Raw genomic sequence first — 115,343 nt, 5'->3', positions numbered from 1 at the left:
TCTTAACTTGACATGTATAGCGGTCACGTTTTTTTTGTAATTTTTTTATAGACGTCGTACTCGTTGACATTCGTAAAACTTTGTGGATTGACAATCGGTATGCGTTGAATGGGGAGTTGGTTTAGGATTCTGTTTAAACCATATTTTCCTGAAAGAAATTGAGCGCGCAAAGCTTCTAAAGCGGAAATTTCCCAAATGGAACATAGTGGTTCTAATCTTTGATCGCTGTGTGTATATACAGTCGCTGCTTTGGTGGAATTGCGATTTTTATAGAGATGCTGTAGTGTGTTCTCGTTGAAAAATGGCAAATCACATGCTAAGACGAGAAGCGGACTTTTTGTATATTCGTATACAGATAGAAGACCTGAAATAGGACCACAGTTTTCATACAAATCTATTACTGTGGAGTAATCGCTATAGAGTTTTTTTTGGTCTTCGCGGCATGATATAACAACATCCGAACATACAGTTTGTAAAAGATGATAACAATGTATTGTCTGTGGATGGGAGTGGTAGATGAGTTGTCCTTTGTCACGGCCCATGCGCGTGCTTTTCCCGCCGTTTAAAACTACTCCATGCATGTTGCGATTCTCGATAATATAATTACAGGACGCTTAGAATAGCGTCCTGTAGTTATGCTAAATTAGGGAATTTCCCTAATATCAAAATTGATTATTAAAATATTTGATGCATGATTATGTAAGAGTATTTACTTGGCTCCAAATACTTTTGCGTAGCGGTAGTAAATTTCTAATGATAAAACATTGATCGCTGTGGAGTATACACGTCCCCCTGCTTTTCCCCATGGATCAACGGAATCCCAAGAACCATTTACACATTGTGAGGTTTTTTGGTTTTCCACCAACGCTTTTTTCATTTTATCATTCCATGTTTGCCAAAAGTCACCACCCATCTGGTACATCGCTAAAGTACCATAGTACCAATAGTAAAAGTCGACCAAACTTTGGCCTTGGGCATCTTGTTCCCAAGCTGGTAGGGAGTTAGATAGTAGAGCACCACCTCCGTGTAAGCGCGCATCGGTTCTTTCTGTTCCCGAAAAAACACGTGATGTCATCGCCGCTGCCGTCATTGCTTCACTTCTTGAAAATCCCTCTACACCTTGTAGACGCGATCCGGTATCTCCTTTTTGGATATAACCAGTTCTGTAGTAGTGTTCGTCTGTTACTTCGTCTACCCATACTAGAGCAGATGTAAAGCTACTATCCGGCACCTCTAATTCAGCAACTTTAGCTGATTTTAGAGCCATGACCGCCCATCCAGTTACAGAGGTATCGTTATCTCCGCATTGGTAAGAGTAGCGCCATGCTTTACCTGGATTTTGTGATTTAACTAAGTAGTCTATACCCTTTTGTGCAGAAGAGCGCAGTAGTGGATTGTAGTTTGACAACGCATAAGCCTCTGCCATTGCAAGAGCAGCAATGGAGTGATTATACATATAGTGACCTTGTTTTTTACCAAAACAACCTTCTTCGTCTTGGATACTTTTCAGATATTTTTGCGCTTTGCGTACCACATCTTTAAATTCACCGGTGGTTGCGGTATTTCCTGCACCGAGAAAACAAAGTAGTGCCAAACCTGTTACACCAGGATCAACCCATTGATAACCTGCACCGTCACACTCTCCAGGGTTTTTGGGATCGGAGCCGCACTTGGAGATAAAACCATCTGCATCCCAACCACCATCATCTGCTTGGTGGCGTTTGAGCCATTCAAGTCCTGCTTTTACAGCACTTTCGGTAGCCGCACTTCCCCCACCTTCTTTGACGAGGTCTGCCTTACCGCCAAAACGAGTTCCGAATTTTCCACCAGCACCTCCACCAGCACCAATAAAGCTACTGTCAAAGTTAGCCTTTAGCGGACTGTTTGCTGCTGCCTCTTCATTACCCTTCATTGTGAAGTTTTCCTCGTTGTCGTTGCTTTCGTTGTGATCGGAAACTTTCGCTTCTTTTACGACAGGGTCTTCAACTGTGGGTTCATTTTCTTTTACCGGCTTTGTTTTCTTAAAAACATCGCGTTTTGGTTCAGGTTTAACTTCTTCTTTTTTGACTTCTTGTATTTCAGCAATGTATTCATATTCTGGTTTTTCAGGGGCTTTTTCGAATACAATAAGGGTTGCAATAAAAGCTGCGATTGTGTGGACAACTAAAGAGATCATCCACCAAGGTGTTTTTTGTAGTTGCTCTTGCCAAAAATCATTAAAATCTTCATCGACATAATCATCGGCATAGCCATCATCAACATAATCATCTTCAAGATATTCGGACATATTATGGCCTTTCAACAAATCAATTTTTATTTTGTGAGTTGCAAGATTTTGAGAATATTTAGCTTACCATTATTTGTAAAAAATCTCAAATGCATAAATTTTGTATTGCAAAAATAATACGAACTTATCGCTCACAAGTTCATAAAAAAATTTATGATAACATAAATTTTTGTTATAATTTGTGATATAACGCGATATTTTATTGAGGAATTTTTACTATGTCAGAACCAGAGTTGTTCCTACAAACAGCTATTTTACTGAATTTCATCTCCCCACAGCAAGCGCGAAGATACTTCATTGAGTTCCAACAACAACCGCAAAAAAATTTTTTTTTGTGGTTGGAAATAAACGGCTACCTCATGAATGAGCAAATTATTAAGATACAACAATATTTGCAAAAACAACAAACTCAAATGACTTCCGAAACCAATCAAATCTCTGAATCTTTTTTTGTTGCCAACAAAAATGAAAATTGTTTTGCAGAAACTCTAGATGTTGATACCCCGTCGTCAAGTCTTGGGGCGGGAACGCAGTTTAACCACTACATCATACAAAAAGAATTGGGCAAAGGTGGCATGGGGGAAGTTTACCAAGCTCTAGATCGTCGTTTACAGCGAGTGGTGGCGATTAAAATTATACGTGCCGACGTTCGGTTAACCACACCACAAATAGAGCAATTTTTAGCAGAAGCACGTGCCATTGCACAAATTGATCACCCTGCTATCGTTAAGATTTTTGAAATTGGTAACACACCGCAACACTATATCGCAATGGAGTACATTCCTGGAAGACAGTTAAAAGAGGCCATCAAAAGTGAAGAATGGAGTCCGAAGAAGATAGCGGCTTTTATTCAACAATGTGCATTGGCGTTAGATTTTGTCCACAATAAAAATATCATTCATCGCGATTTAAAGCCAAGTAATATTATGCTGACTCAGGCGGAAAACCCTAAGATAACAGACTTTGGGTTAGCAAAAGAGTTGAGTCGCAAAAAAGAGGGGAGTTCTGGTTTTGTAGGAACTCCAGCATACGCTTCTCCTGAACAAGTACGTGGTGCTCAAAATATATCATACGCAACCGATATTTATTCGTTAGGGGCAGTTTTATATGAGTTATTGACGCATCGGCCGCCCTACCAAGGTGAAACCTTTAATATCTTTTTTCAAATTCTTAACTACGATATTATTGCACCGCGGAGTTTGAACCCCGATATTCCAAAAGAATTGGAAGCTATATGCCTTAAGGCAATGCACAAGGCACGAAGGAATCGCTATGATAACATGCGTGCATTTGCTCGCGATTTACGAAATTACATCGAAAATAAACCGGTGGCCGCGAAACCACCTAGCTATTTGGGGAAATGTGCCAAGCTTTTACGGCGCAATAAACTGATTTCGTCTCTTGTTATTTCCACTTTTTTGGCGTCTATCGGCACAATTATTTATTTGCTACAGGCCATGGAATTGCAACAAAGTGTTTCTGTATTGCGTGCAAAGGAACGACAATTGGCCGAAGACATTGCAAAACATGAAAAATCTATTGGGCAACAACAGCAACGGCTAAAGCAGCAACAACGACAACTACAAGAACAAGAACAGCGGTCGCAACAGCAAGAAAAAAGACTACAGCAGCAAGCAAAAAAGTTTTACCGCCAAGAGATCACACAAATTAATCGTCAGATGGAAATCTCAGGGAATAGTGACGATATAGAGGAACGTCTAGAGTTTATTCGCAAGCCGCGTCATCTCGAATGGCGATGGCTGAAAAAAAAGAGCGATACATCGCTACATTCCTTCTTTTTTCGAGAACAAGCGCATCATAGTTTTTTGGGGCCGCATGGCACGATAAACACCTTTTACTCCTACCATGCTCATACTTGGAAACCAACCACGACTCTCCAAACAAAGAGTGATTTTAAAAAGATTGTGTATAAAGAACGAGTTTTGACGAATGTGTTGCGAAGTCCAAACCGGCAGGTTTGCATATATCTCTATACAAGGGGAATCATTGCCCTGGAAAATTTGCAAACAAAAAAACGCACTTACATTCAAGTTGTTGATAGCGGTTTTTCTTCGGTGGTCGGCGTTTCTTTTCATGCGAACAGTAAGACCGCTGTTGTTTGGGGAAGAGGTTATATCTACCTTGTTGATTGTGTAAATCACCGCTTAAAAACAACCATTGATTTGACCACGTTGGGGAATAATACGAACTACTCTTGTGAGCTTGTTGGAGATGAATTGCTGTTTTGTTGGTATGCAGAAGTATATAAGGTGTACTTACCTAAGGTAAAAAAGACCGAGTTTTTGCTCACGGAAGGTGTTCGCAGAGGTTTTGTTTCACGTATTGACTTCACAACCTTGCAACCCATCATTCGTTTAAAATGTACACGTGATTTTTGGATTCTCGCCAATGCAAATACTATTTACTTTTACAATGTCAAGAGCCGAAAAACCACTCCTTTTCGTACCGGAAAAAAAGGACGCGAATACGAGAAGATGACGATGTCACATAACAAAAAATATTTGGTATCGTGGGGGGAAAAAAACATTGATTTGTGGTCTATCAAAAAAAAGCAAATGGTTCATTCGTTTGTGGGGCATGCTTACAAAGTGAACGCCTGTAATTTTTCTTTTGATGATAAAATATTGTTCTCTCACGGGGCAAAAGGTGTTGTCAAAATGTGGGACGTTGCGCGGCGCGATTCGATCAACTACCGCAATACAAATCTTTTTCAAACGATGGTGATAAACAATTTAGTGATTAACGTTGGGTCTCGCAAAGTTACTATTTGGGATTTGCCTCAGCAGAAGTTATTGGCACACCACTTTTCGATTCACGAATTTTACTCTGTTGATGCTATAGAAACAGCACCAGGGCGTTATACTATTGTCGTTGGACATAGTAGGAATAGCGGTTTATCTATCTTTACTTGGAATGGTAAAGAGTTGAAGTTGCAAAAATTTTATCCCGACTTACACAACAAACTAGGACGGAAACAACCTGATGATCTCAATCATCATCGCGTACGGCACTGCTACTTCGTTGATTACGAAGGCCAAAAATTGCTCGCCACTACCTATTTAGATAGCATTTTTATTTGGGGAAAAAATCTGTGGCGCGACGATAAACCACAAGCGCGGCAAATATTTAAGTGCAGTCGACACTTTATTCGTGCGGTGCTTTATGATAAAACAAAAGAATCCTTTGTCATTGTCGATGCGTCAAACGTACATTTGTGGAAACCTTTTACCCAAATAAAACAGACCATTTCAAAATTACCAAAAACCGCAAATATTATTTCCGCTTTGACGGCAGCGACGTGGTTGGACCGAGAACGAATCATTGCCGGTAATTCAAATGGCAAACTATTTATGATTAACTTGGAAAAACGCAAGTTAGAAAAGATATTTCGCGGACACTACGACATTGTAAAATGCTGTGCGGTTAACAAACAAAAAACGCGATTGATATCGAGCGATATGAAAGGAAATGCTTACATTTGGGATTTGAGCGCAAATGAACGAGAAATCACACCGTTGTTAAAATTACGTTTTTACTCTCCTTTAAATAGTAGTGCGCATCAGTCTATAGGTCACATTTCGTTTGTCGAAAATCAAAAAAATAATATTGCCGCTTACATTCTGTTGACAAGTCGCGAAGCGACATATATTTTGCACGCGCCATATCCGGTCGCTAAAAAGCAAAAAAAATAAAAAATTTTAATTGTACATTTTCTTTATTAGTCGTTAGAATTTAGCGATTGTTATAAACATTTTCATTTGTAGAGTTGAGAATAAACCATGGCAATACACAATTTTCAATGCAATAAATGCGGTGCCGTCATGAGAATGGCTGTTAGACCAAACAACGCCCTCATTCACGTTACTTGTATGCGTTGTCAAGTAGTTATTTTCAATAACCAACCCAGTACCAAAACGCCAGCCAACCCAGCACCTCCAGGCATGATGCCCGGGGCTCTTTCAGGCGCGCAACTTGGCCAATCTTTTGGGGATATAAAAGTACCACCGCCAATTCCTCCAGGACAGCCCCATGCCCAGCCACAAGTTCCCGCGCAACCAGTGCAGCCGCAAGCGAAGCGTATCCGTATTAAAGACCAATATACGATAAAGAAGCAGTTGGGTGAAGGTACCATGGGACGTGTATTTCTCGCTCACGACGACAAAAATAATGAAGATGTGGCAGTAAAAATATTAGTAAATACCAATGAAAAACTACGTAAATATTTTCAGCGAGAAGCACTCGTTTTAAATGATTTGCAGCATCCTAACATCATTGGTTTTAAAGACTGCGGTAATCACAATGGACGTTTGTTTATTGTTATGGAATACATTGAAGGACAAACTCTACTAGACCGGTTAAAAATGGGCCCTATTTTACCGCGACATGCCGCCCATTTGATGACATATGTTCTCAGTGCTTTACACTATGCCTACCAGCATAACATCGTACACCGCGATATAAAACCAGCCAACATATTTATTACAAAAAATAGAGAAATCAAAGTGATTGACCTTGGTTTGGGAAAAGTCATCACGGAATCAGTCGACTTGACAAAAACAGGGCAGATTATGGGGACATGTTTCTATATGCCTTTAGAACAGATACAAAGATCGAAAGCCGCCGATCATCCCGCAGATATTTATGCAGTAGGGGCGACATTGTATCACATATTGGTAGGAATTGCTCCATTTGAAGAGTGCGGAAGAACTTTAGACAAACTTTTTTATGCAAAGTTAAAAAACAACTATATTCGTTTAAAAGAGCGCAATAAAGATCTGCCTGATGAAATCATAAAGATTGTAGAAAAAGCAATGGAGCATAAACCTGAAGATCGTTATAAAACAGCAGAAGAAATGCGCACCGAGTTACAAAACTTCCTACAAAACCACCCAAAATAAAGCGAGAATCCAGTATTGCACTGAATTCTCGTTTAAACTAATCTTTAAAAGCCACAAATCGCGCCCAGCATGAGGCAAGTTCCATACCTTTTTGAATAAAACATGCAATGAAATAACGACCACTTTGCATCTCGGCAATTTGGTTACCGATATTTTCCGCATGTATGATCCCTTTGGGGAATAAGTTCAAATGCATATCCTGGTAGTATTGATCTAAAGGATAGACCTCATCCCATTCTTTGCCATATGTTTCTTTTATCTTACTATTTGCCTCTTCAAATGTTTTTGGGTGCCATAGACGCTGAATCGTGTTCATGGGGTGTTCCATTGCCACACAGTCTACAGCCAACCAATTAATTTCTTTGTCTATGCACCACTGGGCAAAATCAGGAGATGGTCCTGGGTGGCGTATCATATAACGAAATTCACTGGAGTCAGGGCTGTTCCATCCATATTTGTGATAACCTGTTTTGATAACGAGTATATCTCCTTTTTGTACATCAACTACTTTTTCGATCATTTCAGGAGTGTATACACTTGTATCACTTACAAATTCAGATATGTCGGCGACGGCTCCTGGGCCAAACCATTTTTCAAATGGAGTTTCACCTATGGTCTTTCCGGCGGCATGAAAGTGTTTTTCACCGTCCATATGTGTTGCTAAATGGAAACTAGCTTTGCAGTGCGCGTTGTTGCGACCAAGACCGAAGTATTGTCCACCGACGCGTTTGTGATAACGTACGCTCAGTGGCTCATAGTTTGCCCACTGTGGGGTTTGTACACTGAAAGGCAATGTCAAATCGAGCATCGTCATATCATGCATCGCGGTAAAAAAGTCTTGTTCGCTCATGTCTTGTGGTGCTTGTAGTGCGACAGCTCTACACCACGCCGATTCAACCTCCATAAACGGAATAGGTTGTATCATCACCCATGCACGTTTATTGTTGAGTTCGTTGAGTTGTCCACCGAGTGATTCGGCAAATAACAAACCTGCTTTGGGAATCGTGGTGTGTGTGTGTTCATAATATTCGTCGGGAGGGAAGCACTCATCCCATGTTTTGTTGTGCGTTTCTTTTAACTTTGCTTCTGCTTTTTCAAATTCACGTGCATGCATGTAACGCAAATTCGTATTCATGGGGTGTTCAACACTACCACAGTCCACCGCAATCATTTTTAACTTCATGTCAAGAGCCCACTGGAAGAATTCCGGGGAAGGACCAGGGTGTCTTAGGTAATAACCAAACTCCTTGTTTTCAATTCCCCCCTGAGCTTGTTCGTTTTTGACATCTGGTTGATCATATCCATATTTATGGTAACCAGTGTTTATAATAAGAATATCTCCCGGTTTTACTTCCGCTCGTTCGGTGATCATTTCTGGTGTATACAGACTGTAATCAGATACAGCATCAGATATATCAACGACAACACCTTCTCCACATACATCACTGAGAGGAATATCTGCAATTGCTCTGCAACCTGAGTGAAATGCGCGCGGGCCAACAAGATGTGTTCCGGTGTTATTTGACCATTCGATTAATTGACCATTCGCACCTTGTCCACCACCAAAAGAACCAGTTAATCTTTTGAAAAAGTGCACTTGAAGAGGCATTTCTCCCGGCCATGGAGGAGTAAAAATACTAAGCGACTGCGTTAAATCAAACCACTTTGCATCGCTAAGTATACGCAGGGATTTTTGTTCATTCATCCATGTTTTCCTTACTGAAATTTGTATATTAAAGCTACAAGATAAATATTTTCGGATCTTTTGTCAAATATCGAATAGTAAAAATGAAATTTGACGCGCTTAAAACAGTTACTTTCTATTGAAAGTAGTTAAAATAACCCCAAATTTGTTAGAGCAATAAATTTGTTAAAAATAAAAAAATATGATCTTGATATTTTTAGTCATAAAATCTACAATGAGAATGGTATAAGGTATTTTAAAATATATTGAAAGGGGTATTGGTATGAAATATTTGGTTATTTTTCTTCTCATCCCTACATTAGCTTTAAGTAGCTTGTGGGCAGATGATGGCGACTCCGTCGTTCAAGACCGTCCTGAAAATTTCATGGACAGTCCTGTAAAAAACAGTGAACTTCCTCCCGTCTTCGGTATTGAGTTCCACCATGATTTGTTAGAAGTTTTTCGTACAGATTATCGTTGGGGAATCAACAACTATTTAGAAAACTCTAACGACGATTTAGGCGTTGGCCATGTTCTTGAATATTTGGCAGACCTACAAGAACACCAACACCATGGAGATGGTGCAGATATCAAGCGTTCTGGTTATAGAGATCTTGGAATCGTAGAAGGGGATGTTGAAGTTTTCACTTCCGCGATCAGCAATTTTATTTCTGATTTTAATTCTAGTACCGAAGTATTCAATTCGGTAATCATGCAAGGTGAAAGTACCTTCTTTAACGCTTTGGGTCAAGAGACCACAAATACTGATCCTGCATCTGTGTACGAAGATTATGAAGGTGACAGTTCTGACACAGTATCTGTCTACGCTGGGCGTAATACAGGAGCTGCTCCTACAGGATATGGTCCTAACGGAAGATATCGCGAAGGTGACAATGGTGATTACACAAACGAAGTGCTTCTTATGACCATTACCACACCTGAAGGTGTATTCGAAGTAAACGCTTTTGGTGTATACACTCCTATCGTTCTTGATATGGATGGAGACAAGCGTCTTCAAGCTTCTGGTGGTAAGTGGCTGCCTCATAGTTCTATCGAAAAAGACACACGTCGCGCATTCGACATCAATGGCGATGGTTTTGCTGAAGTCATCGAATGGGTAGGCCCAAATGATGGTCTTCTAGTACAATATGATGGTGGAGAAATCAATGGTAATCATCTTTTTGGTGATGCAGGTGGTTTCAAGCACGGTTTTGAAAAACTTTCTCTACTTGATAAAAACAACGATGGCGTTCTTACTGGTGCAGAGCTAGAAACACTAAGCGTATGGCAAGATAAGAACGGCAACGCAAAAGCAGACAGCGGTGAAGTTCAAACTGTCGAAGAACTAAATATCACTTCTATCGGCGTAAAACATCGTATGTTTACAGCTTCTTTTACCCAAAATGGCGAAAGCAAAATGCTATGGGATTGGCATCCATCTACACACATAGTAAAGAAGATTAAGTAATCACACGTAAATCTACAAAAAAGGCCACGGCAATTGCTGTGGCCTTTTTTTTGTCTTTGCAATTCTTTGTAAACACTCTCAATCACGTCACCTATGAAAATATCTAAAATATGCTCTTGCTATTCTCTGTAATAAAAATTAAACTATTATAGTCAAATTTTTATATATAAAAATAAAAGTGAAAGGGGTATAGCATGAAATATTTTATTATCTTTCTACTCATCCCTACATTAGCTTTAAGTAGCTTGTGGGCCGATGATGGCGACTCTGTCGTCCAAGATCGTCCTGAAAACTTTATGGACAGTCCTGTAAAAAGCAGTGAGCTTCCTCCCGTTTTCGGTATTGAATTCCACGACGACTTAATGCGTATGTTCCGTACATCGGAAGAATGGTGGGTAAATAACAACTACCTAGAGAATTCTCATGACGAGTTAGGTATTGGTCATGTTCTTGAATACTTGGCTGATTTAGATGAACACCAGCACCATGGAAATGGTACAGCTATCAGAGGATCTGGATTTCGCGATTTCGGTATCGTTGAAGGTGACGCTGCGGCTTTTACTAACGCGATTAGTAATTTTATTTCCCAATTCAATAGTAGTTCAGAAGTATTTAACTCTGTAATCATGCAGGGCGAGAGTACTTTCTTCAATGCCTTGGGACAGGAAACAACAAATACTGATCCTGGAGCTGTGTACGATGATTATGAAGGCGAAAATACAGATACAATCGCTGTTTTTGCAGGTCGAAACACTGCTGCCGCTCAAGGTTACAGCACAAATGAAGAACTACTAATGACCATTACCACACCTGAAGGTGTATTTGAAGTAAATGCTTTTGGTGTATCCACACCTATCGTTCTCGATATGGATGGCGATAAGCGTCTTCAAGCATCGGCTGGCCAATGGTTGCCTCATAAATCTATTGAAAAAGATACTCGTAGAGCGTTTGATATCAATGGTGACGGTTTTCCTGAAGTGATTGAATGGGTAGGTCCAAATGATGGTCTTCTCGTACAATACGATGGTGGAGAAATCAATGGTAATCATCTTTTTGGTGATGCCGGTGGTTTTAAGCATGGATTCGAAAAACTTTCTCTACTTGATAAAAACAACGATGGCGTTCTTACTGGCGCAGAGCTAGAAACACTAAGCGTATGGCAAGATAAGAACAGCAACGCGAAAGTAGATAGTGGCGAAGTTCAAACTCTAGAAGAGTTAAACATCACATCTATTGGTGTAAAACATCGTATGTTTACAGCTTCTTTTACCCAAAATGGCGAAAGCAAAATGTTGTGGGATTGGCATCCAGCAACTCATACGGTAAAGAAGATTAAGTAATCATAAATAAATGAGTAAAGAGCCGCAGCGAATCGCTGCGGTTTTTTTTTTGGTCTTGCTATTATTCTCTGTAGAAACTAAAATAAATATAGTTAAAATTTTTATATATGAAAATATTGGGAAAGGGGCAAGGCATGAAATATTTTATTATTTTTCTACTCATCCCTACATTAGCTTTAAGCAGTTTGTGGGCCGATGATGGCGACTCTGTCGCCGCAAATAGTCCTGAAAACTTTATGGATAGCCCTGTCGAAAACAGTGAGCTTCCTCCGGTTTTTGGTATTGAGTTTCACGATGATTTAGTACGCATTTTTCGCGATCCACGCAATGGTTTTCGCTACTTAGAAGATGGTGTTGACGATCTTGGTATCGGTCATGTACTTAACTATCTCGCTGGTTTAGAAGAGCACTTTCATCATGGAAATGCCGATGAAATTAAAGGTCGAGAACTTGGTGGCGGACGTTTTAATTTTAATAACACCCACCACAGTGAAGTAGGGATTGTGGAAGGTGACGCGCTAGCATTTACAAACGCTCTTGGTAACTTTATTTCTGACTTTAATGCGAGTACAGAAGTATTCAACTCTATCATCATGCAAGGTGAAAGTGCATTCTTCAATGCACTGGGGCAAGAAACTACAAATACTGATCCTGAAGACGTTTATGATGGTGAAGAATCTGCACAAACAGTAACTGTATACGCTGGTAGAAATACTGCAGCAGTTCCTAGTAGTTCTCAGTATTACCAGAATGGTCAATATTCTAGTGACAATGGCGATTACACAAATGAAATGCTTCTAGCTACCATCACTACTCCTAATGGTGTATTTGAGCTAAATGCATTTGGTGTGGCAACTCCTATCGTTCTTGATATGGATGGCGACAAACGTTTAGAAGCTTCTGGTGGTAAGTGGTTACCTCATAGTTCTATTGAAAAAGACACACGTCGTGCATTCGACATCAACGGCGATGGTTTTCCTGAAGTAATTGAATGGGTAGGCCCAAATGATGGCCTTCTTGTACAATACGATGGCGGACAAATCAATGGTAATCACCTTTTTGGGGATGCCGGTGGTTTCAAGCACGGATTTGAAAAACTTTCTCTACTTGATGAGAACAACGACAACGTTTTGAACGGTGCTGAGTTAGAAACATTAAGCGTATGGCAAGATAAAAACAGCAACGCGAAAGTTGACAATGGCGAAGTAAAATCTCTACAAGAGTTAAACATTACATCTATCAATGTAAAACACCGCCTGTTCACCTCTTCTTTTACCCAAAATGGCGAAAGCAAAATGTTGTGGGATTGGCATCCAGCAACTCATATGGTAAAAAAGATTAAATAATTTTTTCATCATCAAAAAAAACCGTAGATATTGCTACGGTTTTTTTTTTGCCTTTAGGATGTAATAATATGTTATCTAAAAAAATTTGCTTCATATTTGTAGTTCTCTTTTGTGTACAAACTCTTTTTGCCGATAAGTGGTTTATTTCTCGGAAAGATTTAGAAAGCCAAGGTATTAATTACCAAACGTTGTTCAATGCGATCTTATCGGAAAAACATCAATTTGTACTTGCGTATAGCACCCTAAGTAAAGAAGACAAAGCGCAGGGGAATGTCTATGCTCTTCATAAATTGTCGTTAGAAAAGGACGGAAAGATTACGGTTCAATCCGTGAAATTACCTGTTTTCTTTTTTGGTGGAATTGCCTTAACCGATAAGGGAAGAACCGCTGTTATTGTTGGTAACTATGGCACGAAAATTTTACGCGTGAGCACAAAATCATTGAAATTTCAGACGGTTTACGAATATAAAAAGGGAACGCCTGGTTTTAAAACCAACGTTTTTACTGTGGGACATAGAAGTCGTATATTTCTCGACGGTTATTTTTATGACGAAGAGCAGTATTCGCAGGGAGATTTTATCGTCGAACTACTGATCAATCGCAAAGAAAAAACTGTAGATTTTGAGAAGAAAATTGATTTGAAAAAGCTATATCGCAAATTGAATGGACACCCAAAAGTTTTAAACCTTTACTCTGGAGATGTTGCTTATCTTTCGATTCCCAATGCAGCAGAAAAACAAACATATCTTCATTATTACAATAAAGGAAAGACCGAACTAATCGACAAAGGACTTCTTATTGGTTCATTTGCTGGTGCACATCATCGTTTGTTTTATACCATTCTTCGCGATAAAAAAACACGTAGAAGTTATGTCAAAGATTTGAAAACGAAAAAAGTATGGGAAATTGGCAAGCCGCAAGTTCCTTATACCTACCCTTTTATTTCAAAAGATGGTAAGGTAATTATGATATGCACGGTTGACATTAGAGAGCAGAGAATGAGTGTTTATGTTGCTAGAGAAAGCGAAGACTACAAGCTACATAACCTTCTTGATGACGTAAGCGTTGGTCCTTTTAAACTTTCTGACAGCGGTGCACATTACTTATATTGTCATAACAAGGGAATATCTATACAAAAGACGTTTAAGAAGAAGTAGGTCTTTTGGCGTAATTATTATCATAAAACCATTCCACCGCCTCTTCAAGTGCCTTTTCGATGGGAGTGATGGTATAGCCTAGTTTTTGTTGCGCTTTATTACTATCAAAAAACATGTACTTTCTTGCCATCTTTACTCCATCGAGAGGTATTGGTGGTGTTTTTCCGATGAAAGAAAAAGCGGTTTGACTTAGTAAGGCGGCGGTGTAAGCGACAACGTAAGGCATTTTTACCTTTGGAGCTTTGAGTGAGGTAATTGTTTCTAGGATTTGTAACATCTCAATCAGTGTTAGGTTTTTTCCTCCCAGAATGTAAACCTCTCCGATTTCACCTTTATGAAGTGCCAAAATATGACCACGGGCCACATCCGCCACATCGACGAAATTTAGACCTGTATCTAAGTAGGCTGGCATTTTTCGTTGTAAAAAATCAACGATAATTTTCCCAGTAGGAGTGGGTTTTACATCGTATGCTCCTATGGGGGTACTAGGGCTGACAATTGTTACGGGAATTCCCTTGTCCGCAAGTTTTTTCACCTCTATTTCGGCAAGAAATTTTGACTTTTTATATTCACCTACCATATCAGTGATATCTGCAATACTCTCTTCATTTACAGCACTGCGGTCTTTTGCTAATTTCAATGTGGCAACAGAGCTAGTGTAAACGATTTTTTCTACCCCTGCTTGGTGAGCTAACTCTATCAGTTTCTTACTTCCCTCTACATTCACTTTGTAAAAGATACTTGGATCTTTTTCCCATAGTGTGTAATGCGCAGCAACGTGGAAAACATAACGACAGTCGCGGAGAGCGGTTTTAAGAGACTCTTCATCACATAAATCTCCACGGCAAATTTCTACTCCAAGGTTCTGTACGTGCTGTTGTGGTTCAGATCGCAGCAACAACTTAACCGGTATTCCTTCTGCAATAAGAGCTTTTGCAACACTGTACCCAACGAAACCCGATGCTCCAGTCACCAATGCTTTCATAATAAAAAATCCACTCCTAACTAAAATATTTTTCAGATATTAAAAAGGGTAATCTAAACCGGCAAATACAGCACTTCCTTCATCACCATATCCAATATCGACCGCCGCAACAATTTGTGAGCGTACAACAAAGCGTACCCCTACTCCAAAGACCACTTTAATGTCTCGTGGAGAAAGAATTTCGCTAATCGAGTTCGCGACCTGACCAATGTCGGTAAATATAGCTGTTTCAACGTCGAGACTAATACCACTTATTAGCCAGCGGTACATGCGAATACGTTCTTCTATATTGAGTAAGATACGATGATTATCGTAGAAACGACCGTTTCCATATCCACGTAATGTTTCCGCTCCCCCCAGAGAACTTTGTTCATAAAATGGTATGTCTTCACCATGGACAAGCTCTACCAAGCCACGTATTGCCGTTAAATATTTGCGATCTTCGTCAAAAGCAAGATACGCGCGACCTTCCATGCCGTAACGGCGAAAAGAAAAAGAACTTAGTATCGGTTCGTTGCCCATTTCAAAAAATACACGTCCATAGTAGCCCATTGTCGGGGTAATTTGATTGTCGCGACTGTCAAATGCCAATGCTAGTCGCAGTGTTGTGGTGTAACTACCATCTACTCCTTCTTCATCGGCGAATAAATCTTCTAAGCTTGGAATATCGTCAACGACACCATCTCCAGGTTTTAGCGCACGAAATGCAAGACCAACAGTGCCAAAAACATTTTTCCATAGCTCTTTACGCAAATCAGCAAATGCTTCGAATTTGATTAAAGTAAAGCTGGTTTCATCATCTTCTTCGGAGTCGGCGCCAATTCCATGGAAACGTTCTGTCGGACTGCGTTCAAAAATAGCTTGGCCATTGAGTTGTAAATCCGGGCAATAGAATTGTCTATGTTCGTATTCAAATAGGTATGTCCAAAAATTTTCGGAAGAATGAGAGAATAACAATACATAGTTTATATTTTCTGTGGGGAAAGCAAAATAATTCACATCGAGAAAAACACCGGTGAATTCGTTGTATACGAGTAGAGGTGCTATGATGCTATCGATGCGGCCTTGTTTTTCGGTGATAACTGCAAGTAAAAAACCATATGTGTTACCCAGGTTGGGGTTCGAGGAGAATATAGGAAGTGGTACAGCAAATGGTTCGTCATCTAAACTTTCGGATGCGTCGAGAAGCGTGTCGGATTCTTCAATAAAATTTTCCGCATCTTGGTCTATGTTGAAATCAATTGACTCATCTTGTGGATCTTTTTCTGGAAGGAGAATTTCGATATCAGCTTCGTTAAGGTTGGGGTTAAGGTTGTTTTGCGTGTGCTCGTTCTGTGCATGCAAAAGGGAGAGGATGAGCACAACTATCAATATATATTTCATTAGGAGGAAATCCAGGAATAAAGTTTATTTCAATAGGAACAAGGGAGAGCTATTCGCTCTCCCTCTGTTTATTTACTTTTTCATGTTTGCCTTGCGTTGCTCTTTTGTTTGATATGGTTCGATTGTGTCTTTTGCTTTTTCTAGGTCGACTTTGTAGGCAACTGGTCTACGATTTTCATCGTAACATCTTTCCCACATACGAATGAATTTTTCCGCCGAATTCTCTAAATCGTTGGTTTTGACACCAAGATTGTTCAAATCGCGAATAACATCGCCAATAAGACCGATGTGTGCAAAACCTTTTGTGTCAAAATCACTACCAACACCATTGGCAAAACGATCTCCTTGCAGCTGTTGCTGATGTTTCTTTTCGAAATTAAAACCACTAGCAGAACAGGCATCTTTGCCATCAAAACGCGGCAAGATTTGGGTAATAAATCCGTTTAAATCACTCGCGAAAGCAACCTGCAAGTTCAATTCGCGCGAAGCAAATTGATACATTTGTGCAAAAGATACCGAAGATCCATGACAACAGTTTTTTACTGGAGATTTTCTATACCCTAGTGTTTCGTCTTTTCCTGTACGTAGTCCAAACATTCCGCCAGTAGAAGCGATCACATGTGCATATTCGATGGATGTAGATTTTTCTTCTTCACCTTTTGCTCCGGCCATAATTTCACGGATGTGACCATGAGAAACAAAAAGAGGGTAAAATTTATTTTGTTGCGATATATTGTAAGTTGTTGTAACACCGCGTTGCGACATATGTGCTATGTCTATTAGCATATTGCGCTTGATCATTTCTTTGATTAAAGTTGCGCCTTCGTCAGACAAACCGACGACATTCATGCCATTTTCATCTTGTTTAAAACCAAAATCGTTTTCGCCACGCATATGTTTTTGTGCTATTTGACGAACATTTGGAGGTAATTCATTCCAGTTGCGTGCGCCGTAAATAGCAGGAAGATTTTCCTTAACCACTTTGGTGAATTCATTTTTGTCGTCACCATTGTTCATGTTGCGAATGGCTTGAAAAACATAGAAAATAGGGTGGTGAGGAGCCGCGCCTGAAAAACGGTTGTTGAGTTGGTGAACAGGTTGGATGGAACGAACACCCATTTCGTAATACTCATCAAGTTGTTTGATAAGATCGTTATCTCCGAAAGGGTCTGAAGTTTCAATCGCCAAAACAACGGCCAGTTTTCCTTCGTGGATAATACGGCGTGCTTCAGCAGGAGATAGAGCAATTTCGTACCAATCATGTTCTTTGTCAAAGCGCCAAGCAGCTTCGATTTGGCGTTTGATGGCAGGTATGTCTGCGCATCCCCATTCTTTCACACGATGTTTTTCCGGGATCACGTGTGCAAGTGGTTCAAAGTTAACCGCGGACATCACAATGATGTTTAGCCCGTCTTCATGTGCTTGTTTTAACCAGTCCGCGTGTACTTGTTGATGACTAATGGAATCCCAACGTGGCCAACCACTGAATTTTGGATAGCCGCCTGTACGTTCCAGGTGGATACCTAAAAAACCTTCACCAATAAGATAACCATGGTCATTCATACCACTACAAGCGCAAAGAGCTTCTTCTTGAGGCCCAGTATGAGAACCATATAACCATCCACCACCAAAAGCATATTCTGTCATTTGATGAATGTGAATGTCGGCAAAACCAGGAACTGGTTTACCTGTTGTGCCGTCTGCAAACAAACTCAGACTAAAGATAAGAGCAACAACAATAAATTTTTTTGTAGATAACATAACTCCCCCAATAATTAACATTTTGGTGTTCTTAGATGTATCCTGTGTCGGTTGTATTTCCGGGAGTTTTATACGGAAATTTGCACTGTACATCTCAATCTAAATCGTTGATGTATTTTAGGTTAGTCGACGTATTTTGTCAATCTTATTCTAAGTTAAGAGCATGTCTAAATTGTGAGACATGTCGGAGTGGGGGCCTATAATGCTCGAAAATCGTTAAGTTATTTTTGGTACAGTATTTGCTTTACTAGAAATTTGGTGTTGACAGTATAAACTTAGGAGGAAAAATGTTGAGATTTGGATTTGTACTATTTTTAACCGTATTGTTCTGTGCTTCTTGTACTCCAAAGTCGAAGTGGCAATATGATATTCAAATTGTAAATCCAGGGACGCGGAGTGAAGGACGCAGAGGGCATCTACGTTACGGGTATAAAGAAATTTATTATGTAAAATCGCGATTGATGGTTCCCATTGGAATTTTTGAGTATCGCAAAGGAAAAATGCCTTGGGAAGATCGTGGTTGGTTTAAGATCAATAATCAAGGAACAAACAAAAATCAAATATATCTAATGGATTTAAATATATGGGTAAAACCCAAAGAAATTGATAAATATTATCGTTCTTGGGACGCTGGTTTTGGTATGCACAGAAAATAGTATTTATCATTAGACATGCGATCAAAAGTCTCCCTGGTAAAGCCGGGGAGACTTCCTTCCTTTTAACTGCGAGCAACAAGGCGTTTTCATTTAAACCTGTTCTTTTCTTTTCACAAGAATTTTTTCCGAAGCCGTTTTTCCCCAAATTTTATATATCTCTGGACCAGGATGAAAGCCGTCTGTTGCCATCATTTTTGGGTCCTCGATCAAGTTCTGTTTGATATAATCAATATCGTTGGTTTTTATTAAAGTTTGTAAATTTTGATCAAATTCTGATGATAGGTATCCTAGGTACCAACGCAAAGGGTGTGGGAGTGCTGGAAATTTACCCACGGGAGGGAAGCCTGATACCACAATTTGTGAGACACCAAATTTATCTCTTAGAACATTGAATATTTTTTGCTGTGTGTTTAAAAATACCTTTAGTCTCATTCCTGAGGTTACGTCATTCACCCCCAAAGAAACAACAGCCACATCAAAGTGTTGAGGATCTATTTTTTCGATATGTTTAAGAGTAGATTTGCTTGTTGCTCCTGATTTTGCAATGACTTGCCAATGAACATCAAAATGCTGCGATAAAGTAGACACTAAATTACCCGATAAAGATTGTTGTAATGTTGAAACTCCGACACCTGCAGCAGCAGAGTCTCCCAGAACTAGCAAGCGCAATGTTGGGCCTTGTCCTTGGTTGCCATGACGTTGACACATAGGTTCAGGTAGCTTTTCGATATTTTTCTGAACAATGATACCTTGGGGAATGATAATGGGAGAGAGTATCATTCTAACAAAGAAGTTTGCAATCATTTGGTGGTTCCTTAGGTGAACAATTATTGTTTTGCTTTTACCAATATGCTGACCTATCTATCATTCCAAATTATTTTTTTATTTTCAACAATTTAATACGCAACAGTCTATTATTTAATTTGAACTGCGTTGTTTTCTCAAAGAGATGAAGCATATTCAATGTGTCGTCTTGAGCATTTCGTCATGAAAAAATGATTCAATTATTACCTAAGTATTACACAACAATTACTTGGTTGTTACGCGTTTTTTGTAAGATATAAGTGAGGCTGTAACTATAACGTTTTAGGAAAGATAGGGGCATTGCGAAATAAAAATTTTTGAATATTTTCATCGTAGAATTGTCTAGTGCGGTAAGAACGTCATGTTAGTTACACAGCCCAAGCCTGGTTTTATAACAACAGAACCTGTTACGAATATAGATGAGTCAGTCGTTACTTACTTAACGGCTTTGAGTGTAGTTTTGCAAGCCATTCTCTATATGACAAGGAGCTTAACTGATGAATAAAAAACTTTCATGGTTGTGTATAGGCATGTTGATTGTCACACTGATCGGTTGTGATTGTATACGAATCAAACGCCTAGCAAGTGAGAAACACTTACGCGAAGACAGAGTGAACTATATCTATAGTCGAGATCAAGAAGAACCCCTTGAAGAATTTGACGAAGAAGAGATTTATATCCATAATGAAGGCGATGGCAAAACGGTCGACATTACCAATGAGGTTGGCAGCAATGGAGGTAATATCGATCGCAATATCATTGATCGAGAACCTGGAGAAGACGGTATAGGGGGAAGTGTTTTACCAGGTGGTGGTAAAGTAAGGTTAGGACGGGTACGAGGTGCAACTAAGACATCTTCCGAAAAATTGGACCCTAGTTATACGGACGTGCCAAAAAAGGGTGATAAAAAAACACGTACAACAACACAGCGTAAACCAAAATCAAAAACCGATACGCGTATTGAATGGATTATTTTTACGGAATATCCTATTCAAGAAGAAATCACAGCACCAGAAACTGTTTTACTTGACGGCGTAGAAGTTCAAGAAGGAAGTAAAATTTCTAGTGGGAGCCATCAAATTATGGTGAAGCATCCCGGACATGAAACACTGCGCGAAACTATTTTTGTACCTGTAGGTAAGAAAATTTACACCTTCAAAGGCACCATGTTGACATTACCGCGTCGTATTGAGCCGAATATTACTTATGATATTTCACCTCCATCGGGAGAAACATCATTGATTCTTGTGAATGAACGCAGCGGAAAAAAGATTTTCGTAGGTGATGGCACATCTGTAAAACCAGGGGAGTATCAGCTAAAAATTAACCGACGCGGTTACTCATCGATAAGTAAGTCCGTTAGAATTTATCCGCTTCGATCTACATACAATATCACAGAGATGTTACAAGCTAAACCGGTGAAAATTCGCACAATTGTCGATTATGATGTTGAACCAACTGCCGGTTTAAAAAATCCTAGTGTCGTTTTTCTTGGACGCAATATCCAACAGCGAATTATTGATGGGGGAAGTATTAAACCAGGACGCTACAGTTATAAAATAACGCAACCAGGATACCGCATGCAAGGAAATGAAAAACAAATAGAGATCTCACCTGGCGAAGAGGTGCATACTATTCGCGGAATGATGAATGTTCAACCACGCCAAATTTCTTTTGAGATTGTGAAGGATGATATTCTTGTACCACTTCAAGGAATTTTTATCGATGGCGAAAGGGTGCGTTTTGATAAAGCGTTTGTCCCTGGCAGGGAGTATCGTCTTGTTGTCAAGTTTCGCGATTACCAAACCGTGGAGAAAAACATCACAATTACTCCTGGAGAGGGGCCGTACAGGCTTGATGTTCCACTGATACCAAAGTAATGCGGTATAACGTAAAAAAAGATTAACTTTTTTACAGTGCGTCGTAAGGGCGGGCCTAGTGTCCGCCCGTTCCCCCAAATACCAATGAACGCTCTTTACCATGTTTCAAAAATACCAACGGATTTTCACCTCCACTCAAAAAAACCACTTCTCCAATATATACTCTACGGGAAGTCCGATGACGTTATTGAAATTTCCTTCCATATGGCGAATAGACCCTATGTTTTCGATATCAATTCCTCCAGCGCGCTCGGTTACGTTGTTGTTCTCAATATACGTGTCGATTTGTTGTGAGGTCATCGGTTCTAATTCGATGATTGTGGTACAGTGGTCACTGACATAATCGTTTTCTAAAGAGTACAAACATACGCCAGTAATCACACGGTGTTTTTGGTGTGACAAACCACGAATCATTTGTTGCGCCTCTTCATTATCTCTGGGCTTTCCAAGAATTTTGTCTTGTAACACAACTACCGTGTCGGCAGATAATACGGCGTAAAATTTTCTTTGTTGTAACAGATTTAAGTTGCGTTCTACGACATCACGTGCTTTTTGTTGTGCTAGTTTTACAACGGCTTCTTCTGGGCTCCATTGTGGATGAATATTTTCGACAATATTTGCAGGAATCACCGTAAAAGAAATCGCGAAATCCTCCAATAATCTCTTGCGCTGAGGGGAATTAGACGCTAGTATGATGGGGTGATTTTTATTGATTTTTTGCATTGTTTATAAACCTTGGGGATAAAATGCGTGGTTATGGGAAAATTATTTTATTTGGCGAACATTCGGTAGTTTATGGATATCCAGCTTTGGCAACTAGCTTAGATGTCGGTGTGTTGTGCAAAATTGAACCTCACAACAAATATCAATTGAATGTTCCTTGCTTATCCTTAGTCATGAATGACAACGATAGCGAACATGTGCTTGGCAAAGTATTTAACAAAATCCTGTCATATTTTCCACAAAAAAAACAGGCATGTCGCATAGATCTTTTTCCGGAAATACCTTTAGGCGCTGGTTTGGGAAGCTCTGCGGCAACATCTGTATCTATCATTCGCGGTCTACTTAAACATCATAATCTTGTGTGGGATAACAACCAGGTAAACGATGTGGCGTTTGCTGCTGAAACTATTTTTCACGGTACCCCTTCTGGCATTGACAATACTATTGCAACTTTTGGCGGTATGTGTTACCTACGTAACGCACAGGAATTCCCCGCACCACGGCAAAGCATAGGTGAGATTCCCCTAAAGAAATTGACCATTTCCCAACTACCTGTTTTATCAAAGCCTTTACAATTGATGATTGTCAACACAAAGCGTGAACGTAGAACAAAAGATCTTGTAGACAAAGTACGAGAGTTTCGCAACAAAAACCAAGTAGAGTGTGATAAGACTATGCAAAAAATGGGAAGTTTTGCCGCAATTGCTCTGGACGCTTTTGAGCGTGAAGATTTTTCTACGATCGGTCATTTATTTGACGAAAACCAGTGTTGTTTACAAAAAATTGGTGTGTCGTGCAGTGAAATCGATTTTGTTTGCGATGAAGCGCGTCGTCATGGCGCACTGGGGGCAAAGCTGACAGGTGCTGGTGGCGGAGGATGTGTGATTGTTCTTGTGGAAAAACAACAGCCACAATTGCAAGAAATACTAGAGCAACGAGGGTTTGAGGTTTTTTATGCCCTTTGTGGGAAAGATTGTACGCGAGGGAAATGAGATGAACGAAGTACAGTTTGTTTATGCGAATACCGGTAACTCTATCATTGCCGATACACCAGATTATGGTGTGGAACAATTTTTAGACTACAGTGGCGATGATATGCCAACAAATATTAAAGAGTTACTCTGTCAACTACAAAAACATTGTCAACAATATGAACATATCTTTTCCGTTCTTGCGCGAAAAACCCCATACGTAGTGTTTATGGCCAAACAAGATAATCGCGTGCGGTTAGTGATTCCCGCCCAGGTCCATTTAAACGATGAAAACTTTCGCATTGAAGGCAAGGTTGTCCATGAATTGGATACATTGCTAAAAGACCCTGATAATATGAGCTGGGAAATCTTTGTGGGGGATGATGTGGGGGAAAATACGTTGCATCGTTTGGATCAACAAGAGATTCGTTCGGTTTGCGAGTGTCTTTACAGCGATGAAGAAAAACAAAATACTTTTTTGCTATTTCGCCAGCGATACGGCACTTCGGTAGTAGAAAAAAATCGAAGTTATTTGTTGTTGGTATGCATGTTTACGGTGGTTTTTTTAACGGTGGCGGTATATTTACAGCGCGATAAAATATTTATTTTATCTCAAAGTAGTTTTCAGCAGCGTCTTTACAAAGGAAATTTAACTTTGCAAACACCACCGCGCACAAAGTTGCAGATACAAAAATTACAAGTCGTCATGGAGCGCATAGAGAAACACCTTACCAACCTAACCAAAGAGCAGCAAGTGCAAACGCAAATACTGGAAGAACAGATACAGAAATTAGAAGATATTAGCACTGCAATCAAGAAAGAATATGCCGCAAAAGCTTTATATGAGTACAAGCTAAAAGAGTTAGAAAAAGAACGTCAAAAACAGAATTTTTTAAAAAAATTGATGACGGTGTTCTCTAAAAAAATAAAACAACAAAAGAAAAAAATTGCCGATAGCGAGAACAATATACGTTCTCAAGAAGCACAAAAAAAAGTAATGACAGACCATATTGCCAAGCAAAAAAAACAAACAGCAGAGCTTTCTGTGCGCAAAAAAACGTACATATCTTTGTTACAAATGTGTGAAAAAATACATGTGTATTTTGAGGATAAAATGCAAGGAGCTTTTGCTATTGATTTACCTAGTTTAGGTATAGAACTACAAACTTTTGCGCCACACATAGATGGTCAGCTATTGCACAAGGAAGACGAAGAAAACTTACAAAATATTTTACGGTATGTTAAAAGGATCAACGTAAAAAAACTCGCTTGGAGCTTTCAAAAACGAGCGATGGAAAATGATGTATTTTCGCGATTTATTTTAAGCGTTATCGATGAGAAACCTTATGTGGATAAAGAAGAGTTTCCTCAACTGGAGAAAATGTTTTCTCAAAAACAAGCTCTTGATAAGTTGATGACCTTTTACGGTAACATAGAGAACAAAAACAATTTTCAAAGGGACCAAGAAAAAAATGACTAGACTGATTATTTTTTTGGTACTGTTATGTACAACAAGCGCACAAGAGTCCATTACTGTCGGGATAAAATCCGCACCACCTTTTGTTATCTTGTCACAGGAAAAACCAAGTGGCTTTTCTATAGATCTCATTGAAAAGATAATAACCGATATAAATAAAGATGCTAAAATTGTCTATCATATTGACGAGGGCATTTCACCGCACTTGCAATCCATTGAAGAGAAAAGAGTTGATTTAGGAATCGCGGCAACCACTGTGACATTCGAGCGCGAAGCACGCATGGAATTTTCTCAACCTTTTTACTATAGTGGTTTGGGAATTTTAGTTCGCGAAGAGGAATCGGCGAAATGGAAATTGATTTTTTCTCAGGAAACGCTGCTGCTCTTTGTCGCTCTTGCGATTTATGTGATTGTCATTGCCAATCTCATTTGGTTTTTTGAGCGCAAACAAAAAACTTTTTCTAGAATATGGCATTCTGGCGTAGCACAGGGGGCATGGTGGACAATTGTAACAATGTCGACAGTTGGTTATGGAGATTTTTCACCACAAACTCGTATGGGAAGACTTTTAGCGATATTTGTTATTTTTAGTGGGATATGTTTGTTTGGACTGTTGATCGCTTCGTTTTCGTCGGCCTTAACTCTCGATCGCATGGGAAATAATATCAAAAATATGCACGACACGATGGGTTTTCCTGTTGCTGTTGTTTCGGGAACTACCGGAGAAAAATACATGCAAAAGATACATCCGAATCTTGTGTCTGTAGGATCACTTTCTGCGGCACTCAAGGCATTAGAAGAGCAAAGAGCAAAAGCTGTTGTACACGACATCCCGATACTTCGCTACTATATGAAAAACAATACCCAACCAAAGTTAAAGTTGGTGGAGGGAATCTTTTTTCCCTCGGCATACGCCATTGCTTTTCCCATCAAAAGTCCATTGCGCAAAAGAGTCAATATTCGCCTGTTGAAAATTATGGAAAGTGAGTTATACAACAAACTCATTACAAAATGGTTTGGAAGACGTGAATAGTTATCGCGATGTGGGTTGTAGAAAAATATGCGTAATATAGTAATGACCTTTGCCATTTACCACCACGCCGATACCCGTTTGGGTAAATTTTTTATCGAGTAAATTTAAGCGATGGTCTTTGCTTTCCAACCACGCCTGGACAACTTCTGTTGCGACAAAGTTACCCTTGCTAATGAGAGCGAGGTTTTCTGCAGCGAGAAGAAATTTTACTCCGGATAAAGATAAACGACGACTCAGTTTGCGATTTTGTGGATCTGTATGCGAAAAAAAGTTTTTTTTCGCCATGTCTTTGCTGTAATTTACGGCGATTTTTTGTAACTTTTTGTCCATTGCCAACAATGGAAGGTTGTTTTGTTTTCTGATTTTATTACTCTCGGCAAGAATGGACTCTGCCAACGAATACATATTATTATTGCTCGGGTAGAAATTGGGAGTAAAAAAACTAGTGCATGAACAAAATAGGACGGTGGTTAGAACGAGAATATGACGCATTTTTACTCCTATGGATGGGCAAAAATATCTGAGTGAGATATACATAATTGCACTGATTTTTGCTGAAACATCTTTTGTTTATCTTCCACCCAATTTTGCAGTGTGGTTGTATCAGAGGTCATTTCGCTAAGTGCGTTAAACATAAATTGTAGGATGTGCTTTACCATTTTTGGGCTTGAACTATCAATAATCCAGTCACTTTTGCCCATGTGTACATTATAACACAGTTTATCAAGTAATACATCGGTTATTTTTTGTGTGCATCGTTCTCCCATCGCACACCCAAAATTTTGTTTGCGTGTCATGTGTTGGTTGTACATTTCTATGTACACTTTGTCTTGTGGCGCCTGTGGTGTGAAGTACATCGATTTATAGTTTAATGTCGCAAGTAGTGATACGCCATACGCATGAATTTTTTGTGCAAAACTGACGAATTGCTCGGGGGAAAATAAATCGAAAATAGCGTTGGCGGTAATGAGATCCACTCCTTGGAAGTTGTCTAAATCCAGGATCGAACCATGTTGCATTTCACGTATATTTTGTCGCAAATTTTTGCGACACACGTCCAATAAGTCCGCATCGCTATCGACTAGCGTCCACGAACTATCTTCAAATTTTTCTTGGTAATACACTACATTATTTCCGGTTCCCGTTCCGATATCCATAATGTGAATAGGGTGCGTAAAGTATTGTGCTACACATTTTTCTATGCATTTATTTCGTGCGCGATTGTCAAAATCTCGACGAAGCGATAGCCATTCTTTAGAAAACGACATTGTATTCCTTTTGTATAATTTGTTTAAATTCCGTGCTCGAATCCATCCATGAAGGTAACTCTTGGCGTTTTTGTAGCGCTTTATCACGTAAATCAGAGCGCGCTTGCGGTGATGAGATAACTTTTGAAAGAGCTGCGGCCAATTCTTGTGGGTTACCTGGAGTTACCAGAAGTGCACTTTCGCCTAGGACATGAGGAATTGCTCCACCTGTCGTTGAGACGACAGGTAATCCATAATTGATGGCCTCGGTTAACGCCATGCCATAACCTTCGTAGTAAGACGCTAGCACAAAAACATGTGCTTTGGCGTATTTTTTTTGCAACTCTTGTTCACTTAATTCCCCCGTCAAGGTAACACGAGATTCTAATTGAAATTTCGCAATTAAATCTTGGACATGGCGAACGGTTGATGGATCTCTTTGCAGATTTCCGACACAAGTCAGGTGCCACGAAAAATCACCTAAATTTTGCAGAGCTTTTAACAAAATATCATGTCCTTTTCTTTGACAGACATTTGCTACGCATAGCAATTCTATTTTTTGAGGAGTATCGATGTATGGTAAAATGCTTTTTGGAGTATTCCCGGGGCATACCACAGAAATGTCGTGGTGCGCTGTTGCGTACAGCTTCTTTAATTCTTCCCGGGTAAAATGGCTTGTTACAATGATGTGGTGCGCGTTTTGTAACATTTTTTGTTCAATGTCAAACAGCAATTTTTGTTGTGATTCATCCAATCCATTTTCTTTGCATAGTGGATGATGAATGAGGGCTAAATATTTTTGGCGGGGATGTGAGATGAACGCGGGCAGAGCTAGGCCATCAATAATCGTTGGGCAGTCTAGGGAGCAACGCAGCGCAGCGTTTTTCGCTTCTTCATCTACGAACGGAAATAGGCCAGGTAATTCGACTATCTTGACGTTGAAACCCAATGTTTGCAGTCCGTCAATGATGTTACTATCATAGATATAGCCACCTGTTAGTTGTGCAATAGATCCTGGAACAATGAAGTCTATATTCATTACAACTTGCCGCTAAAAGATGCCCAAGCAGTGTGAGATTCATTTAAGGTTATTTTTAAGGCGGTTACTTGTGTATTGTGCAATTGTTTTTTTACTTGTTCAAATACATATTGCGCTAAAAATTCCGTTGTGGTGTTTTTTCCCTTAAATTCTTCTACTTCATCGAGGTTTTTGTAGTTGATGGCTTGAAGAACGTCTTTGACGATTTTTCCAGCAATTCCCATATCAATGACGATGGAGTTTTCATCTAACTCTTCTGCGATAAATTCGACGTCCACGACATAGGTACATCCGTGCATGTTCTGCGCAGGCCCGAAAATTTCACCTCGTAGTGAATGGGCAATTAAAATGTGTTCTCTGACACCTACAGTAAACATTGTTTATTCCTTTAATAATTTACAACACAGGCTAGACCTTTATAGTTTTCTAGCATGCTAAATTTGTCAACTAAGTTTGTAAAGGGGACTCTTGTGGTTATGTGAGAATCAAAGATGGGATTTTGTAGTAAGGTAAATACACTATCTTTGCGACGCTTGTAATCCCAACGATTTTGTTTATTTCCTGGGATATTAGACACTTGAGAGCAAATTATTTTTTTGCGCATGGCATGAAAGGAACCGCCAAGATTTATTGAAATTTCGCGTGCGCCATACCAACTTAATTCGATAACACTCCCTTCAAAATCTACACAATCAATGGCCATCTGCAATCCAGATGCCGATGCGCTACAGTGAAAAGCCGCATCGTATTTTCCACATGTTGTTGCCACGGAAAAACCCATTTTATTTGCTAAAGACTTTTTCTGTGGACATATATCGTGTACTTCGACGCATACGCCCGGAATGAGGGAGGCAATTCTGGCAACGAGGGAACCTATAATGCCAAAGCCCACCACGAGAATGCGATCTCCGATTTGTACATTGCCATCCCAAATTGCAGTGACCGCTGTTTCCATATTGCTTGCTAAAGAAGCTCGCTCTGCCGGTATTTGTGGGGAAATAATGTGGAGGTCGTGTGCGGCAATGTCACATATGTCTTGGTGTGGGTGGAGAGCATGTACCACTGTTCCCAAAAGTTCTTGTGGTCCCTCTAGTACGCGGCCGACAAGGGAATATCCGTATTTTATCGGGAAATCAAAACTGCCGTCCATATAGGGGCAACGCATTTTTTCATACAGACTTGGTGGGATTTTCCCGGAAAAAACTAGTTTTTCTGTTCCAGGACTAATGCTAGAGCAGATTGTCTTGACACGACAAAAATGTGGGGGCAAATCTTGTAGAGTAGTTTGTTGTAAACAGGCTCTACTCTTTTTTTCAAACCATAAAGATGTTGCCTTTGTCATTGTGGAATCCCAACAAACATTATTTCGTCATCTATAGGAAAAAATTTTCCACGGATAAATTTTTGCGCTTCTTTGATTTCTTCTATCGCAGGCAAACTACATATGCGCATACCGTCGCCAATCAACATGGGAGAAATATGCATTTGCATAACATTGAGAAGCTTTTGTTGTAAAAAAGACGAAATGATTTTGGCACCACCTTCGATATAAACAGAGTAAATGTTAAATTTTTTACACAGTACACACAGCAAATTTTCTAATGAGTTTTCGTTCTCTTGGTTGTCGAGTTTTATGGTGTTGAGTGAGGCGTGCGGATAGGGTGACTTTGTCGCATGGATAATTATTCCTGGATCAGCATCCACTAAACTTGAAAAATCCAGCTCCTCCCCGCCTCCAATAATAACTCTCTTTGGACAAGAACCTTCTACGTGACGTACGTTTAATTTGGGTTGATCGTTAATAAGTGTATTTTTGCCGATGAGCACGGCATCGCATAATGCACGCATGCGATGAGCATGAATGAGATTTTGTTGATTACCTATCCATTTAGAGTGACCTGATTTAGTGGCAGTGCACCCATCTAGTGATTGCGCGGTGTGGCTTGTTGTGTAAGGCTTTCGGTATTGTTTTGCATACATATATGCAAAACAATAAGGAAGGTATAATTCAAAGTAATTGTGCAAGGAAGTAGGCAGTTGGTCATTTAACCAGGATAAATTTAGGTCATTGTCTACGACAACATCACACGATGAATTTGTGGTCGTCTTTCCCAGTTTCACAGATACATGGTAAGGCGAATTTCCACAGGCTTTTTCATTGATAAATACATTTTCACATCCTGGTATACCAAAGTGCAAATGGCAACAATGAACCTCGTGGTTGGTAGTCATTACTTTGCGGCGTAGTAAATATAGGCATCTCCAACAACTGTTTTCAACATCTTTATCCATATCCTATAAATCCAACAAATGCCCCATGCGGTCTCTTTTCGTTTTCAAATAGTCTATATTATCATTGTATGATTTCAAATTTAAGGCTATTCTCTCCACGACCTTAATGGGGGACTGTGAAAACTGTTTTAATTTTTCGGGATTATTGGTAATTAATTTTAGTTCTTTTATTTGCAAATCCAATAGAATTTGTAGGGCGATGTTGTAGTCGCGTTGGTCGGACTCAAAACCTAATTTGAGGTTGGCTTCAATTGTATCCAAACCCTCATCTTGTAGGTTATAAGCGTGTAATTTATTGATAAGACCAATTCCGCGCCCTTCTTGGCGTAGGTAAATGAGAACCCCACATCCACTTTCGCTGATCATTTTTAAAGAAGCGTGAAGTTGTTGACCACAATCGCATCTTCGCGAAGTAAAAAGATCACCAGTTAAACATTCTGAATGTATACGAACGATTGGAATCTTTGCGGAGTCTTGTTCTCCCATAGATAGAGCGAGATGTTCTTTTGCAGATTTGTCTTGATATAAATGTAGATCAAATTGTCCATAGTCGGTCGGAAGTCTTGTTGTTACAATTTTTGAAATCATGGTCTTATTCCACTCTGTGAATTTGGTAGCGAAAACGTATCCATATAAAATATTCTTTTTGCAGAGAAAAGCAAGAAAAAATATAGAAGGTATGGGGAAAAATGTTGTAATTAAATAGAGTTTAGGGTAGAAAATGATAAAATTTATTACCAAATTTGTAAAAAGAACGTATATATTGTAAACTCACAGCACCTTATATAAAATTATAACACATTGTTATTTACGAAAGGCTTCAATATGACTGACAGGAGACCAACTCCTCAATATCAACCTAATTTAAAAGATATATCGCCATTACTTACAGGTACTGGAATAGTATTGGTATTACTTATCGGTTTTGCATTGGCAGTGGCTTTTACAGGTATTACGATTGTAAAACCAGGAGAAGTGGCTGTTATTATGAACAATCTCACCGGAGATACTCAAGTACAAACAACAAACGGTACTATTGTTCACTTACCTTTTGGTATGACAAAAGTTTATAAAATTGATAAAACACAACAACCCATTCGTATGAAGGGGTATGATGGTGTTCAAATCAAAACAAATGATGGATCTAACGTGGACATGAATGTGGAAGTTCAATATCAAATTATTCCAAGTGAAGTGAAGACAATTATTAAAGATATTGGACGCGGAGATCGTTATAAGCAAGGACTAGTAAGAGCCTACGCTCGTAGTATCATTCGCGACACTCTCGGAACTCTTTCTGTTACCGAAATTGCTGATCCAAGCAATCGCGACGGAAAATTGGACGAGTCAAAAAAGAAAATGGAAGAAAGTCTTCTTAAATATGGTATCGCCGTTACGCTTATTACCGCTACAAATCCGCGATTTAATTCCGATTATGAAATGATGATTAAAAAGCGTAAAGAGGCCGATCAGGAAGTACGCAACCAAAAATCTGCGCAAATCACTGCACAACAAGAACAGTACAAGAAAGTAGCTGAGGCGACAAGAATTAAAAAAGTAGAAATTCGCAAAGCCGAAGGGGAACTTGCCGCAAAGATCATTGCTGTTAATGAACGCGCAAAACAAATGTTAGAGAAAGCCGAAGCAGAAGGTTACACCTTGGAAAAAGAAGGTGAACAAGCGCTAGTGGAAGGTAAGAACGAAGCGGAAGCTATCCTTGTCGAAGGTTTGGCAAAAGCAGAAGCGATTAAAAAACTATCCGAGGCATATGAAAAAGGTGGACAGGCACTCGTACGCGAAGCACTCGCGGAAAAATTTCGCGGCGTTATACTCGAAGGGCGTCCATATAGTTTATCGACAAATATTGATCGTTTTCGCTTGGAAAAAGCAGCAGGAGCTAAGAGCCGATAATGAAACTCTCTGCAAAAAAATTATGTCTTTATTGGTGAAAGAATTGGCGAGTACAACAGATGATACACTCATAGCTACAGATTTACTTATTCACAAAGCACAAGGCCAAAAAAGCTATGAGAACAAAGGAGAATAAATAATGAAACACTTACCAGTGATTGTAATATCAGGTTTCGTCATCATATTACTGTTTTTTATGATTTGCGTAGACATTGTGCCTCTTGATAAAGTAGGCGTACGCAGTAATATGTTAGGTGACGGGGTGGAAAAACAAGACTTAAAACCAGGAATGCAAATCATCATACCGGGAATCCACAAACTAGACATTCTTGATCCTACATTACAAGAGTTGACATTTGCCACAGAGCGTGGCGAGGGGCCTCTCAAATTAAGAACAAGCGATCAGTATACCACTCAAGTAGACTTAACAATTTTTTATTCGATTCGAGAAGGTAAAGCTTGGGAAGTTCTTACCAAAATGGGACCGGGATATGCTTTTACTCACCGTTTTGGACAAATTGCACGCGATGCGATCTGGCGTGTTATGGGGAAAATGAAGACCGAAGATTTTTACGATTCGGCGAAGCGCATTGAGTTTTCAAGAAAGACCATTATATATCTAAACAAAGAACTCGCAAAAATGACAGACGATAAAAAAGGAATGGTGGAAGCGAACGATCTTTTGATTCGCAAGGTCGTTTTTGATCCGCGTTTTGAAACACAACTTATCAATAAGCAGCTTCTCGACCAACGTACGTTACTCGCTAAAAGTGAAAAGCTACGTGAGGAAGAAAAAGAGAAAACCGAATTGATTGAAAAGAAAACCGCTGCCGATGTTTTGGCAATCAATGAAAGTAAGCGCCAACAAATCCAAACAAAAATAGCGGAAAATGAAAGAGAAGTGGCTAAAATACTTGCGGATGCACGTTTGAAGGTAAAAACGCGCTTATCTGTTGCAAATCGCTCAAAAAGAGAGGCGATTGCGAATGCCGAAAAGATGAAGGAAATCGCCCGCGCTCAAGGTCAGAAAGCCATCAATGAAGCGTACCAAAGTTTTGGTGGAAAGATGCTACTTAGTCGCAAATTTGTCGAAAACATTCAGGTAGGCAAAATCGAAATCAACACCAATCAAGTCAATCCGTTTGATACAGAACAATTTTTGAAAATGGTCGGTGCAGAAGTTGAAGTGAATAAGTAGTTTCTTGGTCAAATTTTAGTATACTTAGTAACTCACTAAGTATACTAAAGTTGTGAAAAAGGAGTGCGAGAAAACACTCGTTAAAAAAGATGAATAGAAAAACAGCCGTTATTGCCTCTGCTATGTTATTGGTGATCAACCTGTTCATGTGGTTTGTGCCCAGTAATGTAGTGCGTATGATTGCTATCAATAAAAAAGTGCTACTTGGTTACTATTCTGTAGGAAGACTGACGGGAAATGTGATTGTTTTACTTGTTTCATTCATCGTTTTGTATATTGTGTGGTCGCGTACGCGCGAAATTTTAAAAAAACGCTGTTTTCGCGTGTGTGCGGTTATTCTAGGACTCATTCCTTGTGTGATCGCTACGGATGTTGTTTTAAGAGTCATGTCTTCCCAACGATACGTTGGAAAAAATGAAATATATCATCGCCCCCCTAACTATCACTATGAAGAGTTTCACGAAGATATTCCTGAGCAAAAAAGAGGCTATGCTCGTGTGGAGAAAGGCTATCCTGGATATCAATTAACGGTGAGTATTGATGAAAAAGGATTTCGGAATCCTAAAGCTTTAGAACAAAGCCACTTTGTTCTTGTAGGTGACTCTTTTACGGAAGGCTCGGGAGTATCTGATGACCAAGTTTGGGGACGGCTTTTGGAGAAAAAAACCAATAAGTCGTTGTGTAATTTTGGCATGAGTGGTTCAGATCCTCTAAACTATTTGATCACACTACAAAAGTTTGCAATTCACTTACGGCCTAAAACAGTCATCTGTACGATATATGAGGGCAATGATTTTCGCCGTACGCAAATTTTTACCGAAGTGAAAGATTCTATGTCTTTGGGGCAAAGAATAAAGTGGATATTTAAGGGGCCCTTACGCAGCCATATAAAGAGCTTTCTCATTAAACACAGCGAAGGCATTAATACAAACACCAGCTTTGGTGACCATAGTGCTATTTCCTGGCTTCCTCTGGAATACCCTATTAGAAGTAACGTTTTTTACTCTTTTCCTGTAAAAAGAGTCATGGAGCATTATGTTTCTCTTGACGGACTTAAAAAATCAGGCGCAGCACAAAATGTACAATCTGCCATTTTGAAAATGCAGGAGTTTTGTACCCAGAACAAAGCACGTTTTATTCTTGTATTCGCCCCCGCAAAGCCACATGTTCTTTTACCTGTGGCAAAAGATGAAATTCCAGTAAAGGATTTCCATGATTTTTGCATGCTCCACAAACGCAAAATGCGTAAAAAACTACCAAGTGAAGTATTCTTTGCAAAAATTTTACAATGCCTAGAGTACAAAGAACAGTTGATCGGTGAATTCTGCAAAAAGAACAAAATCGAGTTTGTTTCTTTGACAAAAGCTTTGCAAGAAGCAACCAAGGAAGGCAAACAAACATACTTCACTTATGACCAGCATTGGACACCTCTTGGCAACGTAATTGCCGCTGAACGAATACATCAATATCTACAAGAATCTGAGTAGTTGAATTCATGTCATTCCCGCGTAAGCGCATGGCTGTCAAGCTAAGACATAAACCTCCTTATGGTGTCATCCCTGCAAAAGCAGGGATCCAGCGTAGGCAAGTCAACTTTATATTGCTGGTTTCCCGCTTACGCGGGAATGACACGGATTTGTAAGTCTTTATTAAAAAAGCTTTTACTCTTTGCTTGACACGTATGCGCGTAAGCGGGAAACCATTCATTCTACAATTTCTGCAAACGCCCCGATTTTTCCATAATGCTATTTAATCGATCATAAACTGTGGGATTTATTTCGTCTGGAATGCTAAGTTTTTCTACTGTGTGGTCGTTAAAAAAACGACTTAGATTATGGGCAATTGTGTAACCAGTTATTGTTTTGGAAGATGTGGAAAAGTTTACATTGCCGTGTTGTTTAAACAGTGAGATAATTGCTTTGCGCAAATTGATGGGCTCTTGCTTTTGTAGCATGTTGTGTATCTTTTCTAGAATGCGAATGCAATTTGGTAGGTCTTTTTGTTGCGCAAGTTGTTGTGCAGATTTGGCTTTTTTGATGAGAATAACTAGGTCCTTGGGTATTTTCAGCTCGGAAAAGGCATGTTGAATTGCACGGTCAATTGTTTTTTCTTGGTAGGTAATCCCTTTTATTCTTTGCGCTATGTTTTGTGGAGCGACACCATAGATTACTAAATTCGCACCTTCGTATTGCGGGAGTAATAGGTGTGCGAGTAAGTCGTTGTAGCGCCTAATATAGCGACCTTCTTGAACTAAGATATTATTCACGTGAACGGTAAGTTGTTCTTGTAACTTGCGGCGAACAAGGGCTGTAATTCTACTTTGTAGTTTGCCTGGTACAAAATTAAGGCTGCTCTTAAATTCGCTAAAGCTAAACTTTTTGTTGCTGAGAAAACTGTTGATAATTTGTTCTAGTGGTTGCGCTATATTTTTGCACTGCGTTTGTTTTTGCAGTTCTTTGAGGGTTTTTAATAGGTCTTCGAGATAACGATCTCCATATAGAGCGTTAATAACCCGCAGGTTTATATCATTTGTATGTAGTATTTTAGGTAGCACTTTGCGAATATTCGTTTCTCCCGTAGTACCCAAGTACAAGTTTAATATTGCTACCAATTTATGGGGGGTTTTTTCGTACTCACGGGTAATGCATTTTACTTTGTAAATAATTCGTAGTTCTTTGTACTTATCAATGATAGAAAGTCGCTTTAGAGGGTACTTTTTCAATAAATTTTTTAAACCCTGTAGATGAGCTGTTTTTTGTAATTCACGACGAAAATCCGTATGGTGCTCAATGAGAAGCGGCTCTACTTGTAGCAAAAGGTACTGATAAATTTGACGATTAATTTTCCGTTTATTGGTGATTTGACTTAAAGACAACAGAATTTTGGCAAATGTCTTTTCGCCATAGTTAATAATATCGAATATTGTTTCTGGTTGGGTGAGCATTTTTTGGCGAATGAGTAGAGAATCTTTCATCTGTGTAAGTATTTCGCGCTGTGGTGTTTCTAACTTGGACGATTGTAGCATGCCTTTTATAGTACGCAAAAAGTCACCTGAATTACAATCAATTAGGCCTTTGCGTCTGTTTTTAGAAATAGCCAGTTTGATTTTTAAGCGTTTATGAGTAAGAATGGCGGCATAACCAGTGAAAGGCTTTTTTTTGGGAATACGTACATATATTTCTTGTTGATAAAATAACCAGTTTTGTCCTTTTTTGCACTTGTTCCACGTCCACAAAGAGATTTTCGAAATCTCGGGTTGAAAAAATTTACGCTTTTTTAACCATCGCCAACTTTTTTGCGTACCATTTTGTAACCACTTTCGTGTACTATGAGCCGCTTTTTTATAGCGTTCGGTGTTCGATAGGGCATTGCGTAGTGTTTGTGCTAGGTTTGATGATTTTTCGATTTCGAATTCGCATGTTTCGAGAGTATCTATTTCTTCATCTGGTTGGCGTAAGTCAAAAGAAATAAAATCGTCTTCCTGGGATTGGATTTCAACATTAACTGGTTGTGCTTTTTCACTATCTTCTTTGACTTGAAGTTGGATAGCCACATTTTTTATTTTCTGTGGAGACAAGTCTTGCATGAAGTTTACCAGTTCTTTCATGGAACTTGTCGTGTTGATATTGTGGTTTTTTAGGATTTGAGGTAGGTTTTGTTGGAAAATTACCATGTCTTGATGATAAACGTAATGAGCAACAAACCGCAAAACTTCACTGTCGATATTACGGTTTGTATCAATCTCATAGAACAAGCGCGTTAAATCCTCGGCATTTGCAATCCATTTAATTTTTTTTTCCGGCAAATCCGCAAGTCGAAACCAAAATTTTACAAATGGTTGTTCACATTTCTGATTGGCTATTGTCTTCCAGTTCATTTTGTCCTCAATTTATTCACCACTTTTTTTGCCACTTCATCAACAATTTCGGCATCTTCTGCAGAAATAGCAAAATTGGTTTGAATGGAAGATACTTTTTTGAAAAAATTCAATGTAGTTAAGTCGGGACGCAAAAGTGTATCAATGGCCTTTTCTCCGGTAATGACACCTTTTTTTTCTTGGGAAGGTAAAACGTCATATAAGCTCAGAACTTGGTAACTTAGGTTTCTATATGGTTTCTCTCCTTGGTCGTTGACAAATTTATGGGCTTGTTGAAATACGTATTCCATATAGCTTTTGGTACGTAACCATGATATTTCTAAGGGACGCAATGAAAAATATGCCACATCAAGGGATTCTCCTGAGTCCACTTTATCAACGTCAAAATATCCTGAGCCATCCACAATAATAATTTTGGCTTTCATACCAGGGTTTTTATCGAGAATCGTGGTGAAAATCTCCATCAAACTTTCTACGCCGTAGTTGTCATAAATACCGCCATCCGAAACATTTATATACTGTGACTTCTTGCTGTAATCGCGTAAAGTTACAGGGCCTAATAAATTAGGTACAGATGCAGAAGCCACGACAGCTTTGGATACAGGATATTGGGCAATGTCTGATTGTAGTGTTTCGAAACCAATTGTTTTGAAAGGAGTGTGGCTTTTTGTCGTCGCATGTTTCAAAAAGCCCGCTTTGCTCAAACGTTCAAAGTATTTAGAATTGTTGAATTTTTGATCGCGTATGGTGGAAAAAACGAATTTATGTCCGCCGCTGAGATCTGTACCATTGATGATAAGTTTTGGTGCTCCGTTTTTTTCTGTTGCTAGCAAATCTTTGAATGTGGCATTTCCCCAAAAATTATCTTCCCAGATACCGGCAAACAAATCTCCTCTGTTGTAGTAAGTGACAAAGTCGACGATCCAGTAGCCATACAATAGCAATCGAACAACGGCTTGTATCTGAAAATTAGAACTCATGGCCTTTTTGAAATTATCAAAAAACTGTTTGTCATGGATACTTTTTTTATCTTTATAACGCGTAAGGCAGTAGTATGCCGATGCCAGACTCCCACCAGATACACTAGATATGTAATCGATTTCATCTACTAGTGATTTTCCTGTAGAGGTTTTTACCTTACTGAGTTCTTTCATGACACTTGCAAAAAAGTACGCTGAACGACTCCCACCGCCTGAAACGGCTATGCCTAGAAGCATTTCTCCGTGGTCTTCGGGGGTTTCGATTGGTTTATAGGGCGTGTCCCACTTATTATCGTACTTGTACGCTCCCCAAAAAACATATTCTTTTAGAGGATAGGTGGCAATATTTCGTGCGGCGTCAACCGTTGTTCCTACAAGAACGCCACATCCCAACTGCATAAGAAAAAGTGTAAAAAATATAGTTCTACAGATAAGTTGTTTGTAATGGAAAGACATCGGTTTTGACCTTTAAGGGATGGGGTTTAGGGCGAAAAACGCCCTAAATTACCACTTAGTGCATTTTTTCGCGGCTTAGTTTTTCGACGATATCGATTTTTGGTGAAGATTTCTTGAGGAAGAAAAACGAAGTTAGTAATAATAAAAAGCCGACACCAATATGAACCCAAATTTTTTGATTCGCTGCAATGTAGTCGTTGAGAAAGTTTAGGTGCTGTGATGAATGCGATAGCAATGCGACAAAACTGAGTACAAAAGTGACGAGAACGGCAAAGTAATTTTTGACTTTAAAAGGCGTTTTTACAAAAGAAGAGGTTTGTCCTTGGTATTGGGTTTCTACCCAGCCAGGGATATCTCCCTTGGTAAAAGGTGTTATCCAAAACTCCGCACTTAAATTGTCTTTTGAGATGTCGAGGCACACTCTTTCAGGTACCACTTGGCAACCTGGAAAGCGTGGAACAAACATAACGTTGGTATTTTGTAATTTCTCAAGAAATTCTTTTCCACCATCGACAACATCAACCTTTGATACTTGAAGAGTCAAAGGAAAAGTGCGATTTCTCTTCATTTGATTGTAGTATTCTACGGCAGTGTACCATTGTAATGTTTTCTCAATAGGTTTTTGCACAACTCTTCTCTGACGCGACGAAATACTCGATCTTGCCACGGGCTGTTGCACTGGTTGTGGTGCGACAGGTATTGTTTGCTGTGGCGCTGTTTGCTGTGGTTGTGGCTGAGGAGCGACTGCCGGAGGTTCTGGCTGCGAAGCCGCAGGTTGTTGTGGAACGGTTTGTTCGACGGGGGCGGACTCTTCTACTGTTGGTTCCGGTACTTGTTGTTCTTCTTGTTGTTCCTCTTGCTGTGGTTCTTCCTGTTGCTGTTCAACTTCTTCTACAGGGCTATGCGCTAACGATGAATGTGAGTGCTTCGCTGCTTCATCGGAGAAAGCTTTTTGAATTAACGAAACGGAGACTTCTTCATCTTCTTCATCCTCAGCAGCTTCTTCTTGTGGAGCTGTGTCAAGTTGTGGTTCTTCAGATGGGGCTGGGGCTTGCTCTTCTTGTTCTTGTGTATCTTCGTTAGAAGCAATACCATCATCTGTAATCATGTCAGCAAGTGCGGATAAACTTCCTGTTAGTTCAAAGTTTGGATCGTCTTCGATTTCTACAGGTCTTTCTGGTTCGTAAAGATCGTCTTGTTGCTCTTGTTGTTTTTGCTCTTCCTCTTGAGGGGCACCTGTAAATTTAAGGCTTGTATCTTGTTTGTCGGCAAGATTCTTTTTTAAATTGGGCAATGTTTTTTTGTTGAGAAGGGATACGGCTTCTCTTTCATCATCTTCATCATCTTCTTCGCCTACATCTTCTAAGAGGGGATCTGCCGTTTGGCTAGATATTTGTTGTTCTTCTTCGCCAGAAGTATCTTCGACTTCACTTTCTGGAGCCGGTTGATCTATAGAATCCGAGTCGCTTGATTTCAAACGTAGTTCGCCAGAGCCAAAAGATCGCAATGCTACATCGCGATTTTCGTAGATAGGCAATGAAGAGTCCAAGCCAAGCATATCAAATAGTACTCTAAATTTTTCGGCGACGTTTACCAGCCGAATTCCACCACCCACAACATTTACTTTGTGAGCAATGTTAATAAGGAGCCCTAATCCTGAACTATTTAGGTATTTGGTATTTGATAAGTCTAATACAAAACGACAAATGTCGTTTTTGAACAACTCTTGGATTTCCGCTTCAAAAATAGGAACGCTTTTTTGGTCTATTGGTCCACAAAGTTGTAGCAAGGCAATTTCGCCTACACCATCTTGTTGATAATATTCGGTATCAATGGTGAATTCCATAGTATATTCCTCTATAGTAAATGCAAGTTATAAGCGCCAATATTAGTGGTTATCGGATCTGTAGTATTCTTACCACATTTTTTTACACAAACGACGGATTTAAGAATCAAGTATATCAAAGCAAAAGCTCTACAAGCAAATGTATTTTTTGAGTATATCAATAACTTCGCTGTGTTCACCTTTTAGTAAAGACCTCGGGGCAACATATAATGTGTTGTTTTTTAAAACGGTGAATAGTGCCGGATCATTGAGCCTCAGTTTTTGAGCCAAAGAAGTTAATGAAAGTTGTGGGGAACGAATTGCTACCGCAAAAGATTCGATTTCCATCGCCGGTAGTGCCCCACTTCCTGCATAACCAGGAAATTGTTCTACATTAATTTCCCATTGCGATTGCCCGTGCAAGGCATTGGCTATTTGTTCCGAAATTTGTTGTGTTTCTTGTGCGGTTCTCGTTAGCATTTCGAATACAGGGTTTGTTTTGTGTACATTTGTTTGATAGTTATACAGCGCTTGTTGCAAGATAAATGTTGTAAATTTGTCTACGCGCAACGCACGAAGTAAAGGGTTTTTGCGTATACCTTGGATAAATTTCTGTTTTCCAACGATAATACCCGCCTGACATCCGCCTAAAAGTTTATCTCCTGAAAAGGTAATCAGGTCTACACCGCAACGGATACTATTTTTTACTGTTAATTCACTTTTCAATATAGGCACAGAAAAGTCGTTTAAGAGTCCCGATCCAGCATCCTCGATTAGAGCGATGTTGTGTTTTTTTGCTAGCTTAGAAAGCTCGTCAAGTCCTGGTTCGTGACAAAATCCAACAATTTTGTAATTACTGGTATGTACATGCAAAATCGCTGCGGTATTTTCATTAATGGCATTTTCGTAATCACGAATATATGTTTTGTTTGTACACCCTACAATTCGGAGTTTTGCGCCGCTTTGTTCTATTACCTCCGGAATACGAAAACTACCGCCTATTTCAACAAGTTGTCCACTACTCACAATAACTTCTTTATTTTTTGCAACGGTGGATATTGCAATAAGCACTGCCGCAGCGTTATTATTTACAATGGAAGCATCCTCAGCACCTGTGAGGCTTTTTAATATTGTGCGCAAGTGATCGTCGCGATGTGATCTCGTACCACTGGTACAGTCAATTTCTAAATTGATATATCCACGCAAATCACTATGTAGTTTGTCTAAAATATCTTGCGAAATAGGTGCACGTCCTAAGCCTGTGTGTAGTATAATTCCGGTGGCATTGATACAACGACGTAAGCTCTTTACTTGAGATGCAATAATGTGGCAAATTTCTTGAGCGATGTCTTCATACACAACGTTATGTGTTTCAATATTGCGGCGTAATTTTTGTAGGTAGTCGCGAATTACTTGCACTTTTATTTCACGGGATACTTGTATTGTACGAATGTTGGTATCTTCAAGTAAGCGACTTACTGATGGAATCTGTTTGTATTTATCCATTGTTTGCATTTTCGATAGCAGACACTGCTAGTCGATCTGCTTTTTCGTTGCCAGCAATACCAGAGTGCCCTGCGACTTTTACTAATTTAAGGTGTTTAAAATTCGACATTAATTGTTGAATTGATTCGATCAACTCTTTATTTTTTTTTGCCTTGTAGGCACCATTTAAAACAGAAAGAGAGTATTGCGAGTCGCTAAATATTGTAACGGGATATTCGTTACTCTTTAGAGACTCTAACGCTTTTTTAATTGCCGTTAGCTCTGCGATGTTATTTGTTGCATGTCCAATGTATTCACTAATTTCTTTTTGGTGTTTACCAAAACGAAAATATATACCAATGCCTGCTGGACCAGGATTTCCTGTACAGGCGCCATCTGTATATATTTCTATTTGCGAAGAGGTAGGATTTTGCTGCACAGATGTATTTGTTGGTGTATCTTGTTTTACATTGGAATGTTGTTTTTCACTATTCTTTTGTGTATTAGAATTTTCTTGTGTACTAGAATTTTCTTGTGTACTAGAATTTTCTTGTGTACTAGCATTTTCTTGTGTACTAGAATTTTCTAATTCTTCAATATCTGCTAAACGAGCATTGTAAATTTTGTCGTCGTCAACGCCTCGATATTTTATTTGCGCAAGGTTATTTTCTATCACGATTTGGCCTTGCGCGTCAACGAGAACATATACTTTACACTTTTTAAATTTTTTGCGCACCCACGGCATTTTTTATTCCAAAATCTAGTTTGCACACAAATTTTGTAAAATTTCTTGTGCTTCCTGTGTTTCTTTTTCCATCCCTAGGGATTGGTATATTTCAATGGCTTCGTTGATGCTTTTTTGTGATGCGTCTTTTTGGTCGCTCTGGGCTTGAACTATTGATATGGCGATTAATGTGGACGCCAGCTCTACTTTTTCGTCTAATTGTGAAAGCATTTCGACGTTGGCGAGGTAACATTCAATGGCGTTTTCGAACTCACCTTGCATTGTGTAAACGCGCGCAAGGTTACCATGTGTACGTATTAGATTCATTACATCACCAAGAGCCACAAATATCTCTACGGAACGCGAAAAATATTCTTCGGCCAAGCCACATTCTTTACGACAAGTATTTATATAGCCCAAGTTGTTATATATCGCTGCCAAATGTTGCCAGTCGCCCATTTTTTCGTAACTTTCAAGAGCGCCTTCGTAATATTTTACGGACTCATCATAATTTTCTAATTTTGCACAAATATGTCCCAAATTGCAGTTGACAAACACCGATGATAAAATATCTTTTTGCGCTTGGTAAATCTCGTAAGAGGTCTGGTAATGGTCATATGCACGTTTGTAATCGAGCGCACTCATTGCAATTAGACCTAGGTGTTGGTGAACCTCTTCTAGAGAAGAATGGCAGTAGAACTCATTGCCAATGCGTAGTGCTTCGTTTAAGTTTGTCGTCGCTTGTTCCCAATCCTGATTTTTGATCAAAGATGCGCTCAAATTGAGAAGTGTTTGTACCATTTCGCTGTATTGATACTTTTTCTTTTTGGCTTCTAAGCTTTCGTTGTAGTAGCGTTGTGCCAATTCGTAATCTTCATCAATATCGCAAATTCTCGCTAGCTTATCTGTTACCGACGATATTCCACTTATGTTTTCTAACATATTGTAAATAGAAAGAGCTTCGCCATAATGTTGTAAGGCGCGATCTGTTGCTCCTGCATTCCAGTAAGTGTCGGCAAGCATCATATTTTCTTTTGCAAGTTGATACTCTTGGTTTGCGCGGTTCCATAGCGCAATAGCTTCATTGTGGTTATGGATTGATTTTTCCAAATGCCCTTGTTCGAAATAAATGGAGCCTTTAAGGCGATGTACTCTTGCGAGTCCTGCAGAGTTCCCTTCGCTTTGGTAACTACTCATCGCATATTCCAAAACTTGCAATGCATGTGAACGACTAATCACTTCGTTGAGTAGTGCTCCTGCAAATTCAAGGAGATCAGGGTCGGCGTTTTTCGCCTCTAACCATTTGTCCAGTGCTGCGGTATCTATATTATCGACAGTTTCTTGGACATGTTGTAGGTCGAATACCTCTGCCAAAACATCTGGAGAGTATGGAATCAGTTGGACATTACCTAACTGCTTCAAGTGCTCCAGGGCCATGGATTTTTCTGTATACATCCAATAAATGGTTTTCTGAGGATATTTTTTCGCAAGTTGTACCATCAAACCATATGTTTTTTTCCAGCAAAAGTCATCAGGGTGCAGTCCTAAAAGGAGTACTGCTTTGGCATTTTCGTTTTTGGTAATAAAGTGATAGACTTTTTCTAAGTTAGGAGAAGCTCCTTGGAGTTTGTGGCTTTCTTGTTCTAAAGTCGCCACCAATGAATCTTCATTTTCTATACATCCGTTTAAATACGATACATACGGAATATTTGTATCTGCGTGTTGTTCGAAAGGGATGTCGTGGTATTCTTGTTGTAATGCAAGAGCTAATCTATTGTCTATATCTGCAGTACCAAGCGCTAGAAGTTTTTGGTTGGCTACGATTTGTGCGATGGTTTGGTAGTATGGATCCGCTTTTTCGTATTTAAAACTTTGTAGAGGTGTAAATACTTCATCGGCAAAATACTCGTAAAATACTCGGTAAAAGGCCTCTGTTGTTAAACCTCGTTCCCTTACCTCTGGAAGATAAAGTTCTAAAACATCCCAGCTATTTTGCAAAGTAGATAAAAATTTTTCTACAAAACTTGTATGAGGAGAGGGGTTTTTTACACTGGAGCCTACTAGTAGGACCAACTCTTTATTTTGAGAGAATTCTTTTAATTGTTTTATATGTCTAGCCATAGTAATAAGATCATTCCAAAAATTTTGAGATACACCGTAATTATTATGCCTTGTATTTAAATGGCAGTATTATATATGGTAAATTATAGCAACTGCATAGAATCTTTCAAAGGAAAAAGCAATGGGAGGATTTTTTTTTTGACAACAAACATTCCCTTTGTTAGAGTTGCTAAAAACCATTTTTACAAACTACAATTTTTTGCAAATTTCGCCTGCTATAAACTAAACCATTATGTAGTACATATTCGATAAACGACAATCTGTCGAGAGTTTGAACTTTTTCTGGTTTGCCTTATAGAGCTAAAATAACAATTCCAATAACTATTGTTTAGAGAGTTTTATAGGAATGAGTAACCAAAGTGTACTTAACTGCGAAGGATTTTTCCCCTCCGAAAATAGATGGCTATTCTATCGCTATTGGCAACAGTCTAATGCCAAAGCCGATATCATCGGTATTCATGGTGCGTTAGATCATGGAGGCCGTTATAAAAAAATCGGCGATTTTTTCGCACAAAACGGCTACAACTTTTACATCTTTGACCTAACGGGTTATGGACGTTCCGAAGGAAAAAGAGGTTTTATCAACCAAGTAGAAGACTATATTGTCGATGTGGGAAATTTTTATGCCTTTCTTCGTGAATTTAAGGGAATGAAAAACCCTTTTGTTTTAGGACACAACATGGGAGCCCTTCTTGCAGTTCTTTTTACTCATCTTAACAAATGTTATGTCAAAGGAAATATTCTTTGTAGTCCCCTCCTTCACATGAAGAACCAACCTTCTGTTTGGAAAAAGACCATGGCCAAGTTTTCGAACGTAGCATTACCTAAATTTGCCGTGGACTATAAAATGGAAATAGAGAATATGAGCAATGATCCGAATATTGGTCATGAATACTCTCTTGATCCTTTTATCCATGAAAAGGTAACCGCAAGATGGCTTTGTGAATTATACAAAACGATGAAAATGGTACAATCTAAAAAGCACATGGTTCAGATTCCCACCCTCATTATGCAGGGAGACAATGATAAAGTCGCAGATGTCGCGGCAACCAAAAGTTTTTTTGCCGGTTTGCGTTGTAAAAAAGAATTTTTTCTTGTGCGTCATGCGAAACACGAAATTTTACACGAAATGGCTGGGGAAAAAATTATGGGAAAAATGTTTTCTTGGATTGATGATCATTCATAAAGTGCGCAAGTAGTTAAGTCGGGTACATGTAATTGTCTATCTATCTCTCGTAAGCCTGGGAATACTTGAACCAATGTATTCACCAGTCGATACACTTTAACGCGCTCAACAAGAGGTGCCGTACAAATATCGTGTAATTCGAAAAGTGTCTCAATAAAAAAGTCGCGAATTTCAACGTCCGAACGATTGCGGCTCATCAATTCAATTTTCCGCATGAGTAATTTTGCTGCCATAAACCTTCCCGAAGAAAACATTTCTTTTTTGTGCTTTCTTTTTGTTGTTAGGGGAGGATCATCTTGCTCTGTACTATTTGAACCCAGTAGATAACGGATTTGCTCAATATCCAAATTTTGTTTTTGTAGAGGATCGTTGTTTTTGTACAGGCGATTGATATAACGTTGACACCAACTTTTGTACTTTCCTAAAATATTATTTTCATTAAATAAATACTTAATTTTGAAAAATATATCAGGGGTAGAAAATGTCGTGATAGAAGACATGGAAAATAAATTGCGACCCGTCAAACAACGCATCAAAATAAGCCCCAGTCCCCAAACATCTGTTTTTTGACACACCTTACTTAAGTTGTAATACACATAAGGCCGACCATATTCATCTTCATGTATTGATATAAGTTCTGGAGGTAGCCAGATCGGAGTGCCGTGAAGACGTCCAGATATTCTTTCTATTTCGACTTCGTCAATTTCGCTATTACTACGTGCCGTACCATAATCCGTAATAATAGGTGTTTCCCCATAAAACATGATATTTTCGGGTTTGATATCGTTGTGCACAATGTGATGAGAAGTGATGTGTTTTAACCCCAGTGTAATCAAATAAAACAACTTCAGGGCATTGATCGGATCCATGGGCTCGTTTTGTGAAAAAGAGGGAAATACATCGCATATGGGTTTGTATATGTGGGTCAAGTAACAAGGAATACGTTCTTCTCCCCAAAAGAAAAAAAACGGTAGTATTTTGGGAATGTATTTCGAACCACTTCTTTGCAATGTGTTAAGCTTTTGAATTTCATTATTTATGTAATTGCGCGTAATTTCTAATGGGTCGCGTGGAATTTTCAGTGCGAAATGTTGGGTGGGTTGATTAATGTAGCATACTCTATAGACCTCTCCATATCCACCTTTCCCCAGAAGTTCTTCGATGCGAATAGTGTGGTCGGAGCCATCACTTGAGTTCGCCAAGATACGATTCTGGTTAATGTACTTTCCTTGGAGAATATGTTCGAAATTTTGTCGATCATGTATGTCAAAGTGATTTTTCTTGGCAGTTAGATTTATCGATCTGTGTTGTAATCTCGTCATGATTTCTAATCTTAGAAGTTAATTTTACATAGAGTATAATATAAAATTCGTGTATTTATGAAATTCATTGTGCAAAATACGACGAAGAAACGACAAAGAAGCTATATATTTATTATACATCCCTTTGTTTTTTTTTCAAATAAAAACAACTGCCAGAGAAACAATTGGATTAGATTCAGGAACGATTTACTATCGTTCCTGAAGTAAAATTAAATATCAGAAGGTACGCCTAAGCCTTTAAAGTAGTTATTGTTGTCGCGAACTTCTTTCCAGTTGTTTTTGATTACAAGCCAGAATATATATAAGCCGGTCATGACAATAATGCTGTTGACGATGATAGAGTTATTACCAATGGCAATACAGAAATAGTTAAAAGCTCCGTGGATGATGGCGGCTAGAAAATAACCTTTTATAAAATCACCAATGTCGGGCATACCTTTTACTTGTTTTGCTTGTGCCAAGACCAATGCGATTGTGGTGGTAAATACAGCATGACCTAACGCGCATAGCGAAGCACGTATGGCAATCATTGTGGCAACACTACCTAATAGTTCGTTTGCTTTTGCTCCCGCTTGCATGAACTGGTAGTAGTAAAATAAGTTTTCTACGGCAGCAAAACCAAGACCTACTGCAAATCCATAAACAATTGCATCTAGTGTATCGTTGTACTCTGGATGTTTTGACAGGCGGTATACTCCAATTCCTTTTGCGAGTTCCTCTGTGACACCCGCAAGACAGATGGAAATAACCATGCTACCAAAAATACCAGCAGTAAACGCATTGAGATATAGTGCAATGACCGTTGAAACGGCACCCCAAACAAATGCTCCGGCAACATACAACTTTGGTTCAGGTTCATATTTATCGAGTAAGTAAACGATCATTAAATAAACAATGGGGCAGCCGAAAGCTACGAATAGGTACGATGGCTTTGCCGAGGTTAAAGCGATGGCATGTGGCAAAAAGTACGCTACGGCGAGAAAAGTAACTAGCAAAAAGAAAATCTTTGCAGCAAAGCCACCGAGTATTTCGTAAGATGGCGCTTCTCCTTGTTCTACGTCTAAAGAAGAAATTTTTTTGCGATATTTTTTTGTTGTTTGGGTATATTGTTCGTCGTCGATTAGATTTTTTTGCTTAGCTAATTTAAGTAATTGCAAAGTTCTAATAAACTTAGAACGCAATAATCGCATTTTCTCTTTTGTCATTGTAAGGTAGCGAGATCAAGAAAACTCGCATCTCCTTTCTCAAATAAAAGGTGTGGCTTATGTTCGGAGTGGACAAAAATATCTACACCGAAAATGCAGGTGTACATATTTGTATCCACTCATTAAGACATGTTTAAAATTACAGTCTAAATACTCTTGACAGTATACAGAAAACTACCACAAACCTACAATGAAATTTTTGTGCGTTAAAGCACCATTAGTATTTTACAATATCACTGAGTAAGCTAATAGAAATCATTTCCGCTTTTACAATATTTACTGACTTTCGATTTATTTTTATGCCGTATTTGGCGGCTTCCATTACATATATTTCTTTGGTTTTGCTGAAATCGTTTTGATCATGAACATCCACGTCGGTCATTGTTAGGAAAAAGTCTCCAATTTTTTGTAGGTTTCCAATAAACAGATAGGAAGATTTCGTGTCAATGATGACTTGTTCATTGAGAAAAACCTCTAATTCTTGCATTTATCAGCCTCCAAAAACACGTTGTATATCATTTGCGGTGACGTAAATAATGAGAAACAACAAAAATAAAAATCCCATGTGATTTATCCACACCAGTGTTCTTGGCGCTAGTGGTTTTCCGTTTATTTTCTCTGCTGCCGTTAGTAGTAAATGTCCACCATCGAGAACGGGAATTGGTAGTAAGTTAATAATCGCCAAATTAATACTTACCAAAGCTAGAAAGTAGATAAATCTTCCCATTCCCAATTCTAAGTATGTGTGTGAGGCTGCGAATATGGTGACCGGGCCACCTAATGTTTTGGAAGAAACTTTACGACTAAATAAACCTTTGAGCATTAAAAATATGTGTTTGGCCATATTTTTGGTGTGAATCCAACCGAGGCGGCATGAATCTAAAAAACTCGATGATTGAATCGTTGTGAGCTCATGTGTTAATTGTAGTACGGGAATATCGACTTTTTTTGCCTCCAGGGTCGCCGTGTATTCTTTGCCGTTACGCTCATAGGTAACGCTAAGTGGTTGACCTTTAGATTGTTGCACAGCATTGTATATATCGGTCCAGCTTTCGAGTTTGACATCATTCATTTTTATGATCTTATCACCCATTTGTAAGACTTTACGCGCAGGGTATGATTCCATAACTTGACCAATATATAAATCAGAAACAAAATATATCTTATCTATAAATTCGCGTGCGTTTTGCACGGTAAAGGCAATGGTAACTTCCTTGCCATCGCGTACAATTGTGAATTGTCGTTGTTCCTTAGATGTTTCCAGTTCTTTTTCTAAGATTTCGTTATTTAGTATGTGTTTGCCGTCGACTTTTAGAAATTCATCACCGATTTGAAATGGTAGTTTGTGATCAAGCTTTAAATTTCCTATTTTGAGAAGTCGCGAACGAATACCAATGCGGTGAACGGTGTATTGCTGAGGAGTTATGGTGATGACCTTCTCTTCGTTACCACGTTTGACTGTAATCGCCAGATCGCTGTTTTCCATTTGCGAAATGACACGTTCTACTTCATAACCATCATTGACCTCTATTTGTTCGCGTTCACTTTCTGATAAACTCCCATTCGCGACTCGTATGATCGTGTCTCCGGTACGAAAACCGGCTTGATATGCCAGTGTCTCTTCTTTGACTTTCATTGTCGTCTGCATTGGTGGGTAGATTCCGATTGTGGAAACGCCTCGCACCTCATCGTATTTAGGTAAAACTTTTATTTCTTGTACTTCACCGTCACGTTGTATTTTTAGAATGGCTCCTTTGGGACTGCTAAAGGCAACTTCTACAAATAGATCGCTAAAACTATATATTTTGTTTCCGTTGACCTCTAGTACGATATCGTCTTTTTGTAAGCCGGCTTGCCATGCGGGACTACCATTTTGTACAAGTCCTACCTTTGGTACTAGGAATTTGGAACCTATCTGGAAAGCAAGAGCCATACCCACAAAACCAAAAAGCGCGTTCATCACTACTCCCGCAATAAGGATACGTGCACGCTGCCCTGTGGTTTTTGAAAAAAATTCATCGGATCTTCCGCGGACATTTTCAGGTAAATCTCCGGCCATTTTTACATAACCGCCCAAAGGAATTAAATTGATTCTATAGTCGGTTTCTCCCCATTTTTTCGAGAAAATGGCATTACCGAAACCTAGGGCAAAAGCTTCGACTCTTACACCTTCGTATTTTGCGACGACGAAGTGCCCTAATTCGTGAATGAAAATAAGAAAACCAATTCCACCAATAACCAGAACCCAGTTGAGAACCCCCTGTACAATACTCAAAAGTCCCGCGGCCAAAAATATCATAAAAATGTTGAAAAACATGATCTACCTCATTTCGTAATTTATCGGTACGTCTCTGTGCGTTAGTATTTTTTCTTGATTCTTCGCGTCGATGTAATTTGCGATATTATCTCTTCATTGTTCGAACGCTCTTTTTTGAGCTTGTCAAGATGTTCGTCATAACGATTTTCGTCCATAATGTCGTTTATTTGTAAACGATCATACCTCATGTTATCCAGAGGAGATTCTTTGCGATTTTTTTCTATTTTGGCGGTTAAGCTCTCGGGCTTATTTTCCGACCGGTCCGTTTCCCATTTTAACTGAGTAATTTCAACGTTAAACCCGTAGTTTTGGAAAAAGTGCAACGAGTGATTGAGCTTTTTCTGTAGTTTTCGTTGCACAATTAGATTTTCTAGTACTTCTTCGCTATCATGCGAGCCTATAATACCATCGAAGCCTATGCTGGTTAGATACATGTCAAAAATTTCATTGATTTCGCAAACATGAATGATTTCCTGACGACGCAACCAATTCTCGACGAGAAACATCATTTTTTCCCGGTTTATGGAGACTTTTATTTTGAAAGTTACGGATAGATTATGATTATCGTTGCTTACTAAATCTTCTGCCATGTACTCCCAGTGAATTGTCTTTGTGGAGATAAATGCGATACTATGTTTCGATGCTAGCGGTGCTTGGGCATTTAGCCATGCCGCAAATCTCATGCGGCTACTACGAAAACTATCCACGATTTTGGTTCTTTCAAACGTGATAGCATCTGTTTCCTCAGGTAAAGAAATTTCTTCCGTGTGGTCTTCTAGTTTTGTGAGTAGTAAAGTGCGTATATCTTCGAGTAATTTTAGCTGTTCTTCATTCTTTTTGTCGTCGAGTTTTTTTGGCTCTGGTAAAACAGCCACGAGAACGTCTTTGACATCTAGCGGATAGACATCCGTTTGATAAAATCGATCGAGTTGTTGCCGCGCAATTGTTTGCCAATTTAGTGTGACCATGAACTATTCCTTTTTTGTCCAACATTCTTCAATTAAATCTTCGATGTCGGGGCGACATCCACCGCAGCCTTCGCAGGCCGAGCAATGCATTTGAACGGCTTCTACCGTGCGACATTTGTGTTTTTTGATAATATCTACTATTTCTTTCGTGGGAATGCGAAAACAATAACACGTTAGGCTTTCTATAATTTGTACAGTCCCTTTTTTCTTTTTGCTAAAAAATTTCATCAATTTGTGGCGAGGATACCCCGACTTCTATAAGTTGGGGAGGAATCGCCACTCGGACGCGAATGCGCGAAGCATGAGCACGATGGCTTTTTCAATCTCGCATCTCCTTTCTGGAAATAAAAATATCCATCAACTTGTTGTATCAAGTGACAATAACGATAAGAAATACCTTGTACTGTAGAATTATTCGTTTTGATATTGAAATATCCGTTAGATCTTACGGCAACACGACCAACATAAACACCCTTTTTCTTACCTTTTGTCACAACGGCTTTTACGATGTCACCCGTTTGAAAGCCTTTTGCCCTTTTTTGACTTTTCGCTGTTGTACGAGGGAATCCAAATTGATCCACGCGACACATTTGCCTACTGCCCCTACCTTGAGACCTAATACCCAAAGGTATTAGGTCTTGAGAAATAGTTACATTCTCTCCACTCTCTCCTGCACAGGCAGCATCAATCCAGTGTTGTTTGTTGAATCCGTTGTGTCGACGATTTGCTTTTGTTTTTCCTCCACTTGCAAACCCTACATCTATACCGAGTTTCTTTAACTGGTTGCCGATGACGTAGCGTGTTGTGTTGATACTTGCAGCATCTCGCAGTGTTTTTTTACTATAAGACACAATTTTCTGTAATCTTTTGTTGTCTTTGTTTAAAAAATCGTGGATATCACTATTACCTTTGTTTTCGTTGCACTTACGACAACTAATGGTTAGATTAGATACACGGTTACTTCCGCCTTTACTTCGTGGATGAATGTGATCTATCTCCAATGCAACATTTTTTGCATCGCAATAGACGCATTGATGATTCCATTTGTAAAGTAGGTATTCGCGAATTTCGTAGCCAAACAGTGTTCCTTGTTGATACTCGACACCTGAAATCTCAGGATTTTGTAGCTTCTGGGTATCAAAACGATTTGTTTCTACACACAAGTTGTCAATTGGTGTATAAGCGAGTAGTTTTTTCGTCCAATTAAAGATGTTATCTACTTTTGATTTTAAAGAAGGTGCAATCCATCCTTTTTTTCTTGTACGATTACAGAATCTTGGTGGGCGATATCGTGTTTTACGATTGCGACGACTACGGCGAATTGCACGCCTTTTGCTTAGCAAATCGACTATTTTTTCGCCGCGATGCTCTAGTTCTGCTGCCCAAGTAACGACTGTACCTTTTTGAAAAAATACGACAAGAGCTATTCCAGTAATTTTACTTCCCGGATCAAACTTGAGTTGCACCTTCTGCAAGTCTCCCTCTGTTCTTTTTTGGAGAATGATGGTAAAGGGTTCTTGTCTGTAGACACTTGCTTTTCTTTCTTTTAACAATTGTCGCGCCCTTGCCGGAGAGCATGGCATTAGAGGTTTTCTATTTTTACTGAGTACAAACACTCTTCTTTGCATCAAAGCTATCTTTCTTTGTAAAGTACCAAATTATTTTGGTTTCTCGGTTTAGAACCGGTAAAGGTCTCCTCGCTAATGTTATGAAACGGTTTTGTATGTTAGCAGCACTGGCTTAACCCACTACACCTGTTTAACTACTAACCGTAGAGTCTGGAGCTGGAGAAGCACCCCAGAGTACCTATATTTTCGTTTCTAACGCTTATCAAGCTTGTTACACTTGATATAAGCTGGTCAACAACTGAGCTTACAAGCTCCCACTTCAAGTACCGCTAGGTACTAAGTGGGGGTAGTTGATCGCGTTACCTATTTTTTTCAATATCGCGTAGTTGCTGTAAACAACTGCGAAACCATAATTCGTGTTCGGCGTTTTGGTGTTTTGTGGCTATTTCTAGATTTAAAGTGTATATGCGTTGTAAGATTGATTTTACTTGTTTGGAGTTGCCAATAAGTATTTGGGCGTTTTTCGCTTTGTTAAAGGCATGTATGATATTATTGTAATTTGTTTTTACCTCTACGTTTTCGAGGTTTTTTGTATAGAGGTTTAGATACTGTTGTGCTTTGGCAACCAGAAGACAAGCTGTTTCGTTGAGCGCTTCATTACTCTGTTTTTGCATATCGTTTTGTTGAATTTTTTGCGCAACGTCTTTTGCCAGAATAAAATTATGTTTTTCTAGTAACATATGTGTTTCTTGCAGTAAATTTCTGTCTTTGTCGTGTTGCATAGACTCTCTTATGTTCCACATGACGATGCCAAAAACGATCAGTATAAGCAAAAAAGACGGAATGAGCTTGTTTAGTGCAATGCTAGAGTTTTTCCAAACTTTAAATAAATCTGAGTTTAATTTTGCTTTGATATTTTCGCCAAACAAGTAACGATTGATGTCTTCCGCCATTTCTTTTGCACTACTATAGCGATGTTCGAGTTCTTTTGACATAGCTTTCAGGCTGATGACCTCTATGTCGGGGGGGAGATAAGGATTAATGCGTGAAGGCTTTTTTGGCTCTTTGGAAATTACATCGGCAATAACAAGACCAAAAGATTCGCCGGCAAAAGGGGGTTGCCCGGTTACCATTTCATATAGTATGGCTCCAAGAGAGTAAATATCACTACGAGCATCAATGGTGTTTTTTCCACAGGCTTGTTCGGGAGACATATAGGCCGGAGTACCTATTGTTTTTCCACTCTGTGTAATAAAAACGCTGTCGGCATTGAGTGCTTTGGCAAGACCAAAATCGGTTAATCGTGGTTTACCGTTTTTGTCAATCATGATGTTTCCCGGTTTTACATCGCGATGTATCACATTTTTGGAGTGCGCATAATCTAAAGCCAAGGCCACATCGTAAATGATTTTTAGAATCTCGCGATACGCGAGTTGATTTTCTTTTAGATAAAGTGATAAAGGTTGACCTTCTACATAATCCATCGTGAAGTAATTTACCCCATCGATGACGTCGGCATCGTATATATTGACGATATTGGGGTGTTGCAAACTGGCAGCAAGACGCGCTTCGCGTTGAAAACGCTGCGTCTCTTCTACGGAAGGACATTCCCATTGGCGTAAAACTTTTAGAGCAACTGTACGCTTTAATTGATCATCCCAAGCTTTATAGACGACCCCCATTCCTCCGCGGGCAATCTCACTAATGATATTGTAGGAGCCAAAGTTTTTGGGAATAGAGGTTTCGATGAGTTGTAGTTTACCCTCGCTGGAGGCAATACGCGTCATTTTGTCTTCGAAAATAATCGTATCGAGATCTTTTTTCTCTAGCTTTAACTCGATTTCTTTTTGCACTTTGATAAAACGATTCCCCGAAATAAATCGGTTGCTGACCATGATTTGTCCCAGTTTCTTTTTCTTCATGGCCTTAGATGATTTCATCTCAAGGCACTTATTGATCGTTTCCAGTGAACAATAACCTTGGGATAAGACAATACGCGCAAAAAGTATGTCGCGCTTGGCTTCGTCGGGGAGCAAGTACGGATTAACTTGGCGCTGGGTTTTTGCGGACTGTGAAGGAAAGGCTTTGTGAATCGACAATAGAAAATTTTGTAAATTTTCGTGAACGTCGCAGGGGATTAAATTTTTCTCACTAAGTGATTGCAATATGTTATCTGCAGGATTTTGCTCCATCTCTTTTCGGATTGTATCTATGATTTTGGGGGGAACGCATTGCGTGGATTCAAGTATGGAAACCAATGCGTATCCTGAAATAGCCGGCACAATAACAAACCTTTCACAAAGTAGTCGATAGTTTGATTTATTGTATATGCGAAATCGCGAAAAGTCAAGTACAGAGCTTGAAATCGTAATCGTCACCGTAGCCGTAGCCGTAGCCGTAATCGTCACCGTGACCGTGACCCTGACTGTGGCTAGAGGTTTTGTAGGCTATTTTGATTTAGAGCTACGGCAAACGGCTAAGATTTTATCAAGACGTGTTGTTTCTATGCTTTGTAAAATGCTATAATTTTTCGACTACGACTACGACTACGACTACGATTACGACTACGGCTACGATTACGGCTACGATTACGGCTACGATTACGGTTAGGGTCAGGGTCACGGTCACGGTGACAGTCACGATTACGGTGAGGGTCTCTTTCTTTTTCGAGGTGAATATGAAGAAGTGTATTATCTGTATCTTGTTGGGAGTATTGATATTTACCAACGTCTCTGTTGCAGAAAGGTCATTGAAGCGCGCTTTAGAAAAGAAGGATATTTCTAAGGTGCAAAGAGAGTGGCGTAAGGTAAATCGCAAAATAAAATTATACAGCGGCGAGGCAAAATACAAAGAGGGGATTGCCTACATAACTACCGTTCTCGAACTTCTGAAAAATTACTCGATAAACGAAACAAAGCAAATGCAGGAGTTCGTGAAACCTGGTGAAACGCGCACATTTGAATATCAACTCGATATTATCCCACCGCTACGAAATTCTTGTCGGCAACAGATTGCTGAATTTTACATGTTGCTCAGTGACTACGAACAATCTGTGTCGTGGGCAAAAAAACAAGAATCGTATTATGGCGACAGTGAGACTTTTGTCAAAGATAGAGAAGAACGAAGAAGAGATACCTTAAGATATCTAGAAAAAGAGGCCAAAAAGCATGGGCACCACGAAGGGGCTGTTCTCTATGCGCAGGCTGCGGCAAAGTATTCGCAAATATGGGAGGAACGACGCCTCAATAAAAAGCGGTTATACAAAGAACAAACGAACTGGAAAAAGTACACTATTTTTGCGGCGATGATCCTTGTTGCTTTGCTCATGTTTTATTGGCTTTTTCGGGACTCATTTGGCGGTACGCATAAACCAATACCTCGGTATGCCTGGAGAGTCATCGAGGTAAAACTAGTGGAATATGTGGTTGATAAGCACATAAAAATAAAGTCTAACGATGGTTTTCATGTTTTATCTTACATATTTTTTATGACGTTGATGATCGGATTGCTCATTTTTGTGATGGTAATTATGTTGCAACATATTTTACAAAATCTACATGGGAATCAGTGGTTGTGGTATTTATTTCTAATTCCATTCATGGTCTCCGTTGCTATTTTCTGCCTAACCACGATTATATGGGCATTTTTGGGATGGCAAAAACGAATGGTGGTGGTGGATATCCCGACGAAAAAGATCTCTTTTTATACAAAGGACGCTCCTTATCACCTTTCGGTAAATGACATCAGAAGTTGTAAAGTAGAAGAAGAATTTTTATTTGAAGACCAGGGCATTGGTATTCGTTGGGTGGTAAAAGCCTATGCGGTGAATGGAGATACTCTATATCTCGATGTCATTGTCGACTATCGGAAAATTAAGACGCACATTGACATGTGGAAAAGTGTCTTTGATGGCAAACTCAGATACGACAAAAATATTTATGACATGGATTATAAGACATTTGTGAAGAATAATTTCAAAAAGCAGTTACCTGCCATTTTGTCTTTATTCAAGAGGAAATTCTAAAGTAAAAAACGAGCCAATTATTTGGCCCGTTTTGTGAACTAAAAAGTAACTTGCAAACGCATGGCTAAAATGTGCGCATCGACAAAGTCGGCAGCATCTAGGTTTCTCAGTATCGAATAGATATAGTTGACTTGTACGCGTATGAATGGATTGATATACCAGTTGACACCTAAGGTAATGTCATCCATGCGCCTTCCGCGAACTGTGTCGTCGTTGAGGTCTATTCTTGAGTAGCGTACGGCAAGTTCTATGGCTCCCGTTGCATTTTCTTCGTCCAGAAAGCTGTTAAACGGCGAAACACCGCCAAATGTTGCGGCTTTTTTGAGATAGGGACGATATTCTCCGGTTAAAAGGTAACTTGCGAAAACATAAAATGCCCATACGTTTTCCTTGTCATTGCCGTCAATATCAAATACAGCAACCATCGCTTCACTTTGCAGCGAAAAGGAACTCATCACGGCGGCCCACTCAAAACTAAACAATTGTACATCGTTGACGTTTTCAATGACCCCCGTATCCACAAACTGTGGTCCGTTGTCTATTTCTGGTCGGGCATTGAATTGCACTCGATTGTCTAGTGGACTGCGATAGCTATAGCCAGCACCAAGGTGCATCAAGTATTTTCCTTGCTCTTCGTATATGGGAAGGCCGGTGACGCGGAAAGTCCCGGCGTACGAACCACCGTCTTCGACGCGCGGTGGATCATCATCCTCTACTTCGCGAAAAATTCCCGCGGCAAAGGTGAGTCTCTCATCGAATACGCGCCCCATGTATTGCGCACCCAATTGAAAACCAGGAGTTAAGTCTACTAAACTGGCGCGGTCCATAAACGTGAGAAATGGTAGTCCCTGCACAGCTTCTAAACTGATGAATTCGCGAAAAAAACCTACCTGTAATGTACCGTTAAATGGTAGTCCTTTCATTCCAAAAAACACATTGCGAAAGGCAATTTCGTTGTCGATAGCTAGGTCAGGTTGAAAAACAAAAAAGTAGCGCCCAATTTCACCAGTGATTGTCGGACGAAATGAACGAAAGTCGGCAAAGTCTTCCGCTCGATCTATTTGTTCGGTAATCGCAGCGTCTTCGTGTATAAAACCTATATCTAGTTGCGCGAAACCACCAAAAGTGATTTTTATTTCCTTATTGATACTTCGCAGAACAAGTTTGTTATCCCAAAAAACCTCGAAGTCATCGTCTGATTTTTCTTGTTCTTCTAATGCACGGATGACTTCATCGTATTGCCCTACTTTTTTTTCCAATGAGTCGATTTTTTCGGCTTGTTGGTCGTACTCTTTGCCCGTCGGTGAGTTTTTCTGCTCTAATTGTTCTTCCAAAGTTTCGACGCGGTTTTTTAGCGCCTTGATTTCTTCACGCAATTGCTGTATTTCGCTTTGTTCTTGGCTCCATAAAATGTTTATGCACGCTATTATAATCAAAATTCGATATAGCATTTGTCTTCCTAATAAGAAGTTTCGTTGTATCTATTTTGTGAATTTATCATGTAGTCGTTTCGGGGGTGATTATCAAAATTGGTTTGGTTTTGTAAATCAACAGTCATTCATCTTAAGGTATATAGATGTTGTTAACGGATAAATCACCTATATTCTATAGTATATTTTTACGATTTGTGGTCAAGATTTTATTTTGTGAATTGTAGGCAAATATAATCGCCACTATGCAGAAAATAACGACCAAAAACCATAAACTCGCCGCGCTCAAATCGGCACGGGCTCCGTTGTGTATTAAGGTTAAAATGCGAATAGCCAGGGTGGTAGTACCGGGGGCTATGACCAATGTGGAAATAATGGTTTCGCCCATACAAAAAATGAAAATTATTGCGCCGCAAAATGCCATTTGACGTTTACAGATGGGGAGTACCACGCGGAAAAAGGTTTGCCATGTACTGTGGCCGTCTATCGCTGACAATATTTCCCAGCGAGGGGTAATTTGCGATATGGTAAAATACATAAACATTATTCCCACGGGGAGGAATTTTGCGGTAAGTGCCCAAACAAGAACAACAGAGGTGTCTTGACAAAAGTAAAAAAAATCGCCTACGATGGGCAAAGAACTCAGGAAACTCACTATACGCACCGTCGCAATTCCTGCGATAGGACCAGGAATAAAAGCCAACCATAACAGTGCACCTACTGTGTAAGTGACGAAAAAAGATTTTGGTACTCTTTTTATGTACCATGCCAAAGGGGTTGCTAGAACGACAATCATCGTTGTCGAAAGTGTACAAATGTATAGCGAGTGAACAATTTCGCTGTCTATGGCTTGAAATACTGTGTAAAATTTTTCGAAAGATTGGGTGATGTAAATAAGAATGGGAAGCGCTAACCAATAGCAGCATAGTATTACAAAAGTAATGCTCACAAATAATAGTTTCCATTTACCTAAATGATATAAAAACTTGTGTTGTGTTGTGTGAAACATTGCTGGGCGTAACGATTTTATGGCGGCAATGAAAAATGCGAGTAGTACAAAACCGGGGATGCATAGTGAAAGAGCTAATTGTGGTTGGTAATAAATATTAAATAGCAGATAAATTTTTTGTGTTAATGTATTTTGAAATCCCAAAACGTCGGTGACTTTTACGTCGGCAAAAATTAAAAAAAATAAGCATGAGAATAGCAGCAGTAGGTTTTTTTTTATTAACGGGAGTAAGACACTCAGAAATACAAATATAGGAGAGCGATACGTTGTTGCTTCGATTTCGATTTTCTCATCGATGTTGTGTAACATAACACCACAGCAGATTGTCGCAAGGGGGGCGTAGGCCCAGGCGCTGATCCATATACAACCGTAAATGTTATATAACGAAAAATTAGGTAGTATGGTTTGCAAATAGGGGGTGAGTATTCCACTGCGCCCAAAAAAACCTATCCACGCGGATATTTGAATATGCGACGGGATAGCTATGGCAACCACTGCGATGTATTTTGCCAGCTTTCTTCCGGGAAAATGCACACGAAACAACATATATCCCATGAAAATACCTATTAGTAGGGCAAATAGTGCGCTTGCCGCGCAATAAATAAAGGTATTTGTTAGCAAAAGAGGAATATTATCATATACAGGCATTTCCTGCCCCGTGTATAAAATTTGACTGAATATAAATAAATACGGGGCTAGGAAAAGTGTGAGTAAAGTTGCGTAGGCAAATACAAAAAGTTTATTGGTCTTCATCGAGAGGTACAACTACGCTGTTCAGTATTTTGTGTATAATCTTTGGAGCATCTGTACCACTAATATGTGATTGGGGGTTTGCAATGATGCGATGACAAAGAATAGGAAGAGCTAGCTCTTTTACCATCTGTGGCGTTACAAATTCTTCGTTATTGAAGAGTGCATAGGCTTGACAAGCTCTCATTAACGCCAAGGAAGCACGGGGGCTCGCTCCAAGGTTTATGTCTTTGCTTTCTCTTGTGGCGCGAACAATTGCGACTAAATATGCTTTTACACTATCAGAGATATGCATATCGCAAATTTTTTGCTGTAGAGCGTGAATTTCCTCAGCGGTAATCACCGGCTTTATATCTTGTAATGGATGATGTTGTATTTGCGCGTTGAGAATGGCAATTTCTTGTTGCTCACTTGGATAGCCGAGTTGGATACACATAAAAAAACGGTCGAGTTGCGCCTCGGGCAAGGGGAAAGTTCCATGCTGCTCTACAGGGTTTTGTGTGGCAATGACGAAAAATAGTTCTGGTAGTGCATGTGTTTCTCCGTCAATTGTTACCTGCTTTTCCTCCATGCACTCCAGTAGACTAGACTGGGTACGCGGTGTTGCACGGTTTATTTCGTCGCCTAGAATTATATTCGCAAAGATCGGACCTTCGCGAAATTCAAAATCTAGGTTTTTCTGGTTAAATATCGATACACCCGTAACGTCATTTGGTAGAAGATCCGGAGTAAACTGTATGCGATTAAATTTTGCGGAGATGGACTTTGCAATCGTTTTGGCGAGCACCGTTTTCCCGACTCCAGGCACATCCTCTAGTAATAAATGCCCTTTGCAGAGCAAGGTGATAAGCGCCAAGCGTACGGCTTTTTGTTTTCCGACAATGACTTTGTTGACATTCTGCTCTAATAGTTGCAACTTTTGAAGTACAGATGAATGTTCATTTTCTTCCATTATATATTCCTACTCACATTCTAGCCAACGAAACCAAATGGGATGATTCTGACGATACCAATTCAATACTTCTTTGAGTATTTTTTGCTTTTCTTCGGTAATTACATCTATGGGGATGCGATTAAAGTATATTTTAATGTGGTTATTATCTAGATATTCCAACGCTTCGGAGCAAAGAGTTTGTAATTCGTTGCGAATTCTACCTGAGTCAGAGACTTTTACTGCACGCTCTTCATAATTTTCACCGTTCATAAATCTAGTGAGGAGAGGATTAAACACTAACTGACTTTCCTCTAAAGATTCTTGTAAGCGCAAAGATATTTTAACTTCTTTACAACCTTTTTTGGTGGCTAGGCGTACGGTAACACGATAAATATTCTCCGCAATTTGTTCAACTCCCTCCGCTCCGGTGTACGGATCGGGAAGAATGTAGCCACAAATTCCCATAACGCGCCAAACTTTTTCTGGAAAAAAATCACCAATGCGCAAATCCACATTCATGGGAATACCTGCATTTTTTGCCTCGTAGATATAGTTTTTATATTCTTCGATTTTTTCTGCGGGTAATTCTTTGGCAAACAACTTTTCTAACTGTGAAGCAAACTGTGGGCTTTCAGGATTCAAATGCATAACTTGACTCTCTTGCTCATAGCTTAGTTCAAATTTCGAAGAGAAGAGAGCGATAGATGCATGGATGTCAAGTAGGGGAGATAAACTAGCGGCCTGAACGGCTTCTGCGGATGCGGCATAGCCATCACAAATGAAAACGTGCTGTTCTCCCGTTGTACTATCCGTCCAATTTTTTACGAGGAAACACGGTTTGTACGTTCCTGAATCGGTAAATGCGTTTAGCTCACTTGGTAGTTTCCAGTCGCTGTCAACAAGATGCACTCCTAGCTTTTCCCATGTATCCCATAGTGAGCCAATGCGCTTTTTACGACTTTCTCCGCGCAAGGTCCATACATGTACATTTTTGGCCTCTAAGCCGGGATAAGAATGAAGTATCATGTCCAAAACTTTTTCACGTGGGGTGAAGAAATTTAGAAGTAATGAATTTTTTTGTGCGTTGCGCTGTACTTCCCCTGGGACAATGAGGTTTCCCATATAACCTTCATAAGGTTTGGTCATACAAAGTGGTTGGTCAAAAATGTGAATAATTGTTAGAGGACCTGTTTCCTTGCCTTTCGCAAAACGCGATGTATTTTCCAATGTGTCAATCGCGGCACCCCAGATGGTGATATTTGATTTTTTGATGTCGTGATAGAACATGTCCCATGTATATTCATCGTTGTTGATGAGATTTTTTACTTTGTCTTCCAAAAATTTTGCCACTTGTGGACGAGCGTATATGCGTCCAAATCCAAGCAGAGGGTTAGAACCCATTTCCGGCGTTTCCCCTACTTTTGGCATAAGTCCTTCACCAAGACATACCATGATCGCATGATTTTCCGGTAACGAACGCGATAAGTACCACAAACTTTCACTCATCACATAAGCCGTGATAGCGTCGGCATCTTTTTTTACTTGATTGAGTTCTTTTTTCGCCGCACCTTTGCCATCACCGTATCGACCGAAGAGTTTACCTCCCAGGGCTGTTACTGCCGCTGTCATTACTAGTGCGCGTTCCAATCCTGGCTCCACAAAAGATAAATCGTCTATCTTTTGTTGCTCCCAAACCTCATCCACATCTTCTAACCACAGATGTAAGCGTCCTAGTATAGAACGAGTGTCAAATGCCCATTGGGCAATGATATTTTTTTTGTTTATTGAAGTTGTCACTGTAAAACCTATCGTTAAATAACTAAAAAACGAATAATCCCTTAGTGTGTTGTTTGATAGATAACTTCTGCTAATTTTTTGCGTAGCTCTTTTTCGGAAACGCGGTGAGAAACTTGGCCGTTGTCACAAATGGATATCCATCCTTCTTCTTCAGAAACGACCAATACAATGGCATCTGTTAACTCGGAAACGCCCAATGCTGCGCGGTGTCTCATGCCCATAGATATCGGTAGTTTTTTTTCCGATAATGGGAAAAAACAACAACATGCGGCAATGATTTCTTTGCGAATGATTACTCCGCCATCGTGTAGAGGAGAGTGTGGAATGAATATTGCCGTTAGCAATTCCCTACTGACGTTTGCCCCCAAATGTACACACTGTTGATTTAAATAATCCCCAAGTCCTGTGTTCTTTTCAATGGCGATTAGAGCACCAATGTTATGTTCAGCCAAGAAGAGAAGAGATTCGCAAATTTCGTCGTCAATATTCTTGTTTGTGGTGAAAGAGCCTAGTGTAACTAAATTACCTAAACGATTTAAAAACTGCCGTAGTTCAGGCTGAAATATCACGACGACAGCCAAGAGATATATATCGAGTGCCTTATCTAAAACATTGCGAAAATTTTGCAGCTCTAGGTGATCTGTCACAAGGGGGGTGAATACAAACAATATAATAAATACGAGTACATAACCTTTGAATATACTTTTTCCCTGTGTACCTTTTAGAGCATACAATCCCAAACAAAAAATAACTAAAAGTATAATGATTTCCCAACTAGCATTCCATAACATAGCAATGTCTCTTGATAAAGTTATCTATCATGTAAAGGTTATTCCTGGTATTGTTGAATTGGCCCCATCACAGGGCTTTCCATGGTATAAATGATTTTTCGTGCTAAATCGCGCAAACCGTCATCTGTTTCGTCTGCTAGATTTTCACCGCGAATGAAATTAACTTCAAAACGATGGCGAACATTGGTTTTTGGTATAACATCGCGTCCAGTTCGTAGATCAATCCACTCAATTCTAGCAGTAACGGTTATGTCTAAAACGTCGACGTTGCGGTTGTCGTTTTTTATCACCGAGCGAAAATTAACATCTATTATGCTACCAATTAACTTTGTTTGTGCCTGGTACTCATTGGTGACATTTAGCGATGTTTTTACTAATATTTCATCGACAACGGCAGGGGTTAATATAAATTCAAAATCGCGAAATAGTGTTGTATTGGTAAATGTCGGAACGCATATGGTCTCAATGCCTTTTGGCATCAAAGTTCCCATGCGGTAGCCACAACTACACAACAAAGAAAATAACAAAATCACACTTAAGTTTTTCATATGACTAACTTTTGCCAATTCTTTTCAAAAGAAGCTTTGCCTTTTGCGCAGACCGTGTACGAGGGTATTTACGCAGAACGTATTGCAAATATATTTTTGCAGAGTGTAACTTGTCACGGCGGATGTAAAACTCCGCAATCGATATTTCCTTACGCGCTAAACCTTCGGTGATATCGTTCTGTGCTTTTTCTGCCGCTTCAAATTCATTGGTATCACCGTAAGAATCTACATAACTGTCAATTTCTTTTTTGGCATTTTTTAAAGGAGTCACATCGTACTCGTCTCCTTTATACAGCTTTTGTAGGCAGGTGATTTTTAGATATTTGGCGCGTGACAGCCATTCGCTTTGCTTGTGTTTTTTGATCAATTCTTCGTATTCCACTTGTGCTTCTTGGTATCTTTTGTTTTTGTAATAAAAGTTGGCGATGGCCATTTGTGCATCATCGGCAAATTCTGCATGAGGAATACGATTAATCACACCACGCAGTATCTCAACGCCTTTTTCTGGAGGAGTACTGGTTTTGCCACGAATAATACTATAGCCTATTTCGTATTGTTTTTCTGCAATCGTTTGAATTTTTTTACTCGAAGGATTGGATTTTAAAAATTGATTCAAATCTTGATAAGCTCTATATTTGTTGCCTGAATCTTCGTTTAATTTTGCCAATAAAAATAATGCCTCTTGACCTTCTTCTGAATCAGGGAAATATTCCCAAGCTGTTTCAAATGATTCTTTTGCAGCGGCTTTATCACCTTTTTTTAGAAATTTTTTACCATTTTCTACAAGTTTTTTGGCTTGATCTTGATTATTGTACTCGGTATTAATCCATCCTTGTGGTGTCCATATCCATTTGGCGTGAATAGGTAAATGCACTATTAATATTAAGATTAGAAGAACTCGGTGTTTACTCATAACTATTTCCTATCAACTTAAACGTTCGCAATTCTTTATATAGAAAACTATGTAAATAAAAGCGAAAAAACATATTTAGTTCATTTACTATGCGCTGTGAGAGATTAATTTTTTTTAAGCCTGTCCATGGCATTACTTCTAAGTTTTGTAGCGTTCTCAACGTTTGCATCGAAATTTGTAAAAAGGCACTTTCCGTATTTGCTTTGCAACGACGGCAGACAATGCCCGATTCTTTAGGTATAAAAAAAACGTAGGAGCCAACAAGGGGCTTTGTGCACGCACAGCATTCTGTCAGGATAGGCATAACCCCAAGTAAAATGAATGCCTTTATTTGAAAAAAAAAACGCGTTTTTTCTGCATTTGCTCCCAGCGACAGGTATTTTAAACTTGTATGTAAAAGTTGGAACAAGCCCTGGTTGGGATCATGGGAAGTTGTGCATTCGTTTACAAAATCAAGTAAATAGAAAGCATTGTACATATACTTTAGGCTAGAACGTATACCATAAAAGTAGTCAATAATTTCAAATTCTCTTACAATGGCAAGGACATTGACGTCTTTTTCTCGATACACAATTTCTACATGGATTGTCGGTTCAAAAGTTCCGGCAAATTGTTTGGCGGATTTGTTACGTGAACCTTTGGCCAACATGCTGATTTTACCGTGATGTTTTGTGTAAAGGGACATGATTTGGCTAGAGTTACTATAATTAATGCTTTTTAAAACAATTGCCTCTTCTTTGATTATCAAGTAAAACGTCCTTAAGAACTTTGTTTTATCGAATTGCAATCCACCATTAAAATCCGATCTATACGTCGTTCGCCTGCTTGTAAAACTCTAAATTCTTTGCCTTCAAATTGGTAGGTTTCTCCTTGTAGTGGAACACGTCCCATTTGTGAAAATATAAACCCGCCAATTGTGTCATAACCTTCGTCAACAGGTATATTTAACGCAAACTGTTCATTGATTTCTTCTACATGAACACGAGCATCGAGCTCTACGCTATTCTCATCAATGAATTTAATTTCCTCATAAGTTTCGCGATCGTGCTCATCTACAATCTCGCCAACAATTTCTTCGAGAATATCTTCTACAGTGACTATTCCAGCAGTTCCACCATACTCATCGAGAACAATTGCGATATGTAGCTTTTGTTCTTGAAATTCCTTTAACAATTTATTAATGGGTTTGGTTTCTGGAATAAAATACGCTTTGCGCATCAAATCAGCGATAACAAGCTTATCTCCATCTTTTTCTGCCCAATAATTTAATAAATCTTTAATATAGAGAATGCCTACGATATGGTCTCTATTTTCTTTAAAAATAGGAATTCTAGAGTAACCAGCTTCGTTGGCTACTAGCAAAACATTTGATACGGAATCTTTCATACTTGCGCACACCATATCTGTTCGCGGTGTCATAATTTCTTTTGTTTCGACTTCGCGTAGATCGATGATTGCTTCGATCATGTTTTTTTCGCTTTTTTGAAAAATACCTTCTTCTTCGCCTTTTGATACCACATCTAAAATCGCTCTTTCAAAAACAGCTGAGGAAGCTCTTGCTCTGGCAATAAATATAGTATCTAAAAACTGTATAAATTTTGATAATGGCCACACAAAAATAATACCTAGCCAATACAAGACGGACATAATGGGTAGGGCAGATGTTATTATTCTTTCTGAGTAGCGATGCGCCAAGTACAATGCGACAATATCTGTAAACAAAAGAGGGAGAAATGATATTGGTACACTGTACATAATATGCACGTTTTTCACTTGGGCATTTTTGCTAAAAAGCAAGACAACACTTGCAACAAATACTACCTTGGACAAAACAGCAAAGAAACTGGTCGCAATAAGTAAATCTGACCCTTTGGTCATATACTTTTGTATTTTATCTTTCGCTTTTTCTGTCTCAAGTAACTCGTCTAGTTTTGTATAAGAGAAGTTATTGTATACATATTTTGCAAGTTTACAAAACATGGATAGTATTAATGAGCCTGTAATAAAGAAAAGCAGACTACTCCCAGATGGATCGTCCAAAAAAATCTATCTCCTACAAAGGTTACCAAAAAACATTCGTGTTTTTTAGACTAGGGCGTGTCATCAATTAACCTTCATTCACTATTGAGCCCTTTTAAATACTAGCGTCGTTGCTCCTTATTTAAATAACCTAGCTACGAGGCATACGGAGCGCCTAGCTAGAATTTACAATGACTTTAATATTAAATAAACTTTAATTGATGACACGCCCTACGGGCAAATTAAATTTGTCAACTACAATTTAACCACGAAACGCAAACATTATCAATGTTTTGATTTGTGAATTATTTTAAAGTACATTTTTTATAGTTTACTACGTAAATTAACGGCTTTCAAGTGAGAGTTGTTTCTCAATAATTTACTCACTGACCATAAGAAAAGCTGACTACGGCTCCTGTTGTATCGAACGATACATGACTGTTCTAAATTCGAATTCGCGCTCTTGTCCGCGGCGTTGATAAAAAATTTTTAATTTAATGAGCAGCGCATCGTCCCCCACATCAATCCATTTAAGCTGGTATTTGTAGTCGGGAAAGTGAATGCTTTTTCCTTCGTATATGGGAAGTAACACTTTGCCTTTGGCGACATCAACGTCTTCGAATTCCGCCATGATCGACTCTGCGACTAGAGTGGCTATTTGATGATCCAGTGATTCGTTATATGTGTTGACGGCAACGGCAAATAGACTCCATATACTCACGCTACCTAAAACAAAAATAACCAAGGCAATCAGTATTTCAAGTAGAGTAAATCCACCTTTTACTTTTTTAGATAAAACCATGCTTCCGTATTCCCTCCACTTCCTTTGTATGGGGAGTATACATATTTGATTTCGGAAAAAGAATCACATATCGCACTCTCGATATTGCGAAGAATTTCTGGTATTTTGTCTTCCGCGAGCACACCTTTTTCAAGTTCGCTTTTCTCACATTCGTATTGAGGTTTTATCAAAGATAGAATGACACCATCATCTTTTAAATTTCGTAGTGCTGCAGGTAAAATTAATTGTTGTTTTGTCCAACCAACATCAATAGTAATGATATCGAGTTTTTGCGGAGAAAGCCAATACAATGCGTTTTTTCGTTCAAACACCTCTACACGTGAATCATTGCGTAGTTTCCAATCTAGGAGTCCATAACAAGTATCTACAGAGTACACTTTCTGTGCACTGTGATGTAAGAGGCAATCTACAAATCCTCCTTTATGGCTACCTAAGTCAGCGGCAACTTTGTTTTCTACATCGCAGGAAAAATGTTCTAAGGCAAATTGTAGTTTTAAGCCACCTTTTCCTACATAGATGCAATCTTTGGGTCTATTTGATTTTGCTCTCATATTTTTTCTGTATGAAATCTTTTACACTGTGTGAATTTTTAAAGTTATTTTCTTCATCGTTTACTTCCAGAAAACGAATGATATTTTCTCCAAAGTCAGGTAAATAATTGTCTATTTCCGCATTGATATCGAAACTGCGCAAATAACAAATTTGTGCAACACGCATGACATGATCAATGACAAGTGACTCAAAAATGTTGTGACATTTTTTTTGTTGCAGCGAGTTATTTATTTCTTGGTCTTGAAATGAGAATGTTTGTATAAGGCTTTGCGGTAGTTGCGTTTTTATTTTTTGCCGCATTTGTAGCATTTTGGACTCATCATGGAATGAGTTATTTACCTTCTCAAAAAATGGCAATAGATGTGATGGCTCAGAAGAAAAAGCAAGACACATTTTTTGTAGTTTCGCAAAAAAATGCGGGTTATTTAAGAAAAAAATTTTCAAAGGAATAAATTTATTATTTACATAAACGAAAATTTTGATCAGTGTTTCGTCTTCTATGTCGATTTGCAAGTTAACCGAAGCGTCGTCGCGGTTTTGTGTTGTGGAAAGTGCTGGTATACGGCGTTTGGTCAAGCGTTGTACCGTGCTTCTCTTTATATTCATAAACCTTTTTGTGGTATTCAAACCGATTCTGCCAGAATTGGTGCGTGTTTGTGATGCATCTTTCGGGGCTCCTGTTTTTTTATATTTATTTGTTGCCTTCACAAGCCGCGGAGTAATGGCGAGCACCTTGGTGATCATTTTGGGTAGATATTCTACGGATACAGTGCTGCCGCGATCTTTTAAATAGGTCTCACACCCCATCATGTTCACTTTTGGTTTAGAGTACAGGCGCAACAATTCGATTACTCTGCTTATTCGCGTTTTTATTTCCTCAAAATATCCCTCGCGGGAGATGCGCTCAAAGACACTTTTTTGATATTGTTCAAAATGTTCTTCATGGTAGTTTAAAGAGGTGTCTTTAAATAGATCAATATCCTCGTTTATCTTCGATTGATGAGCTTGCGCGATTCTTTCTTGGCTAGTTAAAGAGCGTGGAGGATTGAGTTTGTTTTCCATATAGCGGGGCATAAAGATGCTTTTTAATACTCTTTCTAGCATGCCTACACAAACACCCTCGGTAAACTTCGCAAAGTAGTTGATAATATAGTGCTTGTTGTTTTGTCGCATTAGTAGAGCCAACTCGCTGGGTAGATATTCCGGAGATGTTTGCTGGATGAATTGATTGTAGCGAAAACGCGGCTTTACTTTTTTGGAAATATAAGAAGGGTCTATTAATCGAATCTCTTTGCGTTTATTAAGACGTATGTTATCCGGTCGTAAATCGCGAAAATAAATACCTTCGGCAGCATGATAGCACACCATCGCTACTAAATCATATACACACTGCAAAACTTCTTCTGTTGGCATTTCCCTGAGATGAGTTTCAATCGCATAGGGCATAAAATGACAAAACATGAACGGAGTATTGATGAGGTCGTTGTAGTTTAGAATTTCTTTTTCAACGGCGTCGAGGTGTTCATTTGGAATTAGTAAACTGAGAGATTTACGCAATGAAAAACGCAAGTCCTCCATATCTAGATTTTTCTTAATCAAACTCTTGTCAAACAGATAGGAGTATTTTTCAATGGTTCCTTGATAATGGTCCGGTAAAAAAAGAGAGTGTCCCTTGATTCGGGCCAAGTAACTCTTTATCACATAGTTGCTAATTTCCATTTCGTCCAATTTGATAATGTCTTCAATATCATTCACAAATAAATCGAAGCATTCTCTAGGACGATATAGCGCGATATCTGTGTCTTTCAAAGAGGCAATTTCGGGTAAGGGGAGTGTCCCTAGAATTTCAATTACTTTGGCTTTCTCTACTCTTTTGAATGCTCCACGCCCGATTTCTTTGTCCACTTCCAAGAAAAAAGTACAGTAGTATCTTTTGCCAAATATAAGATACTGGACAGGGACAACAAGTGCGTTTTGTGGGATTGGCTTCCCCAGTAGGTTGCGGTAGAGCATGAATTATGGTTCCAACGAAGACAGTGTTTTCCAGGACTTTAGAAGAAATTAGTGTACACCAAATGCGGCATTTTTGTCAATTAAATAACCTCATAAGTTGCCAAATACAGCGCCACCGCACAAAAAATAAGCGATTATTCCATAATAGACTACATCATATATTGTTACAATGTAAAACGGATGGCGCCTTTTCTCTAAGGTTTTAGGAGACAAAATAGGCTTTTCGTCGTTGTATTGGATTTTTTGTAGGTGTTTGACGTATTGTTCTAGGTCTTTTTCTGCATATATTTTCACTGTCTCATTGCTGAGGAATTTGATGATGAGTCCTTCATGATCACGGTTTTCAACAAAATCAACTTTCTTTATCGTTGTATCCCCATCAGAATCTAATAAGTTGTATATTGTGAGACCGCGGAAATCAAAATACACTAGGTAACGATGATCGCAAAACAAACAAGACTCCGTTTGGTGTTGGTAGTGACGTATCCAGTAAGCAAATAAATAGCAGAACGTCAGTACTACGATTAGAGACGTGTCATATGCTCCTATACCCATAAAAAATAACGCGGGGAAAATAATGAAGCAACCTAGAAAGAAGTAGTAAAGAAATTCGACGTCACCATCGTAGGAATAGCAAAAGATGGCTTGTTCGCTCTTTTTTTGACGAAGATTTTTAATTTGGAGTAAGGTTTCTTGTGAAATGCAGGGAAACGATACCCGACTTTTAACCGTATGCATAAATTTCTCCTCAACATGTATGTCCACAACTCGCGAAATGTTACCAAATGAGCCTTGGTTTTTCAACACAATAAGAGTATTATTGTTTTGATAAGTTATATACGGATTGTTAAATAATTTTGGAGGTAACATGCTAAAATTTATTATTGTTTTTATGTCGATATGCGTCAGTTTTGCAGAAATGAATACAACGACTTGGTTTCCTAAAGATTTAGAGGACGATGGGGTTATTCGTAGTTTTTGCCTTGGGAAAGAAAAGGTTTTTTTGTTGGCCATACAGAAGCAGAAGCACAAAAATATTCCGCGACTATACGTTGTCGATATCAAAGACCAGGGCAATATCAAGGCTGTGGGGAATTTTACATTTCCACAGAAACTGGGGAAAAATTCCCTTTACATTTCTGGGAGTAGCTTGTTAGCTCACAAAGATGGTTATGTTTATATCGTGCCCCCAGGAAGTTATCGTACCAGCCTTTTGGTATTTAATGTCAAAGATCCACGTAACATTCGTTTTGTCAAAGAAGTACCGCTATTTCAAAACCGCGATTTTATTCACTATGTGGAAATGCCTGTACATATAGCGGTGTCTGGGAACTTTTTATTTGTACAAACCTCACGTGGGCTTTCCATTGTAAATATTGCACAAGCAGATAAATTTACTATCGTGCAAGAAGTAGACGATATAGTTTTTTTGGGGACATCCGCCAATAGTTTGTACTACGGCACACAAAAAGATTCTTTGGTTTTTTACTGCGAAGATTTTACTAAGTCAATACCAGAATTAAACTACATCGAGAGTGATCCACAGATGCGCGCAGATAATTGTCAGTTAGCAGTCGTTGGTAGTAGCGATTCTTCAGCGTTATTCACTGTTGTAAAGTACAAAGGAGACAGCACCACCCATCGTTTGAATATGCTAAAGACAGACAATAAAAATGCACTGCGTATGGATTGCAAATCGTGGGAGTGGAAAAAAATGATTGATAAAAGTAGCAATATCAGTTTTCCATATGTTGCTTTGCAGCACAAACAGGTTACCGAAATATATAAATTACAGCAAGAAGGTGCTCCACAGTTTGTGACGAAGCTTGCCTTAGAGAATACGGGTTTTTTGCAACTTCGCGGCAAAACTCTTTTTACATGTACAGACAAGGATGGTTTGGTGATTGTTTCTGGATGGTAAATTTTAGCAAAGAAACAAACCACATCCCATGTGGACGTACTTTGTTTTGGTAGTAATTCTCTGTAACCAAAATCGTTAGAGTTAAAACCGTATCTATATATAAAATATCGATCTATTGAATCACATGAATATTTATAGTATAATGACAACATTTATTTAAATAACGTTTAGTTAATTTTAAAGGGAGGTTATAAATGAAGCGCTATGTTGTTGTTCTATGTATGATATTGGCTGCTTTCATGGTAGTTCCTACGGCAGTACATGCTGAGGGAACTTTGCAAGCAGGCGTTGCTAGCGCGGATATGACACCTGAAATAGGAGTACCACTCGCTGGTTATGGTGGTGGAAAAAGACGTTTGGATTTTCCTGATTTAGATCCATCTAACTATAACGTTCTTCTCGCTCCGTCAGAGGGCGTACTTGATCCTCTAATTACCAAAGTGGTTGTTATTCAAAGTGGTGATACGAAAATTGCTATCGTAAAATCAGATGCATGTGGTGTTCCACAACATCTCGTAAAAGACGTAGCAAAAAAAATCAAAAAAACAGGTATCACACTTGAAAACTTATGTATCACAGGTACACACACTCACTCTGGTCCAGGTGCAATGATCGATAGTATTTTTTGGTCAGTTGCTGCTGTAGATATCATGGACAAGCGCATTTACAAACCTTTTGTTCGCAAAATTGCTGATTTGATTATCGAAGCCGACAGCAAGTTGCAACCAGTGCGTATTGGAACATCTACTTCTCTTTCTTTCAATCTAACACGTAATCGTCGTAAGCATCCAGGTGTTTTCGATCCGATGATTGGTGTTTTTCGCGTGGAAGCACTTGATGGCAAACCTCTAGCGATCCTTTTCAACTTTGCTATTCATGGTACATGCTATGGTTCTAGCAATATGAAATTTTCTGGTGACGTGATGGGGGTTGCTGAACGCAATATTGAAAAATCAATGCGTGACAGAAATATGCCAGCAATGGCGATGTTCATTAACGGTACAGAAGGTGACGTTTCTCCGAATGGTGGTAAAGCGAAAGGTGCAGAAACAGTTGGTAATCAATTGGGTAACGCCGTAACAACTACTGCTCTTGCTCTTCGTGCGCAGGACAATGTCAAAATCTCTGTAGCAAACAGAACCATCAAATTTCGCAAAGCACACCTAAACATCGATTTATGGGAAGACCGCGATGATGCAGAGTTAGATTGTTGGGGAATTCACGAGTCACTAAAGAAGATGTATCCTAACCTAAATGATAAGCTGAAAATAGAAGTGACCGGACTAGTTCCTATGTCTTTTCGTTTGCAAACAATTCGCATAGGGGACTCCGTGATTGCTTGTATGCCAGGTGAGGCACTGACTGCTATTGGCGTATCTCTAAAAGCAATAGGCAAAGACCTTGGCTTTAAGAACGTATTTGTTTTTGGTCTTGCAAATGGCCATATGGGATATGTTTGTGATAAAGAAAACTTTGATGAAGGTGGATACGAAGCGATGTTGAACCTATATGGACGTAACCAAGGCGATGACATTATTGCTTCTTTCCAAGAAATGTTTACCGAACTCGCAGACAAAAAGTAAAGGAAGTTTTGTATGTATAAATTAGCTTTAGTTTTACTTTTTACTGTTGCTACATATGCAAACGATCTTATCGAAGTGGGCTATGTTCAAATAGATATCACACCTGAGATTGCAGAGTGGGTGGATAGCGATGGCAATGGTGAATACACTTTTGGTGATGGTTCGGCATACGATACCGGAGAGAAAGTTACTAAGTTTGTCGATGGGAAAATCAATGTCGGTAACGGCAACGGCGAAGCTCACTATGTACACGATCGCATTTATTCGCGTATTATGGTTTTAAATGATCCGGCGACGAATAAAAGAGTGGCAATTGTATCTCTTGATTTGTATATGATGCAGCTGCAAGATTGTAATTTTATTCGCAATCTAGTGAAAGATCTTTCTTTTGAGCATGTTGCAATTCACAGCACCCATAGTCACATGGGACCAGATACTTTAGGACGTAGCGGAGCAAAAAATCTAGAAAACGGAATAAATGGCGCATGGTTTCGCAAAATGCAAAGAGGAACCGCAAAGGGAATTCGCGAGGCTTTTGCTAAACGTACTCCGGCCAAATTACGTTTCCTAGGTACCAAATCGCGTTTTGGTTTGAATGATACACGTGATCCTATCATCTACGATGATGATTTGATGGGAATGCAAGTTGTAAAACCAAATGGCGAAGTTGTCGTTACGCTAGTTCAGTGGGCAAATCATGTCGAAGCTATTCTGTCTTTGCACAATGGTAATAATGCTCCTGATGGTATCAAGGAAAAGACGGGGCACATCATAACTCCTGGCTTTCCTGCCTTTGTTGACTACCAAGCACAAAAGACCTTTGGCGGCCACGGTATGTTTATCAACGGAGCGGTTGGTGGACTGATGACCATGTTGCGTACCTTCGTGTGGGAACCTTTCGCACCTTACAGTCCTGATACACCTGTCGAAAAAATTCCTAAGGATTTTGAAGGTAAAATTCACGACAATTTCAAAATGGCAGAAATCATTGGTTGTGAACTCATTAACAAACTACATCGCGAAAAACTTCAAGATCAACCTTTTGCCGAAAATCTTTTCATCAGTGCGCAAACGGAAAAAGTGAAAATCCAACTGGAAAATGACTTGTTCCGCCTTGCATTTCTCGCTGGTTTTATCGGTTTCGATAAACGTGATTTTGAGGGTGATATGATGGGGAAAGCATTTTTGACAACCCAAGTATCACGTATTGATATTGGTCCGGCGCAATTTGCTTGTGTACCAGGAGAAATTTTTCCAGAACTTACCGTTGGTTTACCTCGTGATTTTTACAGCAAAAATGGTAAGTACTTCAAGGAACCCGAACATCATAAAACCGGAGGTGACTTTGTTGTTCCTCCATCACTAAAATCCATGATGACAGCCAAGTATAAATTTGTCATTGGTTTGTCGGATGATTCCATTGGTTATATGGTTGCTCCATGTGACTTTCTACTAGATGAAATGTTACCATGGGTCGAATCACCTCCAGATCACTATGAAGAAACACAATCTGTAGGGATTCAAGCTGTACCTAAAGTAATGGAAGGTTTATCGAAATTATTTTCTGATAAATAGATCTTTTATAGAAGTGGCAATTATGCCACTTCTATAAAACGTGACCGTGACCGTGACCGTGACCGTGACCGTGACCGTGACCGTGACCGTGACCGTGACCGTGACCGTGACCGTGACCGTAATCGTCACCGTGACCGTAATCGTAGCCGTGATCCCATTGACTTACACCCTTCGTGTCATCCCTGACTTGATCAGGGATCCAGGCGCTTTAAAGTCGAGTTTATATTGCTAGTTTCCGCTTCCGCGGGAATGACATGAATTTGTAACTGAATGGAATTTCGGTCAGGGTCACGGTCACGGTGACGACTACGACTACGGTGACGACTACGGTGACGGCTACGGTGACGGTGACGGCTACGGTGATGATTACAGCTATGATTACGACTCAAAACAATTTTAATCAGTGCAAGGGATAGGGATGGATCTGGGAATTGAAAATGTTGTTGTGAATGGGCAACAAGCGAATATTTACGTTGAAGGCAATAAAATAGCGTACATTGGCCAGGAACAAAAGCAAGCGCAAAGAACGATCAATGGCAAGGATAAGGCTGCGGTTGCGTCTATTGTAAATGGGCATACTCATGCGGCAATGACATTGTTCCGCGGTTACGGTGACGATATGAAACTCCAAGAATGGCTAGAGCAAAAGATTTGGCCCATGGAGGCAAAGTTGACACCCGAAGAGATTTACTGGGGAACAAAGCTCGCATGCTTAGAAATGATCAAATGTGGTGTTACTTTATTTAACGATATGTATTGGCACAATCGCGAAGCGGTAAAAGCTGTGGAAGAAATGGGGATGCGCGCTTTTATTTCGGAAGTTTTTATCGATATTCCCGGTATGCAGCAGGAAAGTTGTGAAGAAAAAGCCCAACGAGCGCTCGATGATTTTCAAAACTACAGTTCGCGTATTCACCTAGCACTCGGGCCACATGCTATATATACTTGTGAACCAGATACCCTCAAATTTATTGCTTCTTTTGCAAAGAAGCACAACCTACCTGTGCACTTTCATCTAAGTGAAACACAAAAAGAAATAGATGATTGTGTAGCGAAACACGGTAAACGCCCTGTCCCATATTTAGATGATTTGGGATTTTTACACTCCAATTTATTTGCGGCACACTGTGTATGGCTTGACAACGAAGAGCTTGATTTACTTGCAAAACATCAGGTGAAAATTATCCACAATCCGATTGCTAATTTTAAACTAGCGGTAAATGAGCTGTTGCCTTATCCAGGTATAAAAGATCGCGATCTTAAATTTTGTTTGGGAACAGATGGATGTGCTTCCAATAATAACCTTGATATTTTTGAAGAAATTAAGTTTGCCGCCCTTGTTCATAAGTGGAAAATCAATGATCCTACCATTATGAATTGCAATGAAATATGGAGTCATGCCACAAAAACAGCCCATGAGATGTTCGGTGTCAATGCCGGAGAAGTTAGTGAGGGGAAGTATGCTGACTTTTTACTGGTGGATTTAAATCATCCGCAGATGGTTCCCTGCCATAATTTGGTATCTAATTTGGTATACGCAGGAAACGGCTCTATCGTTGATACGGTAATTTGTGACGGAAAAATCGTAATGGAAAATCGTCACATTCCTGGGGAAGAAGAGATTATTTCCCAGGCGAAAAAGGTAACGGAAAAACTATTTAGTAGGTAGAAGTCCAATGACACACAATAAATTGTCTCTGCGAAAATTGATTTCTTTTCTCAGCATGTCTCTATTGACCATTATTAGCATTAACGCCATTTTTTCTTACTACTCGTCCAGCTATATTTCCAAGCAGGTTGCCGAAATTACCGAATACCAAATTCCACTACTTAAAAAAGTGCATATGCTGGAGCGTTTGAATATCCAAAAGTACGAAGTACTGGATAAATTATCGATTACCAATAACGCACTTGCACAACAACGACAATTTCGCAATGTAATGAAAAATCTTGATGCGCATCTAAATCAAACTCTGTACTTTTTTGATCAAATTTCCAACAAAAATGAAAATTATAACTATTACTTATCTATATACAAAAAGTTACATTTATTTCAAGAAGGGCAACGTGGATTTGCCAGTGAAATCAACGACCTTTTTGACACGCCACAATCGAAAGAACACGCCACGGTTGTGATCAATATGCAAAAAAAGCGCGACAGTAAAATGGTCGAAGATTTACAAACATCGATACAAAGTCTATCAGAAAATAGAGAGCGCTATGAAGATAGACTGCAAACACAAACGCTAGTGTTGTCTATTTTGGCCATCATTATCATTTGTGCTCTTACGTATTTGACGTTATCTATCTCTACGCGAAAATTACACCAAATATCCGATTCGCTTTCGACGACTTTTCAAAGTGTGAGTCTTGCTTCAGACGAGTTGTACGACCTGAGTGTGCAAATATCGAATGGGGCACATGAGCAGGCTTCTAGTGTGGAAAAAGTGGCAAATACATTGGAGCAAATGGCGACGATGACGCAAGAAAATAGCAAAAGTACGTTGGAAATTGATTCGATGTCAACGAGAACAAAAGAACTCGCGGCATTGGGAAATCGCACTGTAGATCGTCTGCAAGATGCGATGCAAAACATCTTAAATTCCTCCAAACGCACCGAGGAAATCGTCAACACCATCCAGGAAATCGCTTTTCAAACTAACGTTCTCTCTCTAAATGCTTCTGTTGAAGCGACAAAAGCGGGTGAGACCGGGAAAGGGTTTGTCGTCGTTGCTAACGAAGTTCGTGACTTAGCTCAGCGTACTTCTCAAGGAGCAAAAAACATTATCTATCTCATTGACGAATCGCGTCGTTACGTGGAAGAAGGGGTAACTTCCGTAACAGAAGTGCAAACCACTTTCGACAATATCTTTAACCGTATTCAAAAACTCGCAGATACGACAAAAGATATTGCCAACGCATTGTCGGAACAGGTAAGTGGTGTAGAACAAGTAAAAAGTTCTGTCGAACAAATCGATCATGTTGTACAATTAAATGTAGCCAATACACAAGAAGGAGCATCCGCAGCGGAAAAATTGCATGCTCAATCTTACGAGTTAGAACAAACAATACAAGATTTACGCACCATTGTTTATGGTGATACAATGTAGTACTAAAAAGGAAGAATATTATGTCGAATGTTATAGTTGCCGTCTCCTTTTTCCTAACAGCCTTCTCGCTAATGGCTGTAGGAGTCATTTTTAGCAATCGTCGTATCAAAGGCTCATGTGGAGGAATTGGTGCTGTTTTAGGTGATGAGGCTAAAATGTGCGATTGCGGACAAAAAATGGGAGGTTGTAGCGAGTAATCTTGTTGAAACTAATACTCGTCGACCCCATAGAAGAATTGTGTTCGCAGTGGCGAATACAGTTTTCTGGCTTACGCAACGTAAAAATCGTCCATGGTTATTTTGAAGATATCGAAAACTTCGACTGCATGGTGAGTGCTGCCAATTCTTTTGGCTTGATGGATGGTGGCGTGGACCACGCCATCACCCAATATTTTGGAATAGATTTAATGGACCGCGTGCAACAAAAAATCATCGACGATTTTTGCGGCGAACAGCCAGTAGGGACCTCGTTTATCATTGAAACCAAACACGAAAAACACCCATTTCTAGCGCACAGTCCCACGATGCGCGTTCCGATGAAAATAGCACATACCGACAATGTGTACAACGCCATGTGGGCCACACTTCTCGCCATCAAACACCATAATAATTCGCACACGCAAAAAATAAAGACGTGCTGTTGCCCTGGTTTGGGAACCGCAACTGGGCAAATGCCTTATCTACGTGCCGCCAAACAAATGTCCTTGGCATACCGCAATTTTATTTCCCCACCACAACAGATTGATTGGCTTTATGCCGCCCATCGTCAAAAATCTATTCGTTATGGTGGAGATCTTGATTAGAAATACAATGTTTGCTATTGCATTTTCCCCACCATTTTTTCGGCAAGTTCTGTAATATAATCACGCCCTTTACCTTCATTTTCCAGAGCATCTAGCAAATTTTGTGGTATAGCTTCTACTCCCAAAAAAGCACCTGAAATAGACCCTGCCATCGCAGCAACGGTATCGGTGTCACCACCTATCAAAATACTATGCCCTATGGTATCGGTAAAAGAGTGTGGGTTTAGTGCAAAACTGGCGATCGCCGTTGGTACGGATTCTAAGGCGGTGATGGCATTTCCTACGGTTGCTAGTTCACTACAATCTTCTAACTTTTGTGCTTTTTCCAATTGTGCGCGGTATTCTGGTGATTGGCAGTGGGCAAATAGCTTTTCGTAAAATAGCTCCTTGTCCCACTTTTCCATAGAAGTGGCGAGTGCCACAGCAATGGCCAAGAGTTGTGTTCCTTCAATGCCTAGTGGGTGAGTATGGGTTGGTAAGGAGGATAGACGTGCGTTTTCCATAACTTTTTGTAAATCTTGATAGAAAAACAACCCAATAGGTGCAACGCGCATTGCGCCACCGTTGCCAAATGAGCCACCTTTAAAATAACTGGAAGCTATTTTGCGATAGTCCTGGCCTTTTTCCATGGCTTTTAGAACTTTACGCGCCCCTCTGGCATATCCTCGTGAAGGGACATAGTTGTTGACAAATTTTTGGCATAAGGTTTTTTCTTCAATACATCCGTCTTGGCAAAGGGCTTCGGCGATGCCGATCATCATTTGTGCGTCATCGGTGTAGTAAATTTCTTTGGTGGGCGGATTATCGATAAGTTGTTGCGGGGATTTGTATTTTCTGGTGATCCAGTACGCGGCTTGTCCTTCAAAGCGGGCGCCCAAGGCATCGCCTACGGTTAAACCGAGTAGGCATCCTTTTGCACGAGATAGAATGTCGATGGAATTTTTGCTGGTCATTGTAATTTCCTTTGGTTTTGGTTAACAGGCAAATATGTACACATAATACGACATCTCACAACGACGTACAACAAATTTTCTTCGTATACAAAACAATCCTTTTGTGCAATTAGATTGCCTTTTGTGAGGGTTTTTCCCAGAAAATGCCCGAAAAATGCAATTCAATTGCATTTTTTAGTTTGACACATCTATAACAAGGTGGTAACTTATTACGATGAAGACACTCTTACTTCCGTCTTTAATAAAAACCCCTCATTCATTATGAGGGATATTCATTACGCTGTTAGCTAGTAGTCAGTTGAAAATGGCATGAGTATGTGTCGATAAATTCGTCGATAATTCCACCCCGAGCCTGACTACTAACTAGTGGCCTAAAAAAATAGACAATAATTATTATGAGTGCAATCAAATGTCAAAACCTTCGCAATTTATCCTCTTTAAGCCTTCCTATAAAGGATTACAAGAAAATATTTTTAGTGATATGGTAACAACATTTTGCTTATTGATTTACTCATGGTAATTTTTTTTATATATTTATATGTAGTGACTGATAGTGTAATCAGTGACATTATTTTTTTTCTCGGGAGATCAGAATGAAGAAATTATTTATTCTTGCTCTAGTTACTTTATGTGCTTCTTGCCTAATGGCAGAAGGTCTATCTGTACAACAACAGGTAGATAATATGATGTTCCAAGCTCCTTACGTACAAGGCGAAATTATCGTTAAGTACAAAGAGGGAGCCCTTGTTGCTATGGACGTAAATACTTCGTCTATGAACGATTTAGGTAACAACACTTTTTGTATGAAACTTCGTGGTGATATGAAAAAAGCCCTAACCGGTTTACTTTCTAACCCAGAAGTTCAATATGCAGAGCCTAACTATCTATACAAAACCATGGCGACTCCAAACGATCCAAAGTTTGGTCAACTATGGGGTATGCAAAAGATCAATGCTCCTGCAGCTTGGAACACCAAGGCAAAAGGTGACAAAGTTATCGTTGCTGTTATCGATACAGGTGTCAACTACAAGCACGCAGATCTAAAAGACAACATGTGGGTGAACGAAGCGGAAGCTAACGGAAAACCAGGTGTTGACGATGATGGTAATGGTTATGTAGACGATATCCATGGAATGAACGGTATCAATGATTCTGGTGACCCACTAGATGATCAATCTCATGGTAGTCACTGCAGTGGAACCATCGCGGGTGTTGGTAACAACGGTGTTGGCGTTACCGGTGTTTGTTGGGAAGCTCAAGTAATGGGTTGCAAATTCTTGTCTGCTAGTGGTAGTGGATCATCTGAAGATGCAATTAAATGTATCAACTATGCTGTTGCAAATGGCGCAAAAGTTCTCAGCAATAGCTGGGGTGGTGGTGGTTTCAGCATGGGTCTTTACGATGCAATCAAGAATGCAAGAGATAAAGGTGTACTTTTTGTCGCAGCATGTGGAAACAGTTACTCTGGAACTCTTTCTCTACCTGCAGGTTACTGCCAAGATCAAAACTACAATGGCAAAACCTACCCTGGTTTGAGCAATGTTCTTGCTGTTGCAGCAAGTGATGAAAACGACAAAAAAGCTTCTTTCTCTCAATACTCTAAAGATGCTGCTAAGAGTGGTGATATGGTTGCTGCTCCAGGAACAAACATTTTAAGTACCGTTCTTGGTCAAAACTATGCTAGTTACAATGGTACCTCTATGGCTACACCTCACGTAGCTGGTGCGGCTACTCTAATTTGGTCTAGCAATCCTAACCTAACAGCTGCGGACGTTAAGAAAATTCTATTTGATAGTGGTGACACTCTTGAGTGGGGTAGTTCGTGGTCTGGAACATACAATGTTCAACGTCTAAATCTAGATTCTGCTTTAAAACAAGCACAAAATCGATAATCGTTGATATTGTAACGTTGGCATAGATTAGTAAAAAAAACAAGGCTTATCCTTCGCGTTATGGAGGGATAAGCCTTTTGTCATTTACTTAGGTACTACTGCTCCGTTATCTATCCATATTTTCATCTGCTTAACAAATTCTTTATGGCTAATGGACGGTGCAGTGCGTCCTTCGCCAGGTTTCCATCCCCAAAGAACAAGTGGATCGTGGCTAACATGATGAAGAATCTGTTCGAGGGTTTTGTTACCATTTGTCTTCGGATCTTTCAGTTGCTTGGCAAGTTCCGCAGGTGTTTTGCCCTGAAATACCAATGGCATATCTGGGTGTGGTAGATGCCAGTTTGGGGCACCTGGAGGCGTACGCTTTCCCGTTACGTTTTGCGTTTGGTGGCAAGTCATACATTTCATTCCCGGTATACCTTTACCGTCTTTTCCACCTTTAACGCGCATGTTGTGCGCAACGCTGTTGTCGCCTTGTAGTGGAATGTGTCCCGCAGGGTGGCAGTTCATACAGCGTGGATGTTGCAAAACTTTGTATACCTTCAAGAAAGCCGCGCTAGAAATGTCCTCTTTACTGGTGCTTTGTTTTTGTTCGGCCATGACTAAATTTGTAACCACTACGATGAGTAACCATGCCGCCGCAACAATACCAACGCGAGCGAAGCCCGAGTTTTTTGGTGTATTTGTCATCTCTTCTCCTTTATGAGCGTAAGTCTTCGCTACTTATCGGTAATTGACGCACACGTTTACCTGTGGCGTCAAAGATCGCGTTGACGACAGCAGGGGCAATAGGTGGCACGGCAACTTCTCCAATTCCCCCCATTTTGTCCGTACTCGGTACGATATGCGTTTCGACCTTGGGCATTTCATCCATACGCAATACTTTGTAATCATAGAAATTGCTTTGTTCCGCGCGTCCATTTTTCAAGGTAACCTCACCATGAAGAGCGGCCGCTAAACCAAAGGCAATTCCACCTTCTATTTGTGCGTCGATGGTATTGGGGTTTACAATAGGACCGCAGTCAACAGCACAAACGACATTGTGAACTTTGACCTTTCCTTCTTTGGAAACAGAAACTTCGGCAACTTGTGCAACAAAACTACCAAAGCACGAGTGTACTGCTAAACCGCGTCCGTGGCCTTTCGGTAGTGGTTTGCCCCAGTTAGATTTACTGATGGCCAATTCAAGTGCCTTGAGATGACGCGGTTCACTGGCAAGTAGTTCGCGTCGGAACTCATAAGGATCTTTTCCTGCGGCATGAGCTACCTCATCCAGAAAGCATTCAACAGCAAAAGCATTGTGTGTTCCACCTACGGCGCGCCACCATAGTACGGGCACTTTGTGTCTTGGGCTATGTAGGTCAACGAGTACGTTGGGGATAGCATACGGAAGATTTTCCGCACCTTCCACGGAAGTGACATCTACACCATGGCGTACCATAAACGCTTCAAAAGGTGTCCCTGCGGTGATGGATTGTCCGACAATGGTGTGTTTCCACGCAATGGGTTTTTTGTCATCGTTGATGCCAGCGGAAAGTTTATGGTAATATCTCGGCCGATACCAACCACCTTGAATGTCATCTTCGCGCGTCCATACGACTTTTACTGGTTTTTGTATTGCTTTAGATATTTGCACGGCTTCACTCACAAAGTGACAGTCGGGTACCGCACGACGCCCAAATCCACCACCAAGTAAAGTTGTGTGAATTTTAACTTTCTCTGCCGGTAGACCTGTGATTGCTTTTGCTGTGGCATGTTCCGCCGTTTGTAATTGTGTACCTGTCCACACGTCGCAGCCGTCTTTGCGTACATCAGCGACACAGTTTAGTGGCTCCATCGGTGCATGCGCAAGATAAGGAACTTCGTATACCGCTTCGAGTTTCTTTGCCGAAACGTCCATCGCAGTGGTGATGTTACCTTTCTTTCTAGCAACAGCTCCTGGGGTGTTTGCTAAAGCGGCGTATTGTTCACTTTGTTGCTGTGTACTTAAATTTGCATCTGGTCCTTCATCCCAAACGATTTCTACTGCTTGTGCTCCGATTTTTGCGGTCCAAAAATCATCGGCAATTACGGCAACACCTGAACTGATTTGTATAACGGATTGTACACCTTTGATTGCCTTTGCTTTATCTGCCGAAAAGCTTTTTACTTTTCCACCGAATACCGGAGAACGTCTAACAACAGCCGTTAACATTCCCGGAAGGTTTACATCGATACCAAAAACGGCTTGGCCATTGGTTTTCTCTGGTGTATCCAAACGTTTTACAGGTGTACCAATTATTTTAAAGTCTTTGGGATCTTTTAAGGAGACTTGTTTTGGAGTAGACATTTGTGAGGCTTGTTTTGTTAACTGTCCATAGGTAAGTTGACGTTTGCTGGCATCGTGGTATACAACACTGTTTTCCGCGCGACAACTTTCCGCAGCTACCTCCCAGGTTTTTGCAGCGGCAGCGATTAACATTGCCTTGCCTGTGGCACCAACTAAACGCAGACGTTCCCACTCTGTCCAAACACTACTACTACCACCGGTCATCTGTGAACCAAATGTTGTGTGGCTATACACCATATTGACAGGAGCAGGCTCAATACGGACATCGTTCCAATCACAATCCAGTTCTTCTGCGACGATCATTGGTAGTGAAGTGTAGACTCCTTGCCCCATTTCCGAATGGTTGACCATTATGGTAATGGAACCATCTTCATCTATGCGTAAAAAGGCATTGGCGATATCAGCAGAGGCCCATTTACTTTTGGCTTCTATGCGTCTTCCACTACTGGGTAGTTGAAAACCAATAACTAAACCACCTAAAACTGCGGCGCTAGTTTTGAGAAAAGAACGGCGAGTCATTCCATTGATGATTCTCATGAATTATCCTCCTTTTGCTTTCTCACTGTTTTGGCAGCTTGGTGTATGGCACGGCGAATGCGGTTATAAGTTCCACAACGACAAATATTACCCGTCATGACATCGTTGATGTCTTCGTCTGTTGGTTGATCATTGTGCTTGAGTAGTACAGCGGCACTCATAATTTGCCCTGATTGGCAATATCCACATTGAGGGACATCTTCGGCAATCCATGCTTGTTGTAGAGGATGACTGAGGTCAGGGGATAAACCTTCTATGGTGGTGATTTCTTTTCCTTCTACAGCGGAAATAGGTGTGACACAAGAACGAACAGCCTCCCCATCAACATGAACGGTGCAGGCCCCACATTGGGCAACCCCGCAACCAAATTTAGTTCCGTTTAAACCGACTTTATCGCGTAATGCCCACAGCAGAGGCATGGATTTATCGGCTTCAATTTCGTATTTTTTTTGATTGATCTTTAGTTGAACCATATAAACCTCCTGGAGGTACAAAGATATTTAACATCTTCAGTATTGGGAGTGTCATTGATTAAAGTTTGTTTGATCAATGACACGCCCTGCTTCTCTATTGTGTCATGCGATGACAACGATTAAAAGCAAAATCTGGAATATGGTTCATTTTCATGAATGTTGCAAATTTGGTGGTTTTATATGAACCACCAAAAACGTTAGAGTCGGTGAGTGCGGAACTTATGAGAATTTTATGCAAAGTCGTAAACATATGTAGGAATGTGATTGGCAAGAAGGTGTTTTTTGAGTATCGGTTCAATGTTTTCCCATTTTCCTCCCGCTAGACCACAACCAATACGCGGCATGTGTACGGAAGCCTGTAACTCTTGCGCTTTTTGAGTGACCTTTTCTATGGCTTGTTCCACGGCTTCATAGCGGATGGGGGGATTGTCTTTTGAGGGACGATTTCCACGTTGCCCGATCATATTCGCAACATGTAAATCTTGTTCTACGGTGACAAAGCGTACGCTTCCTAAGGCAAAGTCATTGTTTTCTCTGTCACGATGCCACTCGCGGTAGTCTTTTTCTGGTTGTGGCCATTTTTTTGACAAAGCCAATACGAAACCTTTACCCCACCCTCCGACGTCATTACATATATGACATATAATTTTATTTCCAGATATTTGTGGAGACGTGGCATCTCCTTTTAAATAGGTAATACTCATTTGGTTTGCTTTCTGGGTTTGTTTGAGATGTAGTTATTCAAAGGTGTTCTCTAAAACTAGCTTCGGTTGTCATCCCTGCGAAAGCAGGGACCCAGGCGCTGACAAGTTGACTTTAAGTTGCTGGTTTCCCGCTTATGCGGGAATGACACGCTGGTGCGTTCCGTCTTTATATGTAGTTTTAGAGAACAGCTAGCCTTGTTGTCTTTTACTTAGGTAAGTTTCCAGTTTGAGGTGTCTGCCAGCTTGAAAATTTCTTCCGGACTCAATTCGAGATTGAGCGTTTTGACAACTCTTTCCTGAATAAGTTTTTCAACGCGGTCCCAAAGTTGTTGACCTGCTGGTTTTTCGGGAAATGTGGCTAGTACGTCTTGTATCAGTTTGGTATTGCGCGACGTGATGGTGTCTAGAATTTGTTTTTGTTTTTCTACGGTGTTTGATTTTTGTCCTTGGCATCTTGTCATCACATCAATTACTGCCAAAGTCCAACCACCGGCACTGGTGGCAGAGTCTGGCCATGCCCATCCTCCTGCAGAGAATATTTTTTGTAAATTTTCTTTTTCTGTGGCCACTTCTAAGAAATTATTTGCACCTCCGCAAAAAATACGTACGCCGCAAGCGATCAGTTCTGCAATGTATTGAGGCGTTGTATTGTCACCTTCTCCGTTGTTAATCCATACATCGTATTGAATTTTATCGTTGGCAAGGCGCCACAAATAAAAATCTTTGTGCCCGAGAGTTATGGTATGGATTCCCGGAAAGCGCTCTTGCATAAATTTGCACGCCGCATCAGCGCGATCAAAGACCGTAATGTTTTGTGTGGGGACACCGTGTATTTGCGTCAAGGATTCGATTGCGTTGCGTCCAACGCCTCCCGCCGCTTCAATCAGAAACTTTAATTCTTGGACACTGCGATCGCTGTAGTAATTTTTTGCTAGCTCAATTGCGGTTGTTGCAACTCCATAACCTGTTGGACGTGCAGAAGGATCGAGAGTTCCGCCTAAATTATGTGGCAAACATGTAATTCCATGTAAATCTACATTGCGCTTTGCCCAAGATTCACAAAGATTTATATCTTTATCTTTGCGATCTCCACGCCAAAAAATGCCCGAGAGTACATCTGGTGAACCCGAGTCTGGCTTCATATAATTTTGCTGCGGAAATGAGTCGCAAATCCCCATTTGCTTTGCTTGTAGCTCTTTGTATCTATTTAAGAAAAGGATGCCTTTTGGAATAATGGCCGATCCCAATGCTATGATAGCTTCTTCGGAGATACCATCTATTTTTTCACCATCTTTGTTGAGGATAATCCATTCACCTTTCTTACCACCGTGGAGCGCAGGTATGTCGGGGAATATCATTACAGATTTTTTTAGCATCGCCTTCGCTAAGTCTTTGGTACGACGTAAAATAGATGTCAGGTCTTTTATGGCATCGTCATTACGGTAGCAATCACCACCAATATTGACTGTCAAAGGACCACAAGGTTTTTGTTGTGGGTTGTAATGGGTGATTACGTAAGCAACATAAACATCTTTGTTGTGCTTGAGTATAGTATCTAACTCGGAAATAAGGCGATAGCGGTTTGGTAAATGCTCGGTGGCTTCGTGCATCAGTTGTTCGTCTAATTTAAGAACCGTCATCGTGATTGAGTGGACTTCTTCTTCCTGACGTGTTTCGGAAAGTACTTCTAGACCATTGATTTCACGTAAATTTTCAGGATTAAGATCTGTGGTGATCATAACTTTGCCGTTTTCAGATGTCATTAATACGGCACGATTTATACCTAGGCTTGTCAATGTATGATGAGGAATTTCATTTAGCAATAATTTAATTTGTATCGACATACATTATCCTTTCTGTTGTACTCAAGTTGCGATGGAGAATGTGTTTATTTTGTAATGCCTGAGAAGTCGCAACTTGAGTATTGTAATGCTACTTCTTAGGATATTTGCTAAGGTCGTAAGCTGTTACCGCACTTTCTTTCATACGTGGAACTATTAGCATCTGCTTTTGTGGAATAAATCCAATGTCAGCACTTCCTCTAAAGCCGTGTAAAAGTAGTTTTACATTTCCATCTTTGCTGATGCGAAATACTTTTCCAGCGACCCAATCCGAAACGAGGTAGTTACCAGCGGTGTCAACTTCTAGACCATCGAGATTTCCTAGAGGTTTTGTAATGGATTTTTTCTTCTTTGTCTTTACATTTACAGAGTACAGACTTCCTTTGCGTCCGCGACTTCCCCAAGCAGCAACAACAAGATCATCACCTTGCAACAACAATCCATTGGGATATTCGACCTCTGCACCTGCTGTAAGTACGGATGGTGTGTCGTTTTCTATCTTAAATATTTTGTTTGCCATCATATCCGAAACATAAACAACGCCATTTTTATCAATAGCAATGTCGTTTAAGAAAGCAGAGCCTGGTACACTGATTTCTTTTACTTTTTTGCCATCTTTGACGTTTACCGCAATTACGCGATCAATGTCACTTACCCATAGAGTTCCTTTGTGAATACGAATTCCCTTGGGAGCGTTAAGGCCTGTCACCCACGATGCATTTAGCATTGTGCCGTCACTCTTCAATTTTTGAATAAAGCCTTTTCCATCTTTGTCTGTAGGACTTCCGGCAACATTGGATACATAAATGGTATCAGTGTTTGCATCGTAATATGCACTTTCGGGGGCATCAAAATGTGAAGCAAGATGCCAACTATGTCCATATTTTTCTTTCGAAATAGGACTGTTGTCTATTCGAATTCCTTCATCAGCAAATATACATATACTGCAAAGAATTGCAAGAGCAAACATAAAACGCATAGTTTTTTCCTTTCAAAATGTGATAAAAGCATAATATATAGTGGGTAAAATAAATTGTTTGTTGTGGGTTGTGCTGTAACATTATTATGCCACAAGCGTAAACAACGCACGATAATATTTTATTTTTTCTTCCATAAACTGTGTTCAGAGAGAAATAATCTTGGATTGTACAAAAAAATTTCTCACAATTAATGTGAAAAACTTTTGACGATTTTGTCGTGTGTGTTATAATGTCGCCAAATCTTAAATACTTATGTTAATTACACTTATAAGAGAATGTGTCGGAGAATGTAGATGAAAATGAAACAAATAATGTTAACCTTCCTGCTAGTATGTACTTGTCTGTATTCTCAGCAAGAGAAAAAACCTGATGAGCAAAAACAACAACCCGACGAGAAAAAAATTCAACAAATCGAAGCATGGATATCTGATCTGGAAAAGTGGCCGTCATCGTCGGCGAAGAGATCTTTAAAAAGACTATTCAATGAAGGGGAGCTATCTATACCCTTTTTGCTGGTAGCCTTAAAAGAAGGCAAACCTCAAACAAAAGAGGCGTGTGCTGAGTGCCTTGGTAAGATGGAAGTGCAAGAAGCTTTTTCTCTAATATCCTCTACAACATTAGATAAAAACATGCGTTCGCGAATTTCTACCTTATTTCGCGCACTGATTCGTATTGACAAAAAGAGGGCCTATTCCGTCATTCTAGATTTTTTAAAATCTCCGACACAAACTAGTCGCTACCCTGCTTTCTTGTCTCTTGCTGCAATTACAACGAAAGAGCATTTACCGCTACTCAAAGAAGCTTTCAAGGCGAAATATGCAGGAACACGTAAATATATTATTGATTTAGTATCACGCATTGATGATAAAGAGGCAATTGATTTTGTTGTCGCTGCATTGCAAGACCCCGCAGTACAAGTGGCATATAAGGCGTCCGAAATTCTGGGAACGAAAGATAGCGATGCTATACGTAGTCGACTTTTAGATATGGCAAATTCTAAAGATAAACGTTTGATTGCCTACGTGGTTATTGCCATCACTTTACAAGAAGATACTTTTAACAAAAAACTATTCAGTGAGTTTTGGATACCGCAACTGTTGCTTCTGGTACGCTATGACGAAAAATTTGTTCGGGGAGCCGCGGCCGTGGGGCTCGTAAATGTTGGTTTCCAAACCGATAATCGCGAAATTATCGAGCTGATGAATAAACAACTGGTTCCCACTTTGATTGAAAGCGTTTTGGGACGCGTATACTATCGCGACTATGCAGCACTACGCAAAATTGGTTATATGAAACTCAAACAACTCACTGGCCAAGATTTTGGATATTCGGGGAAAAAATGGTGGGAATGGTGGCATAAAAATAGTCGTCGTTTTCAGGCAATACGTTTGCTGAAAGGTTTTTCTGTCCGTGATATCGACGGAGCATCTATTTCTTACCGGATTACAGGTGGACCAGACAATGATAGCGTTCTTCTCATTGCCAGTACCGAAAATGTGAAAAATGATGAGTACGATCGCGTGATTGTTTTAGATGAAGAGGACATGATCACTTATCTTAACCACCTAAAAGAACTGGACTTTTTTAAATTGCAATCTGTATACGGTACACGCACCGCAAATGTCAGTTATCATGTCATTAGTGTAAAAGTGAAGAATCTTGTCAAAGAGATTATTTCTTATGAGAAAGAGGGCGGTACGATTGAGCCTCTTATTGATAAAATAAAAAAGCTTGAGCGTGAAAACGTATGGCAATTGTATTGGGACAATCATAGTTATCCGCGCTGGATTTCATGGTATAGGTTACACAAGAGTATTTTTCGCCGTCTCGATACTCAAGAAGATAAGGATTTGAAGCTAAAACAAATGATCATCAATTCGTACGGATGGTTAAAACAAAAAGACCGTCGCAAAGCAGCACTGTTGTTTCAGGAATTGATGGAGAAAGACCAAGCACTTCCTGATGGTGCTGCAGATTTGGCGTTACTTCATATTCGTACAGAACTAGGATTAAATGACAATAGTACAGCTCTTATCAAAGGAGTTGCTCTTTCGCGTAAAGAATTTGCGATTACCAAACTTGTCGAATATTTAATCGAAAACTATTCCGCACGAGCGCGATCATTGATCAAGTTTTTGTTGACACATGGTTCGCGTAAAATAGCCACGCGTTACTTAAAACATGGAAATCCTACATTGCGTAGTGTCTCTGTGGAAGCTTTGGCGGAACTTCCTAAAAATGAGCTAACCAATTTATACCTGTTGGGTATGTTAAATGACGAAAGTCGCGAAGTAAAACAATCCGTAATTTATGCCTTAGGTGAGCTCAAGGTTCAAAATGCAGTAAAGCCGTTGACCGATACTTTGGAGAACGGTGGACAAACGGCTCTTGTGAAAGCGTCGATTTTGAAAGCACTTGCAAAAATACAGGAAGAAAAAGCTTTGCCTGTCTTGCTCGGACAATTGCAAGCAAACAACGAGGGGTTGCGCATTGCCGTTGCCCAAGCATTGGGAACGGTACGCAGTAGTCTGTCGGTAAAGAGTTTAGTCGCACTAATGACCGGAGATTCTTCGCGAGAAGTTTGTCGTGTCGCTGCGGTAAGCCTATCGCAAATTGGTAGCGATGAAGTCACAAGAGCTTTATTAAAGTTAGCGCACAATGACACAACGCGGACAGCTTCGCGTGTTTTGGCATTGCAAACTCTGCAACGCTATCAAACAAAAAGAATTGCAAAATCATTGCGTAAATTACTACGTAGCGATGAAGAAGAGGTGCGTATCGAAACGGCGTTCTTATTGACCAAGTTTTGGGAAAAGAGAGCGATTCCTGTGATTATAGAAGCCCTAGATCACCCACGTTATCAGTTCTCTGCGAAGAAATATATTGTAAAGTTGACATTTGTACAATACAAAGTGGGGAACATAAAAAGAAAGTATAGTGAATGGTGGGAGCAAAATAAGAGGTTGCCGATTAAACATTGGTTTTTTAGTGCTTTGCGTAAGAAAAAGTATAAAGTGGTGTCCCTACTCGATTACCTAATGGGGAGCAAGGAAGTTCCACAAGCATATCCGCTTTTACTAAAAGTTTTGCAAGACGAAGATTGGCATTTGCAGTCAGGAGCGACTTTCATACTCGAAGATCTTACCGAGCAAAATTTTGGTGAAATACACTTTTACGTTGGAGACGAAGAACGACAAAAAGTGGTAAAGGCATGGGAGCAGTGGTATAAGAGCATTGGTAGTAAGAACCGCTAAACGGTTTGGGTTTAATGATGAAATGGATTCCAGAGACTTTGTATCTTACAGATAAACTTGAACAAATTCTTAGATTAGTATAAAAAAGTCGAGGCTACTATCGAGTAGCCTCTTAGTTCAAATAAAGATGTAAACCCCTGTTTCGTAACTGGTTCCTAGCCTTCAAATGTTACTTTTCTGAGATTTACCTTCAAAATAATACAATTCACTAATAACTAGGGCATACACAGATGTATGCCGTGCAGCTAAAATTAAAGCATTCTAGCCTTTAAGGAGCTATATTCAAGCAAAGTACTTGGTTTTATATAATGAGGATCGCCAAAGTTATTGGCAGTAACTTTGGCCTATGTTTAAAAGCATATCTTTGTTTGCAAGTAATGTACATATGTACAAGTTTTACATAAAGATATTGGGATGGCTAAGTAACAGCAGGGTTTTTCGCTACCAAGCCGAGAAAAAAAGGTTAAAAAATAATACAGTTTGATTACATGAGTCTTTTTTTTGAGAGTGAGTCTCATTATCATTATTTGGTTAAGGTTTTTACTTTTAAGTAGGTGTAACTTTGACAATTTAACAAACTCTTTTTTTGTTGAGACTGAGAATCAATATCCGTACTTTTTCAAAAAAAAACGTTTTGAAGATACAAAAGTAAATTAGTTTGCTATTGTAATGTTATTCAAAAAAAAGTCAATTCTAAAATAGAAATTACATAAAAAAGTGTACAAGGGACTGTCATCAATTAAAGAAATCTTTCTTTAACTGCATTCTCACCATCGCAATTGTGGGAGAGTTATGACTAGGGTTTTGTCTCCGGATTGGTGCCCTCACCATCGAATTTAAGGTTTTAGCTTCGCTAAAAGCCTTAATTCTCATGCCTCTCCCACAGGGAGAGGCGTAACACGTCTGAATTGATCTTATTGTTTTATTTTGTGCTATCGCATACACAACTGTAACTGCACAAAGATAGTGACGCTACGCTATTGCCTCACAACTCAAGCGAATTTTGTTTTTTATAAAAGAGAAGCATTACACCTCTCCCGTGGGAGAGGTATGAGAATAGCAGTTTACAGCACCGCTGTAACTGCTTTTTCGATGGTGAGGGCACCAATCCGGAGACAAAACTCCTAATAATTAAGTCCCACAAATTCGACGGTGAGAGCACCCAATTCAATTATGACCTAGTTTTCCCCCAGATCAACTTCATCTTGTTGTTCTCGCGAATCTTTTTCTTCTTGTGGTCCTTCCTCATCTTCTAATGCCTTGAGTCGATCCAGCTCTTTTTGTTTGTCAACGGCCTTTAACCACACGTCATATTTTTTGTAAAACGTTCGTTCCTTCTTATTTACGCCACCAAAAAAAGTTTTTTGGATTACGCGACGTCCGTTGATTTGGCGTACGGTGAATTTATTTCGCGCGCGATTCAATTGCTGATGAATTTTATCTCTCTCTTCGCTATTCCATTCTGCTCCTGGGGGAAATTGTTGGAGTACTTCTTTTTCTTCCTTGGTGAGAAGCATGGCTTGTTGTTTGGCTTCTTCTTCGCGCTCTTTATCGATTTTTTCTTGTTCCTGTAGCTCTTTTAGACGCTTTTGCTGAAGTTGTTCTCTCGCCAACTTTCTTTCTTCTATAACATCTTTGTATGTCGCCTTGATTTTTTGCGTTTTTTTGTGTACTTTTTCGGCAGTATTTTTGGCTTTCCCCAACCATACAATATTGCGAACGCTTTTATAAGGGACATACACAAAACCATTTGAGTGGTTTACATACCACAAGCGCAACCCACCTCGTCGCGATACTGGTGTGTACTTCTTGTTTTTGCGTAAGGCCTTTTTGATGTTTTCATTTTGTGGGCGAAGTGTTTGATAACCAGAACGATATACTTCGACAAATTTGTCGTCTTTGACCGATCCGTTCAACATTAGACCGCTTTTGAGGTACACATTTACTTTGTCTTCGGCACAGACGATGGACAACAATGCAAAGAACACTATATAATTCAATTTTTTCATAATCCACTCTCCTATTTCTCGAAACAATTTATGTGCGTACTATATTATGCAATATTTATGCGTTTTTGGCAAGTATAACTCACTATGTATCACTGAATTCGCTATATTTTTTGCAGTTACCTTTGGCTTTTTCTACAGGGTATTTTTTTGCATTTTTTGCCATTTTGTCGCGAATAATCTGACTGATGTTTAGTTCATGTTTATGAGCAAGCATTAATGAACAAATGATGACATCAGCAAGCTCATCTTTCAAATGGTCTAAATTAAAGTCTTCATTCTCTTTCCATAAAAACAATTCGAGTAATTCGCTTGCTTCTGTGCTAATTGCGATGGCAAGATCTTTTGAGTTGTGAAACTGTTCCCAATCTCTTTCATTGCGAAAATCTATGATCTCTTTTGTCAGTTGTTCAATTTGAGACATATTCTTCCTTTGTTGTTTAATGAATCTACACGTCGCTATTTTCGTTAGAGTTTGGCACCGCAGTATTTACAATGTACCGCGTCGTCGTCGTGTCCTTCTTGTGAACATTCTGCGCAGACTCGGGTAGTGATTTTTTTGTCCTGTTGTACGTTGGACAACTCAACCGAAACAATTCCCGTTGGTACAGCAATAATTGCATACCCCATGATCATAATCATAGAAGCCAGAGTTTGTCCAAGCGGGGTTTGCGGAGCAATATCTCCATATCCCACAGTTGTCAGTGTGACAATGGCCCAGTACACACTCTTGGGAATACTGGTGAATCCGTGTGCGTCCCCTTCGATCATGTACATAAAGGTTCCCATGATAATCACCAATGAAATGACCGCTCCCATAAAAACAGTGATTTTAGGTCGACTGGCTTTCAAAGCTTTCATGAGAGTTTGCGCTTCAGATAAATAACGCGCTATTTTAAAAATGCGGAAAATGCGCAATAAACGAATCGTACGTATCACGAGAAGTGACTGAGTACCTGTAACGAAAAGACCTATGTATGTCGGAAGTATAGATAGTAAATCGACAAGACCCATAAAACTGAAAATGTAGCGAAAGGGCTTGCCTACGCAGATGATGCGTGCAATATATTCAATACTAAAGAAAATAGTAAAGGCCCATTCCAATCGAAAAAGAAGTTCGGCATGGTCTGCACGAAAACTTTTGATACTTTCTAACATGACAACAGCCACACTGGCAACAATCGCCACTAAAAGAAAAATATCAAACCACTTTCCCAGAGGAGTATCTGCCTCATAGATCACTTCGTGCATTTTGGATCGCCAAGTATTTTTTTGCGATTCACTCATTGTTTATCCTTTCTATTTTTTATGGAGTTTTTGTCGCCAATAATCGCAAACCTGTTGTGTTTTCTGTATGGCAACACCTATGTATTGCTGGGGATTATTGATAATTTGTTTTTGCTCTTCACTTAAGTTGAGGTCGTCAATCGCGTCTGATTCAATAAAGCAGCGGCGTACCGCTTCATGGGCATCTGGGTGGCCTTGTTTGGCTAACATTATATATAAAGGTTCAGCGATGATCTTGTCTTGTGCCATTTGTAAATTGCGTTGTAGGGCCTCCTTGTCGACAATGAGCCCTTTGAAAACACGCTTTAAGCGTCTGGCCGCGAGGTAAAGGGCCGTGGCTATTTCTCCATAAAAACGCGCCGAGGCCGAGTTGGTTAAGTCGCGTTGATGTTCCGATATTTGATCCATGTATCCTGTTGTCATACGTGGCATAAATGTTTTCCACAAAGATTTCACATGTTCAAAGTGGATGGGGTTGCGTTTGTGTGGCATAGTGGAAGATCCGACTTGTTTTTGGGACACTTCTTCCATAACTTCGCCAATCTCTGTTCGTTGTAAGTGGCGCATGTCGTCACTCAAATTTGCTAGAACACCAAGAGTAGAGGTACATGCATGCAAATAATCCAGCATGAACTCTGGTTCTACAATTTGTGTGGAGTGGGTCGCAGGAGAAAGGCCAAGTTTGCCCAAGAAAGTTTTTTCAAACTCGATAGGATTTTCGACCAGAAGACTTTGGGCATTGTATGCCCCTACTGCTCCCGAAAATTGTCCGCACAAATTGTCTGTCGCTTCCTGGAGTTTGACTATACGAGTTCCAAGACGTGAGACATATTCGGCGACGGCAAAGCCGAAAGTAATGGGCACTGCATGTTGGCCATGTGTTCGTCCGACTTGGACAGTATTTTTTTCACGTTCTGCTATAGAAATAAGAATAGCTTGTAACTCCAAAAGTACAGGTTGTAGTACCAACTGTGAGCACTGTTTGAATCGGTAAGCGTCTGTAGTGCAGACAATGTCATGACTTGTCGCGCCAAGGTGAATCCATGGCTTTGCATCTTGAGAAACGTGCTTTGCCATACAGTTGACAACTGCGCGTAGTTGATGGTGGATGCGTTTTTCTTCGGCATACACATCTTCTACAGTTATTTTATCTACAGCCTCATGGACTTGCGTTGCAATTTGTGAAGAACAATGTTCATAATGAGCATATGTTGCAACGAGTTTGGATTCGACAAGTGCCAAGTGATAGATGAAACCTTCTTCTGAAAAATATTTCCTTAGGCTTTCTGCTTCAGGGAAATTTAAATAGCGAAACTCCAATGGAGAGATAGCTGAATACATGTTGAACTCTTTTTTCGTAAAAAAATGCTGGAAAAATAAAAAAAGAACTTATATATTACACAAAAATAAGATAGAATATGTGGCTCAAAATTCTAGATGTTGTTAACTACTAGTTAAAACGTCATAACTAAAAACTTAAGTGGTGTTTATGTTATTCCCGTATAAGCGGGAAAATAGTCTGGAATAATGACTAGGTCTCCGTTTCTGTGGGATGACCATACCCAAGGAACACAAGTTTAGAAAATTTAACTAGTAATTTAAGTAATCGAATTTAATTACATAGTTATTTCGCTAACAACATACTAGGCAAATATATGTTAAATGTTAGAAAGGTTTGATTATAACATGCCGAAGAAATCAAGAAAGAAAATATTAAAAAGCCGTTGCCGCTTTACCAGAGAAGGCATTGATTTTATTGACTACAAAGACATAGCTACTCTACAAAAGCTATGCACAACTCAGGGCAAAATCTTTTCTCGCAAAAGATCTGGTAACTCAGCAAAGCATCAACGCATGGTAAAATCCGCTATCAAACGTGCGCGTTTCATGGGACTGTTACCTTATAAATAAGCCTTGGTAAATTAAGATGTTTAAAATACGCTAAGAAAAGATGTAGTGATTATTCATTACATCTTTTTTTATTTTTACTATTATTTTTTGCGTACTCTTTGTCCACATTTTGCTTTCCTCTTTTTTCATCGATGATTTTCAATTCTCTACTATTGATCAGGATCGGGATCGTTTTTCACCGATTAACTAGCACAAGTCGTATATTTTGTAATTTTTTGTTAGAAGTTAAATATCCCCTTTGATATAATTTACAGCCAAGGTGTGTCGTCTAGTTAAGTTCTTCATTTGCTGGTATTTTCGCAAGATGTATTTTCAAGTACAAAAGCTTTTACTTTTAACTTACCGAAAACACAGATACACCCCGTTGTTTAGAATATTAAACTTTATCCTTCAAGTAATTTCGCAAGGAGATTTCTAAAGTGATAAAGACCTTCTACACAACCGAAATCTTCAATTTCAATGTTTAGCAGAGTAATGTCCTAATTGTGTTACTTTTAGTTACTTGACCAAAGTTCTAAAAGTAAATTTGTTATCATTATCTCCTGCCAGTAAAACATTGATGTGGGTTAATGTTCTGAAACTTTGACACGAAACTTTTGAAGGGAGGAGAAAATGAGGGGTATTCATTTCTCCATATTTTACATACTCATACTTTTTTGCCCCTTTATTTCTTTATTTGCAGATACAACTGATGAGGAAATATTCAAGTTAGGAGAAGAAGCGATTGCTCACTATGAGCAAGGAGACTATGAGCGTGCTATTTTAAAGTTTAACACAATACTATTGGCTCGTCCAAATGACAGTCAGGCATTGAAGCTAAGACAATTAGCTGGTGATGAACTCATGATGAAAATGCTGGCTGAGGGTGGAGAACTATCACGAGTTGCTCGCGCTTTACTTCTATATGCGGAAAAAGCTCCTATACGCCAAGAAAAAGATCCTGCGACAATAAAAAAACTTGTACTACAAGCAGCCACTGGAAGTTTGTTCGCACGAAACGAAGCAATTACTTTACTACAAACTCAAGTGGGCGAGAGAGCTATACCGGAAATGCTGCCTTACCTTGCTAGCAAAACTCAAGAAAGAGAGCGAATTAACACTATTCTTGCTGCTACAAAAATGGGACGTGCTGCCGTAGTACCTCTAACAGAAGCATTGAAAACCGAAGACGTTTATCTCAAACAACAAATTGTGATACTTCTCGGTCATATGGGTGATGGTCGTTGTGTAGCAAATCTAAAGGCAATTACTGAAAATCCAAAAACTTTACCAGAGGTAAAACAGTATGCACGAGAATCTCTGCGTAAGCTGACAAACCGGACTTCTATTGCACTCCCTGCGGCGAAAGAACTTTTCTACCGCAAAGGGATTCGATATTACCAAGAACATCCAAAATACATGCCTATACACTTCGCAAATTGGTTAGATTGGCGTTGGGAAAAAGGTAAACTTGTATATAAGGACGTTCCTCACTTTGCATACAATGAAATTATGGCGGAGCATTGTGCTCACGAAGCTCTAGATATAGACCCTACTTTCAAAAAAGGCTGGGGACTTTTAGCACAAGTTTATTATGCGCAACATACCGAAATTACAGCCATTGAAGAGGCAGCAAAAGATCGTGATCTAGAACTTCCTACTGATGAGCTAAATCAGTTTCTTGAAGAGAAAAAAGTATCTGATAAAGCAAAGTCTCTATCTAGAGCTTTTGGATATCCATTATTAATTCAATCGCTAAAGATGTCCTTCCGCAATGATAGACCAGAGGTAACAAGAGAAATTCTGAACGAAATAGGTAACCAAGGAAGTAAGCAAAACGTTATAAACGGTTCTCTAATTCAAGCCTTAAAGTCCAAAGACAAGCGAATTCGTTACGCCGCAGCAGAAGCAATTGTTAAAATCAATCCTCCGGGTAGATTCCGCGACGCTGACACCGCCATTAAAGTATTGGTGGAAGCATTGAGCGAGTCAGATGCGAGAGTTATTCTTGTTGTCGAAGATGATGATGAAACCCGTAACCGTTTGATTAATATCATTCGCGGTATGAATATGGTGGCATTTGGTGCTAGTACTGGTAGTGAAGGCTTGCAACGTGCAAAAGCTTTTCCACCAGAAGATTTGGTTATCGTATCTTCACAACTTGAAGACATGGCAACGAGTTACTTTGTTAACTCAATGCGTGAAGATTATCGTACGAAAAAAATTCCAGTAATGATAATCTGTCCAGAAGGTCAAGAACAAAAACACAAGGACCTTTACAAAGAAATTGACATTGTTAAAGGTGTTGTTACAGAACCTTTTGCTCCAGAAAAAACTAAATTGAGTATTCGCGAACACTTAGTTGACTCTAATACCGATTACAAAGGTAAGTCACGGGAGATTGCACGAAGAGCTGCTTCGGCGATAGCTTCTATACCTTCGGGTAACAGAGTGTTCAATGTACGTTTAGCGCAAGAAGCTTTGGCAGATGCGATTCGTACACGTCACGATTCTATACGCGAACCAGCTATTCACGCGTTGAAGAAATTTGGTGATTCTGGTAGTACAGATGCTCTCCGAGAAACTCTATACAACAATAGCTCAAGTGTTCACATTCGTACACTAACAGCATCCGCACTCGGTAATATTTTTAATCGCCAAAAGGTTAAGGTTCCTTCGGAAGATGTCGAGAAACTGATGGAGATTCTTCAGGAAAAACTTGCCTCAGATGAAAATGATCTAAATTTTGATGAAAAAATTGGTTCATTTCACGATGCTATTTATACTCTTCTAGGTCAATCTGATATGTCTGCCGCTGATAAGCGCAAAGTTTTCTTCCACCATCGTATACACAAAGAAATCGGTGTTGCTCAAGAAAAGCAAGAAGATACTGGAGATGAAGACCAAGGTGATCAGGCTTCAGAAGATCGCGAAGAGACCGATGAAGAAGAAGACATCTGGAAAGATGACTCTTTTGGTGACGACAGTTCAGACGACTCTAGTAGTGATGACAGCTCCGAAGATGACTATAGTTCAGACGATGATTCTAGTAGTGAAGATGATTCAGACGACTATGGAGATGACGATTACGGAGATGACGATTACGGAGATGATGATTCTGATTCCGATTCCGATGATTCTGATGATGATTACGAAGATGACTACGGAGATGATGATTACGATTCCGAAGATGACTATGAAGATGACTATGACTCTGATGATGATCGAGACTAATTACGCGTAGCCATCAAGATGGATGCAACACTTCTTTAAAACGACAAATACTTTTAAGATGTGTTTATTATTCGAAACCGGGGCTTGGTACATTAATCAAGCCCTGGTGGCGAATCTTAGGACAAAAGTATTTGTAAACTATTGAAAACATACGAAAGGGTAAATGTGCGATTTGGCATTATCTCAGATATACATGCTAACTTGGAAGCCTTACAGACAGCGTTAGGTGTATTAGAAAAAGAGGGTGTAGAACAAATTATTTGCTTGGGAGATGTCGTCGGTTATGGCGCCAGCCCCAGAGAATGTCTGGATATTATGTGCAAAAATAACATCCCTACTATTCGTGGCAACCATGAGCGTTATGTTTTAGGCGAAATCAACGAGGCAGTAAAAGACGATACCATGAAAGTTATCGAATGGACGAGAGATGCTGTAGGTGCTGATTTAATGAAGTTTATGGAAAGTATGCCGAACAAAATGCTTCATGAGTCAGGATTTCTCATTACTCATGGTTCTCCTCGTAATAAAGATGAATATCTTATCAAGTTAAATTCTTTTATTGCGAGTTTGAAATTCATGGAAGAGAAACACCCGGCAATAAAAATCTGTTTCCATGGACATACCCACGTCCCATCTATATGGGCCAGAGGTCATATTGTGCAAAATATTACCGAGGATAAGACCGTGGAACTTGATTCAGAAAAAACATATCTGATTAACCCAGGAAGCGTTGGACAACCACGAGACAAATGCCCACTTGCTTCATTTGGTATTTTAGATAGTGAAGCGTACACTTTTCAGTTTTTTAGAAGAGAGTACAACATAGAAGAAGCACAACGAAAAATACATGAACACATGGGATTCGCGGGCAGATTTGCAGATAGACTTAGTATTGGCGCATAATAATAATGAAAATAGACGGATTTTGCTACAGCTCAGTTGATTTTCACAAAGACGATCTTTTATTGATAAAAATTTGTCTTGAACATGATTTTGTTCCTTCAAAAGAGTTACAAAGAATGTTGGCAAGTTCTCCTGATAAACAGCTCATCTTCCAGCTAACAAATTATTTGGATGAAAAAAAACTATCGCAACTTATTAAGTTGCACAATTCCAAAATTTTGTGCCAATGTGGAGCTTTGTTAACAAAAGGGATTACGAAATGCGACCAGTGTAACGAAAGAGTCTCTGACCGTCGAGGTAGATCTACGCGGAAGCATAAAAGGTATGGAAAATACAAGCCCGTAGAAAAAGTAGGTGAAGGAAGCGTTGGCGTTGTTTACAAGGCAATACAAACGGATTTAGACCGAACAGTTGCTCTTAAAGTTTTGCAAGCAGATGTGGATGACACCGCGTTTTTACGCTTTAAACAGGAATCACAAGCCGTTGCAAGTTTAAATCACCCCTCTATTGTATCCCTACATGACGTAGGACAAGCAAACAATGAATATTTTCTTGCCATGGAATTTGTTGACGGAAAGCCCCTTACAAACTACATTCGCAAGAGAAAACTGACAATTGAAGATTCTGTAAAAATTATCATTCAAATTATCCGTGGTTTGCAACACGCCCACCAGAAAAAAATTATCCATCGCGATATAAAACCAGATAACATTATTATAACAAATGACAAAGTTCCCAAAATTACCGATTTTGGTTTAGCACGCCGCTTGAATCAAAAAAGTCGAATTACACAGAACGATATCATTATGGGAACACCCATTTACATGTCTCCCGAACAAGCACGCGGAGAACACAACCTCGAATACTCCACTGATATATATTCCACAGGGGTTGTTTTTTATGAAATGCTTTCGGGCCAACTACCATTTAACAACGACTCGACCACATTAGTTCTTCTACACCGCATTATTAAAGACCCTCCTCCTGCGCTACATCGAGTTGACCCCTCTATCCCTCCTGCACTAAATGATATCTGCATGAAAGCTCTTGAGAAAGACCCAAAAGACCGCTATAAAACCATGAAACATTTTGCCGATAAGGTGGAACAATTTTTTGAAGATAACTATGTAAAAAAAGAAGTTCCGATTGTTGAAGACATATCGACGGATGAATTAGAAATTGAAAACGCTTCCAAGAAAAGAACGCTACGCACTTTAATTTCAAAAGAAGATCGTCTAGAGTGGTACGATATCGTCCTATGGGTTTTATTGGGTTTTGGTTTAGTTTATTTTTGCCATAAAGCATTCTAATTTAAGAGTTTTGTAAAGAAGTACCTGTATAAGAAACGCTTTCATTCTCTTCCGTGTCAATTAATTTAAAACGTTGCTGCCAATTTTTGTACAATGAATAAACGTATTCCTGATAACTTTTTGCATCGTTAAAGTTTTGTGGGTATATGGGGTTAAAAATATGGCAATGTGTGTGTTTGTTGATCGCAGTAATCATTTTAAATAAGTGTCGTGGTAGATTATCTTCCCAGCCCCATTCATAAGAATTTTCCGCTTCGTATTGTAAATACACGGGTAAAATGGGTATTCCTGTACGATGTGAAATATCAAAAGCTCCTAGTTTAAAAGGTGTTAAATCTCTTCCATAACAACCACCTTCTGGATAAATGAGAACGCTATGCCCAGCATCAAGTGCCTTTAAACAAGCGTCTTTTGCCGCATTTCGCGAATCTTTTTTGTCGCGCTCAACAAAAACTGTTCCTGTTGCTTCTGCGATACGACCTACGATAAACCACTTACGCACACCTGATTGAGCCAAAGGCTTTACCGAAAAAAGAGCATTGATCATGAGTAAATCATATCCTGATGGATGATTAGATATCAAAATGTACTGCTTGGGTAGAGGTGGTGTAAAGTTTTCGTGAATGTGAGGCGATTTTCCCAAAAAACGAATGAAACTCCAGCAAAATAAGCGAAACAACTTCGGCATAAATGGCTTTATTAAAAATTTAGGCAACAAAGATATTGAGAAAACAAATATGGTGATGATCACTAAATCAATAAGACGAAAAATAAAAAGAATTGTTTTAAACAGTGTGTAAAACATTTCTGTCTCCTAGTTAAAATGTCTCAAATTTAACTTTCCAAAATAAACTACCAAAAAAGTTAGAATGAGAATTGTTTTAATCTTTGTATCAAATCCTTGGTTGTTTTTAAAAGCACATCCTCGCTTTGTTCCTGCTTTGCTTCTTCCATAAAAATCAAAATTTCCATAGAGAAACGCGCGTACTGTGTTACGAGTTTTTGCATTTGTGGACTTTGATCAACCTTTAGTAATTTTTGATTTTTTTCTTGGCGTTTCGCTAGTTCACTTTGCCAAATAATTAAATTGTTTACCTCAAGTAATAAATTTCCGTTCTCGTTAATTTTGCTTTGTAAATCTTGGATTTGAGAGTACAAGTCCTTGAATATTTGTTTCATCGATCTAAGGGGAATTTTCTTTAAATTCCATTTTTCAATGCTGCTTGTGGAAGTTTCTTCTAGTGATATTTGCGGTATAAAATTTGGTTTGGTTTTGATAAAGCCAAATTCCATTGCTTGTTGATGCCACTCGTACAAAAAGGCCAAATATATAGCGGTGAAGTCTTTGCAGAGCTTGTTATCAAAAAGATTTATGCGATCAAAGAATATTTTTTTCACATCTAATAATAATTCATTGCTATGTTTTACAAAGTGGTTCTTTTGCACTCTTTTCAGTTGTTGGTATTTTTTCTTGAGTTCGAGAATGGAAAACAAAAAGTTTTCACGATGTTCAACACCTGGCTCTACTGTAGAAGCGGTTAGTTGCGAACACTTTTGGGCAAATTCTGCATAAGAGGTAACCAGTTTTTTCAGCGGATTATCGCTTAGGGCGATGGATTCGTATTCTAGATTGTGTTGAATACGATGAAAAAGTTCTTCAAAACGCTTTTCGCGGTATGGAGGTATTTCGCCCCTAGTTTCTATGGCTTTTAAATAGTCAACGCTAACCAAGTCTTCCACTATATTGAGTAAACCTATACTTTTTTTCATACTAGGAAACAAGGCAATAGTATAGCCACTTTCGTAGTACTGTCGTTCCTGGTTTTGAGTAAATTCAAAACTTTTTAACCACTTGTCTTGCCAAATGTGCCACTCTCCGGCTCCCAAATTCTCTTTTTTAAAATAGCGATATTTTTTTTGCGAAACACTATAAAGGGTGTATATGTTTGCCAGTAATTTTTGCGCGCTTTTGAACCTAGTATTGTAAATATCGATATATTTTGTCTCATCCCCATATTGAAAATGATATGAGGCTTCCGTAAAACCAACTTTGTTAAGTTCTTGTGGTGCACGACTTGATGGGGAATAGAACACCACGATTTCAAATTTACCAGGTAACAGCTTTGTGGCGCGAAAGGGACCATATTCCACTTTCATGTGATTCATATTACATGGTTTTTCGCTAAGGAGCGCTTTTCCTAAAGGGTTGACATACAGCAACTGTGTTTGCAAGTAAGCATCCTTTGGAAAGTTACTGTCCAAACTAATGGTAAACGTCACTGCCTGGTTTGTTTGTGAGATCTCGTGCTTTTGTACTTTTATGTGATAGGACTTGTTTGCAGGAGAAATGACTTTAGGTTGACTTTTTGTTGTGTCTTGAGGTGTCTTTGTCTTTTTCGTCGAGTTGTTGCTGTCGAAAACGCGAATAATGACTGCGATGACAATGATGCATATGGGAAAAAGTAGGGTGCGTTTCATTCCTTACCTCTTGGAAATATGAAAAAGTGACTTGTATGTTAATTTATCTTGAGTTTTCGTCAGAAAATATTAAGATATGGAGCAAACAACAATATAAACACATTTTAGGTCGAGTATAACTTTCTTTTGAAATAAAACACAAGAGAATTTAGGACAAAAGTATTTTTTTTGTTGGTCGTTATTGCAAAATGTGCATTTTGGAACTAAAGTTAAAGTAGGAATTTGTTAGTATGCGATGCCTTCAACTGCGATTAGTTGTTTGGAAGGTATCGCGCACTAGAGAATGTCCTACACTCTAAATTAGCTACAAATCAAAATTCCAAACAACTAGCGATCAGACTATTACAAATAAGTTTTTTTACTCTCAGAAGGGAGATACGAGAATACACAGTTATGCTTTCTTTGTATTCCACGAGTGTAGCTGTCTCGTTACGAAACGATGAAAATAGTTGTATGTGTTAAACAAGTTCCTGATACTGCTACGAAAATTAAAGTAGGGGCAGACGCAAAGACAATTGATTCTGACGGGGTAGAATATGTGATATCCCCTTATGATGAATTGGCAGTAGAACATGCTGTTCGAATTAAAGAAAACAACGACGATGTTGAAATAGTTGCTGTTAGCATGGGATCTGCGGATAGTGATAAAATACTACGCCATGCTTTGGCGATGGGTGCAGATCGCGGTATTTTAATTGAAAATGACAACAGCTGCGATTCATTTGTTACGGCACAATCTTTAGCAAACGCTATTAAGGAAGAAAATCCTGACCTAGTGCTATGTGGTGTAAAAGCGGTAGATGATGACTGCTCACAAGTCGGTGGTATTCTAGCAACACTACTAGAGGTACCTTTTATTTGGAGTGCCGCAGAGCTATCTTATGAAGACAACAAAGTAACTGCACAAAATGAATTGGCTGGTGAAACATACACTGTTGAGTGCGAATTACCTTGCGTAGTATCGATACAAAAAGGTTCTGTGGAAGCACGTATCAATTCACTCATTAGTATTCGCAAAGCGCGTAAGAAAGAAGTGAATAATGTTGCCGCAACAACAAGTGAAGCAGTTATGCAAACCGAAAAGTTGGAACTTCCCGCTGCGAAAGTTGGTGGACGCATTGTGGGAGAAGGTCCAGAAGCTGTAGCAGAGCTGTTTAAATTATTACGCGAAGAAGCGAAAGTATTATAATATTCGGAGAATACTATGCCTGGAATTTTAGCAATCACAGAAGTAAAAGAAAATTCATTTCGCAAAGCGAGTTTTGAAGTAGTGAGTGAAGCCGTACGTTGTGCTCAAAATTTGGGAACAGAAGCGACAGCGGTTGTCATTGGTTCCGGTGTTGAGGCGATTGCCAAAGACTTGGGAAAATACGGTGTGAAAAATGTCGTTGTGGTGGATGACGCTAAGCTAGAAAATGCTTATACTCCACCTTTAGCAGAAGCAATAGAACAAATTGCAAAAGCAAAAGAAAGCGACTATGTTTTCTTTCCCGCAACCCTCCAGGGGAAAGCCCTTTCGGCGATTACAGCTGCGCGCTTTCAAAGAGCGGCCGTCAGCGATTGCACGGAAACGCACTGTGATGGTGGTGAATTGACACTAAAGCGACCTGTGTACGCAGGAAAAGCATTGGAAACAGTAAAACCATTGCAAAAGCCTGCTTTTGTTTCATTACGCCCCAACGTATTTGCCGCAGAAGAAGCGGCTACCGAAGCGCAAGTGGAGAAGATGGATGTAAGCTTTTCTGACAAGGCGTTTTTGGCAAAAATTACGGATATCAAGAAAGCCGAAGAGCAAAAGCCTGACTTAACAGAAGCGGCCATTATTGTTTCTGGTGGACGCGGGATGAAAGGTCCTGAAAATTTCAATTTAATTGAAGATCTTGCAAGTGCTTTAGGAGGTGTAAATGGAGCCTCTCGCGCTGTTGTTGATGCTGGTTGGAGACCTCACAACGAACAAGTAGGACAAACAGGAAAAACCGTGTCCCCGCAATTATATGTAGCATGTGCTATATCGGGAGCAATACAGCACCTTGCGGGTATGAGAACTTCCAAGGTAATTGTTGCGATTAACAAAGACGCTGATGCACCTATTTTTCAAGTGGCCGACTATGGAATAGTTGGTGATGTCTTTGAAGTGCTTCCGGCAATGATCGAAGAAGGAAAAAAACTAGACAGTTAATTCCATTTCGCGAGCGCTACATGGCGCTCGCAAACAACATCATCATGAACACAAACTTAACACGCTTAGAAAAGCAATTAACTAGCATTTATCACACCTGGACAATAACGAATTTCCGTTACCAAGATTGCCATATCAAAACTTTTTTACAAGAAAAACTTCCACATATCGATGGCGAAACTTGGGAGCGCCGTATGCAATTGGGTGGTTTGTATATCAATGGTATACGGATTAAGTCTAATGATAAAATCGTCTTGCCCGCACGCATCGAATATTTTGAACCCAAATTCAGTATCGAAAATCCTCACGAGTTTTTTCCGTGTTTTAAAAATGAATATGTTGTCTATGAAGACGAAGATATTATTGTGTTTTTTAAACCGGCAAAGCTTCCGTCAGTGTGTAGTCGTGACCAAATATATTTTTCGGCAAAGCAAATGTTGGAAGATTATACAAAGCAAATATTACACCTACCTTCACGTTTAGATAATTCCGCTCAAGGAGTAATGGTCGTTAGCAAATCCAAGCGCATGCATCACAGTTTACAACGTGCTTTTGAAAATAAACAAGTGGAGAAAACCTACCGTGTGTTAGTAGGTGGTGCTGTTACATGGGCGGAGAAAAAAGTCGAAAATCATATCGACCGCAGTCTTTTGCATCCTGTATTGCGTCAAGTAGTGACTAAAGGTGGAAAAAAGTCATGCACACATTTTCGTGTACTAAGGAAAAAACAACACAATACACTACTGCAAGCAACTCCCATTACCGGAAGAACACATCAAATACGCGTTCATTGTGCCCACCTGCAAATACCCATTGTCGGTGACTATTTTTATGATGGTTTACCATTTTCTGAATTGTGTCTGTTAAGTTACCAACTCAAATTCTATCATGAATTTCAAGAGAAATGGTTGACAGTAACGGTACCACAAAATTTACTCCCACCATGGGCAATTTTGTAGGCGTTTCTTCTTAAAAATGTTATAATAAGAAAAATTTATAAGGAGAACCCAATGAACAGGTTTATTTTCATTGCCACTTTGTGTGTGGCGACAATTTTTGCGGATTTGGGGCCGCAACAATATACAAGTAGTCCACCAAAAACAGCATTTGAACATATGGATTTTAAGGAAATAGCACCGTTTAACCGTAAGGAATTAAAATGGGAAGCGCAAAGTAATGATTGGCGCGGTAGTATGTCAAAGCTAGGCCAAACGCTTCTTGAAAACGATGTGAAATCTATATATTTTGTACACGGTACATTTGTGGGCAACGATCCGTTTGGCACAGTAGCGTATCTAAAAAAAATGTATCCTGATATGGGACCAGAGTTAGAGCAAGCCCTACTAGATCTCATTAAACAGTCGAATGATTTAATATTGGAAGACACCGCCAATTTCACTCCTGAATATGCCCAAATTTTCTCGCACGCAGTACAAAATAAAATTCCTTGCCATCGCTACGAATGGTCTTCGGGTGGTTATCATTGGGCACGCGTTAAGTCTGCGATTCTTTTGACAAAGTCAATTGCCGAAGAAATTACACGACGCTCAGAAATGCAAGGTAATAGAATCCTACTTGTTGGGCATAGCCACGCGGGACAACTTTTTGCACTACTGACCAATTTTTTGGAAAATGCCAAAGGAGTGGATCAGTTGATGGAAATCGCCAAAGAAGGTGGCGTAGATGTTTCGCAAATGAACAATTGGCTAGAGCAAATTCGCAAAGTTCAACTAGACATCGTCACTTATGGAACACCACCATTATATGGTTGGGGAAAAGGAAACTATCGTTTACTGAATATTATCAATCACCGTGGGGAAGGACATCTTGCTGGTGAATTAAAGTTAGATGATATTCTGTACACTACCGCAGGCGACTACATTCAACAAGTCGGTATTACGGGAAGTGGTTTAGAATCGTACAATGTTTGGGAGCAAGAACTCAATGAAAAGCTATATCCAATACTTGGAATAGAAAACGACGAAGAACAACACAATAAAAATATTGCACACCGTATGCGCATTCCTCATTATGGCAAAACACTTCTTGTTGATTTTAAAGATGACGGCAAGTTACTACCAAATTGTATTACAACTCTATTTGGACATGGAGCAAATACTCGCTACGAAAAAATGTTGTTTAATACGCAGGTGATCGTAGACAGATTTTACTCTAAATAGTTTGTTTGTTTCCGATTCATTTGGCAACGGCATGCATGGCTTTTACTTTGATGGCACAAAATTCCGATATATCTGCCATGCATGTGGGAGCCAGCTAGTTGTAAGCTGTGATTCTATAGCGCTGTCCGCCTCATTTAAAGTGTAGTATTTGCCGTACGACGCTTCTTGTAAATCTAAAACGGGAATTTGTGGAGAAATTGCTCTAAATACGGCAACAATCATACGATCAGGACTTTCATCTAATAAAAACTTACCTAAAAACGAAATACACGTCGTGATCTGAGTTTCTTCGTACAATTCTATTACAGCGGCCTGTTCATACGTATGTCCATATTGGACATGAAAGCTACAGGCACTATCCAAACATCCAGGGAAAAACTTTTTTTTATGGCTACGCTCCGTCAAAAAAACTTGTGCTTTTTCGTTCTCAACGAAGACAACACCTGCACGATGGAGTAATTCTTTTTTGTGAGCTTCATCTCTAGATATTTCACCTAGGACACGATCGTCTTTGTCCACCAAATATAAGTACTCCATTTGTTCTCCCACAAACAAATAATGAACATTTTGCGTATTAATGATATTCAATAAAACTACATGCTACAAAATTATCTCTAATTGGGGAAATGATACATGAGAAAATTTTTATATATCCTCGTTTTTTCACTGACTATTCTTCAAGCTCAGGAAAAAAGCGTTTCCTACGCCAAGGTTTTTCCTAAAGATAGCTTGGCTGTTTTTTCACTCACCGATGTAGAAGCTACCAAAAAGCAGTTCAAACAGACACATCTCTATTCCTTTTTGCAAGAGCCAGAAATAAAAAGACTGGTTGAACAAATCGAAAAAAAGTACAGCTGGGACAATTTTTCGCGTAGACTCAAAGTGGCAACGGGCTTGACACTGCAAGAAAGCTTGTCTGTATTTGCCGGAGAAATTTCGATCGCACTTGTGGATATCCCGAGTGGTTCAGAACCAATACAAATAGCAGTGATTATCAACTATAAAAATCATGGAGAAAAAGCCCACAAACTACTCAATGCTCTTGTAGAGAGAGTTCCGGTTAATAAAGGTAGTTATACTATTGGCAAGCAACAAATTTCTTACATAAAGGGTTTAGAAACTGCGTTGCACTACACGACGAAAGAAGAGTGTTTTTTATTTGCCACAACACCAAAATTGATGAGTTCGATGTTGGCGAATATTGATAAACCGGGAAATCGTTTACAAGAAACGCCTCAGTATCAAAAAACCGCACATATTTTTCAGGGCGGTTCTGTCAATTATTATTTTGATATAGCTAAATTTTTACATGTAGTGGAAGGTTATATGCAAACGCGCGAAAAAGTGGCTTTGCAGTCTATGGGGATTTTTGATTGGAAGGCCATCGCCGCATCTTTTGCCATTGATAAGCCACATTTTGTTTCGCAAATGCGTCTTGTTGTGGACGGCAACAAGGGACTGAACCGTTTTTTTGCCATCGAAGGTATTCCACAAAGCGTGGGGAAAAATATTCCCAAAAATAGCGGGGGATGGGTTACGGCGAATATTGACTTTGCGCAATTGTGGAATGAATATTTAACTTGCTACCGCAATTACGAAAAGGAATTGCAACAACAAGGTAATACTTCGGAAAATTCATATAGTGTTTTTTATGACAATGTTCGTAAATTTGAAAAAGCATTTTTAGAAACGACTGTTAGTGAAGTTCTTTCTGCTGTGGGGCCACACCTTGCATTTTTTCATCTCCCAGATCCTGCAGGCGGACTGATTCCGCGATGGGTGGCTACCGCGAATACAAATAATCCACAGTTACTAAAAAAGACGTTGAATATCGTTTTTGATTTGCTGCATTATGAGTTTAAAGAAAAGCCATATAAAGGTCGAACACTTTATTATTTGGCGGAGAAAACCGGTTATCAGCGCAATCCACTTGTGCAAATAAGTCGTAGCGAACGCGAAACGCTGCGCATGTTTCTTGGCACATTTTCTTTTTACATAGAGAACAATCAAATCTTTATAACGCGCATTGTACAAGACTTGATGGATCTAATTGATACATATGATGCGGGAATGGATTCTCTGAATCTTCACAATATCTCCCCGGTGAAATCTGCGCAAAATCCATACGGAGTTTTATTATTCATCGATTGGAATATTCTTCTTCCGCCGGTTTACAACACTCTTTTACCGTTTATTCCTTCCTGGGAAGATGAAATGTCTTATTTTTTTGGGCAGGGAACGATCAAATCTGTAGATTTTCCGCGTATGTCGACCATCATAAAATACCTTTCTCCGGTTATTGGCGGTTTAGAGTCCGGTAACGCAACATTTGCACTGCGCACGAATTTTAACTTTGATTTTTACATGGCACAAGGTCTATTGTGGTTGCAGATGAGTGATGTATGGGGACCTGTGGTGAGCAAATATCTTGATGAGTTAGATGACTATCTGCTCGTCAATGAAGAAGTGGTAAAATTGGTAAAACAACAACGTTTTTATGCCGCATACCGTATGTGGGAATCTTTTGCGAAACGTGCGCGCTTTGAGTCTTTTCGCTTAATTGCACGAAAGGAAAACCAAGGTTTACGCGAAAAATATACGAAAATCACCAAAGAATTGACGGCGAATCTTCAAAAATCTTTTCGCGGAGAATTGGCGGCGTGGCGCGTTGTGGGCGACTGGAAGTGGGGCAAAGGAGAGCTATCAGCAACGAACGAATCCCAGGACACCTTCTCGCTAATTATTGGTGAAAACCCTTTAGAAGACTATGTCATTCACTTGGAGGTCAAAGATATCAAAGACCGTTTGGATGTTTTCTTTCATTGGAATGAGAGTTTTGACGGTTCAGCTAGCTATAAGAAAGTTTCGTTTTATGAACGAAAAGAGCAAAGTGGAAAGTGGATACCTCTCAAATTTAAAGTACATAAAGATCGCATTAGCTACTGGTATGGATTAAAACATCATGTGATATATGCCAATGCAACCTCGGGTCTATTTGGTTTTCACCTCCCCTCAGATGCCAAAGTACGCATTCGCAATTTGCGTTTACAAGTAGAAAAACAAGTGACTCCAAAGTACGAACAACCCGTGGTGTACATTCAGGCAAATGATACTGTGGATCCTGTTTTTCAAAATGAAAATACCCAGTACTTGTTTGTCGTAAAAAACCAGGGGAACAAACAAATCACCAATGCTCATGTCAAAATTACGCTTCCTTCAAGTATGCGTCTTATTTCTGCCTCGGGAGCCAAATATTCCGTGAGGAAGAATCAAGAGATATTGTTTGGTCCTACGGTGATTGGACCGAATAAGGCCTTGAAGTGCAAGCTAAATGTAAAAGTGGTTTCCGCAGGAAGTTTTACGGTTCCGGCAACGATTACTTTTGACAATTTACAAGGAAAAATAGTGGTGACAGAGAGAACACACGTACTAAGCGATTAACTATATTGTGCCCACGACAAGTTGGGCACATCATTTGTAAAGGTATTTTCATGAAACAATTGATATTGCTATGCTCATTATTAATTTTGACTCATGCGCAGGATGCCATATTTTCTAAAATATTTCCCAAAGATACTTTTGCGGTCATGTCTTGTTCGAATATCAAAGGTCTAAGTAAAGACATTACCACCACAAATATTTTTAACTTAGCCACACATCCCGAATTAAGAAGTTTGCGTGGGAACAGGGAATTTAATAAATTCTTAGGTGATGTATCCCGTGATTTTGAATTTGCCAGCAGTTTAAACTTAGCGCAAGTGTGGAAAATATTCGCCGGAGAAATTTCTGTGGCTCTCACTGACGTTCCGCTGGGTTCAAGGCCTCCGCAGATTGCAACACTTATCCATATTGCCGATCATAAGATTTGTCAAAAGCTACTTGACAACATCACATCTAAGATTCCTGAGTGGAAACAGACAATCGTTATTTCAGGGACGAAAGTGCAAGTTTTGAAAGGTCTGGAACATGCGTACTACTATGTGATGGTGGATGATTATTTATTCATTGCCACAGGTAAATCGTTGATGCAAAAAATGCTAAACAATTGGCGGAATGCAGCGCAATCATTGCAGAAAAACCGCGAATTTGCCACATACTACAGTAAGGTAAAAAGTAATCATTCATTGTTTGTATATGTCAACATTGCTCTTCTAGTAAATTCGATGATTGATTTAAATCCTCAGGGAGGATTTAAAAATATTCTGCATTCGTTGGGAATTAGAGACTGGCGCAATTGCGGAATTGACTTTTCTATTGAAAAATCAAAAATTCTAACGCAGTTTTTTGCCAATATACGTAGAAAAATAGACACAAAGCGCATTTTAGATCCGAGTAAAATTATTAAAAAACGCTTTAGTTTTCGCGATTTGCTCAAAGAAAAGAAAAAGTTAGAAGAGAAATTAAAAAATCCACTACTAAATCTGAGTAATCTACGCGGTGTCAATGCCTTGTTTCCTTCGGGAAATTTGGATACGAGTATTTGTAAATATATTCCACAAGACACTTGGGGAATGGTGGCAATGCGTTTGGGAATCTCTAAAATTTGGAGTGAAATACAACGCAGCACCCGCAAAATAGACCCGCATATGCATGACCAATTGCAAATGTATGTTCAATCGATCGATAATGCGTTGGGATTTAAATTGCAGGATTTTTTCGATGGCTTAGGTGATAACCATGCATTGTTTCATTTACCACAGCCGTTGCAGAAATTACCTCCGCGTCTTATTGGGGTAATTGAAATT

Annotated in this window: 92 protein-coding genes (1 of these 92 only partly in view); 35 read left to right on the top strand and 57 right to left on the bottom strand. The window is 39.5% G+C overall.

All coding sequences use genetic code 11. The features are described from left to right. Nucleotides 1–23 precede the first annotated feature (23 nt). Together mobA and UABAM_RS11925 are read right to left on the bottom strand one after the other, a co-directional pair. A complete protein-coding gene (gene mobA / locus UABAM_RS11930) occupies nt 24–581 on the bottom strand; it encodes a molybdenum cofactor guanylyltransferase (protein WP_151968233.1) in 558 nt (185 codons plus the stop codon). A 128-nt stretch (nt 582–709) separates the two neighbouring features. Next, a complete protein-coding gene (locus UABAM_RS11925) occupies nt 710–2,287 on the bottom strand; it encodes a prenyltransferase/squalene oxidase repeat-containing protein (RefSeq protein WP_151968232.1) in 1,578 nt (525 codons plus the stop codon). A gap of 218 nt (nt 2,288–2,505) precedes the next feature. Here UABAM_RS11925 and UABAM_RS11920 point away from each other — a divergent pair, with 218 nt between their 5' ends. Further along, the gene (locus UABAM_RS11920) at nt 2,506–6,000 is read left to right on the top strand and encodes a WD40 repeat domain-containing serine/threonine-protein kinase (RefSeq protein ID WP_151968231.1); all 3,495 of its coding nucleotides are present in this window, start codon (nt 2,506–2,508) and stop codon (nt 5,998–6,000) included. An 87-nt stretch (nt 6,001–6,087) separates the two neighbouring features. Then, nucleotides 6,088–7,206 (top strand): serine/threonine protein kinase, encoded by a 1,119-nt coding sequence (locus UABAM_RS11915; RefSeq protein ID WP_151968230.1) that lies wholly within the window; start codon nt 6,088–6,090, stop codon nt 7,204–7,206. Nucleotides 7,207–7,243: 37 nt separating this feature from the next. Here UABAM_RS11915 and UABAM_RS33395 read toward each other — a convergent pair whose 3' ends face one another. Further along, nucleotides 7,244–8,911, bottom strand: coding sequence for a cyclase family protein (locus tag UABAM_RS33395; protein ID WP_173013265.1), 1,668 nt, complete (start codon nt 8,909–8,911; stop codon nt 7,244–7,246). 262 nt (nt 8,912–9,173) lie between these two features. Between UABAM_RS33395 and UABAM_RS11905 the strand changes: the two genes are divergently transcribed. From UABAM_RS11905 to UABAM_RS11890, 4 genes are all read left to right on the top strand, one after another. After that, nucleotides 9,174–10,358, top strand: coding sequence for a CREC-EF hand family protein (locus UABAM_RS11905; RefSeq protein ID WP_151968229.1), 1,185 nt, complete (start codon nt 9,174–9,176; stop codon nt 10,356–10,358). Nucleotides 10,359–10,552: 194 nt separating this feature from the next. Further along, a complete protein-coding gene (locus tag UABAM_RS11900; RefSeq protein WP_151968228.1) occupies nt 10,553–11,698 on the top strand; it encodes a hypothetical protein in 1,146 nt (381 codons plus the stop codon). Between the two features lie 134 nt (nt 11,699–11,832). Beyond that, nucleotides 11,833–13,044 (top strand): hypothetical protein, encoded by a 1,212-nt coding sequence (locus UABAM_RS11895; RefSeq protein WP_151968227.1) that lies wholly within the window; start codon nt 11,833–11,835, stop codon nt 13,042–13,044. A gap of 68 nt (nt 13,045–13,112) precedes the next feature. After that, nucleotides 13,113–14,201, top strand: a complete 1,089-nt coding sequence (locus UABAM_RS11890; protein ID WP_151968226.1) for a hypothetical protein — start codon at nt 13,113–13,115, stop codon at nt 14,199–14,201. Here UABAM_RS11890 and hpnA read toward each other — a convergent pair. The 3 genes from hpnA to UABAM_RS11875 all read right to left on the bottom strand — a co-directional run bounded on the left by hpnA (nt 14,188) and on the right by UABAM_RS11875 (nt 18,330). Next, nucleotides 14,188–15,186 (bottom strand): hopanoid-associated sugar epimerase, encoded by a 999-nt coding sequence (gene hpnA, locus UABAM_RS11885; RefSeq protein WP_151968225.1) that lies wholly within the window; start codon nt 15,184–15,186, stop codon nt 14,188–14,190. The genes UABAM_RS11890 and hpnA overlap by 14 nt on opposite strands. Nucleotides 15,187–15,225: 39 nt before the next feature. Further along, a complete protein-coding gene (locus tag UABAM_RS11880) occupies nt 15,226–16,569 on the bottom strand; it encodes a BamA/TamA family outer membrane protein (protein WP_151968224.1) in 1,344 nt (447 codons plus the stop codon). A gap of 72 nt (nt 16,570–16,641) precedes the next feature. Beyond that, nucleotides 16,642–18,330, bottom strand: a complete 1,689-nt coding sequence (locus UABAM_RS11875; protein ID WP_173013264.1) for a membrane dipeptidase — start codon at nt 18,328–18,330, stop codon at nt 16,642–16,644. A gap of 287 nt (nt 18,331–18,617) precedes the next feature. On the opposite strand from UABAM_RS11875, the gene UABAM_RS11870 reads away from it, so the two are divergent. Beyond that, on the top strand, nt 18,618–18,986 hold the full coding sequence (locus tag UABAM_RS11870; RefSeq protein WP_151968222.1) for a hypothetical protein: 369 nt from the start codon (nt 18,618–18,620) through the stop codon (nt 18,984–18,986). 90 nt (nt 18,987–19,076) lie between these two features. On the opposite strand, the gene UABAM_RS11865 is transcribed toward UABAM_RS11870, so the two are convergent. Continuing rightward, the gene (locus UABAM_RS11865) at nt 19,077–19,790 is read right to left on the bottom strand and encodes an SGNH/GDSL hydrolase family protein (protein WP_151968221.1); all 714 of its coding nucleotides are present in this window, start codon (nt 19,788–19,790) and stop codon (nt 19,077–19,079) included. Between the two features lie 497 nt (nt 19,791–20,287). Here UABAM_RS11865 and UABAM_RS11860 point away from each other — a divergent pair, with 497 nt between their 5' ends. Beyond that, nucleotides 20,288–21,670: a hypothetical protein gene (locus tag UABAM_RS11860; RefSeq protein WP_151968220.1), complete on the top strand. Its 1,383-nt coding sequence runs from the start codon at nt 20,288–20,290 to the stop codon at nt 21,668–21,670. A 135-nt stretch (nt 21,671–21,805) separates the two neighbouring features. On the opposite strand, the gene UABAM_RS11855 is transcribed toward UABAM_RS11860, so the two are convergent. Next, a complete protein-coding gene (locus UABAM_RS11855; protein ID WP_151968219.1) occupies nt 21,806–22,393 on the bottom strand; it encodes a Maf family protein in 588 nt (195 codons plus the stop codon). A gap of 23 nt (nt 22,394–22,416) precedes the next feature. Between UABAM_RS11855 and mvk the strand changes: the two genes are divergently transcribed. From mvk to UABAM_RS11840, 3 genes are read left to right on the top strand one after another with little or no spacing between them, the layout of a single operon-like run. Beyond that, entirely contained in the window at nt 22,417–23,385 is a 969-nt protein-coding gene (gene mvk, locus UABAM_RS11850; protein WP_151968218.1) for a mevalonate kinase, read from the top strand. A 1-nt stretch (nt 23,386) separates the two neighbouring features. Beyond that, entirely contained in the window at nt 23,387–24,844 is a 1,458-nt protein-coding gene (locus UABAM_RS11845; protein ID WP_151968217.1) for a hypothetical protein, read from the top strand. Beyond that, nucleotides 24,837–25,874 carry a transporter substrate-binding domain-containing protein gene (locus UABAM_RS11840; protein WP_151968216.1) on the top strand — a complete coding sequence of 346 codons (1,038 nt, stop codon included), beginning with the start codon at nt 24,837–24,839 and terminating at the stop codon, nt 25,872–25,874. The genes UABAM_RS11845 and UABAM_RS11840 overlap by 8 nt, the downstream gene beginning before the upstream one ends. Here UABAM_RS11840 and UABAM_RS11835 read toward each other — a convergent pair whose 3' ends face one another. Genes UABAM_RS11835 through ribA form a run of 7 tightly spaced genes read right to left on the bottom strand, consistent with a single transcriptional unit; the run spans nt 25,875 to nt 31,040 of the window. Then, complete coding sequence (locus UABAM_RS11835; RefSeq protein WP_173013263.1) at nt 25,875–26,366, bottom strand: CAP domain-containing protein; 492 nt, start codon at nt 26,364–26,366, stop codon at nt 25,875–25,877. Between the two features lie 8 nt (nt 26,367–26,374). Further along, nucleotides 26,375–27,142: a class I SAM-dependent methyltransferase gene (locus UABAM_RS11830; protein WP_151968214.1), complete on the bottom strand. Its 768-nt coding sequence runs from the start codon at nt 27,140–27,142 to the stop codon at nt 26,375–26,377. Next, nucleotides 27,129–28,160 (bottom strand): glycosyltransferase family 4 protein, encoded by a 1,032-nt coding sequence (locus UABAM_RS11825; protein ID WP_151968213.1) that lies wholly within the window; start codon nt 28,158–28,160, stop codon nt 27,129–27,131. Before UABAM_RS11825 ends, UABAM_RS11830 begins: the two co-directional genes overlap by 14 nt. Then, nucleotides 28,160–28,537 (bottom strand): 6-pyruvoyl trahydropterin synthase family protein, encoded by a 378-nt coding sequence (locus UABAM_RS11820; RefSeq protein WP_151968212.1) that lies wholly within the window; start codon nt 28,535–28,537, stop codon nt 28,160–28,162. Before UABAM_RS11820 ends, UABAM_RS11825 begins: the two co-directional genes overlap by 1 nt. Nucleotides 28,538–28,548: 11 nt before the next feature. Further along, the gene (locus UABAM_RS11815; RefSeq protein WP_151968211.1) at nt 28,549–29,502 is read right to left on the bottom strand and encodes a zinc-dependent alcohol dehydrogenase; all 954 of its coding nucleotides are present in this window, start codon (nt 29,500–29,502) and stop codon (nt 28,549–28,551) included. Further along, nucleotides 29,499–30,452, bottom strand: coding sequence for a RibD family protein (locus UABAM_RS11810; RefSeq protein ID WP_151968210.1), 954 nt, complete (start codon nt 30,450–30,452; stop codon nt 29,499–29,501). The genes UABAM_RS11815 and UABAM_RS11810 overlap by 4 nt, the downstream gene beginning before the upstream one ends. 3 nt (nt 30,453–30,455) lie before the next feature. Continuing rightward, on the bottom strand, nt 30,456–31,040 hold the full coding sequence (ribA, locus tag UABAM_RS11805) for a GTP cyclohydrolase II (RefSeq protein WP_151968209.1): 585 nt from the start codon (nt 31,038–31,040) through the stop codon (nt 30,456–30,458). A 237-nt stretch (nt 31,041–31,277) separates the two neighbouring features. Here ribA and UABAM_RS11800 point away from each other — a divergent pair, with 237 nt between their 5' ends. From UABAM_RS11800 to UABAM_RS11790, 3 genes are all read left to right on the top strand, one after another. Beyond that, entirely contained in the window at nt 31,278–32,363 is a 1,086-nt protein-coding gene (locus tag UABAM_RS11800; RefSeq protein WP_151968208.1) for an SPFH domain-containing protein, read from the top strand. Between the two features lie 139 nt (nt 32,364–32,502). Then, nucleotides 32,503–33,561, top strand: a complete 1,059-nt coding sequence (locus tag UABAM_RS11795; RefSeq protein ID WP_151968207.1) for an SPFH domain-containing protein — start codon at nt 32,503–32,505, stop codon at nt 33,559–33,561. A gap of 89 nt (nt 33,562–33,650) precedes the next feature. After that, nucleotides 33,651–35,048 (top strand): alginate O-acetyltransferase AlgX-related protein, encoded by a 1,398-nt coding sequence (locus tag UABAM_RS11790; protein WP_151968206.1) that lies wholly within the window; start codon nt 33,651–33,653, stop codon nt 35,046–35,048. Between the two features lie 221 nt (nt 35,049–35,269). Here UABAM_RS11790 and UABAM_RS11785 read toward each other — a convergent pair whose 3' ends face one another. From UABAM_RS11785 to UABAM_RS11760, 6 genes are all read right to left on the bottom strand, one after another. Then, nucleotides 35,270–37,438: a hypothetical protein gene (locus tag UABAM_RS11785; protein WP_151968205.1), complete on the bottom strand. Its 2,169-nt coding sequence runs from the start codon at nt 37,436–37,438 to the stop codon at nt 35,270–35,272. Further along, complete coding sequence (locus tag UABAM_RS11780; RefSeq protein WP_151968204.1) at nt 37,435–38,874, bottom strand: patatin-like phospholipase family protein; 1,440 nt, start codon at nt 38,872–38,874, stop codon at nt 37,435–37,437. Before UABAM_RS11780 ends, UABAM_RS11785 begins: the two co-directional genes overlap by 4 nt. 55 nt (nt 38,875–38,929) lie before the next feature. After that, the gene (locus UABAM_RS11775) at nt 38,930–40,720 is read right to left on the bottom strand and encodes an STAS domain-containing protein (RefSeq protein WP_151968203.1); all 1,791 of its coding nucleotides are present in this window, start codon (nt 40,718–40,720) and stop codon (nt 38,930–38,932) included. A 129-nt stretch (nt 40,721–40,849) separates the two neighbouring features. Beyond that, nucleotides 40,850–42,205: an L-seryl-tRNA(Sec) selenium transferase gene (gene selA, locus UABAM_RS11770; RefSeq protein ID WP_173013262.1), complete on the bottom strand. Its 1,356-nt coding sequence runs from the start codon at nt 42,203–42,205 to the stop codon at nt 40,850–40,852. Continuing rightward, nucleotides 42,198–42,929, bottom strand: a complete 732-nt coding sequence (locus UABAM_RS11765; RefSeq protein WP_151968201.1) for a ribonuclease HI — start codon at nt 42,927–42,929, stop codon at nt 42,198–42,200. Before UABAM_RS11765 ends, selA begins: the two co-directional genes overlap by 8 nt. Before the next feature lie 15 nt (nt 42,930–42,944). After that, nucleotides 42,945–45,029, bottom strand: a complete 2,085-nt coding sequence (locus UABAM_RS11760; protein WP_151968200.1) for a tetratricopeptide repeat protein — start codon at nt 45,027–45,029, stop codon at nt 42,945–42,947. A 346-nt stretch (nt 45,030–45,375) separates the two neighbouring features. Between UABAM_RS11760 and UABAM_RS11755 the strand changes: the two genes are divergently transcribed. After that, complete coding sequence (locus UABAM_RS11755) at nt 45,376–46,215, top strand: alpha/beta hydrolase (protein ID WP_151968199.1); 840 nt, start codon at nt 45,376–45,378, stop codon at nt 46,213–46,215. Here UABAM_RS11755 and UABAM_RS11750 read toward each other — a convergent pair. The 8 genes from UABAM_RS11750 to UABAM_RS11715 all read right to left on the bottom strand — a co-directional run bounded on the left by UABAM_RS11750 (nt 46,206) and on the right by UABAM_RS11715 (nt 56,003). Next, nucleotides 46,206–47,537 (bottom strand): protein kinase domain-containing protein, encoded by a 1,332-nt coding sequence (locus UABAM_RS11750; protein WP_151968198.1) that lies wholly within the window; start codon nt 47,535–47,537, stop codon nt 46,206–46,208. The genes UABAM_RS11755 and UABAM_RS11750 overlap by 10 nt on opposite strands. 209 nt (nt 47,538–47,746) lie before the next feature. Then, complete coding sequence (locus tag UABAM_RS11745) at nt 47,747–48,727, bottom strand: PrsW family intramembrane metalloprotease (RefSeq protein ID WP_173013261.1); 981 nt, start codon at nt 48,725–48,727, stop codon at nt 47,747–47,749. Nucleotides 48,728–48,959: 232 nt separating this feature from the next. Further along, on the bottom strand, nt 48,960–49,229 hold the full coding sequence (locus UABAM_RS11740; RefSeq protein WP_151968196.1) for a hypothetical protein: 270 nt from the start codon (nt 49,227–49,229) through the stop codon (nt 48,960–48,962). A gap of 3 nt (nt 49,230–49,232) precedes the next feature. Next, nucleotides 49,233–51,059 (bottom strand): RIP metalloprotease RseP, encoded by a 1,827-nt coding sequence (rseP, locus tag UABAM_RS11735; RefSeq protein WP_151968195.1) that lies wholly within the window; start codon nt 51,057–51,059, stop codon nt 49,233–49,235. 41 nt (nt 51,060–51,100) lie between these two features. After that, nucleotides 51,101–52,027 carry a hypothetical protein gene (locus UABAM_RS11730; RefSeq protein ID WP_151968194.1) on the bottom strand — a complete coding sequence of 309 codons (927 nt, stop codon included), beginning with the start codon at nt 52,025–52,027 and terminating at the stop codon, nt 51,101–51,103. A gap of 3 nt (nt 52,028–52,030) precedes the next feature. Then, nucleotides 52,031–52,255, bottom strand: coding sequence for a (2Fe-2S)-binding protein (locus UABAM_RS11725; RefSeq protein ID WP_229759423.1), 225 nt, complete (start codon nt 52,253–52,255; stop codon nt 52,031–52,033). Then, nucleotides 52,255–53,655, bottom strand: coding sequence for an RNA-guided endonuclease IscB (gene iscB, locus UABAM_RS11720; RefSeq protein ID WP_151968192.1), 1,401 nt, complete (start codon nt 53,653–53,655; stop codon nt 52,255–52,257). Before iscB ends, UABAM_RS11725 begins: the two co-directional genes overlap by 1 nt. Before the next feature lie 299 nt (nt 53,656–53,954). Further along, nucleotides 53,955–56,003: a serine/threonine protein kinase gene (locus UABAM_RS11715; protein WP_151968191.1), complete on the bottom strand. Its 2,049-nt coding sequence runs from the start codon at nt 56,001–56,003 to the stop codon at nt 53,955–53,957. Nucleotides 56,004–56,272: 269 nt separating this feature from the next. Between UABAM_RS11715 and UABAM_RS11710 the strand changes: the two genes are divergently transcribed. Continuing rightward, on the top strand, nt 56,273–57,619 hold the full coding sequence (locus tag UABAM_RS11710) for a hypothetical protein (protein ID WP_151968190.1): 1,347 nt from the start codon (nt 56,273–56,275) through the stop codon (nt 57,617–57,619). A gap of 38 nt (nt 57,620–57,657) precedes the next feature. Here the strand turns inward: UABAM_RS11710 and UABAM_RS11705 are convergent, their stop codons facing one another. The 13 genes from UABAM_RS11705 to UABAM_RS11645 form a co-directional block, all read right to left on the bottom strand. Next, nucleotides 57,658–59,070: a porin gene (locus tag UABAM_RS11705; protein WP_151968189.1), complete on the bottom strand. Its 1,413-nt coding sequence runs from the start codon at nt 59,068–59,070 to the stop codon at nt 57,658–57,660. A 154-nt stretch (nt 59,071–59,224) separates the two neighbouring features. Further along, nucleotides 59,225–60,706: an ABC transporter permease gene (locus tag UABAM_RS11700; RefSeq protein WP_151968188.1), complete on the bottom strand. Its 1,482-nt coding sequence runs from the start codon at nt 60,704–60,706 to the stop codon at nt 59,225–59,227. A 91-nt stretch (nt 60,707–60,797) separates the two neighbouring features. After that, the gene (locus UABAM_RS11695) at nt 60,798–61,760 is read right to left on the bottom strand and encodes an AAA family ATPase (protein ID WP_151968187.1); all 963 of its coding nucleotides are present in this window, start codon (nt 61,758–61,760) and stop codon (nt 60,798–60,800) included. 9 nt (nt 61,761–61,769) lie between these two features. Further along, nucleotides 61,770–63,539, bottom strand: coding sequence for a hypothetical protein (locus UABAM_RS11690; RefSeq protein ID WP_229759389.1), 1,770 nt, complete (start codon nt 63,537–63,539; stop codon nt 61,770–61,772). 41 nt (nt 63,540–63,580) lie between these two features. Beyond that, on the bottom strand, nt 63,581–64,330 hold the full coding sequence (gene cdaA / locus UABAM_RS11685; protein ID WP_151968186.1) for a diadenylate cyclase CdaA: 750 nt from the start codon (nt 64,328–64,330) through the stop codon (nt 63,581–63,583). 38 nt (nt 64,331–64,368) lie between these two features. Further along, nucleotides 64,369–64,878: an LPS assembly lipoprotein LptE gene (locus UABAM_RS11680; RefSeq protein WP_151968185.1), complete on the bottom strand. Its 510-nt coding sequence runs from the start codon at nt 64,876–64,878 to the stop codon at nt 64,369–64,371. 4 nt (nt 64,879–64,882) lie between these two features. After that, nucleotides 64,883–65,791 carry an outer membrane protein assembly factor BamD gene (gene bamD, locus UABAM_RS11675; RefSeq protein WP_151968184.1) on the bottom strand — a complete coding sequence of 303 codons (909 nt, stop codon included), beginning with the start codon at nt 65,789–65,791 and terminating at the stop codon, nt 64,883–64,885. Then, nucleotides 65,784–66,539, bottom strand: coding sequence for a DNA repair protein RecO (recO, locus tag UABAM_RS11670; protein ID WP_173013258.1), 756 nt, complete (start codon nt 66,537–66,539; stop codon nt 65,784–65,786). Before recO ends, bamD begins: the two co-directional genes overlap by 8 nt. A gap of 11 nt (nt 66,540–66,550) precedes the next feature. Beyond that, nucleotides 66,551–67,831 (bottom strand): hemolysin family protein, encoded by a 1,281-nt coding sequence (locus UABAM_RS11665; RefSeq protein ID WP_151968182.1) that lies wholly within the window; start codon nt 67,829–67,831, stop codon nt 66,551–66,553. A gap of 385 nt (nt 67,832–68,216) precedes the next feature. After that, entirely contained in the window at nt 68,217–68,612 is a 396-nt protein-coding gene (locus UABAM_RS11660) for a type IV pilus modification PilV family protein (RefSeq protein ID WP_151968181.1), read from the bottom strand. Continuing rightward, nucleotides 68,591–69,163 carry an SAM-dependent methyltransferase gene (locus tag UABAM_RS11655; RefSeq protein ID WP_151968180.1) on the bottom strand — a complete coding sequence of 191 codons (573 nt, stop codon included), beginning with the start codon at nt 69,161–69,163 and terminating at the stop codon, nt 68,591–68,593. Before UABAM_RS11655 ends, UABAM_RS11660 begins: the two co-directional genes overlap by 22 nt. Beyond that, the gene (locus UABAM_RS11650) at nt 69,144–71,177 is read right to left on the bottom strand and encodes a protein kinase family protein (RefSeq protein ID WP_151968179.1); all 2,034 of its coding nucleotides are present in this window, start codon (nt 71,175–71,177) and stop codon (nt 69,144–69,146) included. Before UABAM_RS11650 ends, UABAM_RS11655 begins: the two co-directional genes overlap by 20 nt. A gap of 90 nt (nt 71,178–71,267) precedes the next feature. Further along, nucleotides 71,268–71,915 carry a hypothetical protein gene (locus tag UABAM_RS11645; protein WP_151968178.1) on the bottom strand — a complete coding sequence of 216 codons (648 nt, stop codon included), beginning with the start codon at nt 71,913–71,915 and terminating at the stop codon, nt 71,268–71,270. A 130-nt stretch (nt 71,916–72,045) separates the two neighbouring features. Here UABAM_RS11645 and UABAM_RS11640 point away from each other — a divergent pair, with 130 nt between their 5' ends. The 3 genes from UABAM_RS11640 (at nt 72,046) to UABAM_RS11630 (ending at nt 76,256) form a co-directional block, all read left to right on the top strand. After that, the gene (locus UABAM_RS11640) at nt 72,046–73,098 is read left to right on the top strand and encodes an LVIVD repeat-containing protein (protein WP_151968177.1); all 1,053 of its coding nucleotides are present in this window, start codon (nt 72,046–72,048) and stop codon (nt 73,096–73,098) included. A gap of 194 nt (nt 73,099–73,292) precedes the next feature. After that, a complete protein-coding gene (locus tag UABAM_RS11635; RefSeq protein ID WP_151968176.1) occupies nt 73,293–74,681 on the top strand; it encodes a neutral/alkaline non-lysosomal ceramidase N-terminal domain-containing protein in 1,389 nt (462 codons plus the stop codon). 12 nt (nt 74,682–74,693) lie between these two features. Next, a complete protein-coding gene (locus tag UABAM_RS11630) occupies nt 74,694–76,256 on the top strand; it encodes a neutral/alkaline non-lysosomal ceramidase N-terminal domain-containing protein (RefSeq protein ID WP_151968175.1) in 1,563 nt (520 codons plus the stop codon). 191 nt (nt 76,257–76,447) lie between these two features. Here UABAM_RS11630 and UABAM_RS11625 read toward each other — a convergent pair whose 3' ends face one another. Beyond that, nucleotides 76,448–76,645 carry a hypothetical protein gene (locus tag UABAM_RS11625; RefSeq protein ID WP_151968174.1) on the bottom strand — a complete coding sequence of 66 codons (198 nt, stop codon included), beginning with the start codon at nt 76,643–76,645 and terminating at the stop codon, nt 76,448–76,450. 29 nt (nt 76,646–76,674) lie between these two features. On the opposite strand from UABAM_RS11625, the gene UABAM_RS11620 reads away from it, so the two are divergent. Genes UABAM_RS11620 through UABAM_RS11605 form a run of 4 tightly spaced genes read left to right on the top strand, consistent with a single transcriptional unit; the run spans nt 76,675 to nt 80,168 of the window. Further along, the gene (locus UABAM_RS11620) at nt 76,675–77,925 is read left to right on the top strand and encodes an amidohydrolase (RefSeq protein ID WP_151968173.1); all 1,251 of its coding nucleotides are present in this window, start codon (nt 76,675–76,677) and stop codon (nt 77,923–77,925) included. Nucleotides 77,926–77,932: 7 nt separating this feature from the next. Beyond that, complete coding sequence (locus UABAM_RS11615; protein ID WP_151968172.1) at nt 77,933–79,366, top strand: methyl-accepting chemotaxis protein; 1,434 nt, start codon at nt 77,933–77,935, stop codon at nt 79,364–79,366. A 20-nt stretch (nt 79,367–79,386) separates the two neighbouring features. Then, nucleotides 79,387–79,563: a (Na+)-NQR maturation NqrM gene (nqrM, locus tag UABAM_RS11610; protein ID WP_151968171.1), complete on the top strand. Its 177-nt coding sequence runs from the start codon at nt 79,387–79,389 to the stop codon at nt 79,561–79,563. A gap of 5 nt (nt 79,564–79,568) precedes the next feature. After that, on the top strand, nt 79,569–80,168 hold the full coding sequence (locus tag UABAM_RS11605) for a macro domain-containing protein (protein WP_152021995.1): 600 nt from the start codon (nt 79,569–79,571) through the stop codon (nt 80,166–80,168). Nucleotides 80,169–80,182: 14 nt separating this feature from the next. Here the strand turns inward: UABAM_RS11605 and UABAM_RS11600 are convergent, their stop codons facing one another. Continuing rightward, nucleotides 80,183–81,121, bottom strand: a complete 939-nt coding sequence (locus tag UABAM_RS11600; protein ID WP_151968170.1) for an ADP-ribosylglycohydrolase family protein — start codon at nt 81,119–81,121, stop codon at nt 80,183–80,185. A 593-nt stretch (nt 81,122–81,714) separates the two neighbouring features. Here UABAM_RS11600 and UABAM_RS11595 point away from each other — a divergent pair. Beyond that, nucleotides 81,715–83,013, top strand: coding sequence for a S8 family peptidase (locus UABAM_RS11595; RefSeq protein ID WP_151968169.1), 1,299 nt, complete (start codon nt 81,715–81,717; stop codon nt 83,011–83,013). Nucleotides 83,014–83,097: 84 nt separating this feature from the next. Here the strand turns inward: UABAM_RS11595 and UABAM_RS11590 are convergent, their stop codons facing one another. The 6 genes from UABAM_RS11590 to UABAM_RS11565 form a co-directional block, all read right to left on the bottom strand. Continuing rightward, nucleotides 83,098–83,703 carry a hypothetical protein gene (locus UABAM_RS11590; protein ID WP_151968168.1) on the bottom strand — a complete coding sequence of 202 codons (606 nt, stop codon included), beginning with the start codon at nt 83,701–83,703 and terminating at the stop codon, nt 83,098–83,100. A gap of 10 nt (nt 83,704–83,713) precedes the next feature. Further along, nucleotides 83,714–85,693 (bottom strand): xanthine dehydrogenase family protein molybdopterin-binding subunit, encoded by a 1,980-nt coding sequence (locus UABAM_RS11585; RefSeq protein ID WP_229759422.1) that lies wholly within the window; start codon nt 85,691–85,693, stop codon nt 83,714–83,716. A gap of 182 nt (nt 85,694–85,875) precedes the next feature. Further along, a complete protein-coding gene (locus UABAM_RS11580; RefSeq protein ID WP_151968166.1) occupies nt 85,876–86,352 on the bottom strand; it encodes a (2Fe-2S)-binding protein in 477 nt (158 codons plus the stop codon). A 230-nt stretch (nt 86,353–86,582) separates the two neighbouring features. Then, nucleotides 86,583–87,056 (bottom strand): macro domain-containing protein, encoded by a 474-nt coding sequence (locus tag UABAM_RS11575; protein WP_151968165.1) that lies wholly within the window; start codon nt 87,054–87,056, stop codon nt 86,583–86,585. Nucleotides 87,057–87,265: 209 nt separating this feature from the next. Next, nucleotides 87,266–88,900, bottom strand: coding sequence for a hypothetical protein (locus UABAM_RS11570; protein WP_151968164.1), 1,635 nt, complete (start codon nt 88,898–88,900; stop codon nt 87,266–87,268). A gap of 88 nt (nt 88,901–88,988) precedes the next feature. Continuing rightward, nucleotides 88,989–89,876 carry an SMP-30/gluconolactonase/LRE family protein gene (locus UABAM_RS11565; RefSeq protein ID WP_151968163.1) on the bottom strand — a complete coding sequence of 296 codons (888 nt, stop codon included), beginning with the start codon at nt 89,874–89,876 and terminating at the stop codon, nt 88,989–88,991. A gap of 294 nt (nt 89,877–90,170) precedes the next feature. Here UABAM_RS11565 and UABAM_RS11560 point away from each other — a divergent pair, with 294 nt between their 5' ends. Further along, on the top strand, nt 90,171–93,131 hold the full coding sequence (locus tag UABAM_RS11560) for a HEAT repeat domain-containing protein (protein ID WP_151968162.1): 2,961 nt from the start codon (nt 90,171–90,173) through the stop codon (nt 93,129–93,131). A 1,178-nt stretch (nt 93,132–94,309) separates the two neighbouring features. On the opposite strand, the gene UABAM_RS11555 is transcribed toward UABAM_RS11560, so the two are convergent. From UABAM_RS11555 to UABAM_RS11540, 4 genes are all read right to left on the bottom strand, one after another. Further along, a complete protein-coding gene (locus UABAM_RS11555; protein ID WP_151968161.1) occupies nt 94,310–95,140 on the bottom strand; it encodes a hypothetical protein in 831 nt (276 codons plus the stop codon). An 82-nt stretch (nt 95,141–95,222) separates the two neighbouring features. Further along, nucleotides 95,223–95,561: a nucleotide pyrophosphohydrolase gene (locus UABAM_RS11550; RefSeq protein ID WP_151968160.1), complete on the bottom strand. Its 339-nt coding sequence runs from the start codon at nt 95,559–95,561 to the stop codon at nt 95,223–95,225. A gap of 44 nt (nt 95,562–95,605) precedes the next feature. Beyond that, nucleotides 95,606–96,424 carry an ion transporter gene (locus UABAM_RS11545; RefSeq protein WP_151968159.1) on the bottom strand — a complete coding sequence of 273 codons (819 nt, stop codon included), beginning with the start codon at nt 96,422–96,424 and terminating at the stop codon, nt 95,606–95,608. A 12-nt stretch (nt 96,425–96,436) separates the two neighbouring features. Beyond that, nucleotides 96,437–97,765: a lyase family protein gene (locus tag UABAM_RS11540; RefSeq protein WP_151968158.1), complete on the bottom strand. Its 1,329-nt coding sequence runs from the start codon at nt 97,763–97,765 to the stop codon at nt 96,437–96,439. Between the two features lie 345 nt (nt 97,766–98,110). On the opposite strand from UABAM_RS11540, the gene rpsR reads away from it, so the two are divergent. The 4 genes from rpsR (at nt 98,111) to UABAM_RS11520 (ending at nt 103,761) form a co-directional block, all read left to right on the top strand. Continuing rightward, nucleotides 98,111–98,335, top strand: a complete 225-nt coding sequence (gene rpsR / locus UABAM_RS11535) for a 30S ribosomal protein S18 (RefSeq protein WP_151968157.1) — start codon at nt 98,111–98,113, stop codon at nt 98,333–98,335. Between the two features lie 612 nt (nt 98,336–98,947). After that, entirely contained in the window at nt 98,948–101,548 is a 2,601-nt protein-coding gene (locus UABAM_RS11530; RefSeq protein ID WP_151968156.1) for a HEAT repeat domain-containing protein, read from the top strand. 165 nt (nt 101,549–101,713) lie between these two features. Further along, nucleotides 101,714–102,451, top strand: coding sequence for a metallophosphoesterase family protein (locus UABAM_RS11525; protein ID WP_173013257.1), 738 nt, complete (start codon nt 101,714–101,716; stop codon nt 102,449–102,451). Nucleotides 102,452–102,456: 5 nt separating this feature from the next. After that, complete coding sequence (locus UABAM_RS11520) at nt 102,457–103,761, top strand: serine/threonine protein kinase (RefSeq protein WP_151968154.1); 1,305 nt, start codon at nt 102,457–102,459, stop codon at nt 103,759–103,761. Nucleotide 103,762: 1 nt separating this feature from the next. On the opposite strand, the gene UABAM_RS11515 is transcribed toward UABAM_RS11520, so the two are convergent. Together UABAM_RS11515 and UABAM_RS11510 are read right to left on the bottom strand one after the other, a co-directional pair. Then, entirely contained in the window at nt 103,763–104,566 is an 804-nt protein-coding gene (locus UABAM_RS11515) for a lysophospholipid acyltransferase family protein (protein ID WP_151968153.1), read from the bottom strand. Between the two features lie 59 nt (nt 104,567–104,625). Further along, entirely contained in the window at nt 104,626–106,239 is a 1,614-nt protein-coding gene (locus UABAM_RS11510; RefSeq protein WP_151968152.1) for a hypothetical protein, read from the bottom strand. A 439-nt stretch (nt 106,240–106,678) separates the two neighbouring features. Between UABAM_RS11510 and UABAM_RS11505 the strand changes: the two genes are divergently transcribed. From UABAM_RS11505 to UABAM_RS11490, 4 genes are read left to right on the top strand one after another with little or no spacing between them, the layout of a single operon-like run. Next, nucleotides 106,679–107,428 carry an electron transfer flavoprotein subunit beta/FixA family protein gene (locus UABAM_RS11505; protein WP_151968151.1) on the top strand — a complete coding sequence of 250 codons (750 nt, stop codon included), beginning with the start codon at nt 106,679–106,681 and terminating at the stop codon, nt 107,426–107,428. 15 nt (nt 107,429–107,443) lie between these two features. After that, a complete protein-coding gene (locus UABAM_RS11500; protein WP_151968150.1) occupies nt 107,444–108,418 on the top strand; it encodes an electron transfer flavoprotein subunit alpha/FixB family protein in 975 nt (324 codons plus the stop codon). A 20-nt stretch (nt 108,419–108,438) separates the two neighbouring features. Further along, entirely contained in the window at nt 108,439–109,377 is a 939-nt protein-coding gene (locus UABAM_RS11495; RefSeq protein ID WP_151968149.1) for an RluA family pseudouridine synthase, read from the top strand. Nucleotides 109,378–109,428: 51 nt separating this feature from the next. Then, nucleotides 109,429–110,598: a hypothetical protein gene (locus UABAM_RS11490; protein WP_151968148.1), complete on the top strand. Its 1,170-nt coding sequence runs from the start codon at nt 109,429–109,431 to the stop codon at nt 110,596–110,598. Between the two features lie 42 nt (nt 110,599–110,640). On the opposite strand, the gene UABAM_RS11485 is transcribed toward UABAM_RS11490, so the two are convergent. Next, nucleotides 110,641–111,135, bottom strand: coding sequence for an NUDIX hydrolase (locus UABAM_RS11485; protein WP_151968147.1), 495 nt, complete (start codon nt 111,133–111,135; stop codon nt 110,641–110,643). A gap of 96 nt (nt 111,136–111,231) precedes the next feature. Here UABAM_RS11485 and UABAM_RS11480 point away from each other — a divergent pair, with 96 nt between their 5' ends. Both UABAM_RS11480 and UABAM_RS11475 read left to right on the top strand, forming a co-directional pair. Next, nucleotides 111,232–114,039 (top strand): COG1361 family protein, encoded by a 2,808-nt coding sequence (locus UABAM_RS11480; protein WP_151968146.1) that lies wholly within the window; start codon nt 111,232–111,234, stop codon nt 114,037–114,039. A 50-nt stretch (nt 114,040–114,089) separates the two neighbouring features. After that, a protein-coding gene (locus tag UABAM_RS11475) for a DUF3352 domain-containing protein (RefSeq protein WP_151968145.1) crosses the window boundary here: on the top strand, nt 114,090–115,343 show its 5' portion. The gene runs 1,566 nt beyond the window's last position; only the first 1,254 of its 2,820 coding nucleotides appear in the window; the start codon lies at nt 114,090–114,092; its stop codon lies off the right edge, out of view.

The organism is Candidatus Uabimicrobium amorphum (genome assembly GCF_009002475.1).
In the GTDB taxonomy this organism is placed as follows: Bacteria; Planctomycetota; Uabimicrobiia; order Uabimicrobiales; family Uabimicrobiaceae; genus Uabimicrobium; species Uabimicrobium amorphum.
This window is presented reverse-complemented; position numbering and strand designations above follow the sequence as displayed.

What these genes read in the sequence shown, in the direction of transcription:
- rpsR (WP_151968157.1), top strand. Translation starts at nt 98,111, where the DNA reads ATGCCGAAGAAATCAAGAAAGAAAATATTAAAAAGCCGTTGCCGCTTT.
- UABAM_RS11510 (WP_151968152.1), bottom strand. Translation starts at nt 106,239, where the DNA reads ATGAAACGCACCCTACTTTTTCCCATATGCATCATTGTCATCGCAGTC.
- UABAM_RS11550 (WP_151968160.1), bottom strand. Translation starts at nt 95,561, where the DNA reads ATGTCTCAAATTGAACAACTGACAAAAGAGATCATAGATTTTCGCAAT.
- UABAM_RS11695 (WP_151968187.1), bottom strand. Translation starts at nt 61,760, where the DNA reads ATGGAAGAAAATGAACATTCATCTGTACTTCAAAAGTTGCAACTATTA.
- ribA (WP_151968209.1), bottom strand. Translation starts at nt 31,040, where the DNA reads ATGATTTCAAAAATTGTAACAACAAGACTTCCGACCGACTATGGACAA.
- UABAM_RS11900 (WP_151968228.1), top strand. Translation starts at nt 10,553, where the DNA reads ATGAAATATTTTATTATCTTTCTACTCATCCCTACATTAGCTTTAAGT.
- UABAM_RS11855 (WP_151968219.1), bottom strand. Translation starts at nt 22,393, where the DNA reads ATGCAAAAAATCAATAAAAATCACCCCATCATACTAGCGTCTAATTCC.
- UABAM_RS11630 (WP_151968175.1), top strand. Translation starts at nt 74,694, where the DNA reads ATGTATAAATTAGCTTTAGTTTTACTTTTTACTGTTGCTACATATGCA.
- UABAM_RS11775 (WP_151968203.1), bottom strand. Translation starts at nt 40,720, where the DNA reads ATGGAATTCACCATTGATACCGAATATTATCAACAAGATGGTGTAGGC.
- UABAM_RS11825 (WP_151968213.1), bottom strand. Translation starts at nt 28,160, where the DNA reads ATGAATATAGACTTCATTGTTCCAGGATCTATTGCACAACTAACAGGT.
- UABAM_RS11540 (WP_151968158.1), bottom strand. Translation starts at nt 97,765, where the DNA reads ATGTATTCAGCTATCTCTCCATTGGAGTTTCGCTATTTAAATTTCCCT.
- UABAM_RS11640 (WP_151968177.1), top strand. Translation starts at nt 72,046, where the DNA reads ATGCTAAAATTTATTATTGTTTTTATGTCGATATGCGTCAGTTTTGCA.
- UABAM_RS11485 (WP_151968147.1), bottom strand. Translation starts at nt 111,135, where the DNA reads ATGGAGTACTTATATTTGGTGGACAAAGACGATCGTGTCCTAGGTGAA.
- UABAM_RS11905 (WP_151968229.1), top strand. Translation starts at nt 9,174, where the DNA reads ATGAAATATTTGGTTATTTTTCTTCTCATCCCTACATTAGCTTTAAGT.
- UABAM_RS11860 (WP_151968220.1), top strand. Translation starts at nt 20,288, where the DNA reads ATGAATAAAAAACTTTCATGGTTGTGTATAGGCATGTTGATTGTCACA.
- UABAM_RS11815 (WP_151968211.1), bottom strand. Translation starts at nt 29,502, where the DNA reads ATGACAAAGGCAACATCTTTATGGTTTGAAAAAAAGAGTAGAGCCTGT.
- UABAM_RS11810 (WP_151968210.1), bottom strand. Translation starts at nt 30,452, where the DNA reads ATGGATAAAGATGTTGAAAACAGTTGTTGGAGATGCCTATATTTACTA.
- UABAM_RS11505 (WP_151968151.1), top strand. Translation starts at nt 106,679, where the DNA reads ATGAAAATAGTTGTATGTGTTAAACAAGTTCCTGATACTGCTACGAAA.
- UABAM_RS11845 (WP_151968217.1), top strand. Translation starts at nt 23,387, where the DNA reads ATGAACGAAGTACAGTTTGTTTATGCGAATACCGGTAACTCTATCATT.
- bamD (WP_151968184.1), bottom strand. Translation starts at nt 65,791, where the DNA reads ATGAGTAAACACCGAGTTCTTCTAATCTTAATATTAATAGTGCATTTA.
- UABAM_RS11615 (WP_151968172.1), top strand. Translation starts at nt 77,933, where the DNA reads ATGACACACAATAAATTGTCTCTGCGAAAATTGATTTCTTTTCTCAGC.
- UABAM_RS11495 (WP_151968149.1), top strand. Translation starts at nt 108,439, where the DNA reads ATGGCGCTCGCAAACAACATCATCATGAACACAAACTTAACACGCTTA.
- UABAM_RS11920 (WP_151968231.1), top strand. Translation starts at nt 2,506, where the DNA reads ATGTCAGAACCAGAGTTGTTCCTACAAACAGCTATTTTACTGAATTTC.
- UABAM_RS11925 (WP_151968232.1), bottom strand. Translation starts at nt 2,287, where the DNA reads ATGTCCGAATATCTTGAAGATGATTATGTTGATGATGGCTATGCCGAT.
- UABAM_RS11570 (WP_151968164.1), bottom strand. Translation starts at nt 88,900, where the DNA reads ATGTCGATACAAATTAAATTATTGCTAAATGAAATTCCTCATCATACA.
- UABAM_RS11870 (WP_151968222.1), top strand. Translation starts at nt 18,618, where the DNA reads ATGTTGAGATTTGGATTTGTACTATTTTTAACCGTATTGTTCTGTGCT.
- cdaA (WP_151968186.1), bottom strand. Translation starts at nt 64,330, where the DNA reads ATGTTATGGAATGCTAGTTGGGAAATCATTATACTTTTAGTTATTTTT.
- UABAM_RS11575 (WP_151968165.1), bottom strand. Translation starts at nt 87,056, where the DNA reads ATGAGTATTACCTATTTAAAAGGAGATGCCACGTCTCCACAAATATCT.
- UABAM_RS11635 (WP_151968176.1), top strand. Translation starts at nt 73,293, where the DNA reads ATGAAGCGCTATGTTGTTGTTCTATGTATGATATTGGCTGCTTTCATG.
- UABAM_RS11750 (WP_151968198.1), bottom strand. Translation starts at nt 47,537, where the DNA reads ATGACGAGATTACAACACAGATCGATAAATCTAACTGCCAAGAAAAAT.
- UABAM_RS11580 (WP_151968166.1), bottom strand. Translation starts at nt 86,352, where the DNA reads ATGGTTCAACTAAAGATCAATCAAAAAAAATACGAAATTGAAGCCGAT.
- UABAM_RS11555 (WP_151968161.1), bottom strand. Translation starts at nt 95,140, where the DNA reads ATGAAAAAATTGAATTATATAGTGTTCTTTGCATTGTTGTCCATCGTC.
- UABAM_RS11755 (WP_151968199.1), top strand. Translation starts at nt 45,376, where the DNA reads ATGAGTAACCAAAGTGTACTTAACTGCGAAGGATTTTTCCCCTCCGAA.
- UABAM_RS11585 (WP_229759422.1), bottom strand. Translation starts at nt 85,693, where the DNA reads ATGGTCAACCATTCGGAAATGGGGCAAGGAGTCTACACTTCACTACCA.
- UABAM_RS11800 (WP_151968208.1), top strand. Translation starts at nt 31,278, where the DNA reads ATGACTGACAGGAGACCAACTCCTCAATATCAACCTAATTTAAAAGAT.
- hpnA (WP_151968225.1), bottom strand. Translation starts at nt 15,186, where the DNA reads ATGAAAGCATTGGTGACTGGAGCATCGGGTTTCGTTGGGTACAGTGTT.
- UABAM_RS11835 (WP_173013263.1), bottom strand. Translation starts at nt 26,366, where the DNA reads ATGCGTCATATTCTCGTTCTAACCACCGTCCTATTTTGTTCATGCACT.
- UABAM_RS11875 (WP_173013264.1), bottom strand. Translation starts at nt 18,330, where the DNA reads ATGTTATCTACAAAAAAATTTATTGTTGTTGCTCTTATCTTTAGTCTG.
- UABAM_RS11710 (WP_151968190.1), top strand. Translation starts at nt 56,273, where the DNA reads ATGAAGAAGTGTATTATCTGTATCTTGTTGGGAGTATTGATATTTACC.
- mvk (WP_151968218.1), top strand. Translation starts at nt 22,417, where the DNA reads ATGCGTGGTTATGGGAAAATTATTTTATTTGGCGAACATTCGGTAGTT.
- UABAM_RS11620 (WP_151968173.1), top strand. Translation starts at nt 76,675, where the DNA reads ATGGATCTGGGAATTGAAAATGTTGTTGTGAATGGGCAACAAGCGAAT.
- nqrM (WP_151968171.1), top strand. Translation starts at nt 79,387, where the DNA reads ATGTCGAATGTTATAGTTGCCGTCTCCTTTTTCCTAACAGCCTTCTCG.
- UABAM_RS11745 (WP_173013261.1), bottom strand. Translation starts at nt 48,727, where the DNA reads ATGCGATTATTGCGTTCTAAGTTTATTAGAACTTTGCAATTACTTAAA.
- UABAM_RS11650 (WP_151968179.1), bottom strand. Translation starts at nt 71,177, where the DNA reads ATGCTCTACCGCAACCTACTGGGGAAGCCAATCCCACAAAACGCACTT.
- UABAM_RS11500 (WP_151968150.1), top strand. Translation starts at nt 107,444, where the DNA reads ATGCCTGGAATTTTAGCAATCACAGAAGTAAAAGAAAATTCATTTCGC.
- UABAM_RS11790 (WP_151968206.1), top strand. Translation starts at nt 33,651, where the DNA reads ATGAATAGAAAAACAGCCGTTATTGCCTCTGCTATGTTATTGGTGATC.
- UABAM_RS11515 (WP_151968153.1), bottom strand. Translation starts at nt 104,566, where the DNA reads ATGTTTTACACACTGTTTAAAACAATTCTTTTTATTTTTCGTCTTATT.
- UABAM_RS33395 (WP_173013265.1), bottom strand. Translation starts at nt 8,911, where the DNA reads ATGAATGAACAAAAATCCCTGCGTATACTTAGCGATGCAAAGTGGTTT.
- UABAM_RS11595 (WP_151968169.1), top strand. Translation starts at nt 81,715, where the DNA reads ATGAAGAAATTATTTATTCTTGCTCTAGTTACTTTATGTGCTTCTTGC.
- UABAM_RS11660 (WP_151968181.1), bottom strand. Translation starts at nt 68,612, where the DNA reads ATGGTTTTATCTAAAAAAGTAAAAGGTGGATTTACTCTACTTGAAATA.
- UABAM_RS11480 (WP_151968146.1), top strand. Translation starts at nt 111,232, where the DNA reads ATGAGAAAATTTTTATATATCCTCGTTTTTTCACTGACTATTCTTCAA.
- UABAM_RS11830 (WP_151968214.1), bottom strand. Translation starts at nt 27,142, where the DNA reads ATGTCGTTTTCTAAAGAATGGCTATCGCTTCGTCGAGATTTTGACAAT.
- UABAM_RS11795 (WP_151968207.1), top strand. Translation starts at nt 32,503, where the DNA reads ATGAAACACTTACCAGTGATTGTAATATCAGGTTTCGTCATCATATTA.
- rseP (WP_151968195.1), bottom strand. Translation starts at nt 51,059, where the DNA reads ATGTTTTTCAACATTTTTATGATATTTTTGGCCGCGGGACTTTTGAGT.
- UABAM_RS11565 (WP_151968163.1), bottom strand. Translation starts at nt 89,876, where the DNA reads ATGCGTTTTATGTTTGCTCTTGCAATTCTTTGCAGTATATGTATATTT.
- UABAM_RS11655 (WP_151968180.1), bottom strand. Translation starts at nt 69,163, where the DNA reads ATGAGAGCAAAATCAAATAGACCCAAAGATTGCATCTATGTAGGAAAA.
- UABAM_RS11545 (WP_151968159.1), bottom strand. Translation starts at nt 96,424, where the DNA reads ATGAGTGAATCGCAAAAAAATACTTGGCGATCCAAAATGCACGAAGTG.
- UABAM_RS11895 (WP_151968227.1), top strand. Translation starts at nt 11,833, where the DNA reads ATGAAATATTTTATTATTTTTCTACTCATCCCTACATTAGCTTTAAGC.
- iscB (WP_151968192.1), bottom strand. Translation starts at nt 53,655, where the DNA reads ATGCAAAGAAGAGTGTTTGTACTCAGTAAAAATAGAAAACCTCTAATG.
- UABAM_RS11890 (WP_151968226.1), top strand. Translation starts at nt 13,113, where the DNA reads ATGTTATCTAAAAAAATTTGCTTCATATTTGTAGTTCTCTTTTGTGTA.
- UABAM_RS11520 (WP_151968154.1), top strand. Translation starts at nt 102,457, where the DNA reads ATGAAAATAGACGGATTTTGCTACAGCTCAGTTGATTTTCACAAAGAC.
- UABAM_RS11915 (WP_151968230.1), top strand. Translation starts at nt 6,088, where the DNA reads ATGGCAATACACAATTTTCAATGCAATAAATGCGGTGCCGTCATGAGA.
- UABAM_RS11740 (WP_151968196.1), bottom strand. Translation starts at nt 49,229, where the DNA reads ATGCAAGAATTAGAGGTTTTTCTCAATGAACAAGTCATCATTGACACG.
- UABAM_RS11645 (WP_151968178.1), bottom strand. Translation starts at nt 71,915, where the DNA reads ATGCATACGGTTAAAAGTCGGGTATCGTTTCCCTGCATTTCACAAGAA.
- UABAM_RS11560 (WP_151968162.1), top strand. Translation starts at nt 90,171, where the DNA reads ATGAAAATGAAACAAATAATGTTAACCTTCCTGCTAGTATGTACTTGT.
- UABAM_RS11760 (WP_151968200.1), bottom strand. Translation starts at nt 45,029, where the DNA reads ATGGCTAGACATATAAAACAATTAAAAGAATTCTCTCAAAATAAAGAG.
- UABAM_RS11590 (WP_151968168.1), bottom strand. Translation starts at nt 83,703, where the DNA reads ATGACAAATACACCAAAAAACTCGGGCTTCGCTCGCGTTGGTATTGTT.
- UABAM_RS11765 (WP_151968201.1), bottom strand. Translation starts at nt 42,929, where the DNA reads ATGCCGTGGGTGCGCAAAAAATTTAAAAAGTGTAAAGTATATGTTCTC.
- UABAM_RS11725 (WP_229759423.1), bottom strand. Translation starts at nt 52,255, where the DNA reads ATGAAATTTTTTAGCAAAAAGAAAAAAGGGACTGTACAAATTATAGAA.
- UABAM_RS11840 (WP_151968216.1), top strand. Translation starts at nt 24,837, where the DNA reads ATGACTAGACTGATTATTTTTTTGGTACTGTTATGTACAACAAGCGCA.
- UABAM_RS11780 (WP_151968204.1), bottom strand. Translation starts at nt 38,874, where the DNA reads ATGTCTTTCCATTACAAACAACTTATCTGTAGAACTATATTTTTTACA.
- UABAM_RS11865 (WP_151968221.1), bottom strand. Translation starts at nt 19,790, where the DNA reads ATGATTGCAAACTTCTTTGTTAGAATGATACTCTCTCCCATTATCATT.
- UABAM_RS11680 (WP_151968185.1), bottom strand. Translation starts at nt 64,878, where the DNA reads ATGAAAAACTTAAGTGTGATTTTGTTATTTTCTTTGTTGTGTAGTTGT.
- UABAM_RS11730 (WP_151968194.1), bottom strand. Translation starts at nt 52,027, where the DNA reads ATGGTCACACTAAATTGGCAAACAATTGCGCGGCAACAACTCGATCGA.
- UABAM_RS11490 (WP_151968148.1), top strand. Translation starts at nt 109,429, where the DNA reads ATGAACAGGTTTATTTTCATTGCCACTTTGTGTGTGGCGACAATTTTT.
- UABAM_RS11820 (WP_151968212.1), bottom strand. Translation starts at nt 28,537, where the DNA reads ATGTTTACTGTAGGTGTCAGAGAACACATTTTAATTGCCCATTCACTA.
- UABAM_RS11600 (WP_151968170.1), bottom strand. Translation starts at nt 81,121, where the DNA reads ATGACCAGCAAAAATTCCATCGACATTCTATCTCGTGCAAAAGGATGC.
- UABAM_RS11705 (WP_151968189.1), bottom strand. Translation starts at nt 59,070, where the DNA reads ATGCTATATCGAATTTTGATTATAATAGCGTGCATAAACATTTTATGG.
- mobA (WP_151968233.1), bottom strand. Translation starts at nt 581, where the DNA reads ATGCATGGAGTAGTTTTAAACGGCGGGAAAAGCACGCGCATGGGCCGT.
- UABAM_RS11700 (WP_151968188.1), bottom strand. Translation starts at nt 60,706, where the DNA reads ATGCCTGTATATGATAATATTCCTCTTTTGCTAACAAATACCTTTATT.
- UABAM_RS11785 (WP_151968205.1), bottom strand. Translation starts at nt 37,438, where the DNA reads ATGAACTGGAAGACAATAGCCAATCAGAAATGTGAACAACCATTTGTA.
- UABAM_RS11530 (WP_151968156.1), top strand. Translation starts at nt 98,948, where the DNA reads ATGAGGGGTATTCATTTCTCCATATTTTACATACTCATACTTTTTTGC.
- selA (WP_173013262.1), bottom strand. Translation starts at nt 42,205, where the DNA reads ATGGATAAATACAAACAGATTCCATCAGTAAGTCGCTTACTTGAAGAT.
- UABAM_RS11880 (WP_151968224.1), bottom strand. Translation starts at nt 16,569, where the DNA reads ATGAAATATATATTGATAGTTGTGCTCATCCTCTCCCTTTTGCATGCA.